This is a genomic window from Pseudooctadecabacter sp., from assembly GCF_965657175.1.
Lineage (GTDB): Bacteria > Pseudomonadota > Alphaproteobacteria > Rhodobacterales > Rhodobacteraceae > Octadecabacter.
In genome coordinates this window covers 455,222-567,080 of the sequence record NZ_CBFHNH010000001.1, presented here as the reverse complement: position 1 = coordinate 567,080, position 111,859 = coordinate 455,222, and the positions used below count along the sequence as shown (strand labels likewise).

The 111,859-nt window shown below is 60.1% G+C and carries 113 protein-coding genes, 1 tRNA gene and 1 rRNA gene (1 of these 115 only partly in view); 54 read left to right on the top strand and 61 right to left on the bottom strand.

Annotation, left to right across the window (positions count from 1 at the left end; all coding sequences use genetic code 11):
- The 7 genes from ACTG36_RS02800 to ACTG36_RS02770 form a co-directional block, all read right to left on the bottom strand.
- A 16S ribosomal RNA gene (locus ACTG36_RS02800) occupies positions 1-506 on the bottom strand; the annotation flags it as partial.
- 790 nt (positions 507-1,296) lie between these two features.
- Positions 1,297-2,457 carry an MFS transporter gene (locus ACTG36_RS02795; protein WP_375280629.1) on the bottom strand — a complete coding sequence of 387 codons (1,161 nt, stop codon included), beginning with the start codon at positions 2,455-2,457 and terminating at the stop codon, positions 1,297-1,299.
- 12 nt (positions 2,458-2,469) lie between these two features.
- Positions 2,470-3,096 carry a protein-methionine-sulfoxide reductase heme-binding subunit MsrQ gene (gene msrQ / locus ACTG36_RS02790; protein WP_375280630.1) on the bottom strand — a complete coding sequence of 209 codons (627 nt, stop codon included), beginning with the start codon at positions 3,094-3,096 and terminating at the stop codon, positions 2,470-2,472.
- Positions 3,097-3,203: 107 nt separating this feature from the next.
- Entirely contained in the window at positions 3,204-3,776 is a 573-nt protein-coding gene (locus tag ACTG36_RS02785) for a hypothetical protein (RefSeq protein WP_375280631.1), read from the bottom strand.
- Positions 3,773-4,330 carry a hypothetical protein gene (locus ACTG36_RS02780; protein ID WP_375280632.1) on the bottom strand — a complete coding sequence of 186 codons (558 nt, stop codon included), beginning with the start codon at positions 4,328-4,330 and terminating at the stop codon, positions 3,773-3,775. Before ACTG36_RS02780 ends, ACTG36_RS02785 begins: the two co-directional genes overlap by 4 nt.
- On the bottom strand, positions 4,330-5,223 hold the full coding sequence (msrP, locus tag ACTG36_RS02775) for a protein-methionine-sulfoxide reductase catalytic subunit MsrP (RefSeq protein WP_375280633.1): 894 nt from the start codon (positions 5,221-5,223) through the stop codon (positions 4,330-4,332). The genes ACTG36_RS02780 and msrP overlap by 1 nt, the downstream gene beginning before the upstream one ends.
- Positions 5,224-5,434: 211 nt before the next feature.
- Complete coding sequence (locus ACTG36_RS02770) at positions 5,435-6,913, bottom strand: FMN-binding glutamate synthase family protein (RefSeq protein ID WP_439141373.1); 1,479 nt, start codon at positions 6,911-6,913, stop codon at positions 5,435-5,437.
- Between the two features lie 295 nt (positions 6,914-7,208).
- Between ACTG36_RS02770 and ACTG36_RS02765 the strand changes: the two genes are divergently transcribed.
- Positions 7,209-7,688: a fasciclin domain-containing protein gene (locus tag ACTG36_RS02765; protein ID WP_375280634.1), complete on the top strand. Its 480-nt coding sequence runs from the start codon at positions 7,209-7,211 to the stop codon at positions 7,686-7,688.
- Positions 7,689-7,772: 84 nt separating this feature from the next.
- A complete protein-coding gene (locus ACTG36_RS02760) occupies positions 7,773-8,519 on the top strand; it encodes an SDR family NAD(P)-dependent oxidoreductase (protein WP_375280635.1) in 747 nt (248 codons plus the stop codon).
- 338 nt (positions 8,520-8,857) lie between these two features.
- Here ACTG36_RS02760 and clpB read toward each other — a convergent pair whose 3' ends face one another.
- Complete coding sequence (clpB, locus tag ACTG36_RS02755) at positions 8,858-11,470, bottom strand: ATP-dependent chaperone ClpB (RefSeq protein WP_439141370.1); 2,613 nt, start codon at positions 11,468-11,470, stop codon at positions 8,858-8,860.
- Positions 11,471-11,614: 144 nt separating this feature from the next.
- A complete protein-coding gene (locus ACTG36_RS02750) occupies positions 11,615-11,983 on the bottom strand; it encodes a hypothetical protein (RefSeq protein ID WP_375280637.1) in 369 nt (122 codons plus the stop codon).
- A gap of 134 nt (positions 11,984-12,117) precedes the next feature.
- Between ACTG36_RS02750 and ACTG36_RS02745 the strand changes: the two genes are divergently transcribed.
- From ACTG36_RS02745 to ACTG36_RS02725, 5 genes are all read left to right on the top strand, one after another.
- Positions 12,118-13,218 carry an Acg family FMN-binding oxidoreductase gene (locus tag ACTG36_RS02745; RefSeq protein WP_375280638.1) on the top strand — a complete coding sequence of 367 codons (1,101 nt, stop codon included), beginning with the start codon at positions 12,118-12,120 and terminating at the stop codon, positions 13,216-13,218.
- Positions 13,208-13,657 carry a MarR family winged helix-turn-helix transcriptional regulator gene (locus tag ACTG36_RS02740; RefSeq protein ID WP_375280639.1) on the top strand — a complete coding sequence of 150 codons (450 nt, stop codon included), beginning with the start codon at positions 13,208-13,210 and terminating at the stop codon, positions 13,655-13,657. The genes ACTG36_RS02745 and ACTG36_RS02740 overlap by 11 nt, the downstream gene beginning before the upstream one ends.
- A gap of 64 nt (positions 13,658-13,721) precedes the next feature.
- A complete protein-coding gene (pyrF, locus tag ACTG36_RS02735; RefSeq protein ID WP_375280640.1) occupies positions 13,722-14,453 on the top strand; it encodes an orotidine-5'-phosphate decarboxylase in 732 nt (243 codons plus the stop codon).
- 158 nt (positions 14,454-14,611) lie between these two features.
- A complete protein-coding gene (locus tag ACTG36_RS02730; RefSeq protein ID WP_375280641.1) occupies positions 14,612-14,788 on the top strand; it encodes a hypothetical protein in 177 nt (58 codons plus the stop codon).
- 22 nt (positions 14,789-14,810) lie between these two features.
- Positions 14,811-15,023: an orotidine 5'-phosphate decarboxylase gene (locus ACTG36_RS02725; RefSeq protein WP_375280642.1), complete on the top strand. Its 213-nt coding sequence runs from the start codon at positions 14,811-14,813 to the stop codon at positions 15,021-15,023.
- A gap of 105 nt (positions 15,024-15,128) precedes the next feature.
- On the opposite strand, the gene ACTG36_RS02720 is transcribed toward ACTG36_RS02725, so the two are convergent.
- Both ACTG36_RS02720 and ACTG36_RS02715 read right to left on the bottom strand, forming a co-directional pair.
- Complete coding sequence (locus ACTG36_RS02720) at positions 15,129-15,404, bottom strand: NfeD family protein (protein ID WP_375280643.1); 276 nt, start codon at positions 15,402-15,404, stop codon at positions 15,129-15,131.
- Position 15,405: 1 nt separating this feature from the next.
- Entirely contained in the window at positions 15,406-16,299 is an 894-nt protein-coding gene (locus tag ACTG36_RS02715) for an SPFH domain-containing protein (protein WP_375280644.1), read from the bottom strand.
- 262 nt (positions 16,300-16,561) lie between these two features.
- On the opposite strand from ACTG36_RS02715, the gene ACTG36_RS02710 reads away from it, so the two are divergent.
- The gene (locus tag ACTG36_RS02710) at positions 16,562-17,815 is read left to right on the top strand and encodes a DNA polymerase IV (protein ID WP_375280645.1); all 1,254 of its coding nucleotides are present in this window, start codon (positions 16,562-16,564) and stop codon (positions 17,813-17,815) included.
- 51 nt (positions 17,816-17,866) lie between these two features.
- Here ACTG36_RS02710 and ACTG36_RS02705 read toward each other — a convergent pair whose 3' ends face one another.
- Positions 17,867-18,742, bottom strand: coding sequence for an N-formylglutamate amidohydrolase (locus ACTG36_RS02705; RefSeq protein ID WP_375280646.1), 876 nt, complete (start codon positions 18,740-18,742; stop codon positions 17,867-17,869).
- Positions 18,743-18,889: 147 nt separating this feature from the next.
- On the opposite strand from ACTG36_RS02705, the gene ACTG36_RS02700 reads away from it, so the two are divergent.
- The 3 genes from ACTG36_RS02700 (at position 18,890) to ACTG36_RS02690 (ending at position 20,580) form a co-directional block, all read left to right on the top strand.
- Positions 18,890-18,964: transfer RNA gene (locus tag ACTG36_RS02700), tRNA-Val, on the top strand.
- Positions 18,965-19,054: 90 nt separating this feature from the next.
- Positions 19,055-19,180, top strand: a complete 126-nt coding sequence (gene ykgO / locus ACTG36_RS02695; protein WP_010141322.1) for a type B 50S ribosomal protein L36 — start codon at positions 19,055-19,057, stop codon at positions 19,178-19,180.
- Between the two features lie 188 nt (positions 19,181-19,368).
- Positions 19,369-20,580 carry an ABC transporter substrate-binding protein gene (locus ACTG36_RS02690; RefSeq protein WP_375280647.1) on the top strand — a complete coding sequence of 404 codons (1,212 nt, stop codon included), beginning with the start codon at positions 19,369-19,371 and terminating at the stop codon, positions 20,578-20,580.
- Positions 20,581-20,638: 58 nt separating this feature from the next.
- On the opposite strand, the gene ACTG36_RS02685 is transcribed toward ACTG36_RS02690, so the two are convergent.
- The gene (locus ACTG36_RS02685; RefSeq protein ID WP_375280648.1) at positions 20,639-22,312 is read right to left on the bottom strand and encodes a peptidoglycan-binding domain-containing protein; all 1,674 of its coding nucleotides are present in this window, start codon (positions 22,310-22,312) and stop codon (positions 20,639-20,641) included.
- A 138-nt stretch (positions 22,313-22,450) separates the two neighbouring features.
- Here ACTG36_RS02685 and ACTG36_RS02680 point away from each other — a divergent pair, with 138 nt between their 5' ends.
- Together ACTG36_RS02680 and ACTG36_RS02675 are read left to right on the top strand one after the other, a co-directional pair.
- Positions 22,451-23,296 (top strand): hypothetical protein, encoded by an 846-nt coding sequence (locus ACTG36_RS02680; RefSeq protein WP_375280649.1) that lies wholly within the window; start codon positions 22,451-22,453, stop codon positions 23,294-23,296.
- Positions 23,297-23,499: 203 nt separating this feature from the next.
- Positions 23,500-24,531, top strand: coding sequence for a saccharopine dehydrogenase (locus ACTG36_RS02675; RefSeq protein ID WP_375280650.1), 1,032 nt, complete (start codon positions 23,500-23,502; stop codon positions 24,529-24,531).
- A 74-nt stretch (positions 24,532-24,605) separates the two neighbouring features.
- Here the strand turns inward: ACTG36_RS02675 and ACTG36_RS02670 are convergent, their stop codons facing one another.
- Genes ACTG36_RS02670 through ACTG36_RS02650 form a run of 5 tightly spaced genes read right to left on the bottom strand, consistent with a single transcriptional unit; the run spans position 24,606 to position 29,202 of the window.
- Positions 24,606-25,340, bottom strand: a complete 735-nt coding sequence (locus tag ACTG36_RS02670) for an SDR family NAD(P)-dependent oxidoreductase (RefSeq protein WP_375280699.1) — start codon at positions 25,338-25,340, stop codon at positions 24,606-24,608.
- Between the two features lie 2 nt (positions 25,341-25,342).
- Entirely contained in the window at positions 25,343-25,921 is a 579-nt protein-coding gene (locus tag ACTG36_RS02665) for a DUF3833 family protein (protein ID WP_296418898.1), read from the bottom strand.
- A gap of 3 nt (positions 25,922-25,924) precedes the next feature.
- Complete coding sequence (locus ACTG36_RS02660) at positions 25,925-27,151, bottom strand: MFS transporter (RefSeq protein ID WP_375280651.1); 1,227 nt, start codon at positions 27,149-27,151, stop codon at positions 25,925-25,927.
- Positions 27,148-27,903 (bottom strand): DUF1365 domain-containing protein, encoded by a 756-nt coding sequence (locus ACTG36_RS02655; RefSeq protein ID WP_375280652.1) that lies wholly within the window; start codon positions 27,901-27,903, stop codon positions 27,148-27,150. The genes ACTG36_RS02660 and ACTG36_RS02655 overlap by 4 nt, the downstream gene beginning before the upstream one ends.
- Complete coding sequence (locus ACTG36_RS02650; RefSeq protein ID WP_375280653.1) at positions 27,904-29,202, bottom strand: NAD(P)/FAD-dependent oxidoreductase; 1,299 nt, start codon at positions 29,200-29,202, stop codon at positions 27,904-27,906.
- A 328-nt stretch (positions 29,203-29,530) separates the two neighbouring features.
- Between ACTG36_RS02650 and ACTG36_RS02645 the strand changes: the two genes are divergently transcribed.
- Both ACTG36_RS02645 and ACTG36_RS02640 read left to right on the top strand, forming a co-directional pair.
- Complete coding sequence (locus ACTG36_RS02645; RefSeq protein ID WP_375280700.1) at positions 29,531-30,055, top strand: sigma-70 family RNA polymerase sigma factor; 525 nt, start codon at positions 29,531-29,533, stop codon at positions 30,053-30,055.
- A 9-nt stretch (positions 30,056-30,064) separates the two neighbouring features.
- On the top strand, positions 30,065-30,721 hold the full coding sequence (locus ACTG36_RS02640) for a ChrR family anti-sigma-E factor (protein WP_375280654.1): 657 nt from the start codon (positions 30,065-30,067) through the stop codon (positions 30,719-30,721).
- Positions 30,722-30,799: 78 nt separating this feature from the next.
- On the opposite strand, the gene ACTG36_RS02635 is transcribed toward ACTG36_RS02640, so the two are convergent.
- The 10 genes from ACTG36_RS02635 to ACTG36_RS02590 all read right to left on the bottom strand — a co-directional run bounded on the left by ACTG36_RS02635 (position 30,800) and on the right by ACTG36_RS02590 (position 41,979).
- Entirely contained in the window at positions 30,800-31,192 is a 393-nt protein-coding gene (locus ACTG36_RS02635; protein ID WP_375280655.1) for a hypothetical protein, read from the bottom strand.
- Positions 31,173-31,559, bottom strand: coding sequence for a hypothetical protein (locus ACTG36_RS02630; protein WP_439141363.1), 387 nt, complete (start codon positions 31,557-31,559; stop codon positions 31,173-31,175). Before ACTG36_RS02630 ends, ACTG36_RS02635 begins: the two co-directional genes overlap by 20 nt.
- A 75-nt stretch (positions 31,560-31,634) precedes the next feature.
- Positions 31,635-33,467: a DNA mismatch repair endonuclease MutL gene (mutL, locus tag ACTG36_RS02625; RefSeq protein WP_375280657.1), complete on the bottom strand. Its 1,833-nt coding sequence runs from the start codon at positions 33,465-33,467 to the stop codon at positions 31,635-31,637.
- Positions 33,468-33,507: 40 nt separating this feature from the next.
- A complete protein-coding gene (locus tag ACTG36_RS02620) occupies positions 33,508-34,824 on the bottom strand; it encodes a M16 family metallopeptidase (RefSeq protein WP_439141361.1) in 1,317 nt (438 codons plus the stop codon).
- On the bottom strand, positions 34,821-36,146 hold the full coding sequence (locus tag ACTG36_RS02615; protein ID WP_375280659.1) for a M16 family metallopeptidase: 1,326 nt from the start codon (positions 36,144-36,146) through the stop codon (positions 34,821-34,823). Before ACTG36_RS02615 ends, ACTG36_RS02620 begins: the two co-directional genes overlap by 4 nt.
- 90 nt (positions 36,147-36,236) lie before the next feature.
- A complete protein-coding gene (locus ACTG36_RS02610) occupies positions 36,237-36,740 on the bottom strand; it encodes a DUF3035 domain-containing protein (protein WP_375280660.1) in 504 nt (167 codons plus the stop codon).
- A 50-nt stretch (positions 36,741-36,790) separates the two neighbouring features.
- Complete coding sequence (lspA, locus tag ACTG36_RS02605; RefSeq protein WP_375280661.1) at positions 36,791-37,270, bottom strand: signal peptidase II; 480 nt, start codon at positions 37,268-37,270, stop codon at positions 36,791-36,793.
- Between the two features lie 15 nt (positions 37,271-37,285).
- On the bottom strand, positions 37,286-38,875 hold the full coding sequence (purH, locus tag ACTG36_RS02600) for a bifunctional phosphoribosylaminoimidazolecarboxamide formyltransferase/IMP cyclohydrolase (RefSeq protein ID WP_439141358.1): 1,590 nt from the start codon (positions 38,873-38,875) through the stop codon (positions 37,286-37,288).
- 22 nt (positions 38,876-38,897) lie between these two features.
- Positions 38,898-40,655: a heparinase II/III family protein gene (locus ACTG36_RS02595; protein ID WP_375280663.1), complete on the bottom strand. Its 1,758-nt coding sequence runs from the start codon at positions 40,653-40,655 to the stop codon at positions 38,898-38,900.
- A gap of 46 nt (positions 40,656-40,701) precedes the next feature.
- Positions 40,702-41,979: an RsmB/NOP family class I SAM-dependent RNA methyltransferase gene (locus ACTG36_RS02590; protein ID WP_375280664.1), complete on the bottom strand. Its 1,278-nt coding sequence runs from the start codon at positions 41,977-41,979 to the stop codon at positions 40,702-40,704.
- Positions 41,980-42,046: 67 nt separating this feature from the next.
- On the opposite strand from ACTG36_RS02590, the gene ACTG36_RS02585 reads away from it, so the two are divergent.
- Entirely contained in the window at positions 42,047-42,223 is a 177-nt protein-coding gene (locus tag ACTG36_RS02585; RefSeq protein ID WP_375280665.1) for a DUF1674 domain-containing protein, read from the top strand.
- A 78-nt stretch (positions 42,224-42,301) separates the two neighbouring features.
- Here the strand turns inward: ACTG36_RS02585 and ACTG36_RS02580 are convergent, their stop codons facing one another.
- Together ACTG36_RS02580 and dapB are read right to left on the bottom strand one after the other, a co-directional pair.
- Positions 42,302-42,661, bottom strand: coding sequence for a dihydrodipicolinate reductase (locus ACTG36_RS02580; RefSeq protein ID WP_375280666.1), 360 nt, complete (start codon positions 42,659-42,661; stop codon positions 42,302-42,304).
- A gap of 58 nt (positions 42,662-42,719) precedes the next feature.
- Positions 42,720-43,538 (bottom strand): 4-hydroxy-tetrahydrodipicolinate reductase, encoded by an 819-nt coding sequence (gene dapB, locus ACTG36_RS02575; protein WP_375280667.1) that lies wholly within the window; start codon positions 43,536-43,538, stop codon positions 42,720-42,722.
- A 60-nt stretch (positions 43,539-43,598) separates the two neighbouring features.
- On the opposite strand from dapB, the gene rbfA reads away from it, so the two are divergent.
- Genes rbfA through truB form a run of 3 tightly spaced genes read left to right on the top strand, consistent with a single transcriptional unit; the run spans position 43,599 to position 45,661 of the window.
- Positions 43,599-44,000 carry a 30S ribosome-binding factor RbfA gene (gene rbfA / locus ACTG36_RS02570; RefSeq protein ID WP_375280668.1) on the top strand — a complete coding sequence of 134 codons (402 nt, stop codon included), beginning with the start codon at positions 43,599-43,601 and terminating at the stop codon, positions 43,998-44,000.
- On the top strand, positions 44,000-44,725 hold the full coding sequence (locus ACTG36_RS02565; RefSeq protein WP_375280669.1) for a phosphodiester glycosidase family protein: 726 nt from the start codon (positions 44,000-44,002) through the stop codon (positions 44,723-44,725). Before rbfA ends, ACTG36_RS02565 begins: the two co-directional genes overlap by 1 nt.
- Before the next feature lie 30 nt (positions 44,726-44,755).
- Complete coding sequence (gene truB, locus ACTG36_RS02560; protein ID WP_375280670.1) at positions 44,756-45,661, top strand: tRNA pseudouridine(55) synthase TruB; 906 nt, start codon at positions 44,756-44,758, stop codon at positions 45,659-45,661.
- A gap of 63 nt (positions 45,662-45,724) precedes the next feature.
- Here the strand turns inward: truB and ACTG36_RS02555 are convergent, their stop codons facing one another.
- Entirely contained in the window at positions 45,725-46,093 is a 369-nt protein-coding gene (locus tag ACTG36_RS02555; RefSeq protein WP_439141354.1) for a VOC family protein, read from the bottom strand.
- 64 nt (positions 46,094-46,157) lie between these two features.
- Between ACTG36_RS02555 and ACTG36_RS02550 the strand changes: the two genes are divergently transcribed.
- The 10 genes from ACTG36_RS02550 (at position 46,158) to ACTG36_RS02505 (ending at position 54,323) form a co-directional block, all read left to right on the top strand.
- The gene (locus ACTG36_RS02550; protein ID WP_375280672.1) at positions 46,158-46,700 is read left to right on the top strand and encodes a DUF1643 domain-containing protein; all 543 of its coding nucleotides are present in this window, start codon (positions 46,158-46,160) and stop codon (positions 46,698-46,700) included.
- Positions 46,701-46,807: 107 nt separating this feature from the next.
- A complete protein-coding gene (locus ACTG36_RS02545) occupies positions 46,808-47,689 on the top strand; it encodes a calcium-binding protein (protein ID WP_375280673.1) in 882 nt (293 codons plus the stop codon).
- Between the two features lie 142 nt (positions 47,690-47,831).
- Positions 47,832-48,101 (top strand): 30S ribosomal protein S15, encoded by a 270-nt coding sequence (rpsO, locus tag ACTG36_RS02540; RefSeq protein ID WP_296418848.1) that lies wholly within the window; start codon positions 47,832-47,834, stop codon positions 48,099-48,101.
- Between the two features lie 89 nt (positions 48,102-48,190).
- On the top strand, positions 48,191-49,285 hold the full coding sequence (locus ACTG36_RS02535; RefSeq protein WP_375280674.1) for a THUMP domain-containing class I SAM-dependent RNA methyltransferase: 1,095 nt from the start codon (positions 48,191-48,193) through the stop codon (positions 49,283-49,285).
- A 76-nt stretch (positions 49,286-49,361) separates the two neighbouring features.
- Positions 49,362-50,021: a polysaccharide deacetylase family protein gene (locus tag ACTG36_RS02530; RefSeq protein ID WP_439141351.1), complete on the top strand. Its 660-nt coding sequence runs from the start codon at positions 49,362-49,364 to the stop codon at positions 50,019-50,021.
- A 180-nt stretch (positions 50,022-50,201) separates the two neighbouring features.
- A complete protein-coding gene (gene pnp, locus ACTG36_RS02525) occupies positions 50,202-52,334 on the top strand; it encodes a polyribonucleotide nucleotidyltransferase (RefSeq protein ID WP_375280676.1) in 2,133 nt (710 codons plus the stop codon).
- A 109-nt stretch (positions 52,335-52,443) separates the two neighbouring features.
- Positions 52,444-52,809, top strand: a complete 366-nt coding sequence (locus ACTG36_RS02520; protein ID WP_375280677.1) for a DUF4260 domain-containing protein — start codon at positions 52,444-52,446, stop codon at positions 52,807-52,809.
- An 80-nt stretch (positions 52,810-52,889) separates the two neighbouring features.
- Positions 52,890-53,444, top strand: a complete 555-nt coding sequence (locus ACTG36_RS02515; protein WP_375280678.1) for a L,D-transpeptidase — start codon at positions 52,890-52,892, stop codon at positions 53,442-53,444.
- An 85-nt stretch (positions 53,445-53,529) separates the two neighbouring features.
- Entirely contained in the window at positions 53,530-53,697 is a 168-nt protein-coding gene (locus ACTG36_RS02510; protein WP_375280679.1) for a L,D-transpeptidase family protein, read from the top strand.
- A gap of 83 nt (positions 53,698-53,780) precedes the next feature.
- Entirely contained in the window at positions 53,781-54,323 is a 543-nt protein-coding gene (locus ACTG36_RS02505; protein ID WP_375280680.1) for a L,D-transpeptidase, read from the top strand.
- Positions 54,324-54,416: 93 nt separating this feature from the next.
- Here the strand turns inward: ACTG36_RS02505 and ACTG36_RS02500 are convergent, their stop codons facing one another.
- Positions 54,417-55,070, bottom strand: a complete 654-nt coding sequence (locus ACTG36_RS02500) for a peroxiredoxin (protein WP_375280681.1) — start codon at positions 55,068-55,070, stop codon at positions 54,417-54,419.
- 77 nt (positions 55,071-55,147) lie between these two features.
- Here ACTG36_RS02500 and ACTG36_RS02495 point away from each other — a divergent pair, with 77 nt between their 5' ends.
- Together ACTG36_RS02495 and ACTG36_RS02490 are read left to right on the top strand one after the other, a co-directional pair.
- Entirely contained in the window at positions 55,148-56,569 is a 1,422-nt protein-coding gene (locus tag ACTG36_RS02495; protein WP_375280682.1) for an aldehyde dehydrogenase family protein, read from the top strand.
- Between the two features lie 32 nt (positions 56,570-56,601).
- Complete coding sequence (locus ACTG36_RS02490) at positions 56,602-57,615, top strand: serine/threonine protein kinase (RefSeq protein ID WP_439141347.1); 1,014 nt, start codon at positions 56,602-56,604, stop codon at positions 57,613-57,615.
- Positions 57,616-57,648: 33 nt separating this feature from the next.
- On the opposite strand, the gene ACTG36_RS02485 is transcribed toward ACTG36_RS02490, so the two are convergent.
- From ACTG36_RS02485 to ACTG36_RS02450, 8 genes are all read right to left on the bottom strand, one after another.
- On the bottom strand, positions 57,649-58,296 hold the full coding sequence (locus ACTG36_RS02485) for an RluA family pseudouridine synthase (RefSeq protein ID WP_439141345.1): 648 nt from the start codon (positions 58,294-58,296) through the stop codon (positions 57,649-57,651).
- Complete coding sequence (rarD, locus tag ACTG36_RS02480) at positions 58,293-59,201, bottom strand: EamA family transporter RarD (RefSeq protein WP_375280685.1); 909 nt, start codon at positions 59,199-59,201, stop codon at positions 58,293-58,295. The genes ACTG36_RS02485 and rarD overlap by 4 nt, the downstream gene beginning before the upstream one ends.
- 90 nt (positions 59,202-59,291) lie before the next feature.
- Entirely contained in the window at positions 59,292-61,730 is a 2,439-nt protein-coding gene (locus ACTG36_RS02475; RefSeq protein ID WP_375280686.1) for a GcvT family protein, read from the bottom strand.
- A 12-nt stretch (positions 61,731-61,742) separates the two neighbouring features.
- Positions 61,743-62,618: a homocysteine S-methyltransferase family protein gene (locus ACTG36_RS02470; protein ID WP_375280687.1), complete on the bottom strand. Its 876-nt coding sequence runs from the start codon at positions 62,616-62,618 to the stop codon at positions 61,743-61,745.
- A 62-nt stretch (positions 62,619-62,680) separates the two neighbouring features.
- The gene (locus tag ACTG36_RS02465) at positions 62,681-65,131 is read right to left on the bottom strand and encodes a GcvT family protein (RefSeq protein ID WP_375280688.1); all 2,451 of its coding nucleotides are present in this window, start codon (positions 65,129-65,131) and stop codon (positions 62,681-62,683) included.
- A gap of 12 nt (positions 65,132-65,143) precedes the next feature.
- The gene (locus tag ACTG36_RS02460) at positions 65,144-65,587 is read right to left on the bottom strand and encodes a GFA family protein (RefSeq protein ID WP_375280689.1); all 444 of its coding nucleotides are present in this window, start codon (positions 65,585-65,587) and stop codon (positions 65,144-65,146) included.
- Positions 65,548-66,117, bottom strand: a complete 570-nt coding sequence (locus ACTG36_RS02455) for a helix-turn-helix domain-containing protein (RefSeq protein WP_375280701.1) — start codon at positions 66,115-66,117, stop codon at positions 65,548-65,550. Before ACTG36_RS02455 ends, ACTG36_RS02460 begins: the two co-directional genes overlap by 40 nt.
- 109 nt (positions 66,118-66,226) lie before the next feature.
- Positions 66,227-66,676, bottom strand: a complete 450-nt coding sequence (locus ACTG36_RS02450) for a GAF domain-containing protein (protein WP_439141342.1) — start codon at positions 66,674-66,676, stop codon at positions 66,227-66,229.
- A gap of 287 nt (positions 66,677-66,963) precedes the next feature.
- Between ACTG36_RS02450 and ACTG36_RS02445 the strand changes: the two genes are divergently transcribed.
- Together ACTG36_RS02445 and ACTG36_RS02440 are read left to right on the top strand one after the other, a co-directional pair.
- Positions 66,964-68,541, top strand: coding sequence for a gamma-glutamyltransferase family protein (locus ACTG36_RS02445; RefSeq protein ID WP_375280691.1), 1,578 nt, complete (start codon positions 66,964-66,966; stop codon positions 68,539-68,541).
- A gap of 3 nt (positions 68,542-68,544) precedes the next feature.
- Entirely contained in the window at positions 68,545-68,739 is a 195-nt protein-coding gene (locus ACTG36_RS02440; protein ID WP_439141340.1) for a hypothetical protein, read from the top strand.
- A gap of 10 nt (positions 68,740-68,749) precedes the next feature.
- Here ACTG36_RS02440 and hspQ read toward each other — a convergent pair whose 3' ends face one another.
- The gene (hspQ, locus tag ACTG36_RS02435) at positions 68,750-69,076 is read right to left on the bottom strand and encodes a heat shock protein HspQ (RefSeq protein WP_439141338.1); all 327 of its coding nucleotides are present in this window, start codon (positions 69,074-69,076) and stop codon (positions 68,750-68,752) included.
- Between the two features lie 83 nt (positions 69,077-69,159).
- On the opposite strand from hspQ, the gene ACTG36_RS02430 reads away from it, so the two are divergent.
- Together ACTG36_RS02430 and ACTG36_RS02425 are read left to right on the top strand one after the other, a co-directional pair.
- Entirely contained in the window at positions 69,160-70,041 is an 882-nt protein-coding gene (locus tag ACTG36_RS02430) for an AEC family transporter (protein ID WP_375280694.1), read from the top strand.
- An 83-nt stretch (positions 70,042-70,124) separates the two neighbouring features.
- Positions 70,125-70,712, top strand: coding sequence for a transglycosylase SLT domain-containing protein (locus ACTG36_RS02425; protein ID WP_375280695.1), 588 nt, complete (start codon positions 70,125-70,127; stop codon positions 70,710-70,712).
- A 69-nt stretch (positions 70,713-70,781) separates the two neighbouring features.
- Here ACTG36_RS02425 and ACTG36_RS02420 read toward each other — a convergent pair whose 3' ends face one another.
- From ACTG36_RS02420 to ACTG36_RS02405, 4 genes are all read right to left on the bottom strand, one after another.
- Complete coding sequence (locus tag ACTG36_RS02420) at positions 70,782-71,399, bottom strand: LolA family protein (protein WP_375280696.1); 618 nt, start codon at positions 71,397-71,399, stop codon at positions 70,782-70,784.
- 148 nt (positions 71,400-71,547) lie between these two features.
- Positions 71,548-74,595: a DNA translocase FtsK gene (locus ACTG36_RS02415; protein ID WP_439141336.1), complete on the bottom strand. Its 3,048-nt coding sequence runs from the start codon at positions 74,593-74,595 to the stop codon at positions 71,548-71,550.
- 12 nt (positions 74,596-74,607) lie between these two features.
- Positions 74,608-75,783, bottom strand: a complete 1,176-nt coding sequence (locus ACTG36_RS02410) for an aminotransferase class I/II-fold pyridoxal phosphate-dependent enzyme (protein ID WP_375280702.1) — start codon at positions 75,781-75,783, stop codon at positions 74,608-74,610.
- Positions 75,784-75,894: 111 nt separating this feature from the next.
- Entirely contained in the window at positions 75,895-77,223 is a 1,329-nt protein-coding gene (locus ACTG36_RS02405) for an amidase (RefSeq protein ID WP_439141334.1), read from the bottom strand.
- 95 nt (positions 77,224-77,318) lie between these two features.
- On the opposite strand from ACTG36_RS02405, the gene ACTG36_RS02400 reads away from it, so the two are divergent.
- The gene (locus tag ACTG36_RS02400; protein ID WP_375281085.1) at positions 77,319-78,524 is read left to right on the top strand and encodes a UbiH/UbiF/VisC/COQ6 family ubiquinone biosynthesis hydroxylase; all 1,206 of its coding nucleotides are present in this window, start codon (positions 77,319-77,321) and stop codon (positions 78,522-78,524) included.
- Here the strand turns inward: ACTG36_RS02400 and ACTG36_RS02395 are convergent.
- The 7 genes from ACTG36_RS02395 to ACTG36_RS02365 form a co-directional block, all read right to left on the bottom strand.
- Entirely contained in the window at positions 78,521-78,853 is a 333-nt protein-coding gene (locus ACTG36_RS02395; RefSeq protein WP_375281086.1) for a hypothetical protein, read from the bottom strand. The two genes, ACTG36_RS02400 and ACTG36_RS02395, sit on opposite strands and share 4 nt — an antisense overlap.
- 55 nt (positions 78,854-78,908) lie before the next feature.
- Entirely contained in the window at positions 78,909-79,100 is a 192-nt protein-coding gene (locus ACTG36_RS02390) for a Trm112 family protein (protein WP_375281087.1), read from the bottom strand.
- Positions 79,097-79,729 carry an LON peptidase substrate-binding domain-containing protein gene (locus ACTG36_RS02385; RefSeq protein WP_375281088.1) on the bottom strand — a complete coding sequence of 211 codons (633 nt, stop codon included), beginning with the start codon at positions 79,727-79,729 and terminating at the stop codon, positions 79,097-79,099. The genes ACTG36_RS02390 and ACTG36_RS02385 overlap by 4 nt, the downstream gene beginning before the upstream one ends.
- A 27-nt stretch (positions 79,730-79,756) precedes the next feature.
- Positions 79,757-80,665, bottom strand: a complete 909-nt coding sequence (gene trxA / locus ACTG36_RS02380; RefSeq protein ID WP_375281089.1) for a thioredoxin — start codon at positions 80,663-80,665, stop codon at positions 79,757-79,759.
- Between the two features lie 72 nt (positions 80,666-80,737).
- Complete coding sequence (locus ACTG36_RS02375) at positions 80,738-81,526, bottom strand: exodeoxyribonuclease III (protein ID WP_375281090.1); 789 nt, start codon at positions 81,524-81,526, stop codon at positions 80,738-80,740.
- Positions 81,527-81,552: 26 nt separating this feature from the next.
- Positions 81,553-82,665, bottom strand: a complete 1,113-nt coding sequence (locus ACTG36_RS02370) for an aminotransferase (RefSeq protein WP_375281091.1) — start codon at positions 82,663-82,665, stop codon at positions 81,553-81,555.
- Positions 82,666-82,886: 221 nt separating this feature from the next.
- Entirely contained in the window at positions 82,887-83,573 is a 687-nt protein-coding gene (locus ACTG36_RS02365; RefSeq protein WP_235225594.1) for a response regulator transcription factor, read from the bottom strand.
- A gap of 154 nt (positions 83,574-83,727) precedes the next feature.
- On the opposite strand from ACTG36_RS02365, the gene ribA reads away from it, so the two are divergent.
- The gene (ribA, locus tag ACTG36_RS02360) at positions 83,728-84,807 is read left to right on the top strand and encodes a GTP cyclohydrolase II (RefSeq protein WP_375281092.1); all 1,080 of its coding nucleotides are present in this window, start codon (positions 83,728-83,730) and stop codon (positions 84,805-84,807) included.
- On the opposite strand, the gene ACTG36_RS02355 is transcribed toward ribA, so the two are convergent.
- A complete protein-coding gene (locus ACTG36_RS02355) occupies positions 84,804-85,649 on the bottom strand; it encodes an EamA family transporter (protein WP_375281093.1) in 846 nt (281 codons plus the stop codon). The genes ribA and ACTG36_RS02355 overlap by 4 nt on opposite strands.
- An 89-nt stretch (positions 85,650-85,738) precedes the next feature.
- Between ACTG36_RS02355 and ACTG36_RS02350 the strand changes: the two genes are divergently transcribed.
- Positions 85,739-86,233: a L,D-transpeptidase family protein gene (locus tag ACTG36_RS02350; protein WP_375281094.1), complete on the top strand. Its 495-nt coding sequence runs from the start codon at positions 85,739-85,741 to the stop codon at positions 86,231-86,233.
- Between the two features lie 52 nt (positions 86,234-86,285).
- Here the strand turns inward: ACTG36_RS02350 and ACTG36_RS02345 are convergent, their stop codons facing one another.
- A complete protein-coding gene (locus ACTG36_RS02345) occupies positions 86,286-86,939 on the bottom strand; it encodes a YggS family pyridoxal phosphate-dependent enzyme (RefSeq protein ID WP_375281095.1) in 654 nt (217 codons plus the stop codon).
- 233 nt (positions 86,940-87,172) lie between these two features.
- Here ACTG36_RS02345 and ACTG36_RS02340 point away from each other — a divergent pair, with 233 nt between their 5' ends.
- From ACTG36_RS02340 to holA, 5 genes are all read left to right on the top strand, one after another.
- Positions 87,173-88,225: a porin gene (locus ACTG36_RS02340; RefSeq protein WP_375281096.1), complete on the top strand. Its 1,053-nt coding sequence runs from the start codon at positions 87,173-87,175 to the stop codon at positions 88,223-88,225.
- Positions 88,226-88,374: 149 nt separating this feature from the next.
- Complete coding sequence (locus ACTG36_RS02335) at positions 88,375-88,851, top strand: DUF3576 domain-containing protein (RefSeq protein ID WP_375281097.1); 477 nt, start codon at positions 88,375-88,377, stop codon at positions 88,849-88,851.
- A gap of 69 nt (positions 88,852-88,920) precedes the next feature.
- Positions 88,921-91,488, top strand: coding sequence for a leucine--tRNA ligase (gene leuS / locus ACTG36_RS02330; protein WP_375281098.1), 2,568 nt, complete (start codon positions 88,921-88,923; stop codon positions 91,486-91,488).
- Positions 91,475-91,966, top strand: a complete 492-nt coding sequence (gene lptE, locus ACTG36_RS02325; protein ID WP_296419559.1) for an LPS assembly lipoprotein LptE — start codon at positions 91,475-91,477, stop codon at positions 91,964-91,966. Before leuS ends, lptE begins: the two co-directional genes overlap by 14 nt.
- Positions 91,963-92,991, top strand: coding sequence for a DNA polymerase III subunit delta (gene holA, locus ACTG36_RS02320; RefSeq protein ID WP_439141328.1), 1,029 nt, complete (start codon positions 91,963-91,965; stop codon positions 92,989-92,991). Before lptE ends, holA begins: the two co-directional genes overlap by 4 nt.
- Before the next feature lie 77 nt (positions 92,992-93,068).
- Here the strand turns inward: holA and ACTG36_RS02315 are convergent, their stop codons facing one another.
- From ACTG36_RS02315 to ACTG36_RS02305, 3 genes are all read right to left on the bottom strand, one after another.
- A complete protein-coding gene (locus tag ACTG36_RS02315; RefSeq protein ID WP_375281100.1) occupies positions 93,069-93,299 on the bottom strand; it encodes a hypothetical protein in 231 nt (76 codons plus the stop codon).
- A gap of 181 nt (positions 93,300-93,480) precedes the next feature.
- A complete protein-coding gene (locus ACTG36_RS02310) occupies positions 93,481-94,152 on the bottom strand; it encodes a YjbF family lipoprotein (RefSeq protein WP_375281101.1) in 672 nt (223 codons plus the stop codon).
- Entirely contained in the window at positions 94,143-96,278 is a 2,136-nt protein-coding gene (locus ACTG36_RS02305; protein WP_375281102.1) for a YjbH domain-containing protein, read from the bottom strand. The genes ACTG36_RS02310 and ACTG36_RS02305 overlap by 10 nt, the downstream gene beginning before the upstream one ends.
- 124 nt (positions 96,279-96,402) lie before the next feature.
- Here ACTG36_RS02305 and ACTG36_RS02300 point away from each other — a divergent pair, with 124 nt between their 5' ends.
- From ACTG36_RS02300 to ACTG36_RS02285, 4 genes are all read left to right on the top strand, one after another.
- Positions 96,403-97,263: an NAD-dependent epimerase/dehydratase family protein gene (locus ACTG36_RS02300; protein WP_439141325.1), complete on the top strand. Its 861-nt coding sequence runs from the start codon at positions 96,403-96,405 to the stop codon at positions 97,261-97,263.
- Complete coding sequence (locus ACTG36_RS02295) at positions 97,260-97,865, top strand: sugar transferase (protein WP_375281104.1); 606 nt, start codon at positions 97,260-97,262, stop codon at positions 97,863-97,865. Before ACTG36_RS02300 ends, ACTG36_RS02295 begins: the two co-directional genes overlap by 4 nt.
- A gap of 99 nt (positions 97,866-97,964) precedes the next feature.
- Positions 97,965-99,299, top strand: a complete 1,335-nt coding sequence (locus ACTG36_RS02290; protein ID WP_375281105.1) for a UDP-glucose dehydrogenase family protein — start codon at positions 97,965-97,967, stop codon at positions 99,297-99,299.
- Entirely contained in the window at positions 99,299-100,303 is a 1,005-nt protein-coding gene (locus ACTG36_RS02285; protein WP_375281106.1) for an NAD-dependent epimerase/dehydratase family protein, read from the top strand. Before ACTG36_RS02290 ends, ACTG36_RS02285 begins: the two co-directional genes overlap by 1 nt.
- On the opposite strand, the gene ACTG36_RS02280 is transcribed toward ACTG36_RS02285, so the two are convergent.
- From ACTG36_RS02280 to ACTG36_RS02265, 4 genes are read right to left on the bottom strand one after another with little or no spacing between them, the layout of a single operon-like run.
- Positions 100,291-101,478, bottom strand: a complete 1,188-nt coding sequence (locus tag ACTG36_RS02280) for a TIGR03862 family flavoprotein (RefSeq protein ID WP_375281107.1) — start codon at positions 101,476-101,478, stop codon at positions 100,291-100,293. The two genes, ACTG36_RS02285 and ACTG36_RS02280, sit on opposite strands and share 13 nt — an antisense overlap.
- Positions 101,475-102,785: a mechanosensitive ion channel family protein gene (locus ACTG36_RS02275; protein ID WP_375281108.1), complete on the bottom strand. Its 1,311-nt coding sequence runs from the start codon at positions 102,783-102,785 to the stop codon at positions 101,475-101,477. Before ACTG36_RS02275 ends, ACTG36_RS02280 begins: the two co-directional genes overlap by 4 nt.
- 42 nt (positions 102,786-102,827) lie before the next feature.
- On the bottom strand, positions 102,828-103,436 hold the full coding sequence (locus ACTG36_RS02270) for an enoyl-CoA hydratase/isomerase family protein (protein ID WP_375281109.1): 609 nt from the start codon (positions 103,434-103,436) through the stop codon (positions 102,828-102,830).
- Positions 103,433-104,182, bottom strand: coding sequence for an SDR family oxidoreductase (locus ACTG36_RS02265; RefSeq protein ID WP_375281110.1), 750 nt, complete (start codon positions 104,180-104,182; stop codon positions 103,433-103,435). Before ACTG36_RS02265 ends, ACTG36_RS02270 begins: the two co-directional genes overlap by 4 nt.
- A gap of 127 nt (positions 104,183-104,309) precedes the next feature.
- On the opposite strand from ACTG36_RS02265, the gene ACTG36_RS02260 reads away from it, so the two are divergent.
- The 7 genes from ACTG36_RS02260 to lpxK all read left to right on the top strand — a co-directional run.
- The gene (locus ACTG36_RS02260; protein WP_375281111.1) at positions 104,310-105,830 is read left to right on the top strand and encodes a DUF2125 domain-containing protein; all 1,521 of its coding nucleotides are present in this window, start codon (positions 104,310-104,312) and stop codon (positions 105,828-105,830) included.
- Between the two features lie 68 nt (positions 105,831-105,898).
- The gene (locus ACTG36_RS02255) at positions 105,899-107,398 is read left to right on the top strand and encodes a DUF2125 domain-containing protein (RefSeq protein ID WP_439141321.1); all 1,500 of its coding nucleotides are present in this window, start codon (positions 105,899-105,901) and stop codon (positions 107,396-107,398) included.
- 75 nt (positions 107,399-107,473) lie between these two features.
- The gene (locus ACTG36_RS02250; protein ID WP_375281112.1) at positions 107,474-108,820 is read left to right on the top strand and encodes a TldD/PmbA family protein; all 1,347 of its coding nucleotides are present in this window, start codon (positions 107,474-107,476) and stop codon (positions 108,818-108,820) included.
- Positions 108,813-109,577 carry a 3'(2'),5'-bisphosphate nucleotidase CysQ gene (locus tag ACTG36_RS02245; protein WP_375281113.1) on the top strand — a complete coding sequence of 255 codons (765 nt, stop codon included), beginning with the start codon at positions 108,813-108,815 and terminating at the stop codon, positions 109,575-109,577. The genes ACTG36_RS02250 and ACTG36_RS02245 overlap by 8 nt, the downstream gene beginning before the upstream one ends.
- A 66-nt stretch (positions 109,578-109,643) precedes the next feature.
- Positions 109,644-109,886: a DUF4170 domain-containing protein gene (locus ACTG36_RS02240; protein ID WP_375281114.1), complete on the top strand. Its 243-nt coding sequence runs from the start codon at positions 109,644-109,646 to the stop codon at positions 109,884-109,886.
- A 15-nt stretch (positions 109,887-109,901) separates the two neighbouring features.
- Positions 109,902-111,026, top strand: a complete 1,125-nt coding sequence (locus ACTG36_RS02235; protein WP_375281115.1) for a 3-deoxy-D-manno-octulosonic acid transferase — start codon at positions 109,902-109,904, stop codon at positions 111,024-111,026.
- Positions 111,023-111,859, top strand: partial view of a tetraacyldisaccharide 4'-kinase gene (gene lpxK, locus ACTG36_RS02230; protein WP_375281116.1) — the 5' portion only. Its footprint extends 138 nt past the window's final position; 837 of the gene's 975 nt are visible here — the first part of the coding sequence; it begins with the start codon at positions 111,023-111,025; its stop codon lies beyond the right edge, outside the window. Before ACTG36_RS02235 ends, lpxK begins: the two co-directional genes overlap by 4 nt.

Below are 111,859 nucleotides of genomic sequence, written 5' to 3'. Positions count from 1 at the left end.
TAATTCCGAACAACGCTAACCCCCTCCGTATTACCGCGGCTGCTGGCACGGAGTTAGCCGGGGTTTCTTTACCAGGTACTGTCATTATCATCCCTGGCGAAAGTGCTTTACGACCCTAAGGCCTTCGTCACACACGCGGCATCGCTAGATCAGGGTTTCCCCCATTGTCTAAGATTCCCCACTGCTGCCTCCCGTAGGAGTCTGGGCCGTGTCTCAGTCCCAGTGTTGCTGATCATCCTCTCAAACCAGCTATAGATCGTAGACTTGGTAGGCCGTTACCCCACCAACTATCTAATCTAACGCGGGCCAATCCTTTACCGATAAATCTTTCCCCCGAAGGGCGTATACGGTATTACTCTCAGTTTCCCGAGGCTATTCCGTAGAAAAGGGTATGTTCCCACGCGTTACTAACCCGTCCGCCGCTCCCACCGAAGTGAGCGCTCGACTTGCATGTGTTAGGCGTGCCGCCAGCGTTCGTTCTGAGCCAGGATCAAACTCTCAAGTTGAAAAGCTGTTACCAGCTTATCCTTGACGTTCGAACCTCTGCACATCTTTCTATGCCCTACCGCTTCGCCACTTGAGGACAAACCCCAGGCAACAATCGGCCAGCTGCACCGGGTGATGCAGCAACATAGAAAAGTCATCTGTTTGATGTGCTTCTGGTTTCATCAGAAACCGAAAGCCACTCAAACAGTGAAGCTGACACTCTATAATCGGACCTAAATCCTAAGAGCGCGATATACAGACGTTGATCCATCGAACTGAACCAAACCGCCCACATATCTCTTCAGATACTATCAATTTCAAAGAGCGTGGAGCCGTAACCCCAGAGACAATAAAAACAGTGTGCGCCCTAATCGTTCGGCGCGCCCCGCCTCTAAAACCTCAGAATTTTCTTATCCGCCTCGTCTCCGGCTGGCTGCGTTTCCGCTCCGTCCGACCCGTCTGGCGCCCCGCCCGCGCATCTCTGCGCCGCCGGTGAGGGGGGTTCTACGGTTACACACCAATACCCGCAACCCCTTTTTTTAAGAAAATGCATTTTTTCTCGTTTTCATGATTTTGGGCGTGTTTTCAGTGCTTTGCTTATCAAGAATTACCTTGGACCTAGGGTCATATGGCGTTTTGTTGCGCCGAGGCTTGCAGGCTATGTCCTAGATATAGTGGCTCTGCCCTGTCTATCCGCAAGAATGGACGCTGTAACGGCCAAATCACCCCTGATTTGGGGCAGACTCACCCTGATAGAGCGGCAAGTCCGCGGTGAATCGGCGAAACTCATTTTCATAGACTGCCCAATTTTCAGGATTTCGGGGTCAGGTTCCGCTCAGGAAAGATGCGCGTGAGGTAGAATGCGAGCCCCAAACCGGGCAGCAACAGCATCAAGGCGACCCGTAAGGTCAGCCATTCTGCTAGGAACCCGATTAGGGGTGGGCCGATCAAAAAGGACGACATGGCGATCATGGCCATGGTGGCGATGTTTTGTGCCTCGTGTTCGTCCCCAAGGCTGGCGGCGGCAGATATGCCCAAAGGAAACGCAATCGATACGCCAAGCCCCGTCAGGGCCAGCCCGATGAACAAAGCCGGCATCCCCGGCAGGACAGTGGCGCAGACCAGACCTGCGATGGACAACCCCACGGTCAGGCGGGCCACCCCCCGCGCACCCAGACGCGCCTTCATATAGTCACCGGCAAACCGACCGGCAGCGAGGAACCCCGCAAAGATCGTCACGGCCAGCCCAGCATCCTCCGGTGCGCCGCCTTGGCGTTCCGACAGATAGACCGCGGCCCAATCGTGCATGGCCCCTTCGACCAAGGTCACGAGCAACATGAACAAGGCGATCAGGAACAGGGCGCGAGGCATGTCGCGGATTTTCTGGGGTTTGGGTACGGGGCCGTCCTCTTGGCCCTGCAGTTTGGGCAGGGTTTGCGCAGCCCAGACGCCGAACGCGGCGGAGGTTGCGCAGATCACAAGGACCGCGATCACCGGACCAATGAAGAACAACGTTGTGGCCAGCAGCGACCCCACCATGATGCCCAGCGCCCAGAACCCGTGGCAGCGGGACATGATGTAGGTGTCGGCGGCTTTCTCAAGCCGACCGGCGTAGGTGTTCAGGGCGACCTCCATAAAGGCCACGACCGCGCCAACGCTGGCCAGCGCCAGAAAAAGGCTGATTTGCCCCGTCGCAAGGAACGGGGTCAGGATCAAAAGGGTCTGCACCGGCAGCCCCACCGTAAACGTGCGGCGGGGACCGAGCCGCGCCACGATCCGGCTGGCAAATTGCAGCACGACGATCAGAGCCAGCGGCATCCCCAGAAGCGCCAGTGCCAGATCGGCCTTACTGAGGGACAACGTTTCCTTGATATAGGGAATCATCGCCAGCCACGCACCGAAGGCCATGGGCTGCAGCGCGAAAAGCGTCATGATCAAAAGGGTGCCCAGCTTTGCGTCACGTCTGTTCATGACGCGACGCTATCAACCTTTGACGGTCGCACCAGACGTTTTTTGTTTCGGGATGTAACGCAGCCCGATGAGGGTCAGGATCACCGCAAGATAGATCAGCGGCTCTGCCTCCCAGACCTTTTGGACCATGATGAAATGCACAGCCCCCAGCACCGCAATCGGGTAGACCAGTTTGTGCAGGTTGCGCCACGTGGCCGCCCCCAATTTGCGCACCGAATAGTTGTTCGAAGTCACGGCAAGCGGGATCATCGCCAGGAACGCGACCATGCCGATGGTGATATAGGGACGTTTCCAGATGTCCCCCCACATCTGTTCCCAACGCAGGGACATATCCAGCACCACCCAGATGCCCAGATGCACAACCACATAGACAAAGGCCATGACGCCGATGGCGCGGCGGAACTTCAGCAGGTTGAGGCCCGCGAACCGGCGCAGGGGCGTGATCGCAAGGCCGATGATCAGCAGTTGCAGCGTGATCTGCCCTATTTCGCGTTCAAGGGCGTTGATCGGTTCCACCCCCATCGCACCGGTGGCAGCCAGATAGAACTGCACCGGAATAGGCAGGGCATAGAGAAGATAGACCAGCCAGACAGGCACCTTGCGGGCAAATCGGTTGATGGGGTCGACGATGGCGGTCATGGGCGTGGCTTTCCTAGTCGTGTCTGGTTGAAACCCATTTGGGCGACCGTCGGTTCAAAAGAAAGCTTTGTGACCGCATCCCACGGGGAGTTGAGAGGATGTTTCAATCAGTTCAGGTCCAGCGGGCCGCTGATGCTTTCGGTGCAGGCCCGCAACGTGAAGGGCGCGGGATTGCCGCCCAGATAGAGGGACCCCACGATCAGCCGCGCCCAACAGGTGGGCGGCACGGGATAGGGCGTTGTGTTTTGGGCGATCATATAGATGTGCAGCGGGCCTTGCGGTGTGCTGCGTTGGGCGTAGTCGATGGAATTGCCAGCGGCCTCTGCCGCGTCATAGCGGTCCGACAATGCGGGCATGGCGATGGCGCGGGCAAAGCCGCGCGCGATGTCCCAGTCCCCTGCAAAGACAATCATCACATCAGGCTCGGTTCCCTGGACGGCGATGTCGTAGACGTAGCGGATAACGCCATCGGGATCCGCCGCGTTCAACGCTTGCGCGAAGTTGGCCGGCGCCTGCACCGTGACGATCCGTGCGCGGTTGTTGATACCGGCAAGGATGCCATTGTCAGGGATCAACGTGGGTCGCGCCTCACCCGAGGCGAGGTCGTTGCTTTGTTGGGCCGCCGCTGGGCTGGCACATGCCAAGGCCAGCGCCACCCCAACACCGCGTGCCCGGATCACCGGAGCGCCTGACTGCACGCAAAGCTGTTGAAACTGCTGTTGCCTTCGCCCCGGTACGTTTCGTCAATCACGCGGCGGGCCATGCAGCGTTGCGACTGGTCCTCCCCCAAAGCGGTCGAGGTGAAGTTATAGACCCGCATGGGATGTCCGTCAGGCGCAGTCAGGATCGTCAGCACCATATTCGGCGCGGCGTCCGGTGACATGTTCACATAGGGCGCGAGGTCCGAGGCCACGGCAGAAATACCAATGCCGCGCCAGAAATCAGCGGCCTCACCCCAGCTGTCTTTGACGACAACCACCAGATCAGATGTTCCAAGAGTTTGGGAGGACGGCGGGAAGCCGTAGTTGAACAGGTTTTGCACGTCCCGGTCCTGAAGTTCGAACAGAAACTCTTGTTCGATTCCTTCATACATTGTGCGGATCCGGTTGCCGCCCAACTGAGTGACAAAACTGTCCGGTGTCACCGATGTGGCGGGCATGGGGCCCTCTTGCGCGGTGGCGCAAAAGGGCAGTGTCAGAGCCGCCAGCGTGGCGGCGATCGTAAGTGGTGTCATCAATAATTCTCGGTTAAATCCATTCCCTCGTAGAGTGAGGCAACCTCAGTATAGCCGTTGAACATCAAGGTGTCTTCCCGTGCCGAAAACAGGCCGCCGCCAATGACGCGGTGCGATGCCTGAGACCAGCGAGGGTGATCCACCTGCGGGTTCACGTTGGAATAGAACCCGTATTCGCGGGCGTTAATCTTGTTCCACGTGGTGGGCGGCTCGCTGTCCGTCAGGGTGATCCGCACGATGGATTTGATGGATTTAAACCCGTATTTCCATGGCACGACCAAGCGCATGGGTGCGCCGTTCTGGTTGGCCAAGGGTTCCCCGTAAATGCCTGTCGCCATGAGGGTCAGCGGGTGCATGGCCTCATCCAGACGTAGACCTTCGACGTAAGGAAAGTCGATCACGCGGCGCTGCACGCCGGGCATAACCTCAGGCAAGACAGCGGTTTCAAAGGCCACGTGGGTCGCGCCGGACTGAACGCCGACCTTATTCAGAAGATCAGCGAGTTCAAAGCCGTTCCATGGCACGACCATCGCCCAAGCCTCAACACAGCGGAAGCGGTAGATGCGTTCCTCAATGGTCATATCCCCGATGAGGTCTTGCAGCGCATAGGTGCCTGGATTGTCGACCAGACCGTCGACCGTCACCTCCCACGGGTCGGTCTGCATATCGCCTGCATTGGCGGATGGATCAGACTTGCCGGTGCCGAATTCATAGAAGTTGTTGTAGGAGCGGATTTCTTCGAGGGTGTTGGGCTCCAACGCCTCTTGCGCGTGCACCGTGCCGCCAAGCGCACCTGCGCCCGCCATACCAGCCAGAACCGCGCGGCGGTTCATCCACAAGGATTTTGGGGTGACGTCGTTTCGGGTGAGGGTGTTTGTCCAGCGGTGGGCCATTGGAGTCTCCGGCAATTGCGATTTAGTCCTGTATATAGAGTGAAGTTGTAAAGCGTCACTAAACACCTTGTCACGTCTGCGCGGGGGGACTGTAACAGTGTCGAATGGCCTTGCGGCCATCCGCCCCGCGCGCCTGCGGCGCGGGTGGGGGCGCTGCGCTCGGGCTCACGCCCTCCTCGCAGGTATTTCGGAACCAGAGAAAAGGGCGCGCCTAGCCCGGATAGAGGGTGGACAGGAGTGTCGAGGTGCCATCGGCCTGCACGATGCGGACATGATCGCGGCGCATTTTGCGCGGCTCGGACACGCCGACGGAATGGGCGATGGTTTCGACCTCTTTGATGATGCCTTTGGCGTAGGCTGCGACACGGTCATATTTTTCGGCCGGAACGAGGCCCTTTTGGAACCGTGGGTCGTGGGTTGTGATGCCGGTGGGACAGGTGTTCTTGTTGCATTTGAGCGCCTGAATACAGCCAAGGCTAAACATGAAGCCCCGCGCGGAGGTGACGAAATCGGCCCCCGCACACAGCGCCCAGGCGATATCACCGGGGTTCACCAGTTTGCCGGAGGCCACGATGCGGATACGGTCCTTAAGGCCGCGGTCATTGCGCAGGGCGGAGACACGTGGCAGGGCCTCGCGGATGGAAACACCGACCAGATCAATCAGCGGCATGGGCGCGGCACCGGTGCCGCCTTCGCCGCCGTCTAAGGTGATAAAGTCCGGCGCGCTGTCCGGGCCGCGCGCGACGATGGTGTCGAAGAAGTCGGCGAAGGCGGCCTCGGACCCCATGACGGTTTTGATGCCCGTGGGCAGGCCCGTCACCTCACGCACATGGGCGATGAAATCCAGCAGATCGTTCCAGTCGTCGACCTCTGCATGGCGGTTGGGGCTGATGCCGTCTTTGCCCTCTGGCAGGCCACGGATTTCGGCGATTTCGGCGCTGATTTTGGCGGCGGGCAGGATGCCGCCCTTGCCCGGCTTGGCCCCTTGGGCGAGTTTGATTTCGATCATTTTGACTTGGGCGTGGGCTGCAACCTTGCGCAGTTCGCCCTCGTCAAGGTTTCCCTCCGCGTCACGCACGCCATATTTCGCGGTGCCCATCTGGAAGACAATGTCGCACCCGCCTTCGAGGTGATAGGGCGACAGGCCGCCCTCGCCCGTGTTCATCCAGATGCCAGCCTTCGCGCAACCCCGCGACAGGGCCTGCACGGCAGGTTTGGAGATCGCCCCATAGGACATGCCGCTGAGGTTGAAGATCGACGGGGCGTCATAGGGTTCGCGTGCGCCTGGGCCGATGGTCAAAGCCTCGGTCCGGGCGAACTGGTTGTCGAGCGGCGGGAAGGCCGCGTTGGTGAAGATGGGCGTGCCCGGCACGGCGAGGTTGCGGGTAGATCCGAAGGCGACGGTATTGCCCTTGCCTTCGGCGGCGTGTTTGACCCAATCGCGTTGGGCGCGATTAAAGGGCAGTTCTTCGCGGTCCATGGCAAAGAAGTACTGGCGAAAGAATTCACCCAGTGCGGTGAACAGGTAGCGAAAGCGCCCGACCACCGGATAGTTGCGCCGGATCGCGTCTTGGGTTTGCAGCCGGTCGATCACAAAGAGCACAGCGACGATCGCGATGACCAGTCCCACAGCAATAATCAACGCGACTGCAAGGCCTTCGAACACGGACATGGAGAAACTGGAGAACATGGGGCGGCCTTCTACGGGTTGGTCTTTGGGTTACCACAATAGACTGTACCGCAGGACGTCAACCAAACTGGCGGTGATCAAGGCCCGAGCGGGCGGGATTTATTGCCGATCCGACAGGCAAATTCCGCTGCCCTTCACAAGACTGTGACTGGATTTCGGGCTGTGCTGCGGCTTAGCCCCCCTGCCCTTTTCGTCAAACCACATCGGCAAAAATCCCCGCAGATCCAAGAACAGATTGCGGCGTATTCCCTGCTGATACCAACGCGGTGTCGAACCTAAACCAAGGAGAAACACAATGCTTCGTCGTACATTCATGGCCGCGACGGCCACACTCGCCCTGACAGCAACCACCGCATTTGCAGATGGTCACGCCAAGGATATCGTGGACACCGCTGCCGATGCGGGGGCCTTTACCACGCTTCTGGCCGCAGCTGAGGCCGCTGGCCTTGTTGAAACCCTGAAAGGTGACGGCCCGTTCACCGTGTTCGCCCCCACAGATGACGCCTTTGCCGCTTTGCCCGAGGGCACAGTCGAGGGCCTGCTGGAGGACACCGATGCGTTGACCGCGATCCTGACCTACCATGTCGTGCCGGGTGCGGTGATGTCGGGTGATTTGTCTGATGGCATGACAGCCGCCACGGTCAACGGGGCCGAGGTCACGATTTCCGTGGGCGACATGGTGATGGTGAACGACGCCACCGTCACAACCGCCGATATCGAGGCGACGAACGGCGTGATCCACGTGATTGATTCCGTTCTGATGCCGCCGATGTAAAACCAAAGACCAACCACGAAAGGGTCGCCTTCGGGCGGCCCTTTTGCGTTTACAAGGGGGGCCAGTGCACGGCAGGGTGCAATTATGAAAACGGCGATTATCACAGGGGGCGCGCGCGGCATCGGGTTGGCCGCGGCAGATGTCTTGCTTGAGGCCGGATGGCAGGTGGGTCTGGTGGACCGAGACGGCGATGCTTTGGCCGAGGCCGTGACGGCGCGCGACAATGTCCATGGCATCTTTTGCGATGTGTCTGATCCGGATGCCGTGCAGGGCATGATGGATGAGGCGATCCGGCATTTCGGCGCCATCGACGGATTGGTCAACAACGCCGGTGTCGCAGATTTCGGCCCGATTGAAGATACGGATTTCGACCGTTGGAAAACGGTGATGGAGACGAATGTGGACGGGGTGTTCCTGTGCACCCAAGCCGCCACACCCGCGTTGAAAAAATCCAAAGGGGCGATTGTGAACATCGCCAGCATCAGCGGGCTGCGTGCCTCGACCCTGCGTGTGGCCTACGGCACATCTAAGGCAGCGGTCATCCAGCTGACCTTGCAGCAAGCGGTTGAATTGGGCGAATACGGCATTCGCGCGAACACCGTCTGCCCCGGACCGGTGAAGACCAAGCTGGCGATGGCTGTGCACAGCCAAGAGATCATCGATGCCTACCACGATGCCATCCCCCTGAACCGCTACGGACAGGAACGCGAAATCGCTGAGGTCATCGCGTTTTTGCTGTCCGACAAAGCCAGCTTCGTCACCGGCCAGACCATCGCCGCCGATGGCGGGTTTGAGGCCACGGGCGTGGGCCTGCCGGCCTTGCGCAACTGATGCAACGCACGGTGACATAACCGACCCTTAACCGCCCGCGCCTAGGGTCGCCCGTGGATCCCGCGCGGCCTTACACCCCGCGCGAAGCTTGGCAATCAGGACGGGGCGCATGCCCCTTTCCCTTCATATGACACGGGCGGTTTGACACCCTGCCTCGTGCGTGGAAGATGTCCGCCACCGGCGGCCGCCAGCCTTGCCACCCTTTCTATATACGACCCCATGAAAAAGGCCCTCCAGCACCGCTGAAGGGCCCCTTTGTTGTGGCCAGCCCGACCCCTGCCTGACAGGCAGGACCCTGGCTGTCGGTTCGGTGCGCTGCACCGGATCGTCAGCGCGTGTTAGTGCACGGTTGCCTCATCCGGCTTGGGTCGGTTGGACGCGCTGATGCGGTCGCCCACGATCAGCCCGTCTGATCCGGCAGAAACCGGAACGACAGCACCATCGGCAATATCACCGGCCAAAAGCATCTCAGCCAGCGGATCCTGCAACGCACGTTGGATGACACGTTTCAGCGGGCGTGCGCCGAACACCGGGTCGTACCCTTCATCCGCCAGCCATTTACGCGCGCCGTCATCCAGATCGAGCCGGATTTTCCGCGCCGCCAGACGTTTCAACAACCGTGCCATCTGGATGTCCACGATCCCGTCCATATCGTCACGGGCAAGGCGGTCAAAGATGACCGTTTCGTCCAGACGATTCAAGAATTCAGGCCAGAAATGGGCGCGCACGGCGTCCATCACGTCCCGACGCGCCGTCGCACTGTCGGCCCCTTCGGGCAGTTGGCTGAGCGCTTGTGACCCAAGATTCGACGTCAGGATGATCAACGTCTGCTTGAAATCGACGGTGCGGCCCTGACCATCGGTGAGCACACCGTCGTCCAGCACCTGCAACAGCACGTTGAACACATCCGGATGCGCCTTTTCGACCTCATCAAACAGGATGACTTGGTACGGACGCCGCCGCACGGCTTCGGTCAAGACACCGCCTTCGTCGTAGCCCACGTATCCGGGGGGGGCGCCGATCAGACGGGCGACGGCGTGTTTCTCCATGAACTCGGACATGTCGATGCGTACCATGGCGCTGTCGTCATCAAAGAGGAACTCTGCCACGGCTTTCGTCAGCTCGGTCTTGCCGACGCCCGTTGGCCCGAGGAAGAGGAACGACCCCAGCGGGCGGTTCTCGTCATTTAGGCCCGCACGCGCACGGCGCACAGCGTTGGCGACTGCCCGAACGGCGGCGTTCTGACCGATGACGCGCTTGTGCAGCCCGTCTTCCATGCGCAGCAGCTTTTCACGCTCTCCTTCAAGCATCTTGGCCACGGGCAAGCCCGTCCAACGTTCCACAACAGAGGCGATCTGTTCGGGCCGCACGGCTTCCTCGACCATCAGATCGTCGGCCTCCTCAGCCTCACCCAACTGCTTTTCCAACGCGGGGATGACGCCGTAGGACAGCTCACCGGCCTTGGCCAAATTACCCTCGCGTTTGGCGATGTCCAGATCGGCGCGGGCGCGGTCAAGCTGCTCTTTAAGCTCCCGTGCGCCCTCAAGCTTGTCGCGTTCGGCCTGCCACTTCGCCGTCATCTCAGCGGAGCGATCCTGCAGATCGGCCAGTTCCTTTTCGCGGGTCGCCAGACGGTCTTTGGAGGCTTGGTCATCCTCAAGCCGCAAAGCCTCAACCTCGATCTGCAACTGCAACACCTGACGGTCGAGCGCGTCGAGTTCTTCGGGCTTGCTGTCGACCTCCATCCGCAAGCGGCTGGCGGCTTCGTCCACCAAGTCGATGGCTTTGTCGGGCAGGAAACGGTCCGTGATATAGCGGTGTGACAGGGTTGCAGCGGTCACAAGGGCGCTGTCCGAAATCCGCACGCCGTGGTGCAGTTCGTACTTTTCCTTGATGCCCCGCAAGATGCTAACCGTGTCTTCGACTGTGGGTTCCTGCACCACCAGGGTCTGAAACCGCCGGGCCAACGCCGCGTCTTTCTCGACGTCTTTGCGGTATTCATCCAAGGTCGTCGCACCGATGCAGTGAAGTTCCCCCCGCGCCAGCGCAGGTTTAATCAGGTTCGCCGCATCCATTGCGCCATCGCTTTTGCCAGCGCCCACGAGGGTGTGCATTTCGTCGATGAACAAGATCACCTCACCGGCGGCTTCGGTGACCTCAGACAACACGGCCTTGAGGCGTTCTTCGAATTCACCACGGTATTTCGCACCGGCGATCAGCGCGCCCATATCCAGCGACAACAGTGATTTATTGCGTAGGGATTCGGGCACGTCACCGTCGATGATGCGCAGGGCGAGGCCTTCGGCAATCGCGGTTTTACCCACACCGGGTTCACCGATCAGAACAGGGTTGTTTTTGGTGCGGCGGGACAGGACCTGCATAGCGCGGCGGATTTCCTCATCCCGACCAATGATCGGGTCGATCTTGCCTTCGCGCGCACGTGCGGTCAGGTCCATCGCGTATTTCTTCAGCGCGTCATAGCCGTCTTCGGCCGATGCGCTGTCCGCTGTGCGGCCCTTGCGGATGTCGTTGATTGCGGCGTTCAGGCCCTGCGGCGTGACTTTGCCGGCGTCCAACGCCTCTTTCGCCTTGGATTTCACCATGGCGAGGGCAGTCAACACACGTTCAACAGGGACGAAACTGTCGCCTGCTTTCTTGGCCAGCTTTTCAGCCTCGGCCAGCACTTTGCCGGTCGTGGCATCCATGTAGGTCTGGCCTGCGTCACCGGTCACTTTGGGCAGTTTGCCCATGGCAATGTCGTTGGTTTGCATGACCTGCCGCGCATCGCCGCCGGACGCATTGATCAGATTGGCCGCGAGGCCCTGATCGTCGTCGAGCAGTGCTTTGAGCAGGTGTTCGGGGGCCAACCGCTGGTGGCTTTCCCGCATGGCGATCGTCTGGGCGGCCTGTACGAAACCGCGCGACCGCTCTGTGAACTTGTCCAAGTTCATGGCGTCTCTCCTTTATTAAGCGCCCCGGTTCGAAGGCTGCCCGCTGATGCGGCGCAGGCTGTTTGGGGCCTCGATTAGGATTTGGGGCGCATCGGCTTGATGTTCAAGAGGCCCGCGCAATCTGCACGGGCCCCGTTTGGTCATTTATTGGTCTGGGGTCACGACGCCTGCGGGTGCTTCACCCGGTGTGGTGCCGGTGGGCGTGTCGTCCGTGCGGGCGACGCTGCCCTGCACATCGCCACCCATCGTGGCGCCCGATCCGTTTTGCAAAATGTCATCCGTGCCGGCGGGCGGGTTGATGCCCGTGCCGTTGATATCGGCCACGCCTTCGGGCGCGGGGCCTGTTTCTTCGGTGGTTGTTGTTGTGGTGCCCGCTGTCGGGCTTGCATCGTTTTCCAGAAACGCGAGCGACGCGGCCAGAATGACGACGGCGGCCACGGCGACGCCTGCAATCATCCAAAAGACGCTGACGCCGGGTGCCTTGCGTTGGGAGGATAGGTCCATAGAAGCCATCGGTTTTCTCCAGTTTTTCAGGTTCCCAGCCCAACCCGCTGCCACGCGGGAAGTTCCCGCAGATACCGAAGGGAATTGACATAGTTCGATTTCGTATTATTTAGTACGAGATCGAACAAAAATGGAGCATTCAGATGACCAGCCGTAGAAAATTCCTTAAAATCTTGGGCGGGGGCACGATCCTTGCTGCAACCGGCGCTGTCGGTTTTGTGGCGACGCGGACCCCGACGGCGGCGTTGGCCCCGTGGACGCCTGCCACCTATACGGACCCGCGCATGTCGGCGCTGTCCTACGCCATTCTGGCCCCCAACCCCCACAACAGACAGCCATGGCTGATTGAGATGGTGGGGACAGATGGTGTCCGAATTCACCGTGATGAGGATCGCAATCTGCCGCAGACCGATCCCTTTGACCGGCAGATTTTCATCGGTCTGGGTGCCTTTGTGGAAACGATGGTGCTGGCTGCGGGCGCGCAGGGGTATGATGTGGACCTGACGGTTCTGCCCGATGGCCCAGACGGCCCCATCGCTGACGCGCGGTTTTCCCAAGGCGGCACCGCCGATCCGCTGGCGGCGCAGATTCTGACACGCCATTCCAGCAAAGACCCCTATACGGACCAACGACTGACCACAGCTGAGGCCGCGACCTTGGCAAACTACGCCACCTTGATCCTTGACGACGACGCAACCGCCCCTGTGCGCGACATGACCAAACGCGCGTTTGAGATTGAGGTCTACACACCCGCCACTTTCAAGGAATCCGTTGACCTGATGCGGATCGGCAAGGCCGAGATCAACGCAAACCCCGATGGCCTTGAGATGCGCGAACCCCTGTTTGAAGTCCTGCGTCGCGTGGGGCTTATGGATAATGCACAGCTGATGGATGTGGATCATCCAGGCAATCAGGCCTTTCTTGCAAGCTATCTTGAGATGCTGGACGCCACGCCCCATTACGCCGTCCTGACCACGCCCGCCAACACGCGCGTGGACCAAATCGACGCCGGACGGCGGCTGGTGCGGCTGTACCTGAAAACCCGTGAGATGGGGATTGGCGTGCATCCGGTATCGCAGGCCCTGCAGGAATATCCTGAAATGGCACAAGAATACGCCTTGGCCCACAGTTTGCTTGCCCCCGAAGGCCATACTGTGCAGATGTTGATGCGCTTGGGGTTTGGGCCTGATCCCGTCGCAACACCCCGATGGCCCGTGGAAAGCCGAGTGTTGAATGACGCCTGATGAAGACCCTTCTACGCTTTATCGCTTCTTTACCGAGGTGGGCATCATTGATCAGTTGATCTCAACCAAGTTGGAAAGCTTCCTTCCGGGGCGGATGACATCGACCCAGTTTGGCATGTTGGGACATCTGGCGCGCAGGCCGGAGGGGGAGACGCCCCTGCAACTGGCCCGCGCGTTTCAGGTGCCCAAAACGTCGATGACCCATATGATCGCGGGGCTTGAGGCCGCCCAACTGATCAGCCTGCGGCCTCACGCCAGCGACAAACGATCCAAGGTCGTCCAGATCACACCACAAGGCGGTGCCTTCTTGGGCGAGAAGATGCAGCAGATCGGGGCCAGTTTGGCCCCGTTGGTGGCTGACCTTGGCCTGTCACCTTTTGCTGATGCTCTGCCCCATCTGGAACGCATCCGAACAGCGCTTGATGCAGATCGCGACTGACAGCCTGTTGACGGGCCAGCCTGCGCCCACTAGCGAAGGGCGAATCCAGCGAGAGGCCCCAACCATGACCCAATCCCCATCCGATCTTGACCAACTGATTGTCGCCCTTGACGTGCCGGACGCGCTGCAGGGCCTCGGCCTCGCAGAAAAGATCGGGGATGCGGCGACGTTTTATAAGATCGGGCTTGGGATGCTGACCGGTGGTGGCCTTGCTTTGGCCAACGAACTGGCCGACGCCCATGGCAAACGCATTTTTCTGGACATGAAACTGTTTGATATCGGCGCCACGATCGAAGCCGCCGTGCGGGGCCTGGCCCAATTCAACCACGACTTTCTGACGGTGCATGGCGACCCCCACGTGGTGCGTGCCGCAGCCGAGGGAAAAGGCGGCAGCGATATGAAAATCCTTGCCGTGACGATCCTGACTTCGCTCGATCGGGCCGATCTGGATGCGTCCTGCATCAAGGGTGGCGATATCACCGATCTGGTGCAGGAACGCGCAGGCACGGCCCTGTCCAACGGCGCCGATGGGGTCATCGCCTCCCCCCAAGAAGCCGCCCTGATCCGCGCCCTGCCAGAGGCTGACGGCAAACTGATCGTCACCCCCGGCGTGCGCCCCGCCGGCGCCGAATTGGGCGACCAAAAACGGGTCACAACACCCGCAAAAGCCATCGCAAACGGGGCCGATCATGTGGTTGTCGGCCGCCCGATCTGGCAAAATCCCAATCCTCGGGCCGCCGCTGAGGCCGTTCAGGCAGAAATCCGCTCAGACGCGGCACGTCGACCAAACGCCTAAAAATAAGCCCTCCGAGGGGCTTTGTGACAATTTTATGGCGCGTTATCACAGGGTTGGGGGAAATTGTGAGGCCCCCTCCCCTTCCATGGAACCATTTTAATCCCCAGATGTTGTGTAGACAGAAATCGCTGCTACCAGATCAACCTGAGGGGATTACTATGATCCGTTTGAATGACATTCGTTACACCGGCCGCGGCTTCGAAGCCGCAGTGGTTCTGCCAACCCACAAAGGCCCTCTGAAATACAATTGTCGTGTCGACGGACCGGCGACGTTGGACCCATCCATGGTCAAACGCGCCCTGCTTGGTCACGCAGTGCGGCAGCGCACTCGGTAACCATCAATCAAAGGAGATCACCATGTCTCGCATCGCACTTGGCGACATTCGCTACAATCCCGTCACCGGCGCCTATGAGGCCCGCGTGGACATCAACCGCAAGGGGCGGACGTACCGCTACCCCTGTTCCGTTCCCGGATCGCTGAGCATGGATGATGCATCCGTACGCCGCAGCCTGACCCAACAGGCCCAAACCATGGCGGGACGTGAAAACGGGCTGATGTCTGTTCGCTAGATTTCAAGAGATGTCTGCCACTGCCTCTGTCCGATCTGTCCCTCGGACCTGAATCCTCGTGACTGACCAAACTGGCCCCGTGCACGGCACGGGGCCTTTTTTCGTTCAGTCGTTGATGTCACGATCCCAGAGTTTCACCTGACCACGACGGATGCCAAACATCTGGCGCATGATGACGTAGGCGACCAAGGACAGCACAGCAAAGATCACGAGGGACCATGCCAGCGACAAGCCTGCGCCGATCCCAAGCCAGATCATCGCCCCCATAAAGAACGCGCCGACGGCAAAGCCGAAGAAAATCCAACCCGGAATCAGGACCTCAGCAATGGCCAGAACCAAGGCCGCTGTCATCCAGATCCACCATTCGTTGAACCAGCCCATCTTACCCGCGCCCCTTCAACATTTTGAAGGCATCGCCAAAGCTGTCGATCAGATTGGCGGGTAAGACAATCGTGTTGCTGCCTTGGGACGCGCCAAGGGCATTCACGGCCTCAACCTGTTTGAGGGCGACCTGATACTGCGCCGCCTCAAGCCCGTTTTCGGCAATCGCCACGGCCACAACCTGCGTTGCATAAGCCTCGGCATCGGCCGACACGCGGCGGGCCTTGGCGGCTTGTTCGGCGGAATAAAGTTCCGCGTCGGCCTGCAATTCCACCGCCCGTTTTTTACCCTCAGCCTCTGTGACCTGCGCGCGGCGGGCCCGTTCGGCGTTCAACTGCTGCAACATGGCCGCACGGGTCGCGGCATCAAGGTTCACGTCGAGGATTTCAGCGCGGGTCACTTCGATCCCCCAGTCGTCCACCTGCGCGGCCAACTGGTCCTGAATGGCAAGGATCAGGCCGGTGCGATTGGCCTGCACCTGATCCAGTTCCATCTTACCGATCTCGGATCGGACAATACCGGCGACAGTGGTTGAAATGGCACCGTCCACATCGCGGATCCGGTAGACTGTCTTTTCCGGCTCAATGATCCGGTAAAACACGGATGTTTCCACCTGCACCAAAACGTTGTCGCTGGTGATCGCGTCTTGGCCCATGGTGGGCAACTGACGTTCAAGGATCGAGATTTTGTGCGCGACCCGGTCCAGAAACGGGATGATGAAATTGATGCCCGGCCCAAGAACCGCCCGCAGACGTCCGAACCGTTCAATCACAAACTTTTCGGATTGCGGCACGATCCGAACACCGACCAGAATGCAGACGATGATAAAGGCGGCCAACAAGATCAGGACAATATTGCCCCCAATCAAATCGCCAATGATCTGTTCAATGTCCATGTGTGTCCCTCATGATCCTCGTGACAACCCGCAGCCGCGCGCGCCTCTTGCGGGCGTTGCTGGCATCCGGCCTTTGACCAACTTGATAGGGCGCGTTTGACCCGCATGCAACCATAGCTTGAGGCACCGACGCGCCCCAGCACCAGATTTGGTTTGAACGCAACGGCAGAGGTCCCGCACCGCCCGTCCGGTTTCTCTGGTTCTCAAATACCTAAAATCCCGCCGCTTGCCTCCGCCCCCGGCGCCCGCGTAAAGATGCGCCATGCCTGCCCTTTGCCGCGCCTGTCTGCACAGATTCGAGGACGGCACACGCTGTCCCGTGTGCCGCAGCCCACGCGTGACGGCCCATCCCGAACTCTTCGATCTGTCCATCGCGCATATGGATTGCGACGCCTTCTATGCCTCCGTCGAAAAACGCGACAATCCCGAACTCGAAGGCAAGCCCGTCATCATCGGCGGTGGACGTCGTGGCGTGGTTTCGACCTGCTGCTACATCGCGCGGATCAAGGGCGTGCGGTCGGCGATGCCCATGTTTCAGGCCCTGAAACTCTGCCCCGAAGCCGTGATCGTGCGGGGCCGGATGGACCGCTATGTCGAAGTCTCCCGTCAGGTGCGCGCCTTGATGGATGAACTGACCCCGACGGTGGAACCCCTGTCGCTGGACGAAGCCTTTATGGATCTGTCAGGCACCGCGAAATTGCACGGTGCGCCGCCTGCGGTGATGCTGGCGCGCCTGACCAAACGGATGCAGGACGAAATCGGGATCACTGGATCCATTGGCCTCAGCCACAACAAATTTCTGGCCAAAGTGGCCTCCGATCTGGACAAACCGCGGGGGTTTTCCGTGATCGGAGCGGCTGAAACGACCGAATTTCTGCGTCCCAAACCGGTGCGCCTGATCTGGGGCATTGGCCCTGCGGCCCAAGCCAGCCTTGATGCCGCCGGCATTCGCACGTTCGACGACCTGCTGCGCTGGGACAGACGCGATCTGAACGACCGCTTTGGCGGCATGGGTGAGCGGCTTTATGCGCTGGCGCGTGGTGAAGACGCCCGCCGGGTCAGCAGCCACACCCCCGTCAAAGGTCTGTCCAATGAAACGACATTTCACGACGATACGAACGACCCCGATATTCTGGACGGGCACATCTGGCGTATGGCCGAAAAGGTATCTGGACGGGCCAAAGCCAAAGACAAGGCGGGGCGCGTGGTGACGCTGAAACTCAAACGGGCAAACCACAAACTGCTGTCCAAACGACAAAGCCTGCATCAACCCACCCAATTGGCCGACACCATCTACCGCACGGCCCGAGCGCTATTCGATCAAGTGGGTGATCAGGGGCCTTACCGGCTTTTGGGCGTTGGAATATCGGAGCTTGTACCCGCAGGCGATGCAGATCGCGAAGGCGATCTGCTGGATCCCGATGCGGGCAAACGGGCGGAGGCGGAACGGGCCGCCGATGCCATCCGAGAGAAATTCGGCAAGGATGCGATCCTCAAAGGCCGCGCATTGCGGTGATGCTCCAAAATTCCGGAATTTTGGACCCCATAACAAAATTAGCTAATTTTGTTATTCCGCAGCCACGCGCACATCCTCACCTCGGCCAATATTGGCCAGCTCGGACACAATACCGCTTAAGACGTCCTTAAACGCGGCGTAGTTCGCATTGGGCTTGATCGTCTTCTCATTCATGTAAATGGAGCGATCAATTTCCACCTGAACCGCATGATGTCGCCGCGACGGGCGCCCGTAGTGCTGACACATATACGCCCCCGCAAAGGGCATGTTGCGGGCCACCTTGAACCCAGCAGAGGCAAAGGCGGCTTCGACTTTTTCCACAACGGACGACGCTGCTGATGCGCCAAACCGGTCCCCCAATACCACGTCGGGCCGGGTGGCCCCCGGGGGGCCGACGTTCTCAAGCGCTTCATGGGGCATGGAATGACAATCAATCAAGATCGCCTCCCCGAAGTCGGCATGGGCTTCGTCGAGCAGGGATTGCAGCGTATCGTGATAGGGCCGCCAGACCTGCGTGATACGGGCGTGGGCCTCATTCAAGGTCAGTTTTCCGCTATAAATGGCCCGCCCATTGGACACCACACGTGGGATCACGCCCAGACCGCTGGCGATGCGAGGGTTGTGGGCGACGCGGCGGATGCCCGCGACCACAGCCGAATCCATCTCATCGGGGCCGCGGTTCAGATCCAGATAGGCCCGAGGGGCCTGTGCCATCAACAAAGGCGCGCCGTGACCCGGGGCTGATCCGAACAGATCATCCACATAGGCATCCTCGGACGACCGGATTTCATGTTCGTCCAAAATGGCTTGTCGCAAAAAGGCATCGGGGTAGTTTCGACCCGAATGGGGGGACGCAAACACAACCGATGTGGACCGCTTTTCAGGGCGGCGCAGCATATAGGATAGGTTTTCGCCGTGATTGGTCATGATCGCCCCTTCGCCATTCAATCTAGTACAAAAAATCTAAATTCCAAAAGCTCTTGATCCCCTGTCCGACTCTTTATATAGACCGCGACACCTGACGCGCGCTTGCGCGTCCTGTTTGTTTATGGGACGCCGAACGTCGACAGGTAAGGACGATTAGCTCAGCGGTAGAGCACTTCGTTGACATCGAAGGGGTCACTGGTTCAATCCCAGTATCGTCCACCATGAATTTCACCGCGCGACCCTTGTTTTTAGGGTCACGCACGACAGTAACACCAGGCGCAATCGCCGCGCCGCGAGATAAGGACAGAGCTCATGAAAGTTCGCAACTCCCTCCGCTCGCTCAAGCAGCGCCACCGCGATTGCCGCGTCGTGCGCCGTAAGGGCCGGGTCTATGTGATCAACAAGACCCAGCGTCGGTTCAAAGCCCGCCAAGGTTAAGACCTTCGGCAGATCTGAACCACAGACTGTTTGAAACGCCGCGCCCGAGAGATCGGAGCGCGGTTTTTCTTTGCGCACCCCAAAGGTCCGGTTTCCCTGACCTGCGCACAAAATGCACATATCCGCCCTAGCCAGCTTGCGGCGCGGCGCATACCCTTGGGTCAACATTCAGACCAAAGGACATGAGCATGATACGATCCGCATCAACCGCACTCATCACCGGGCTTTTCGCCTTCGCAGCCTTGCCTGCCGCTGCCCAGGACGCCAATTTGTGTGGCGGCATCGGCGGTGCGGGCCAATGGCTGGGCGGGGATGAGGCCGCGTCCGATCTCTCAACCGCGCCGTCCTACGTTGAACAAATGGCGCTTGTGTTGTTGCGCAATGAATATGTCGGGTTGTTCAACGTCTCCGAGGCGGGGGATTACCGGATCGAGGCCATGGGGCGCGGCGGTGGCGATACGGTCATTGATGTGACGGATGCTGCGGGCAATTTTGTCATTTCCGACGATGACAGCGGCGGCGAAGGGTCCAGTCTGGCTGAGACGTACCTGAACCCCGGCACCTATTGCGTTGCCATGCGCAGTTTCGATGGTACCCCCCTGACCGGATTTGTCCGCGCAGGCCGTATCGATCAGGAGGCCCTCACGCCCGGCTTTGGTGGCGGTGCCCCCGGTCAGGATGGTGTGCAGGAGTGCGACCTGTCACAGGCCCAAGCCCTGATCTTTGACGAACCCGTCACCCAGAGCTTCAACCAACAACAGTTTTACAGGCTGCAATTGGACAGCCCGCAAGCGCTGAGCCTCACGGCCGAAAACGAAGATGCGGACCCGATCTTGACGTTGTTTGATGGCGCGGCGAACTGGCTGGCGGAGAATGATGATTTCGACGGGCTGAACAGCCGCATTGATATGGTCGATCCATTGCCCGTCGGGGAGTACTGCATCGCGCTGGGCCTTTATGGCAACGAAGACGCGCCAATTACTGTCACCGTGAAGGAATATGACGCCGACGAAGCCCAGCGCATCCTTTACGCACGCGGTGAGGCCGCACCGTCGCTGGACGGGTCCTATCCCGTGACCGCCTTGGGTGAGATCACAACCCGCCTGCGGGAAGACGCCACCGTTTCGAGCGATGCCCAGTGGTATTCCTTTGACGTTTACGAAGGTGGCCTGATGCTGATTGAGGCGATTTCCCAAGGCAACGGTGATCCCGTCCTGATCATGTATGACGATCTGGGACGTCAGGTTGGGTACAATGACGACGGGGGTGAGGGTCTTGATCCGCTGCTGACGGTACGGATCCAGCCGGGCACCTATCTGGTGGCGGTCAAACAGCTGAACGCGGATACGACTGGCCTCGTTCGGATGGTCTTTGAACGCTACGTGCCAGCGCGGCCCTAAGGCCCATTAACACGTCAAGTGTGTCAAAGGCCCCGCCAGTTCAGCGGGGCCTCTTTTGTCAGTTATCGATTGTGATGTTGATCGACCCTGAAATCAGCCCGATCGCGGTCCGCCGGTCGACAAAACCGGTGGGCACGATCCCTTCTGCCTCTTGATAAGCGGCGATGGCAGAGCGGGTTTGGTCATCGATGACACCGTCCAGTCGGCCAGGGTTGAGCCCAAGATCACGCAGGCGCAGTTCCAACAGTTGGGCACGGACACCGGACAAACGCAGGCCTGCCTCTTCTGACCGTGCCTGTTCACGCTGCGCGCGCGTGACGTTGGGGCCGGAGCGTTGTTCAACCCGTGTACGGGCCTCGGCGGCAAACACGCCGTTTGGATAGGCGGCGAGGTATTCGCGGTACGCTTCGACGGTGTTGTCACTTTGGGCGATGGACCAAGCGGCGCGGTCGTCGGCCTCGGCCTGAGAGCGACGCGCGTCTTCGATGCCGCGCAGACGTTCGGTCGCGATGTCGGCAAACTGGCCATTTGGATAGCGGTCCAGATAGGCGCGGAAGCCCGGTTCATCGCCACGTGCGCCGGTTTCTGCCCAATAGGCACGGTCGCGCGCTTCGGCGGCGGCGCGTTCGCGGGCCTCTTCGGCCTCAATCTCAGCCTGACGTCGCGCGGCTTGTGCGTCGATCAGATTGATTTGATCACGGTCCAGATAGGACGTCTGAGGAAACCCGTTGGATTGCTGCCAGTTGGTGATCGCCCCGCGGGAACCGGGGCCGAAGATGCCGTCGACGCCGCGGGTATTATAATCCAGCAAGGTCAGGTTGGATTGAATGTCACGCCGCATGGCGCGGGTCAGGTTCAGCGCCTCTTCGGTCAAGCGCGCCGTGCGGTTGGGTTCCGCCAAAATGGCCCTGATGTGGGCCTCAGCATCATTGATGAAACGGCCCTGCGGGTATCGGGCAATATAGGTGCGGTAGGCTTCAACCGTATCGGCGGCGGTGGTCCGGTCCCACAGGACGGCCTCGGCGTTCAGATCATCCTCGGACGGGGGGGCGGGCCGCACGGGGGTGTCGATCACGACTTCGCCGGGCATCAGCACCCAATCGGGGGTGATGAAACCCTCGATCGTCAGGTTGCTGTTGTTGAGCATGCGCTGCCCAATCACCGCTTCCGGCAGGGTCAAGATGTTCACCATTTGGCGCCCGGCCACGGCGGGCCGCGTTTTGACGACCGTGACCCCTTGGGGGATGTCCAACGCGCCGAGCCCCGCCCGCAGGCGGCTGTCGGCAAGATCAAGATCATCGGGGTCCGCTTGTCCCAACAGCAAAACCGCCTGTCCCTGTTTGCTTCCCAGCACCGCCAGAAGACTGTCCACCGACACCCCCATCTGGTCCACCGTGAACAGATCCGGGGCCTCGGCCTCTGCGCTCAGCAGCCAGCTGCGGGTGCCATCCGTCACAAAATGCCCCGACAGCGCGACCAGCAACCGGTCGGCCTCAGGGGCCTGCGCCTGAAACGACGCCGCCAGATCGCGCAGCGCATCGCTGCGGCCATTGGCACGGGCGAAGACCTCAAAACCCAGGGATTCAAGCGGGTCCTGCCCATCCAACACGTCATCGGCATTGCGGACCCGATCAAGCTGTTCATAGCGTTCCTGACCAAGCAGCAACGCGGCATCCTGCGCCCAGACAGGCAGCGGCAGCAAAAGGGCCGTGGTGAGAAGCAGATGGCGCATGGGATATCCTTTCCGTCGTTCCGTCCAAGATATCGGCGCCAGTTCACCGCTATCCAATAGCAGCCGCGGTTTTGCGTGCTACATGTAAACGGAGTTGACCACGTTCCGTTCCATCACCGCAACACACCGGATGTTTCAATGCCCTACGTTTCCGATTTTTCGCCGGACGCCCTTGATGACCGGATCACCGTTCATGAAGGCGCGCAAATCGTGGAAATCGATTTTGAGGGGCTCAAATTCCGGTCGTCGGCAGATGTGAATGCCTTTTATGATCACGTCGAAGCGCGCCTTCAGGAAACCGGTGAACCGCAGTGGTTTTTCATGGTGAACACGCGCGATTATCGGGTCGATGAAAGCGCATGGTTTGCCTTTACCCGCAGGGGGCGTGACCTGAACGAAGGCCATACGATGAAAACCGTGCGCTATGATGCGGACCCTGACACGGTGGCGCAGATTGCGCGGGTCAAGGGGACGGATCGTGAGAACCCGAACCTTTTTGGCAGCCGCGATGCGGCTTGGGGTTACCTTAGCGCGCTGCCCTCCAAACGGCGCGAACGGCGCGCGCATACGCCGTCCTTTACCAAAGACGCCTTTGTGCGACGGCTGCAGTTTGACCATGAGGCCAAGATTCTGGAGATTGACCTGAGCGGGATGAACATCCTGCATGCGCGCGATGTGAATGACCTGCACAACTGGGCCGAAGAGGCGATCCGCGCAACGCGGCACAAGTGGTGGGTGGTGTTCAATTACGAAGGCACGCGCATCCAATCGCCCGCGTGGGTGCAATTTTCACTGCGGTCCGAAGAATTCAACAAAACCTATTCCATGGGGTCGGTCCGCTACGCCATGGGGTCAGAAACCGAGGCCGACAAACGTCTGCGCTACGAGGCGAAATCAACCCGTCCCAACATCCGCAACACGCGAGGGGAAGCGCTGGAACGGCTGGCTGAGATGCAGGCGGAATATGCTGCGGCGCGGGGCTAAATCCGGCCAAACCTGGGTGAACTGGAGCGTTGTAAGGGGAAAACAGCCCAGATCGCCGCAAGACCCGTCGCGGCGACCGAGGGCAGCGCAAGGCAGTCCGTAGCGAGGGCGATTGGCGCTGCGACTTGATCAACCCAGAGCCGGCCAAGGCGGTGACAATCGAGAGCGCGCGTGCGACAGTCGTACAGACAAAGGAGTTCACGATGCTGATCTGGATGCGCGCCGAGCCGCGAGACAACGAAGCCCGCGCGCCGATGACGCCCAAGGGGGCAAAAGCACTGATCGACAAAGGTTGGCGGGTGGTGGTCGAGGACGGACCTGAACGGTGCATTCCAGCAGAAGACTACCGCGACATGGGCTGTGAAATTGCCCCGCCGGGCGCATGGATCAACGCGCCCGAAGACGCCGTGATTTTAGGCCTGAAGGAACTGCCGGACGATGGCGCGCCACTTGCGCACCGTCACATCATGTTCGGCCACGCCTACAAGGGCCAATCCGACGGGCGCGCGTTGTTGGACCGGTTCAAAAACGGCGGCGGCACCCTGTTGGATTTGGAGTATCTGGTGAACGGGCACGGCAAACGTGTCGCGGCGTTCGGATATTGGGCGGGGTACGCGGGGGCTGCGTTGTCGGTCATGGCATGGGGCGCACAACAAGCCGGTAAGACGATGAACCGAGTTGAGGCCTTCGCCTCCGCCAAAGAGATGGTGACGGACGTTAAGGCGTCCTTCACAGGTGCGCCGAGTGCGATCATCATCGGTGCGAAGGGCCGTGTGGGCAGCGGTGCGGCAGACCTGTGCAAGGCGGTGGGGATCAAGCCCACGTTATGGGACATGGCAGAGACCGCACACGGCGGCCCATTCCCTGAGGTGTTGGACCATGATATCTTCCTCAACTGCATCTTGGCCCAGCCGGATGTGCCGGTTTTTGTGGGCGAAGACGTGGGTGAGGCGGACAGGACCTTGTCCGTGATCGGGGATATCGCCTGCGATCCCACCAGCGATTTTAATCCCGTAAAGGTCTATGACCGCGCCACCACGTGGGCAGAGCCTACGTTGCGCGCCCACAGCCGCCCCCCACTCGATGTGATGGCGATAGATAACTTGCCGTCCTTGATGCCCGTGGAAAGCACGGAGGATTTCGCCGCACAGCTGTTGCCTTATCTGCTGGACCTGCAGGCCGACAAAAAAGGCGTCTGGGCCCGCGCTGAAGCGACATTCAAGACCCACGTCTGACGCCCACTGATCCGGAGCCCAAAGGCTCCGACCCAGCCGGCTCGGGTCGCGGCGGGGCCGCGGGTCGTGGCGCGTTACTTGCCGAAAATCCGATAGTAGGCCCAATCTGGCAGGAATTGCGACAGACGGAACACCCATGAGAACACCATGGGAAAGCTTTTCTTGAAGGTGTCGCTGGTCATGTGATCTAGCATCGCCTGCGCGGCCTCATCCGGTTGCATCAAGAAGGGCATGTTGAAGTCATTCTTGTCGGTCAGGCGGGTTTTGATGAAGCCGGGGTTGGCGACCTGCACATCCACGCCTGTCTTGCGCAGGTCGGCATACATACATTCGGCCAGCGACATGGTGGCAGCCTTGGACGCGGTGTAGCCAATGGACCCCGGCAGCCCCCGAAACCCTGTGAGGGATGAGGTGATGACGATGTGCCCCTCATCACGGTCCACCATGGCAGGGACCACCTGTCCCAAGACCCGCACAAAGCCCGTGAAATTGATGTCGACCATCGCGGTGGCTTTGTCCGCATCCCATTCGTCCGCACCAAAGGGCCAGTAAACGCCCGCCAACAGGATCAGCCCGTCAACTTCACCTACGGCTTCAGCTGCGGCTTTGACGCTGTCGTCATCGCTGATGTCGATGGTCTGGTAGGAGGCCTTGCCGGGCATGTCATTCACGGCTTCTTTCAACGTATCCTCAGACCTGGCGGACAGGATCACATGAGCGCCCTGTGCGCTGAGCTTTCTGGCCAAAGCTTTCCCCAGACCTTCGCTGGCTCCCACCAGCCAATAGCGTTTTCCAGCGAAGCTGCGCATCATCACTCTCCCGGTTGCAGGTTGGCCGCGTGTTTGGGCCGCATGGTCGCGACCAATTCCGCGACCTTGATCCCAAACTTCCGAAACTGCGATCGGTTCATCACATTTCCATTTGGCGTCATATACATCCAATCGGTGGTGTTCAGAACATGGCCGCCTGCCTCATCGGTCAGCTTGATGTTGTAGTTCAGTTGCACAGCCGACCCGCGTTGCGTGCCGGTGCCTGCGCCGACCAAATCCGGTGCTTCTGCCTTGATCGACCCGTCATTGCCCAGCGTGAACGTCCACTGCCGGTGCTGAACATTGCCACTGTCGTAGCGGAATTCTTCTTTGACGGTGCCAACGTTGCCGTCCCATGAGGCTACGAAGTCCGCCTCAAACCGCGAAGTCACACGGCCCGTGGGGCCATAGATCACGCCTTCGCATTCGATGGGGCCGTTAAAGACCTCCCGCATATTGAACAGCGGGCCGTCGGTATAATCGTCAGGTGTTTGCGCCATGAAGGACGCAAGGCGGCCCTTCAGCAACATGAGGGCCACCACCGCAAGGGCGCCCAATAAGAACAGGATCGTGGACGTCATTTTTCAGTCCTCCAGTTTCGTGGCCAGCAACAATGCTATAGCCACACATTTCAAAACGGACGGCACGAGCGCATAAAGCACCGTCAACATGGTCAACGCCTCTGCCGGATTTTGTGTTCCGGCCTCAAAACCGGCCCCTTCCAGCAAGGGCAAAAGAAGTACCGCCGCGAAGGCGAGTGTGAATTTCGACACCAACGACCACAGACCGAACCCTTGGCCACCGTTGGGGGCTATATGAGACATACGTTTGGCGAAGAGAGCTGGGAGCAAAGTTAAATCGGCACCGATTGTCGCACCCGACAAAACGCAGATCACCGCAAAGGGGATCGTGTCCCCTGCCCCCAGTGTCAGCGTCCAACCGAAGGCCGCAATCGCCAGCACCATGGCGGCCAGCAGCACGGGTTTTTCCCCGAACCGGCGGGCCAGAGCGGACCACAGCGGCGCGGACAAGGCGGCGGCCATAAAAAACAGGACCAGCAGCGGTCCTTCCCATCCGGGCGCGTCCAGACGGCTTTCGACGTAGAACAAGAACAGGGTTGAGGACACGGCCAACGGCGTCGCATTGACCAGCGCCAACACCAGCAGTTTGCGCGCCAGTGGATCGGCCAGAATTTCACGCACCGGCGTGGGTGCCTGCGTGGTGGAGGCCGGCGTCCATTCGCGCCACATAAACAGCGCCGCCACAGCGGTGGCCGCGGCAAAACCCCATGCGAAGGTGGCAAAGGGATCAGTTGTGACGTCCATCAGCAACGTCGGGGCCACGGCAGCCAGACAGACGCCCAACAACGCCCCGGATTCGCGCCATGCGGCCAGCCGCGTGTGGCCGTTGTCCATCCCCTGCACCTTGGCGATGCCTTGGGCGTAAAAGTTGATGGTGAGGAAACTGAACGCCGAAAACAGCCCCGTGATCGTCAGGCCGAACCACCAGACCGGATCAATCGGCGGGGCCACGGCAAAAAGGCCGATCATGGACAGGGCCAGCAACGCCGCCCCTGCGGCCACGGCCCATGCTTTGCCCCCGCGCAGACGTTCTGCGATCCAGCCCAGCACGGGGTCCTGCACCACATCAAACAACCGCAACCCGAACAGTACCGCGCCCAAGGCCGTCAGGCTGACGCCATAGGTGTCGGCGTAGTATTTGGGCGCATAGATATAGATCGGCAGCCCCGCACCGGACAGCACGGCGGCGAACCCGGTGTAGGCGGGAAACCGATGGGCCAGCGCTTTCATCGCGACACCTCATCCGTGGGGGGCTCGGGTCGGGGGCGATAGGCCACGCCTTTCCACCACAGTTTTACTGCCTGCCAGTGGATGAGCGCGAGCACGCGGCGTGACCCAAGCGGGCGGCGCAACATCGCCTTGAGGATGCCTGCGTTCGTGAGCGGTTTGCGTGGACCGGTCAGCGTGGCGATCAGGCCCGCGCCATCCTCCGAGAAATCAATCCAGATGCCGATGTGGTCTGGCTGGATGTCGAACCGGAAGGTGTAGCCACCCGCGATGTCCTGAAACGGCGAGACGTGGAAAATCTTTTGCGCGGTGATGGTCTGCGCCTTTGTGATGGGGGCCAGATCATCGTGGTGACATAGATAGGAATGGCGGTCGCCAAAGGTGTTCGACACCTCGGCGATGACCACACGCAGCATGCCGCTCGTGTCATGGCACAGCCAGAAGGACACAGGGTTGAAGACATGGCCCAACACGCGGGGCTGCGCCAAAAGGTCAATCCGGCCGGTGACGTCTAGGCCGTGGGCGGCCAGCACATCGCGCACCCAAACGGCCCCTTGGCCGTCTTTAGGCGCGCCGCCGTGGTCGACATCGTGAAGCGACATCGGTGCCCGGCCGTTCCGCGCGAAAAGCGCGGGGTGGTCGGGCGCACCTTCGGCGTCCAGCAGCACATAATCGATGGAATAGCGGAAGGCGTTCTTCGTGGCCCCCCGCCGTCCGTGATAGGTTTCACCGGCGATATGATCGACGGTGGCCATTTACTCGGCGGCCAAGGCCATGGCGCGGCGGCTGCGGATCGCGGCGACAACATCCATTGCCGATCCGATCCCATCTTCGTGGAACCCGTTTTTCATCCATGCACCACAAAACCATGTGTTGTTGGTCCCGTTCATGGCGGCAGCCTGACCTTGGGCGGCCAGCGCCTCAAGATCATAGACCGGATGACGCAGGGTGACTTCGTCCCAGATCAGATCGGGATCAATGTGGCGGGTGGTGTTGAGGGTCACGAAAAGCTCATCCTGCGTCAACCACGGCTGCAGGCTGTTCATCCAATAGGTCAGGTCGATCCGGTCAGACCGTTTGTCTGCATCCTCAGAATAAATCCACGACGCCCAGACCGACCGACGTTTGGGCATGATGCTGGCGTCGGAATGCAGGACGATCCGGTTGGGCTGGTATTTGACCGCGCCAAGGACCTTTGTTTCGCGGTCTGACGGATCAGACAGCAACGACAGGCTGTCATCGGAATGGGTGGCAAAGATGACCTCATCAAAGGCCTCCCACTCGGAACCGGGCGCTTTGATGGTGACACCTTCGGCGGTGCGGCGCACGCCCTCAACCGGGGTGCCAAGGCGCATGACGACGCCGCGTTCGGCCATGGACAGCCCCAGACGCGACACATATTCCTGCGACCCGCCTTGCACGGTGTACCACTGATGCTGGCCCGTCACGCCCAAAAGCGCGTGGTTTTCAAAGAAGGTCATCATCGCATGGGCAGGGAAATCCATAATCTTTTCGGTCGGTGTGGACCAGATCGCACCGCTGAGGGGCAGCAGATAGTAATCCCGAAAATACGACCCCGCGCCGAGTTTTTCGATCAACCCACCCACGGTCAGCCCGTCTTCTTTGGACAGCCGCAGACCGTTTTTATTGAAGTTCAGAACGTCCCGCCACATGCGCAGGAACTTGGGGTTCAGCGCGTTCTTCGGCTGTGCGAAAAGTGCGCGCAAAGATGTCAGCGCATATTCGAACTGGCCACCATTGATCGACGCGCCAAAGGACATGTTGGAGGGCGTGACCGGCACATCCAATTCTTCAAACAAAGCCACAAGATGGGGGTAGTTGGCGTAGTTGAAGACGATGAACCCCGTATCAACGGCCTGATCGCCATTGCGTCCACCCATGCGGGTGCGGGCGTGGCCTCCAAGGCGCTGTTCAGCCTCAAACAGGACGACGCGGTGGTCTTTGGCCAATTCGTGGGCGGCGGCCATTCCTGATATTCCCGCACCGATTACCGCGATGCGCTTTGGCGCCTCGGTCGTTTGTTCTTTTGGCATTACACCCCAACCCTTCAACTGTCATCTTTAGCTTACACATTGCCTTGAAAGCTGTCTTATATTCTTTACGGTTGGGGCCAAGTATTGGTTTCCTTTCAATGCAATAAAATTCCCGACACTGCGGGTTCATAATTATGAACGGCGCGGTGATCCAATTTTGGCTGTTGGTCGTATCCTTCATATGTTGACCAAAACATCGACCTTGGCCGAAACAGAGCCCCAAGCCGCAAGCGCGGGGCAAATGGCGACGAAACTATTGAAAGACGGTGTCCAAGCGGTGGGTGTCGTCAAAGGGGTGGACGTGGCGGCAACGCAAAAACCAGATCGGATGGCGTGGGTTGAGGAACTTTTCGCCGTACGGGATGCCAAAGATCAGAAGGCTTTCGCTGCGATCTTTGGGCACTTCGCCCCACGGGTGAAGGCGTTTTTGATGAAGTCGGGAGCCAGCCCGGATCTGGCCGAAGAAGTTACACAGGAGGTCATGGCGACCTTGTGGCGTAAGGCGCATATGTTTGATCCCGCGAAGGCCTCCGTGTCGACGTGGATTTTCACAATCGCCCGAAACCGCCGGATTGATATTCTGCGCAAACAGCGCAGACCGGAACCGGAAGATTTACCATGGGGTCCTGAGGCGGAGCCCGACCAAGAAGATGTGCTGGCTCTCCAGCAGGAGAGTAAACAGCTTGCAGTGGCGTTAGCCGCGCTGCCTGACAAGCAAAAGGATTTGATCGTTCGCGCCTATTATGGGGACCTCACCCATAGTGAAATCGCAGAGCAGACGGGACTTCCTTTGGGAACAATTAAGTCGAGGATTCGACTGGCGCTGGAACGTTTGCGCCATCAGATGAAGTGAAAAGAACAGATGACACAGATTAATCACCACCTCACCGATGCCCTGTTGATGGGCTATTCAGCGGGCACCCTGCCCGAGGGGTTCAACCTTGTCGTGGCCACCCACATTTCCATGTGTGACGAATGCCGCGCACGGATGTATGAATTCGACACCGTGGGCGGCGCCGTCATGGATGCCGAAGCCCCCGCCAATGTGTCCGACGAAAGCTTTGCCGCCACGCTTGAGATGATTGCCGCAGATGATGTGGTGCGCCATGAAGCGGCCCCCGCCCAGCCTGCGCGAGCCGGACTGTTTCCGAGCCCGCTGCAAGACTACGTCGGCGGCGATCTGGATGCGGTGAAATGGCGCAAAGTCGGCGGGGGCGTCCGTCAGGCCCTGCTCAAGACAGACAAATCCGCAAGCGTGCGTTTGCTGCACATCCCGGCGGGCACTGCAGTCCCCGACCACGGGCACCGCGGAACAGAACTGACCTTGGTGCTGCAAGGCGCTTTCAAGGATGAGGCCGACCGTTTTGGCGCGGGCGACATCGAAGTCGCCACCGAGGATTTGGATCACCAGCCTGTGGCGGAAGAAGGCGTCGATTGCATCTGCTTGGCCGCCACTGACGCACCGCTGCGGTTCAACAGCTGGATCCCACGGATCGCCCAGCCCTTCCTGCGCATTTGACACCGGCCAAACCACAAAAAAGGGGCGTCCTCACAAAAGATGAGGACGCCCCTTTTTGTTTGAGCAGTTCGAACCCGATCAGGACGGCAAAGACACCCAGCGCATGCCGTTCGTTTCACCGGTTTCGACGTTGGTCTGCTGCCCAATCCCGGACGGCACGCCCGCCGGGTCCAGTTGCAGGATCACCTGCACCGTTTCGTTGCCATACCGCACAGCACCGGTGTCGGTCACTTCCAGTGGAAAAACCGCACCGTTCGATTGACGCACACAGGTGCGGGCCACCAATTCGTTTTCACAGGCTGTCAGAACGGCCTGTTCCGGCGGATCCGTCAGAACGCCTTGGTAAAAGAACGTCAAAGTGTTGCCCGGCGCGAAGGGGCCGTTTTCGCCCCCCGGAAGGGGCGCCATGCAGGCCGCTGTCAGTCCAAGTCCGGCCAACAGCGCCGTACGCTTAATTCCACGCAAGATCACGATATACTCCTCGCCAATTCAGATACCCGTCGCCACCGGGCGACAAAAGAAACGTGCGATGGGGATAGGCCCCGGTCACGACAAAATAATCTGCGGTCCGTTCCACATGGCCGCGTTGGCCGTTGGCACCGCAGATGTGATCCCCGCCACACGGGCGCAGCGCATAGGTGTGCATATCCCCGTGTTCATTGGCGATGATGTAGACGGTCCCACCGTCAAACGGCAGATCACGGTTCGCGACATCCCACGCGCGCCGCGTCTCATCCGTAAGGGCGTTGAACCGCAAATCCTCGGCCCCATGGTTCAAATCCGCAACGGAACACGCGCCCAAAGCGATCAAAGCCGTCAAAGATGCAAGAATCCGCATGTCAGTTCCCCAGCAATTTGCGCCACGCTAACGGGCGGGGGGCGGTGCCTCAATAGTGCAAATGGGCAAAGCCGGTCAGGTGCGTCCGAAAAGCCGCTCAATATCGCTGAGTTTCAGTTCAACATAGGTGGGCCGCCCGTGGTTGCATTGGCCGGACCGAGGGGTCTGTTCCATGTCGCGCAGCAGGGCGTTCATTTCCTCCCCACGCATGTGACGGCCCGTGCGGATGGACCCGTGACAGGCGACGCGGCTGAGGATCGCCTCAAGCTTTTCTTGCACCAAACTGCTGGAACCCTGATCGCTTAGCTCATCCACGATATCGCGCAACATGGCTTCGGCGTTGACCTCCCCCAAAATCGCGGGGGTTTCGCGCACGGCGATGGCCCCACCGCCGAACGGTTCGATGGTCAGGCCAAAGCGCGACAAGTCATCGGCCACAGCCAGCAGTTGTGCGGTATCCCCGTCAGACATTTCGATAATCTCGGGGATCAGAAGGGCCTGCGCCGCAACACCATTTTCCGCCATCTGAGTTTTGAGCTTTTCGTAGACCAGCCGTTCGTGGGCCGCGTGACCATCGACAATGACAATGCCGGTTTCGGTTTGCGCAATGATGTAGTTTTCATGGACCTGCGCACGGGCGGCCCCAAGCGGACGGTCCTGATGGTCGGCCTGTTCGGGCGTCTGGACAGGGCTTTCGACACGCCCCGAATACTCCGGCGCCATTTCGGCAAAGCCGGTGGAGGGGGCTTGATAGGCCGGCCCGCTGGACGGCGTGGGCCGGTCCATCTGGTAAATCCGCGCGCCCTGGGGTTCGGGCTGCATCGCGCCCAGCGTGGCGGAGGCGACGGTGGTCGAGGCACGGTGCCCCGCCTCCGCCAGCGCATGGCGCAAGCCGCTGACGATCAGGCCGCGCACTGTGCCGGGGTCGCGAAAGCGGACCTCGGATTTGGCGGGGTGGACATTGACGTCCACGCGGGTCGGATCAAGGTCGATGAACAGGCAAGCCGCCGGGTGGCGATCGCGGCTGAGGGTGTCCATATAGGCCCCGCGCAACGCACCGATCAGCACCTTGTCGCGCACGGGCCGTCCGTTGACATAGAGAAACTGCTGCACGGCAGACCCGCGTGAATAGGTGGGCAGCGCGGCGTAACCCGTCAGATGCACGCCTTCGCGTTCCGCATCAATCGCCAGCGCGTTTTCGGCAAAATCGCGGCCCAGCACAGACCGCAGCCGCGCGTGCAGCGCATCAAACATATCGCCCGTTTCCGCGTCGGCGCGGAAGGTCACGCGGGAATTTCCACCGGACACATCGGTCAGGATGAAGGTCACGAAAGGTTCGGCCATGGCCAGCCGTTTGATCACATCGCTGATCGCCTGCATCTCTGCGCGGTCAGTGCGCAGAAATTTCAGCCGCGCTGGTGTCGCATAGAACAGATCACGCAATTCGACGACGGTCCCTGCGGTCAGGGCGGAGGGGCGGACGGCGTCATGTGCACCGCCGGCGACGGTGACTTCTGCGCCGTCCCCGCTGGCGGTGCGGCTGCGGATCGTAAGGCGGCCAACGGCCCCTAGGGACGGCAACGCCTCCCCCCGGAAGCCGAAGCTGTGGATGTTGAGAAGGTCAGTGCCGTCGATTTTGGATGTGGCGTGGCGTGACAGCGCCAGCGGCAGATCATCTGCCGTCATGCCGACGCCGTTGTCCGTAACACGGATAAGGGTTTTGCCGCCGTCCGCGATGGAAATTTCGATGCGGGATGCTTTGGCGTCCAACGCGTTTTCCACCAGCTCCTTGACGGCTGAGGCGGGGCGTTCCACGACCTCACCTGCCGCAATCCGGTTGATTGCAGCATCGTCGAGTTGACGAATAACAGGACGTGTGTCGCTTATTTTGGGGTCAGTGACAGCCATGACACCAGTGGTAGCATGGCCACAGCCGATTCTGACAGGGTTATTCGGCGGCTTCTAAGCCTTCAGGTTCCCCCACAACCACAAAGTGGAGGCCCTCTGGGTCTAACAGTTCAGCGGCCACGCGGTTGACCTCCTCCAATGTCACGGCTTCGATGAAATCGTTGCGGTTGGCGACATAATCGGGGGTCAGATCGACGCTTTGCATGCCGACCAGAATGCCCGCAATCGCGGCATTCCCGTCAAATCGCAGCGGGTATGCGCCGGTCAGGTAGGTCTGGGCGGCGTCCAACTCTTCCTGCGTGATGCCGTCGCTGGCCATCAACGCCCATTCGTCGCGGATCACGTTGATCGCCTCGGCGATCCGGTCATTGGCCGATGCGACGGAGCCAAGGTACATTTCGGTGAAATCCTTGGGCACAAGGAACGTAGATACCCCGTAAGTCAGCCCCCGCTTTTCGCGTACCTCGCGGTAAAGGCGGCTTTCGACACCGCGCCCCCCGAGGATTTCATTGAGGATAAAGGCCGCGAAGAAATCATCATCGTCCCGTTCTATCCCTGCGTGCCCGAAAAGTGCCACCGACTGCGGCGTGGCGTAGGGGACAACGGTGATGCCCCCGTCCAACCCGAACTCAACAGCGTCCGGCAAGGCCGGACCGTCGGCGGGCAGATCACCGATCAAAGTGTCGATAAGAACGCCCAGGTCTTCGGCTGAAATATCGCCCGCAGCGCCCACATGCACGCGGCCGGTGGTCAGCGCATTGCGATGGGCCGTGACGATGTCATCGCGGGTCAAGGCCGCGACCGAGGCTTCGGTCCCGTTGATCGCGGACCCGTAGGGATGATCCCCGAAGGCCGCCGCGTCAAAGGCTGCGTTGGCGATATCGTTGGGGTTGTTGGCGTCCGACCGGATGCCTGCCAACACCTGTCCGCGCACGCGGTCCACGGCGTCTTGGTCAAACCGGGGATTGATCAAAGCCTCCCGCAGAAGGGCGATCGCTTCATCCCGGTTTTCGGTCAGAAAGACCGCCGAAACCGTGACGGAATCGTCATAGGTGTCAAATTCATAGGACGCGGCCAGCGCTTCACGCTGGGCTTGGAAGGCGCGGGCGTCCAGATCACCGGCGCCTTCTTCAATGAGGCCCATCATCAGGTTCGTGGCCCCGCGTTTGCCGGGCAAATCCAGCGATGCCCCGCCGTCAAAGACCAGTTCGATGGCAGTAAAGGGGATCGAGTTTTCTTCGACCAACCACGCATCAATCCCGCCTGGGGACGTGACCTCTTGAATATCAATTTCGGTCTGGGCGGTGGCCGTGAAGGCCGTGAGGGAGGCCGCGAGGACGGCGAAAAGGCGGATCATTGCAGGATCTCCCGTGTTGGAACGACATAGCCAGTGACGGAGCGGTCGCGGACAAGAACCCGTTGGGCCACGTCCATGATGTCTTCGGCGGTGACGGCCTGAAGAACATCGGGCCATGCCTGCACGTCTTCGACCGTCAGGCCCGAGGTCAGGGCCGCACCGTAGCGCCGCGCCAAGCCATCGACATTATCACGGGCGTAGATTTCGCTGGCTTTCAACTGGTTGCGCACGGCCTCAAGCCGGTCTTGGTCCACGCCGTCCTCCATGAACTGGGCGATGGCCGCGTCCATTGCGGCCTCAGCCTCGGGCAAGGTCACGCCGTCAGCGGGGGCGACAGAGACGCCAAAGAGCGTGTCATCAAGGCTGACACCGGAATAAAACGCACCGGCGTAGATCGCGGTGTTGGTGTCAAACTGCAACGCGATGGGCAGGATTGAGGTGAAGGACGACCCGCCCAACAGCTCCGCCAGATAGGTCAGGGCTGCGGCGTCGGTCTGATCACCGGCATCGCGTTCGGGGGCGATATAGGTGCGGGTCAGATAGGGTTGTGCGACGCGCGGGTCTTCATAGACCAAACGACGTTCGGCAGTCTGCGGGGGTTCTTGGGACCGGACACGTTCGGGCAGGTTGGGTTCTGCAGGGATGGGGCCGTAATACTGCTGGGCGAGGTCGTAGACCTCATCCGGTTCGACATCACCGGCGACAATCAGGATGGTGTTGTTGGGCGAATAATAGAGGTCGTAAAACGACAGGGCGTCCTCCATATCGAGTTCTTCCATCTCATGCATCCAGCCGATGATCGGCACGCCGTAGCGATGGTTGAGGTATTGCGCCGCACGCATTTGTTCACGCGCCAAGGCACCGGGGGAGTTTTCGACCCGCTGGTTGCGTTCTTCGATGATGACACCGCGTTCGGTGATGATGTCTTCCTCTGTCAGCGCCAGATTGTTCATCCGGTCGGCTTCGTATTGCATCATCAGGGGCAGACGGTCGGCGGCGACCCGTTGGAAATAGCCGGTGTAATCATAGCTGGTGAAGGCATTGTCAGACCCGCCATTGGCGGCCACGACGCGCTGGAATTCACCGCTTTCGACCGTATCGGTGGCCTTGAACAACAGGTGTTCAAGGTAGTGGGCCACGCCAGAGGACCCGATGGGTTCATCCGCTGATCCGGCGCGATACCACAGCATGTGCACCACCACGGGGGCGCGGTGGTCTTCGATCACCACGATGTCCATGCCATTATCAAGGCTGTAGGTCGTGACCTCTTCGGCGGCGGTCAGGGTGCCCACAAAACACAGGGCGGCGGCAAGAAGGCGCATTCGGGATACTCCGCTGATGAACGTGATCTAAAGGTACGCCACAGGGACGTATCTTCAAGGTGTCATACGCGGATGTGAGGGCGCGTGACGTTACTCAGGTGGGGCTGTGGGTGTGGCCACGCCTGCGTTGCGGAACCGCTGAAGTTCCGCATAGGCATCTAGCGCCTGACGGGAATAGGCCCCAAAGTACCGGTCGCGACCGCGGAAAAAGCCAAAACGGGACGCACGATTGCGGAAGGCTGCGTCTTCTGCAGCAAGGGTCTGACGGATCGCGGGATCAACACCATTCCGGCGGGCCGCTGCAACGATTGCGCTGTCCGAGGCGGGGATGCCATTGGGGACGAGAGCATTCGGATTGCCCCCCAAAACGGCGACAGCATCGCCGTTGGGATTTGGATCAACGCGGTTGGCACCACCCGGCGTGGGCGCAGGCAACGCGCTGAGGTCCGTTGGCAGCACCAGAGGGTTCACCGGATTGACCTGAAATTCATCGGGGCCACCGCCATTGCTGCGCAAATCGCGCAAGCCGCGATCACCGCCTGCGCAGGCCGACAGGGCCACCGCCATGACAGTAAAAAGCACCGCTTTGTGCATACCGAACACTCCCATTTCTTGCCTTGTCTTACCGCAAAGCTGCGGCGTCGTCACGCCGTCTTCTTTTTGTCGTCCCCGTCGGTAAAAAGGACAAGGCCAATCGCGCCGACAAAAATGGAAATATCGGCGATGTTGAAAGCATAAGGGTTGGTGAAGCCGCAGCACGACATGTTCAAAAAGTCCGCCACAGCGCCATAGATCACGCGGTCAATGACGTTGCCCATCGCGCCGCCCACCAGCAGCCCCGCTGAGAGAAGTGCCCAGCGCCCCATGTCGGCCTTACGCACCCACCACAACACACAAGCCGTGATCGCCAGTGCGACCCCGATCAGCACCCACCGCATGTCGAATTCCGCAAACAGGCCAAAATTCACGCCCTTGTTCCAGGCCATGCGCAGCACCAGAAACGGGGGTGCGACCTCATACGTCTGATTGGGCTGGGTCGGCAGATTGATCTGGTAAAGCACGATGTACTTCGACAGTTGATCAGCCAGAAAAATCCAAAACGCAGTCCAAAGTGTCAGGCGCATGAGCAACCCTTTCGATTAATGGCGGAAGTGGCGCATGCCGGTGAAAACCATGGCCAGGCCCGCCTCATCGGCGGCGGCAATGACCTCATCATCGCGCATAGACCCGCCGGGCTGGATGACGCAGGTGGCACCGGCGGCTGCGGCTTCAAGCAGACCATCGGCAAAGGGGAAGAACGCATCAGAGGCCACGGCGGACCCTTGGGTCAATGGCGCGGGAAGCTCAAGCGCTTCGGCCATCCGTTCGGCTTTCTTGGCCGCAATCAGCGCGCTGTCCACGCGGCTCATCTGACCGGCACCCACACCAACAGTGGCGAGGTCTTTGACGTAGACGATGGTGTTGGATTTGACGTGTTTGGCGACCTTCCAAGCAAACAAAAGATCCTCCATCTGCGCGTCTGTGGGCGCGAGCTTGGTCACGACCTTCAGGTCGTCGCGGGTGATCAGCCCATTGTCTTTGTCCTGCATCAGATACCCGCCGGACACCTGACGGATCGTCTGCGCGGTGGTCATCGGATCGGCCAGCCCGCCGGTTGTGAGCAAACGCAGGTTCTTTTTGCCAGCAAAAATCGCCTTGGCGTCGTCCGTCGCAGAGGGCGCGATGACGACTTCGGTGAAGATGCCGGTCATAACCTCGGCAGTTTCGGCGTCCAGTTCACCGTTCAACGCCACGATCCCGCCAAAGGCCGACGTCTGATCGCATCGGAAAGCTTTGGTATAGGCTTCGGCCATGGTCGCACCACGGGCCACGCCGCAGGGGTTGGCATGTTTGATGATGGCGACAGCGGGGCCTGTGTTCGGGGCGAATTCGCTGACCAGTTCGAAGGCTGCGTCGGTGTCGTTGATGTTGTTGTAGGACAGCTCCTTGCCCTGATGCTGCTGTGCGGTGGCAACGCCGGGGCGGTCGCTGCCATCGGTGTAGAACGCGGCCTGCTGGTGGGGGTTCTCGCCATAGCGCAGCGTCTGGGCGAGGGTCCCCGCCACAGCGCGACGGCGGGGAGCGGCATTGCCGATAGCACCTGCCATCCACGACGACACGGCGGCATCATAGGCGGCCGTGCGCGCATAGGCGGCCTGCGCCAGTGTCTGGCGGAAACCAAATGTTGTCTGGCCATCGTTGGCGTCCAGTTCAGCCAAAAGCGCCTCGTAATCCTCAACATCCACCACAACGTTGACGAAGGCGTGGTTCTTGGCGGCGGCGCGGATCATGGCGGGGCCACCGATGTCGATGTTTTCGATCATCTCATCATAGGCGGCACCACGGGCCAAGGCGGTCTCGAACGGATAGAGGTTCACAACCAACAGGTCGATTGCGCCAATCCCGTGGTCTTCCATCGCGGCCACATGGGCGTCGTTGTCGCGCAGCGCCAACAGGCCACCGTGCACGCCGGGATGCAGGGTCTTGACCCGACCGTCCATCATCTCAGGGAACCCTGTCACATCGGCCACATCGCGGACCGTCAACCCCGCATCGCGCAGCGCCTTGGCGGATCCGCCGGTGGACAGCAATTCGACGCCACGGGCGGCCAATGCTTTGCCCAGATCAATCAATCCGGTCTTGTCGGATACGGACAGCAAGGCGCGGCGGATGGGTTGCAGGTCGGTCATGTGGTGGTCCCCTCAGGCGGTATCAAAACTCCAATACCGTCGGGTCGTCCACATCGCGCAGGGCAATGGGTGTATCTTGTGCCTTGGACAACGACCAACGGATGCGCGTCGCATAAGACAAAGACCGCCCAGATAAAACCACCTGTTGCGTTGCACGGGGCCTTAATCGCCCGTTTTCGAGATAAACTGACGGCTGAAGGCCCATTTGTTGCGCGCCATCTTGCCGGAAGACCCAAATCTCACCGGATTTTTGGGTCAGCGAAACCGCAGCCCCGCCCAGATCAACGGCGGCCTCGACCTCCGGATGGAGGTGGAACCGGATCGACCATGGGATGCCCTGCAAGGTTTCAGCATCAAGGGCGCGGTCAAAGATGGGTTCGTCCTTGGGGTCAAGGATCGTCAAGAGGTCCTCCCCCACCAGAGCGCGCCCGTCCGACGTCAATTCAAGCGTGCGCACATGGGTCAGCCCATGGGACGCGCGGTAGCCGTCGTGGGCCGTGGCCAGACGGTGGCCATCGGGCAGGGTTGTGATCTCAGACTGGACCTCTTTGGGGCCGTTGGTCATGATTTCAGCGCCGTTGCGTCCGACCTCCAGCAACGAAGACGACCGGCCTTCGATGGACAGCGTGGAATGGCTAGGCGTTGCGCGCCCTGCGCGCCGCCAGTCGGGCCCGAAGCTCACACCTGAGCCGCAGTTGACGATCAGCGGTCTGCGCCCCGATGTGACCTCCATCGCGAGGGTGGAAGCATGGGCCTGCCCCGCATAGGCCCCGCCGGGCGGGGGCGCCACGTCCATGACAACAGACGTTCGACCCGATGACAAACGGCCATAGCCCATGTGCAGGGTCCGGTCGGGCTGTTCGATCGTCCCGACGGCAGCCAGCGCCTGATCAAGCCATCCGTCCAGACCACGCCCGCCCCCATGAAACCGCGCCAAAGCCCCGTCGGCATGACGCAGCGCCCGCAAGGTGGGTGCGATCCGCGCCATTGCATCCCGAAGGGCGAAGGGCGCGTCATGGCCTGTGTCTGACAAAGCGGTTTCGACCCACGACAACAACGTCAGGATTTCCAGCAGTTCCTCAGGGTTGCGTGATGCCACGCCCCCGTCTGGCCCGATTTGCGTCTTGCAGTCACGGGTCAGCATGGCAATGGCCGGGGCCACGCGGTCTTCCATCCCTTGGAGGCTAAGGCCCGCGTAGATCATACCGGCCACGGCCTCAAACCGGGGCAGACCGGGGCGTGCGGATTTCCAGCGTTTGGACAAAAAGATCGCTTGCCGTGCGGCCGATCGGAAATAGGCCTCGGACGCGGTTTTGTCGGCCCCGCGCAGCAAAAAGAACCCGTGCGCGATCCAGCGGATCAGGCGACGGCCCGTGACATCGGGTATCCAGCCGTCACCGGACCCGTTGCCGAACCGGTCGATCCAGTCGTGAAGCCAAGCCTGCGCCGCAATGCGCGCCTTGTTGTCGCCCACCGCCGCCAGATCATCGAGCCACGCAAACCCGTGCACATCCAGCGCGGCACCCGGAACATTGGCCACAGCATCCCAGATGCTGGTGTCCGGTGCTTCGACCAACTGTCCGGCGAACAGAAAATTTCCGGCCAAAAGTTGCCGGCCACGGGCATAATGCCCGATCATACGGGGTTCAGGATTGGACCGAAACGCCGTGGCAGGCCGCGTGCGGGCCGCAAGCTGCGCGTGCAGCCGGTTCATGACACGTGCGCGTCGTGATAGAGTGTGGGAAGGGTCCACCAATGATTTGCCTCTCGCCCGTGCCATTCAGCATCTTTGCGAGGGCGATCTTTACGCGAAAAGGCGTCTCAAGTCACGCAGGCTTTCGCAGTTGAGCGATGTAAAATCCGTCCATGCCGCCCAGATCGGCCCAAAAATCGGGCCGCAGACGCACACCGCCTTCTTCTGTGCGCCATGCAGGGTCAATGCCAGGCCGGTTCAAAGCGTCGGGATCTACGGTCAGGCCGGGATGGCGGGCCAGCGCCTCTTCCACCTGAACCTCGCCTTCGTCGGGCAACAACGAACAGGTGCAAAACAACAGCCGACCGCCCGGTTTCAAAAGGGTCAGCGCGTGGTCGATCATGCGCGCCTGTTGGTCGATCAGCATGGCGAATTCGGACCCGTCTTTGGCATAGGGCAGATCCGGATGGCGGCGAATCGTGCCTGTGGCCGAACAGGGCGCATCAAGCAGCACCGCATCAAACCCGCCTTCGTCGAAAGCAAAGGCATCAGACACGACGGTCGTGGCCCGCAATTTTGTGCGTTCAAGGTTTTCACCGACGCGCCGCATCCGCCCAGCAGAGGCATCAACAGCAGTGACCTGCGCACCAGCCGCCGCCAGTTGCATGGTCTTGCCGCCCGGGGCTGCGCAGAGATCAAGAATTTTCTCACCCTTTTGGGGGGCCATGATGTGCACCGGCCACGCGGCTGCGGCGTCCTGCACCCACCAATCACCGTCGTCGAAACCTGCCAAAGCCGAAACTTGGCCCGCGTCAGCCAATCGGACGGACCCGTTGGGCAGCACCTGCCCGCCGAGCGTCGCGGCAAGCTGGGCCGCATCACCTTTCACCGTCAGATCGACCGGCGCGCCGGCAAATTGCGCGGCCTCGATGGCGGCCACAACCTCTGGCCCGTAGGCGTCCTTGAGGGGGCCACGCAGCCAGCCGGGCATCCGCGGAATGGCCAGTTTTGCCCAACCTTCGGGGCCTTCTGCGGCAACCTTGCGCAGCACGGCATTCACCAGACCCTTCATAGATGAGGTCCGTTTGTTGCGCGCCACCAGTTCGACACCGGCGTTGACAACGCCATGGGCGGCCTCCCCCTGAGACAGTTCAACCGTACACAGGCGCAGCACGTTGCGCACAGCCAGGGGGGGTGTTTTTTGCACAAACCGTGCGAGCATCCGGTCCGCGCGGGCCAGCCCGCGCAGTGTTTCGGTGGCCAGACGTTGGGCACGGGCGCGATCTTCGGGGCCAAGGTGCTGCAACGCGCCTTCGCCAATCAGTTCTGGCAGCAGTTTGCCCTGCCCTGTCACTTGATCCAGCAGATAGACAGCCGCCTTGCGCGGACCGAGACCTTGTTGCTGCGACATCTTTAACCCCTTGGCGAATGATCTGGCGGACGTATATCAGGACGTATCGCACCGCAAGGAGAGCCACGTGACCAAGGACACCAAAGACCTGCCCCCCGCCGCCCAGCGCGCCTTGGCCGAAGCCGAAGAGCGCCGTCGCGCCGCAAAGGCGCTTGATCTGCCAGAAGAACTGGGGGGCCGCGACGGGCCAGAGCCCGTCCGCTACGGCGACTGGGAGAAAAAGGGCCTCGCCATCGATTTCTAGGGCCTATGGCGCCTTCCCGACCTCGCGTGTTCCACGCGAACCCGCGCTGGCCGGGTCGCGGCCCGGGGCCGCGGATCGTCAGCGGATACGCAACACTGCGTCGTCACCAGCCCCTTGGTCGACGGTGAACCGGATGCGGTCGCCATCGACCTCAACCAACTGACAGTTGTATTCAATCGGGTAGCCGGACCAATCCATGTCACGGCAGAAATATCCGTTGTCCCACGACCAAGACCCGACGATATCCCAGCCCGCAGCACGGCCCGCGATCGATCCGTCTTCTTTCACATTTAGCGTCAGACCATAAAGAGCAATCCGCAGGTCTTTGCCGCCCACCGTATCCATAAACTCGGCCCGATCAGAAATCCGTTCAAAGGCAGACGCCATGGCAGGTGTGGCGATCAAAGCAGCGGCAGCAAGGGTCAGGGCACGAAACATATCGGGGCCTCCATTTTTACAAGTGTCGGAGTAGATACGCATCAACTGCTTAAAAAGTTCACTCCGCGCTCAAACCAAGCACATCCAACATATCATATGCGCCCGGCTTTTGATCTTGCCCCCAAAGCGCGGCCTTCAGCGCCCCACGGGCAAAAATCGCACGATCCGTGGCAATATGGGTCAGTTTGATCCGTTCCCCTGCGGCGGCAAACAGCACGTCATGTTCGCCGACAATGTCCCCGCCGCGAATGGCCGAAAAGCCGATATCGCCGCGTTTGCGTGCGCCGGTGATACCATCGCGACCACTGTCGGACACATCTTTCAGGGCGACGCCACGGCCCTCGGCCGCAGCTTCACCCAACATCAGGGCCGTGCCTGAGGGCGCGTCGACTTTGTGGTGGTGGTGGGCCTCGATCACTTCGATGTCAAAGTCTTCATCCAAGGCCGCCGCGACCTTTTTGGTCAGCTGCACCAGCAGGTTCACGCCCAACGACATATTGCCCGCCCGCACGATCACTGCGTGGTGGGCAGCGGCGTCCAGCTTGGCGATGTCATCTTCGGTCAGGCCCGTGGTGCCAATCACATGCACCGCGCGGGCCTGTGCGGCCAGTTCGGCAAAGGCGACGGTGGCAGCAGGGGCGGTGAAATCAATCACCGCTTGGGCTTTGGCAAAAGTCGCGACCGGATCGTCACTGACCGCCACGCCCACAGGCGCGCGCCCCATAGCCGTGCCGATGTCCTGCCCGATCCAGTCGTGGCCTTCCCGTTCCAGCACGCCCACTAGGGTACAGGCGTCAGACGCCAGCACAGCGCCGATCAACATCTGCCCCATCCGGCCAGACCCGCCCGTGATCACAATCCCCGGCATATCCGTCATCTTATCGTCCTTCCGTCACTGCGCCTTGGCAAGCGCGCCCAACCTGCTTACATGCACCCCATGGCAAAGAACAGTTTTCAAGGCAAGGACGGCCCATCCCAGCGGCAATTGCGTGTCGGCGAGTTGATTCGCCGCACCATGTCCGAATTGTTGCAACGCGGAGAGGTCCATGACCCCGACCTGCAACGCATGTCCATCACCGTGGGCGAGGTTCGCATGACCCCCGACCTCAGCATCGCCACGGCCTTTGTGCTGCCTTTGGGCGGCAAGGATGCTGATTTGGCGATTGAGGCACTGGCCCGCAACAAGGGTGAACTGCGCCATCTGATCACCAAGGGCATGAAGCTGAAACATGCCCCCGACCTGCGGTTCCGCATTGATGATATGTACGACCGCATGGACGCCACACGCGCGATGTTCGAAGACGAGAAAGTCGCGCGAGATATCTCATCGGAGGACTGATGCGCTGGCTTGCTGGTCTTGTCCTGCTGGCCAGCCCGGCCGCCGCTGTCACCTGTGACGACATCGACCATCTGGGCGCGTCCTATACCGTATGCGAGGTCGCAGCCTCCGAGGATCTGCAATTGTTCTTGCGCGATGACACAGGCGCCGTCCTTGGGTCCTTTCGCGCCATCGAAGACCTTGAGGGCCGTGATCTGCTATTTGCCATGAACGCGGGCATGTACCACGACGACCGCGATCCTGTGGGCCATTATATTGAGGACGGCAGGGAAGAAATGCGCGTCATCGCGTCAGAGGGGCCGGGGAATTTCGGCCTGCTGCCCAACGGCGTCTTTTGCATCGCAGATACCCTGCGCGTCATCGAAACCCTCGCCTATCAGGCAGAGGGGCCGGATTGCACCCATGCCACCCAATCCGGTCCTATGTTGGTAATCGACGGCGCGCTTCATCCTCGGTTTATCGACGGCAGCGACAGCCGGTTTATCCGCAACGGGGTGGGCACATCAGCCGACGGGCAAACCGCCTATTTCGCGATCAGTAATGATGCGGTGAACTTCCACGATTTCGGCACACTGTTCCGCGACCGGCTGCAAACGCCCAATGCGCTGTTCTTTGATGGCAAGGTCAGCCGCATGTATGACGCGGCCTCTGGCCGGTCCGATTTCGGCTTTGGCCCCTTGGGTCCGATGGTCGGTGTGCTTGACGGCGGGGCCGACACCAACTAACCGGCCCGCCTGACCAAGGACGAGGGCGATATGGCACGCAAACGCAAAGGACGCGATCTGCACGGATGGCTGGTGGTGGACAAACCCGCTGGCATCACCTCGACCTCCGTGGTCAATAAGGTGCGCTGGGCGCTGGACGCCAAGAAAGCAGGCCACGCAGGCACACTGGACCCCGAGGCGACAGGCGTTCTGGCCGTGGCACTGGGCGAAGCGACCAAAACCGTCCCCTACATTACCGACGCGCTTAAGGCCTATACCTTTACCGTGCGGCTGGGTCAGAAGACCAACACCGACGACGCCGAGGGTGAGGTGACCGCAACCAGCGACGACCGCCCCACGGACGACGCGATCAAAACGGCGCTGGGCCAGTTTGTGGGCGACATCATGCAAATTCCGCCCGCCTTTTCCGCCGTAAAGATCGACGGTGAACGGGCCTATAAACGCGCCCGCGATGGCGAGGATTTTGAAATTGCGGCCCGCCCCTTGTGGGTTGAGGAACTGGTGCTGATCGATCGGCCCGACCCTGACCACGTCACGCTTGAAATGACCTGTGGCAAGGGCGGCTACGTCCGGTCCATCGCCCGCGATCTGGGTGCGGCGCTGGGCTGTCATGCCCACGTGCGCGAACTGCGTCGCATCTGGTCGGGGCCGTTTACAGCCGAAGACGGTGTTTCGCTGGACCAACTTGACGAACACGCCAAGACAGAAGGGTTGGATCACCTGATCCGCCCCCTAGAAGACGGTCTTGATGATCTGCCACGTGTCCATTGCCCCGAATCCAGCATCGCGAAACTGCGCAACGGCAACCCTGCCCTCGTCATGGGCGATGTGGAATACGGCGAAGACTGCTGGGCCGACCACAACGGTGAGGCCATCGCGGTGGGCACCTTCAAATCCGGCGAATTGCACCCCTCACGGGTATTCGTGCGCGGCTAGCCAATACCACCCCCTCGTTCATCTGGCCCACCCCCCCCCGGGAGGGCCGATCAGCCCCCTATCCTACCGGTGTTGGTCAAACAGGATCGGGTTTCCGTCCGGGTCAATCACAACAAAGGACGCGGGCCCCGTAGCGTCCCCCTGTTCTTGGCTGACCGCATGTCCTGCGGCCTTCACTTTGTCCTTGATGACGCGCACGTCCTCGAAGGGGTTCACCTCACCTGCTGATTGATCCCAACCGGGATTGAAGGTCAGCATGTTGCCTTCAAACATCCCCTGAAACAGGCCCACTAAGGTGTCACCGCTTTTCATGATCGCAGAGCCGTGTTCGCCTTGGCCGGCGAACCTTTCAAACCCGAGATCGGAATAAAACGCGATGGATGTGGCGAGGTCTTTGACAGACAGACTTATTGAAAACGCTCCAAGTTGCATAAGATGTCCTTTCGTGAATGCCCCTACTCTAGCACATCACACCGGCCTTCGTCATAACCGCCCCATGATCACCCGCACCCATATCAAAGGCGACGCGCCCTCCACCGCGGTCTATTCAGACTGTGAACGGTACCGGTATTCGCTGACCCGCACGTGGGATGAGGCGGGCAGTCGCGTGCATTTTGTCATGCTCAACCCCTCCACCGCGACTGAGGTCCAGAATGATCCGACGGTCGAACGCTGCGAACGCCGCGCGCGGGCGCTGGGGCACGGGGCCTTTCGCGTGACCAACATTTTTGCGTGGCGTGATACCGATCCGCGCAAGATGCGCCAAGCAGCCGATCCTATTGGCCCCACCAATGATGCCGCGATCCTTGAGGCCACCGATTGGGCAGACGCCACCATCTGCGCATGGGGCACCCACGGCGAACACCTTTGCCGTGGCCCACAGGTGGCGGCGATGGTGCAGGCCACCGGCGCGCCGCTGTTCCACCTTGGCCTTAGCAAAGCGGGACACCCAAAACATCCTCTCTACATCGCATACACGCAAAGCCCCCAGCCGTGGAATTTCGGCTCGGGCGCTATGGCCAGCTCGTTAACCATCTGAGTCGAATTTCAGCGCCTTTTCGCGTTTTGTTCGCTATCTGGAGGGCCAGTTACACCGGTCCGCACCTGTGTTTTGTTCCCAATGGTAAACTTGATTAGGTCATCGACATGCTTGCACTTCTAGGATTGATTGGCGTCGCCCTTGCCGGAACGGCCCTTATCGGACTGGAACAAGAGGACGCGGACGCTGATGGCCCAACGCACCCCGATCTGCATGAAGAAACCGTCGAGGGCGATTTGCTGGAACTTCTGGACGAAGAAAACACCGATGTCCTGACAGCGGGCGGCCCGTCCCATGTCGAAGAATTCGGCACCCAAGACGCCGATACAATCGGCGGCGCAGCAGGGGATGATTTTATCCATGGCCGTGATGGCGATGACACCTTGATCGGCGAAGACGGCGACGATCAGCTGTTGGGCGGCGAAGGAGATGACACCCTGACCGGCGGCGCGGGCGATGACCAGCTGGATGGGCATATTGGCAATGATATTATGTCGGGTGGTGATGGTGCAGACCGGATGCAAGGCGGTGGTGGCGATGACGATCTTTATGGCTACGACGACGATGATGACCTGTTGGGTGGTTGGGGCGACGACACGCTGATCGGCGGGGCTGGCCAAGACAACCTACAGGGCAGCGAGGGCAACGATGTGGTAGATGGTGCCACCGGCGAAGATGTGGCCGAACGCGACTACCTCAACGGATCCGAAGGCAATGACCATCTGATCGGCAACGACGGTGATGTCATGACCGGCGGACAGGACGCCGATACGTTTGAGATTGTGAATGGCAACATACAAATCATGGATTTTTCCGATGAAGACGTGCTTGTCCTGAATTTCTCGGGCGACGAACCGGTCCTGACCACGCAAGACAGCGCCGGTGGTCTTGTCCTTCTGGCGGACGGCGAACCTGTGGCGAACTTGGTCGGCGTGACGGACTTTGACGTCAGCACAGTGCGTCTGGTCAGCGAAGACGCGGCCGCCTAAGGCCAGAAACCCTTTGCCAAGGGCATAGAATCTTCCTATACGCCCGCATCTGCGTCGGGCAACTGGCACAGTTCACCCTCCACGGGCCCTGCTGGACGACATCCCGGCTTGTGCCATTCACCCTTTAACCAAGGAGACCCCGATGTCGATTACTGCTGAAGAAAAAGCACGCCTGATGAAGGAATTTGCAATCAAGGACGGCGACACAGGTTCGCCAGAAGTTCAGGTTGCGATCCTCACATCCCGCATCACCACCCTGACCGAGCACTTTAAGACCCACAAGAAAGACAACCACGGTCGCCGTGGCCTTTTGAAAATGGTCGCTCTGCGTCGTAAGCTTCTGGATTACACCAAAGCCAAGGATGAGGCCCGCTATCAGGACCTGATCAAACGCCTGGGCATCCGTCGCTGAACCAGCGGCACGTCTTGCAAGAATTCAACCGCCTACGGGACACCCCGTGGGCGGTTTTTCTTTTCCCTCATACGGTATAGCCACGCACCATGGATATGTTCCTCATCACTGCACTCGGCCAAGAAGACTTTCTGGCCGCCGAAGCCCGCGAAAAGGGCTTTAAAGTCACCGAAACGATTTCAGGCGGTGTGACGATCCGGGGGGAGTGGCCCGACATCTGGCGCGCGAACCTGCAATTGCGGGGCGCAACCCGTGTGCTGGCGCGGCTGGTCACGTTTCGCGCGCTGTATCTGTCGCAGCTGGAACTGAACACGCGCGAATTCGACTGGCCCGAAATCCTGCCCAAATACGCAACGGTCGCTGTTGAGGCTACGTGCCACAAATCCAAGATTTATCACGCAGGTGCTGCGAAAGAACGGGTGGAAACCGCGCTCGCAGGTCATGGCTTTGTCACCCCTGAACCGGAATATCCCGCCGACGTGGCGATCCGCGTCCGGATTGACCGTGATCACGTGACGCTGTCGCTCGATACCTCCGGCGACAGCTTGCACAAACGTGGCCATAAGGAGGCCGTGAACAAGGCCCCCATGCGCGAAACCATGGCCGCGATGTTTCTGCGCGAAGCCAAATTCAACGGGAAGACCCCCCTTTATGACCCCATGTGCGGGTCCGGCACGTTCGTCATTGAAGCCGCCGAAATCGCCCGTCGGCTGGACCCCGGCCGCGGCCGGGATTTCGCCTTCCAGTCTTTTCCCAACTACGATGCGCAGGCCTTTGCCGCCATGGGCAGCCCCGACCGCCCTGCAGCGCATGGCGTTTACGGCAGCGACCGTGACCAAGGGGCGGTGGCCATGTCCACCGCCAATGCCACCCGCGCCGGTGTTGCGGATGTGGCCACGTTTGACGCCAAGTTGATCAGCGATATCACCCCGCCGACGGACACCCCCGGTCTGGTCATCTGCAACCCGCCTTACGGCGCGCGGATTGGCAACAAGACCCCGCTCTACGGGCTCTATTCCAGCTTCGGCGACCGGATGAAAAGCCACTTCAAAGGCTGGCGCGCCGCCATCGTCACCAGTGACGACGCACTGGCCAAGGCCACCGGTCTGCCGTTCAAACCGGCGGGACCTGTGGTCAACCATGGCGGCACGAAAGTGCGGCTCTGGCAAACGGATGTGATCTAACCCAAGGTGGGGGGCATGAAACGGATTGTCCTCGCCGCCGCCTGCCTGATCGTTCTTGCGACAGTGCTGCAGGCCTTTGTTTGACTACAGCCGCCAGCGCGACAGGCAGATGTTCGGCCATTTTGTCCACCAAGTAGTTACGGATAGACCAGTTGTCGCGCTGACCCTTGATGACGGGCCGACGCGGCGGTTCACAGCACCCTTGCTGGACATCTTGGACAAGGCCGACGTCACCGCCACCTTCTTTCTGACCGGACGGGAGGTCACGGCCTTTCCAGAGGGCGCACAGGCCGTGGTAGATGCAGGGCATGAGGTCGGAAACCATTCATGGAACCACCGTCGTATGGTGGCGATGCCCCCGTGGGAGGTCCGCCGCCAGCTGCGCAAAACCGATGCGGCGATCCGGACGCTTGGCTACGAAGGCACCCTGCACTTCCGCCCGCCCTATGGGCGCAAACTGGTCGTCCTGCCTTGGGTCTTGGCCCAACATGACCGCACAACAATCATGTGGTCCGTGGAGCCTGAGACCGATCTGGCGTTTGACGCGCCGCCCCAAGACCTCGCCGCGCACGTGATTGAAACCACCCAAGCCGGGGATATCATCCTGCTGCACGGGATATATTCCGGCAACGACAGCAGCCGCGCGACTTTGCCGTTGATTATCGCCGGGTTGCGTGCGCGGGGTTTCGACTTTGTCACCGTGTCGGAGCTGATCGCGCTGGATGCGGCCCGCTAAAATTCGCGAATTTTAGCCCCCCTTCCCAAACGGCCCAAACCCCTGTAGACGCACGGTATCTGAGACGTGACGCAAAGACCCCGGCGCACACAAAAGGATTGGGGTCGGTGGCAATGGGGCCACCAATGATACGGAAGACCCAGGGTTCGCCTGGGAGTGCTTCCAGATAGGAAACTATAGATGTTTAAAGAAGTGAAAAAATCCATTCAGTGGGGCGAAGAAACGCTGACACTGGAAACGGGCAAGGTTGCCCGTCAGGCCGATGGTTCTGTCATCGCGACCTATGGCGAAACCTCGGTCATGGCCAACGTGACATTCGCCAAGCAGCAAAAGCCGGGTCAAGATTTCTTCCCGCTGACCGTGCACTACAACGAAAAGTATTACGCCGCAGGTAAAGTCCCCGGTGGCTTCTTCAAGCGCGAAGCGCGCCCCACGGAAAAAGAGACGCTGACAAGCCGTCTGATTGACCGTCCGATCCGCCCGCTGTTCGTCAATGGCTTCAAGAACGAGGTCCTCGTGATCTGTACCGTTCTCAGCCACGATCTGGTCAACGACCCCGACATGGTTGCCATGGTTGCAGCCTCCGCCGCGCTGACAATCTCTGGCGCGCCGTTCATGGGCCCGATTGCTGCCTGTCGTGTGGGTTATGAGGATGGCGATTACATCCTGAACCCCGAACTCGACGATATGCACAACCTGCGCAACAACCCTGAGCAGCGTCTCGACCTCGTTGTTGCCGGCACCAGAGACGCCGTGATGATGGTTGAATCCGAGGCCTATGAGCTGTCCGAGGAAGAAATGCTCGGTGCTGTGGAATTCGCACATGAGCAGATCCAGCCTGTCATCGACCTGATCATTGATCTGGCCGAAGACTGCGCGAAAGAGCCGTTTGATTTCCAAGCCCCCGACTATTCCGATCTGTACGACGCAGTGAAGAAAGCCGGTGAAAAAGAAATGCGCGCCGCTTTCGCAATTTCCGACAAGCAGGAACGCACCACTGCTGTTGCCGCCGCCCGTGAGACCGTCAAGGCCGCGTTGAGCGATGAGCAGCTTGAGGATGCCAACCTTGGCTCCGCTATGAAAAAGCTTGAGGCGTCCATCCTGCGCGGTGACGTTGTGAAAACCGGTAAGCGGATCGACGGTCGTAAGACCGACGAAATCCGTGACATCGTGTCCGAAGTGGGTCTTCTGCCACGGACGCACGGCTCTGCCCTCTTCACACGTGGTGAAACCCAAGGTCTGGTTGTGACCACATTGGGCACCGGCGATGATGAGCAGATGATCGACAGCCTGCAGGGTATGTATAAGTCGAACTTCCTACTGCATTATAACTTCCCTCCCTATTCGGTGGGTGAAGTTGGTCGCTTTGGTCCTCCCGGACGTCGTGAGATTGGTCACGGCAAACTGGCATGGCGCGCCCTTCAGGCCGTTCTGCCCGCTGCCACCGACTTCCCTTACACGGTCCGCGTGGTGTCTGAGATCACGGAATCCAACGGCTCGTCCTCCATGGCGTCTGTCTGTGGTGGTTCCTTGTCCATGATGGACGCGGGTGTGCCGCTGAAAGCACCGGTTGCCGGTGTGGCCATGGGTCTGATCCTTGAAGAGGACGGCGACTATGCGGTTCTGTCCGATATCTTGGGTGACGAAGACCACTTGGGCGATATGGACTTTAAGGTTGCCGGTACAGAAAACGGCATCACGTCCTTGCAGATGGACATCAAGATCGCAGGCATCACGCCCGAGATCATGAAGAAAGCCTTGGCCCAAGCCAAGGAAGGTCGTCTGCACATCCTGGGCGAGATGAACAAAGCGCTGTCCAGCGCCTCCGACTTCTCTGTCCACGCGCCACGCATTGAAACCATGCAGGTGCCAACGGACAAAATCCGCGAAGTCATCGGTTCGGGTGGTAAGGTCATCCGCGAAATCGTGGAAGTGTCCGGCGCGAAGGTCGACATCAACGACGAAGGCATCATCAAGATCGCATCGCCAAATGGCGACGCTATCAAGAAAGCCTACGACATGATCCACTCCATCGTGGCAGAGCCTGAAGAAGGCATGATCTACAAAGGCACAGTGGTCAAAATCGTCGACTTCGGTGCGTTTGTGAACTTCTTCGGCAAGAAAGACGGCCTTGTGCACGTCTCTCAGATTGAGAACCGCCGCCTGAACCACCCCTCCGACGTTCTGAAAGAAGGTCAGGAAGTTTACGTGAAACTTCTGGGCTTTGATGACCGTGGCAAGGTGCGTTTGGCCATGAAGATGGTCGATCAGGAAACCGGCGAAGAAGCCGCCAAAGAAGAGAAAGAGGACTAAGTCCCCGATCTTTGAAATTCAGAAGGCCCCGGTGGAAACATCGGGGCCTTTTTCTTGAACACCTGAAACTGTGCCCCCATGTAACAAACATTAACATAGGGAGCAAAAGATGAGCACAGTCACATGGCAGCGCCTTGAAGGCGGGATTGTTCTTCTTGCCGGGCTATCGGTCTTCGTGGTGACAGGATCAGGTTTTGCATGGTGGGCCGCAGTGTTGTGGTTCTTCGCACCTGATCTGAGCTTTGCTGCCTATGCCTTGGGAAACCGCATAGGGTCTTACGTCTACAACGCGGTCCACATCTATGGATTTGGGGCGATCGTTATGGCCGCGGGTCTTTGGACCGATTCCCAAGTCTTCGCGGGCTTGGGTGCTCTTTGGCTCGCCCATAGCGGATTTGACCGGTTGCTAGGCTATGGGCTCAAGGAAGAAAGCGGCTTTTCTGACACACATCTGGGCAAGGTCGGGAAACCCTGACCCTATTGTGAAGACCCGTCCCTTGCCCGAACGGCCCATCAAGGGCATATTACGGCAGCTGTCTATACCGAGGGATCACAATGTTTACACGTCGCCATTTTCTGAACACGGCTGCCGCTACGGCCGGTCTTGCCGCTGCATCACCTGCCGCTGCGCAATATCTGGTGCCTGAAAGCCAACTGCCACGTGTGGAACAAATCAACCGCGACTACGCCCCTGGCGAAATCCACGTAGAGCCGCAAAGCTTCAAGCTGTACTGGATGCTTGGCCCCGGTCTGGCGCTGACCTATTCCGTGGGCATCGGCCGAGCGAACTTGTATGAAAGCGGGGATTTCCGGATCAACGCAAAGAAAGAATGGCCCCGCTGGACGCCGACCCCTGAGATGATCGAACGTGATCCTGCGGCATACAAACCGTTTGAGGACGGTATGGAAGGCGGGATCGACAATCCGCTGGGCGCCCGTGCGCTGTATCTGTTCCAAGGGTCGCGCGACACATACCTGCGCATCCATGGCACCAACGCGCCCCGCACCATCGGGTCCGCCGTGTCGAACGGCTGCGTGCGTCTGGTGAACAGCCACATTTCCGATCTGTACAACCGTGTGCCTTTGGGCACCCGTGCCGTCCTGCACTAAGTCGCTGGGGCCAGTCCTGAATTGGCCCCATCCAACGGCGCGGAGGCTGGCATGACACACCTGACCCGACGCATGCTTCTGAACGGTGCTGCCGCAAGCATGGCCTGCCCCGCTGTTTCGTATCCACGGCAGCCCGCCCAACCGTCGCGTCACGGGACGATATCTGTCGAATGGTTGTGTGCAGATGCTTAAGGCCGAAGCCCTTGTTTTATACAACCGCGTGCCTGTCGGCACGCAGGTCCGGCTGCGCTGACAGGCGGCCCACAGAACCGCAGCCCGTAAGCCCGTAAGCCCGTGTTGTGTCCTCAAACGATAGACATATCGAAAGGACATAAGATGACCCGTCTGAACCGACGCACCCTTTTCACCAGCGCCGCTGCAGCCCTTGCGGCACCAAGTGTTGTTGCAGCCTCCGCCGCAACCCCGCGCATCGTTCCCTTGGCTGGCCAAGTGCCTGCGGGGCAAATTCATGTCGTCCCGGACGAGTTTGCACTCAATTGGACCCTGCCGCGACGCGAAGCGATGAAATACGACGTGGGCGTTGCGCCGCAAGACCGCTGGGAACCGGGCGCCTATATGATCCGGCGCAAGGCCGAATGGCCCCGCTGGACACCGACCCCCGCCATGATCCGGCGCGATCTCGACAAATACGGCCCCTACGCCGACGGGATGCCGGGCGGCGGGATGAATCCTTTGGGGGCGCGGGCGCTCTATCTTTATGAAAATGGCCGTGACACGTATCTGCGCATCCACGGATCGCCGGACAACAGCGGCATCGGTCGGCGCGTGTCCAACGGCTGCGTGCGCATGACCAACGATGATGTGCGCGATCTGTACACACGTGTGCCCACCGACACAGTCGTGGTCCTCCACGCCTGAACGTCAAAAGGCCCCACCAGACCGGCGGGGCCTTTCGTCATATGGGACGGAGGGCGGGGCGCCTCTGCCGTGAGGCAGACAGCGCCGCACCCGTCACTTTGGCAGTTTCGCCATCCGCAGGTAAGGCAGCTTGGTGTCAATCGCGCCGTACTTGGCGATCGCGTCCTCATCGGACACCGCCACTGGCACCACTACATCCTGACCGACCTGCCAGTTCGCAGGTGTCGCCACGCCTTCACGAGCTGAGGTTTGCAACCCGTCCAAAGCGCGCAGCACCTCTGCGAAGTTGCGGCCCACGGTCATCGGGTAGGTCATCGACAGCTTCAGCTGCTTGTCGGGGCCGATAATGAACACAGACCGCACCGTGGCGCTGTCCGCTGGCGTGCGGCCGTCGGGCATATAGGCCTCAGCCGGCAGCATGTCGAAGGCTTTGGAAATTTCCAGCCCGTCGTCGGCCACAATCGGGAAGTTCGCAGGCGCGCCGCCCACCGCCTCAATGTCCTTTTTCCACTTGGTGTGTTCTTCGACACCGTCCACGGACACACCCATCACCTTGGTGCCGCGCTTTTCCCATTCCGCAGCCAATTGGGCCACCGCACCGAATTCCGTGGTGCAAACGGGGGTAAAATCCTTGGGGTGGCTGAAAATGATCGCCCAGCTGTCGCCGATCCAGTCGTGCAGGGACAGCGTCCCTTGGTCGGTTTCGACGGTCAAATCGGGAATCGTGTCGTTGATGCGCAGACCCATGTCGGCACTCCTTCTTGTTTGCTGTTGTTGATCATATATGAGTCCATGAAAGCATTCCAACCGAAGGACCCAAAACCATGCTCGAGAAACGCGATTTCTACATCAACGGCGCGTGGGTCAGCCCTGCGAAAGCAAACGATTATCAGGTCATTGACCCTTCCACAGAAGAGGCCTGCGCCGTCATTTCGCTGGGCGATCAGGCCGACACGGACGCCGCCGTGGCCGCCGCCAAAGCCGCGTTCCCCGATTGGGCCTTTGTCGACAAATCCGAAAAGATGGCCCTGCTGAACCGCCTGCTTGAGGTTTACAACGACCGCCAAGAAGAGATGGCCCAGGCCATGTCCATGGAAATGGGCGCACCGATTTCCATGTCCCGCGTCAATCAGGTGGGTGCCGGCTCTTGGCACTTGGAGGGGTTCATCAAAGCCTTCGACAAGATGTCTTTTGAACGGGACTATACCGGCACTGAAAAGACCCTTCTGGAACCCATTGGCGTTTGTGCTTTGATCACGCCGTGGAACTGGCCAATGAACCAGATCGTGTTGAAGGCCGTGCCCGCGATTGCCGTCGGCTGCACCACAATCCTCAAACCATCCGAGATCGCACCCCTGTCCGGCTTGCTGTTCGCGGAATTTATGGATGAGGCCGGTTTCCCCAAAGGCGTCTTCAACATGCTCAACGGGGATGGCGTGGGCGTAGGGTCACAGCTGTCTGCCCATCCGGACGTGGATATGGTTTCGTTCACAGGGTCCAGCCGTGCGGGGAAACTGATCTCAAAATCCGCAGCAGATACGCTGAAGCGGGTGTCTCTGGAACTGGGCGGCAAAGGGGCCAATCTGGTCTTTGCAGATGCCGGCGCCAAAGGCGTGGAATACGGCGCATCCCGCTGTTTCCGCAATTCGGGTCAGTCGTGCAATGCCCCGACCAGAATGCTGGTCGAAAGCAGCTTCTATGACGAAGCGGTTGAGATCGCGTCGCGTGTGGCCGAGGAAACCAAGGTTGGCCCCGCGTCTGAGGAAGGCAAGCACATCGGCCCCGTCGTGTCCAAAGCGCAGTTCGACAAAATTCAAGGCCTGATCGAAGTCGGGATGGGCGAAGGCCGCCTGACTGCAGGTGGTTTGGGTCGCCCCGACGGGTTGAACCGTGGCTACTACGTCAAGCCGACGGTCATCGCCGATGTGACCAACGACATGACCATCGCGCGTGAAGAGGTCTTCGGCCCCGTCCTTGCGATCATGAAGTTCGACACCATCGATGAAGCGATCGCGATTGCCAATGACACGGACTACGGGTTGACCAATTACATCCAGACCCCTGATGACGAAAAGCGCCACTATGCCGCCCGTCGCCTGCGGTCCGGCATGGTCGAAACCAACGGTCAGGGCTTTGCACAAGGATCCCCGTTCGGTGGCTACAAGCAGTCCGGCAACGGCCGTGAGGGTGGCCTGTACGGGCTGGAAGAATTTTTGGAAGTGAAGGCCGTCAGCGGCTGGAGCTAGACTCGAAACTCGGGCGCGGATAGAGACCTCTCATGTCCGCGCCCCCTCGTTTCATTCCAACGACCGTCCACAAACGGGACGAATTCTCAGAAACGGTGTCAGGCCATCTTGAGGACGCGCCGGACACCAAACTGGTGTTGCGCAAGCTGGATGGCGTCCCGTGGTGGGCCAAGCCCATCGCAGGTTTTCTGGCGCGCAAGGAAATCAAATCCCTCAAGCTTGTGACCGGCATCCCCGGCACCCCCGATCTGATCCGTGTCGATGACAGCGGCATTCTGCGCAGTTGGTCCGAGGGTATGCCCCTGAACCTTGCAAAACCCACCCAAGCGGCGTTTTACCACGATGCCAAACGCATCCTGCGGGATATGCGCCGCCGTGGCGTGACCCACAATGATCTGGCAAAGCCGCAAAACTGGCTGATGGGGCCGGATGGTCAGGCGGAGGTGATTGATTTCCAACTGGCCTCCGTCCACCGGCGACGGGGCAAGATTTTCCGCATCATGGGCTACGAAGACCTGCGTCATCTGGTGAAACAGAAACGTCGCTACGCACCGGACCTTCTGACCGCATCCGAACGCCGGATGCTGGCGCGCAAAAGCCTGCCGACACGCATTTGGATGGCGACAGGAAAGAAGGCCTACAATGCCGTCACCCGTGGCCTGTTCAACTGGTCCGACGGCGAAGGCACCGGAAACCGCATCGCGGCAGAGGGCGCGCAGATTGAGGCGGATTTGATGGCCCACCCTCGCGTGACAGCCGTTCACCTGAGCCCATTTGCCTTGCCCGCCAAGGGCAGTGGCATCTATGCGTTTGTTGAGACGGATTTGTCTGCGGTGCAGGCGCGTAATCTGATCGCGCCCGCCCGCGTGGCCCTTATCCAGCCCGTCACCACGCTGCCTGGCGGTGATGTTCTGGACTTGATTGCCATGAACCGACTTGATGAGCTCGACCAGCTGCTGGCGCAGCAACCCGAGCTTGAAAGCCAAACGGCTGAGATCGTTGCCCAACGGCAGAACCTCACTGACCGGCGGTTGGCGGGACTTTAGCCTCGGATCGGCGGAACGCCGGGTCGGGGCGTGTCAGAACGGCGCTTTGGCGCGGAACCGCACGCCCTCACCTCCATCGGGATGACGCAGGCGCAATTCCTCGGAATGGAGCATCAGGCGCGGGTGGTCCCGTGCCGGTCCCGTCGCATAGAACGGATCACCAAGGATCGGATGGCCCAAGGCCAGCACATGCACCCGCAGCTGATGGCTGCGGCCAGTCTTGGGCATCAGCCGCACGCGGCTTTCGTCATCACTGGATTTGACGACCCGCCAGTCGGTCACGGCCTGCTTGCCGGTTTCATGACAGACCATCTGTTTCGGCCTGTTGGGCCAGTCGACGATCAGCGGCAAATCAACGGTTCCGGTCTTGGGGTCCAGACGCCCCGCCACCCGCGCCACATAGGTTTTCTTGGTCTGACGTTTTTCAAACTGCAACCCGATGTGGCGTTGGGCGTGGGGTGTCAGGGCAAAGACCATCACGCCGCTGGTGTCGCGATCAAGGCGGTGGATCAGCAAAGCGGTCGGAAACACCTCTTGCACGCGGGCGATCAGACAATCGGCCAAATGCGGCCCCTTGCCCGGCACCGACAACAAGCCGGAGGGTTTGTTCACGATGAGGATTTCGTGGTCGTGGTGGATCACATCCAATGGGTCGGTCGGTGGGGCGTAGTCATCGCTCATGACCGGCGGTTCCGGAACATGGAGTAGGTATAGAGCGCAAGGGCGGCCCAGATCATCGGAAAGGCAATGGCGCGGGCCGTGCCGAAGGGTTCATCAAAGGCAAGGACGGCCACCAGCATGATCATCGTCGGCGCAATGTACTGCATGATCCCGATGGTCGTCAGCCGCAGCCCCTTGGCCCCATTGGCATAGAGCATCAAAGGCACCGCCGTCGCCACACCGCAGCCAATCAGCAACCACATATCCGCAGACAGGGGCACGAACACGCCGCCGCCCACGGACCACAGCCAGCCAAGATAGATCAGGGCAAACGGGGTCAGGATCAGCACCTCCAACAGAAATCCCTGATTGGGACCAATGGGGAGGGACCGTTTGAAATAGGCGTAGAACCCCCAGCTGACCGTCAGGGTCAACGCAGGCCACGGCAGTGACCCGTTATAGACTGTCAACACGACGACCGCCGCTGCGGCCAACACCACGGCGACCCATTGCAGGCGGGTCAGACGTTCGCCCAGCAAGGCAAAGCCCAAAAACACGGAAAACAGCGGGTTGATGTAGTAGCCAAGGGCGGCATCCAACGTGCGGTTTTCAGCAATCGCCCAGACATAAATGCCCCAGTTCACCGACACGAGGGCGGCGGTCACGCAGCCCATCATCAGCGCGCGCGGGTCGCTTAGCACGCGGCGCAAATCCCCGGTACGCCCCAACAAGATCAGCACCAATCCCGCGATGGGAACCGACCAGATGACGCGGTGGGCCACGACCTCAACTGCGGGAATATGGTCGACAAGCTTAAGGTACAGCGGCAAAAATCCCCAAAACACATAGGCCCCCAGCGCAAAGCTGAAGCCGCGCAGGGTGTCGCCGTTTTGTGTGGGGGGGTGGCTGGCTGTTGGTGATCTCATGGGGCGCAGTTGCGCATGGCGCGCCCTAAAAGAAAAGCCCGCCACGCATCGAATTTGGTGCGCAGCGGGGTCACAAATTTTGATCGGCGGTCAGACTTTGACGCGCTCGGACTTGGGGTCATACATCGGTTTGAGAGAGGCTTCAGCTTTGACCTTCGTGCCCATTACATCAATCTCATAGGTTGAGGCGAGGACATCCGCCGCAGCCTCCCCCTTGCAGGGCACATATCCCAGCCCTATGGCCCCGCCCAGCGCGTGCCCGTAGGCACCCGACGACAGATACCCCACCAATTCGCCGTCCCGCAGGATGGGTTCGTTGTGGTACAAAAGCGGCTCTGGATCAGTGAGTTTGAATTGGACCATCCGGTTGTTCAGGCCCTGTTCGAGCTTGTCCAAAATAGCCTCACGTCCGATGTAGTTCGGCTTGTCCTTTTTGACGGCAAAGCCAAGGCCCGCTTCCATCACATGATCTTCGCAGGTGATGTCATGTCCAAAGTGGCGGAACCCTTTTTCGATGCGGCAGGTGTCCATCATGTGCATCCCGCAAAGTTTCAGATCCATGCTTTGGCCTGCGTCAAACAGGGTCTCAAACACATGGCCTGCCTGATCGGTGGAGACATAGATTTCCCAACCCAATTCCCCCACGTAGGTCACGCGGTGGGCACGGGCGACGCCCATGCCGATCTCAATCTCTTGGGCGGTGCCGAAGGGATTGGTGACGTTGGTAAAGTCATTGGGGCTCACGGCCTGCAGCAATTTGCGGCTGTTCGGACCCATGATCGCAAGCACGCCTTCGCCGGCTGTCACATCGGTGATGACGACGTTGAAATCACCCCGGTGGCGTTCCATCCATGTCTGATCCGCCAGACGTGTGGCGGCAGGTGTCACGACCAGATAGGCGGTTTCGGTCAGGCGGGTGACGGTGACGTCAGCCTCAATCCCGCCGCGTGAGTTGAGGAATTGTGTGTAGACGATCTTGCCATTGGGCACCGAATAATCGCCACCGCCCACGTAGTTCATGAAGGCTTCTGCGTCCGGCCCCTCGACGCGGATTTTGCCGAAAGACGACATGTCATACATGCCGACGTTTTCACGTACCGCCATGTGTTCTTCAGCAACGTTGTCGAAGAAATTCTGCCGTTTCCAGCTGTAGGCATATTCCGCCGTTTGCCCGTCACGGGCGAACCAGTTGGCCCGTTCCCAGCCGGACAGTTCGCCAAAAACCGCGCCCTGTTCTTTCAGGTGGTGATGAAACGGGGTGCGGCGGACGCCACGCGCTGTGTCTTTTTGACGGAAGGGGAAATGGTCCGCATAAAGCAGGCCCAACGTCTCTTTCGACCGTTCCATCAAGAAGGTCTTGTTGCCCATGAAGGGCTGCATCCGGCTGATGTCCACATCGCCCAGATCGAAGGGCTTTTCGCCCGCATCCATCCATTGTGCCAGCGCCATGCCAGCGCCCCCTGCAGATTGAATCCCGATGGAGTTAAAGCCCGCCGCGACCCAGACATTGTCCATCTCGGGGGCCAGCCCAAGGTGGTAGGCGTCATCGGGGGTGAAGCTTTCGGGGCCATTGAAGAACGTGTGAATGCCTGCCTCGGCCAGCATGGGCAGACGTTCGACCGCCTGTTCTAGGATCGGTTCAAAATGGTCGAAATCCTCAGGCAGTTGGTCAAATTCAAAATCCGCCGGGATCGGGCCCCAAGGTTTGGCGTTGGGTTCAAAGGCACCCAGCAGCATTTTGCCCGCGTCTTCTTTGTAATAGGCGCATTCGTCGGGCACGCGCAGCACGGGCAGCTGTTGCAGGCCCTCAATCGCTTCGGTCACGATGTAGAAGTGTTCGCAGGCCTGCAGCGGCACGTTCACGCCCAGCATCTGGCCAACCTCACGGCCCCACATGCCCGCGCAGTTGACCACGTGATCACATTCGATGGTGCCCTGACCGGTTTCGTCTTCCCAGTTCACGGCGGTGATCCGGCGGCCATCGCGCACAACACCCGCGGCCTTCACGCGTTCCTTGATCACAGCACCCCGTTGACGGGCCCCTTTGGCCAAGGCCAGCGCAATATTGGCCGGATCGCCCTGCCCGTCTTTGGGCAGATAGACACCGCCCACGATACCATCGATGTTGAGGTGTTCGTATTTCGCTTTCACCTCATCCGGTGAAATTTCTTCCACATCCACACCAAAGGCACGGGCCATCGCGGCCTGACGATAGATTTCCTCACGACGTTCTTCGGTCAGGGCTACTGTGATCGACCCGCAGCGTTTGAACCCGGTGGCGACGCCTGTTTCCTCCTCAAGCGTGCCATAGAGTTCTTGGCTATATTTGGCGAGCTTCGTCATATTCTGCGTCGCACGCAACTGTGCGATCAGACCCGCCGCGTGCCACGTGGTGCCCGATGTCAACTGCTTGCGTTCCAGCAGAACGACGTCCTGCCAGCCCTGTTTGGTGAGGTGATACGCCACCGAACAGCCAATGACACCGCCACCGATAATGACGACACGAGCGCGTGAAGGAAGATCAGCCATCTTGGGCCTCCATTAGATCAATCTGTGACCCGCCGCCCGGAGGCGGTTGGCAATTTCAGCAATATGTGCGGGGCTGACTTCGCAGCAGCCGCCGATGATGGTGGCCCCTTGATCGGCCCACGACATGGCGTGATCGGCGTAAACCTCAGGCGTGAAATCGCGCCGCGCGTTGAGGGCATTTACCGTGGGTTTGTGGCCCAGAAAGTCCTCGGTGATCTGTTCAAACCCGTTGGCATAGGCGCCGTAAGGTACGCCTGCGTCCTTCAGGACCTCCAGCGATTGTAGGATCACCTCAGGCGCAGAACAGTTCACCAGTACCGCATCCGCCCTAGCGACAGCTGCCACGCCATCCGACAGCGGCTCACCCGACCGCAGGACCGATCCGTCGCGGTCAGACACGGTGAAGGCGACCCAAACGGGCTTTCCAGCGGTCTTGGCGCCTTCAAACACGGCGCGTGCGTGGTCGACGGAGGCCACGGTTTCGCAAATGATCAGATCAAGGGAGGGGGCCAGAATCTGGGCGATTTCGGCGTATTTGGGAACGGCCACGTCATGGGCCGGGGCGATGTCAGCGCGGTAGCTTTGCACCAACGGGCCGATGGCCCCCGCCTTGCGGGTGTTGACCGCGGCGACTTCGCGCAGGGCCATGGCATGAAGGTCCGCGAAACGATTTTCCATCTCGGTTCCCTCAAGCCGGTCATGGTGAATGGCATAGGTATTCGTTGTGGACACAGTGGCCCCGGCAGCGGCGAAATCACGATGCACATCAGCCACCATGCCCGGATGATCGACCATCACCTGAGTGGACCACAAAGGTGTCGGGCGGTCGCCTGCACGGTGGATCAGTTCCTGCCCCATGCCACCGTCGAGAAGAGTAATGTCAGCCATGTCGTATCCCTTTCATCGAAGACGCGGCCACGCGTCTTCGACTGGTGTGTCTGATCTGGGCCCTATGCCCGGATGCGTTCGTTCTTGGGATCCCACATAGGTTGGTCTGCTTGCACGACGGCCTTGTGACGGGTGCCAAAAACATCCACCTCAACCTGTGTGCCTTCCGTCAGACAATCCGCCCGCAGCATGCCCAAGGCGATGCACTTACCCGTGCGATAGCCCATTGCGCAAGACGTGACCTCACCGACAATTTCGTCCCCGTGCCAGACGGGCGCCATGTAGGGCGCATCCTGATCACCGGGGTCCATCTCAAGGGTAACGAACCCTTTCTTGCGGCCTGCCTCAGCCTCGGCCTGCAAAGCCGCTTTGCCCGGGAAATCGACGGGTTTATCCAGCTTCACGAAACGGTCCAGCCCCCCTTCGAGAAGGGAATAATCGGTGGACAAATCGCCCTTCCATGCGCGGTAGCCTTTCTCAATCCGCATGGAATTGAGCGCATACATGCCAAACGGGGTGACACCGGCGTCGGACAAGGCATCCCAGATCGCAGGCATTGCGTCGGGGCTTGCATGAATTTCCCAGCCAAGTTCACCAGCAAATGAGACGCGGATCATGGCGCAAGGCTGACCTGCGACAGTGCCCTCCATGGATGCGGTCAGCCAGCCTTTGGACAGATCGTGACCATCCACCAAGGGGGCCAGCATGTCGCGGGCTTTGGGTCCGGTGACCAACAGGCATTCCACCTCTGTCGTGTGATCGGTGATTGTCAGACCGTCGGGCAGTTGACGCGAGAACACTTCAAAGTCGTGCCATTGGGCCAAGGCCGCCGTGATCAAGCCGACCTCGTCATCGGAATGCACCATGATAGACGTCTCCGTCAGGATACGGCCACGGCTGTCGGGGAAATACGCCAGGGATACGCGACCCGGATTGGGAAGGCGCGATGCAGACAGGCTGTCCACAAAATCCTTAGCGCCCGGTCCTTCGATCTTGTAGCGCGAAAAGCCTGTGATCGGCAGCATGCCACAGCCGTTCATGACGGCCTCAACCTCACGTTTGATGGCAGGTTCCCACGGGCCATTCCGGTCCCATGTCTGGGTGCTGTCCTCGGACGTGTCTTCACCGTCCTTGGCAAACCAATTGGCGCGTTCCCACCCGTTGTAAGCCCCGAATTGCGCGCCCGCGTCGGCCAGACGGCTGTGCAGGGTCGAGTGTTTCTTATCGCGCCCAGCAGGCCATTCATGGTGCGGGAAGTGCATGGCGTATTCGTGGCCATAGGTTTCCAACGCCTTGGACAGGCAATAATCGTGATCGGCGTAATCGGTGTAGCGGCGCGGATCGACGGACCACATGTCCATCTCGGTTTCACCATGCATGATCCATTCGGCCAGCACCTTACCGGCCCCGCCCCCTTGGGCGATGCCAAAGGTGAAGGAATGCGCCTCAAACGCGTTTTTCACGCCAGGCATGGGGCCAATCATCGGCAGGCCATCGGGGGCGTAAGGAATTGGGCCGTTGATGTTGCGTTCAACACCGCCCTCACCCAGGAGGGGCAGGCGTTCCATCGCGTCTTCGATGTAGAATTCCAACCGCTCCAGATCATCGGGATAGAGCTGGAACGAAAAGTCTTCGGGCATCGGGTCTTCGGGCGTCACCCAGTGGGCCTTACAGTTGCGTTCATAGGGGCCAAGGTTCAGCCCGTGTTTGTCCTGACGCAGGTAATAGCTGATGTCGGGGTCACGGATCATGGGCATCTTCTGGCCCTTTTCCTTGGTGTAGGCTTCAAGCTCTGGCAGTTGGCCAGTCAGGAAATACTGGTGGGACATAACGACCATAGGCACGGTGCGCCCGCCGAAAGGCTTGAACATCTCACCGACACGTTGCGCATAATAACCGGCGGCGTTGACGACAAATTCGCAGCGGATGTCGCCCTTTTCGGTTTTCACGATCCATTCGTCACCATCGCGGTCGATGCCGGTGACGGAGCAGAACCGTTCGATGTGTCCACCTGCATCCCGCGCGCCTTTGGCCATGGCTTGGGTCAGCTGTGCAGGGTCAATATCGCCATCGAGCGGGTCCCAAAGACCACCCGCAAGGTCATGGGTTTCCATGAAGGGGTTGTGTTCACGCAACTCATCCGGCGTGCAGACATCCATGGTCAGACCTTGGGCGCGCGCTTGGCCTGCGATCTTTTCAAACTCCTGCATGCGTTCTTTGGTGTGCGCCAGACGGATGGCGCCGGTGACGTGGTAGTTCATCGGGTAATCGACGTCATCGGCCAGACCGCGGTACATCTCAGCGCCGTAGCGCTGCATGTTCATGACGGCCCAGTTCGGGGCAAAGTTCGGCACATTGCCTGCGGCGTGCCATGTGGACCCTGCGGTCAGTTCGTTCTTTTCGAGCAGGACGCAATCCGTCCAGCCCGCCCGTGCCAAGTGAAACAGCGCGGACGTCCCTACGACGCCACCACCGATAATGACCACACGGGCCGTTGTTGGAAAATCTGCCATTGGTCTTGCTCCCTAGTATTTCTGTATCTGGGGGGGTCCGTCCCCGATCTCGCAGTAATCACCCTTGTCTTTGACAAAGATGTGCTTTTCTGTGTGCAGGCCCGTGGGGCCATCCAAAGTGCCCGTCGCGACTGAAACCGCGCCGTCATCGCCCGTGTGCATCCAAAAGAGCGACGACCCGCAGCGATTGCAAAAGCCGCGCTTTGCCGGCTGAGAAGACGCAAACCAAGTCAGCGTCTCATCCGAGGCGAGGGTAAAGTGTTCAGTGGCCACCTGTGTGGCCGACCAGAAATGATCGCTGGTTTTGCGACACTGGCCGCAATGACAGGCCACAGATGGGCGCGATTCTCCGGTCAACTGATAGCGCACACCGTCGCACAGACACGATCCGGATATCATCGCGCCGTCCTCCATCATCAGTACACCGGCGGCGCGATAACCCAGATCGCAACACATGGAACGTCATAAGGGTTTTCCCAACGGTAGGCCTGACCACGAATGCGAAAGCTGTCCCCTTGGTTCAGGTCATAGACCGTCCCATCGATGGAAATACGCATCCGGCCAGACACGATATAGCCGACCTCTTGTGTGGGGCGGGTCACGTCCTCAACCATGGCAGCGTTTGGTTCAAAGGTGGAATGCACCACCTCAAAATCATCGGTCAGGTCGGGCGACAACAGCTGTTCGACCAGACCTTCGGTGCGCGACCCAATGGGCCGCCGGGCGTCCGACCGCACGATGACGCCTTGTTCATGATCCGGGGCGGCAGACCGAAACAGGCTGGACACCGACACATCCAGCGCCCGCGCGATGTGCCGCAAGTCCGTGATCGAGGGTTCGGACAAATCCCGTTCAACCTGACTAAGCCAGCCGACAGACCGCCCCAACGTGTCACCCAGATCCGTCAAGGTCAGCCCCCGCGCCTTTCGTAAGGCACGAATGTCAGCACCCAAGGTGCGGCTTTCCGGCGGCAGATCGTGAATCACGTCAGGCAAACTCCCTCGCTGGGCTGAGCATTGCCACCCTGTCGTGAAATTTCAAAGGATTTTTTCATTTCCCCGCAAAAAATGCATCAAATGCAATTTTGGCGACAAATCAGCGCCTAAAAACGTCGCTTAAGATCGACGTGAGCGCCTCTGCGTCGTCTTGGGTAAAGGCATCCGGCTGGTCGCTGTCCAAATCGAAGACCGCGCTGACGTCATTTTGGGCGTTGAACACTGGCAAGCCCAGGTCGGACCGGGTGGAGGATGCGCAGGCGATGTGGCCCTCGAATGCGTCCACATCCGCGACCAGCTGCACCTGCCCTGTGCGCGCCGCGGCCCCGCAAACACCGCGGGAAAACGGAATTTGCAAACAGCCGTGCCCCCCTTGATAGGGGCCGATTTTCAACATGTCGGGTGCTGTGACGCGGTAAAAGCCGGTCCAGTCAAAGCGGTCATCGAAATGATGGATCTCACATACGACAGTTGCCATCAGGGCGACGGTATCGTCTTCGCCTTCGGTCAGGCTGGCAATGGTTTTGGCTAGGGTGGTGTAATCCGGCATCGGGGCCTCATGTGGGATGGGTGGCGTTTAGGTATTTTTGAACCAGAGAAACGCCAAGTGTACAGACCCTAAGCGGTTCACCGACCGTTAGGGACGAAAAACCACAATGTTGCCCCGAAGTTACCCAAACGTCACCCGATTCACCGGGCATTCCAGTACCTGTAGCTGCATAGGCTCATCCCGGCGTCGCGTTAACAGCCCCCACCCAGTGCGCGACGTCGGGGACTATGAGGCTTTCCCCCAAAGATACCCATGCTAGGTTCCGTTCAAAGACAACGGAGACACCCATGCGCGACTTTCAAAGCCCTGGCCGTTCGGCTGTTATTGCCGAAAACGGCATCTGTGCCACGTCCCACCCTTTGGCCGCGAAAGTGGCCGTTCAGATGTTGGAGGCCGGTGGTAACGCCATGGATGCCGCCATCGCCGGTGCCATTTTGCTGGGCCTGTGCGAACCACAGTCCACAGGGATCGGGGGCGATGCGTTTTGTCTGTTCAACCTGCCGGGGTCCGATGATGTTCATGCCATGAACGCATCGGGCCGTGCGCCTGCCGCACTTGAGGCCGCGACGTTGCGGGCGGAGGGGATGGATGTCCTGCCCCTCACCTCCCCCCATGCGATCAGCCTGCCAGGGGCGATGGACGGGTTCATCCAATTGGCCAAGGATCACGGCAAACTGGGCCTGAAGGCTTTGCTGGCCCCGTCGATCCACTATGCAGACGCTGGGATTCCGATCGCGCCCAAGGTCGCCTTTGATTATGCGCAATCAGGGGCAACACTGCATGGCGCGGGGCGCACGCACTATACGCTGCAGGACAAGCCGATGACCGTGGGCCAGATATTCCGCGCGCCCGGTCAGGCAGAGGTCCTGCGCCGCGTGGCCATGGAGGGCCGTGCGGGGTTTTACGAAGGCGAAGTGGCCGAAGACATGGTCGCATCCTTGAACGCTGCAGGCGGGTTGCACACCTTGGATGATTTCGCGTCCGTGCGGGCCGATTATACGGCGCCTGTATCAGGCACCTACAAAGACATAGAACTGGTCGAACATCCGCCTAATGGCCAAGGTGCGACCGCGATCCTGATGCTCAACATCCTTAAACACTTCGATATTGGGGGATTAGACCCCATGGGGGCCGAGCGCGCGCATCTTGAGGCCGAGGCCGCCAAACTGGCCTATGACACCCGCAACCGCGTCATCGCCGACCCTGATTACACCGCAAGGCTGGACCATATGTTGAGCGCTGAGACTGCCGCGAAACTGGCCAACATGATTGATCCCGCGTCCGCGATTCCGCCGTCCCTGCCCGGCGCGGAAGCTGTGCATCGTGACACGGTCTATATCACTGTGGTCGACCGCGACCGCATGTGCGTGTCCATGATCTATTCCATTTTCCACAGCTTTGGGTCCGGCCTTGCGTCCGATAAATTCGGGATCTTGTTCCAGAACCGCGCAGCAGGGTTCACCTTGGAACAGGGCCACCCGAACGAGGCTGGAGGCGGCAAACGGCCCATGCACACGATCATTCCCGGGATGGTCAAACGTGGTGGTAAGATTGAGATGCCCTTTGGCGTCATGGGCGGGGCCTATCAGCCCTGCGGCCACGCGCGGTTCCTGACAAATATGGAAGATTTCGGCATGGATGCCCAAACGGCCATCGACCGGCCCCGTTGTTTTGCCGAAGGGGACACGTTGAATGTGGAGACCGGCTATCCGGAAGCCGTCGCGCAGGCCTTGGCCGACAAAGGTCACACGGTCACCCGCGCAGACACCCCAATCGGCGGCGCGCAAGCGATCAAATTGCGTGAGGACGGAATGTTGGAAGGCGCGTCCGATCCGCGCAAAGACGGCATCGCGTTGGGGTATTAACGGATGCACTGGCACGCCTTGGCAAAACGGCTGGCGCGCACCGGTGGCCTTGCTTGCATGCTGGCGGGCGGACTTTTGACAGGTGTGGCAGTCAATGATGCGCTGAACGGTGTGCCGGATGCGACGTTGCAGGCCGCGATCAACGCCTCGATTTTCAGCTTTGGCGGGATGATCTTTTTCTGGTCGAAAAAGCCCTGACTAAACTGTCCTAGTTCAGCTGAAAATGCAGCGGGTACTGGCCGTCTTCGAATGGGCCAAACAGATCATCCAGATCGGGGTGATCGACGGGCTGGCCGGAATAGTCCGCCACGAGGTTCTGTTCAGACACGTAAGCCACGTAATAGGACTGATCGTTTTCGGCCAGAAGGTGGTAGAACGGCTGGTCCTTGGCGGGACGCGCCTCTTCCGGGATGGCCTCATACCAGTCTTCGGTATTGGCAAAAATGGCGTCCACATCAAACACCACCCCACGGAAGGGATGTTTGCGATGTTTGACCACTTGGCCCAGATGATATTTCGCGCGTGTCTTCAACATGGTTTCTTAGCCCCTTGGGCGTTACTAGACAAAGCGACCCGCATGAGTCCATGCGAAGTGGATAAAAATTAAGGAAACAAACTGTGCAACTGCTTTTCACAGTACTTGAAATCACCGCACCCGTGTTCCTGTTGGCGGCGGTCGGCTTTGTTTGGGTCAAGCTGGGCTATGAATATCGCGTTGAATTCGTGACCAGATTCGCGATGACGCTGTCGGTGCCTTGCCTGATTTTTGTGGCCCTCATGCGCACAGAAGTTGACGCAACGGCACTTGCGGCCCTGTCCGCGGCCAGCTTTGTGGCCTATGCGCTGGTGACTGTGGCGATGTGGGCTTTGGTGTGGGCCGGACGGCTGGACCGGCGCACGTTTCTGGCCCCGCTGATCTTTGGCAACACGGGCAATCTGGGCTTGCCGCTGGCGCTGTTTGCCTTTGGGGAGGTCGGGCTGGACTACGCTGTTGTGGTGTTTGCGGTCATGGCGATCTTGAGTTTCACATTTGGCATCTGGCTGGTGTCCGGCGGCGGATCACTGGTGAAAGTCATCAAGGAACCGGTCGTCGCGGCTACGTTGTTGGGCGCTTTGTTTTTATGGCAGGGCTGGCAGACGCCCACATTTTTGACCAACGCCTTGGATTTGGTGGGGCAAATGGCGATCCCGATGATGTTGATCACCTTGGGCGTCGCCGTGGCGCGGTTGCAGCCGTCGAATTTTGCTCTGCCCGCACTATTGTCCGCGCTGAAAGTGGCGCTTTGCGTCGGCTGCGCGTTGGTGGCGGGGCTTTGGTTTGGGCTGGACCGGACGGCGCTGGCGGTGCTGATCGTGCAGGTGGCGACACCTGTGGCCGTCACATCCTACCTGTTGGCGGAAAAGTACGGGGCCGATGCGGACAGCGTGGCGGGCCTTGTTGTCGTGTCGACGGTCATGTCGGTGATCACTTTACCGCTCATTCTGGCATTTATGATCTGACGGGCCCGCAATAGCGGTTCCCAGATCGGCCAGAACCCGCTATTCTTCGAGCAATAAAAAGACAAAACATAAGCGAGAGGCAGATGAGCAAACTCTATCTCGCGGGACTGCTGGTTCTAATTCTGGGGAGCTGCGGCACCCGGGACGGTTCAGCGCCGCGCAATCTAGACAACGCCTGTTCCATCGTCACCGAACGACCACATTACGTGCGCGCGCTGAAGGCAGCAGAACGCAAATGGGGCGTTGAACCCCATGTTCTGATGGCGATGATTTATCAGGAAAGTAAATTCATTTCCGACAACCGCCCCCCGCACGTCTATGCGCTGGGTGTGATCCCCACAGGGCGTCAATCCTCGGCCCTTGGGTATAGCCAAGCGTTGGACGGCACGTGGGAAGAATATATCGACCAAATCGGTGGGCGCGGGTCTGACCGCACCGACATTCGCGATGCGACCGATTTCATGGGCTGGTATATGTCGCTGACCGTGCAGGAAAACGGCATTCCGCTGAATGATACCTACAACCAGTACCTCGCGTATCACGACGGGCGGACAGGTTGGCGGCGCGGCACGTATCGCAGCAAGCCGTGGCTGGTGCGGATCGCTGGCGAAGTCCGCGACCGTGCCGTGATGTATGACGCGCAGCTGCGCAGCTGCAGCCGGTTCCGCTAAACCGACCAAATCAAAAAAGCGCGCCTCAGCTTAGGCGCGCTTTTCCCTATCTGACGGGCGGCGTGGGTCCTACTGGCCCCAGTTCCGCATCTCACGTTGGATGTTGAACAGGATATCGGGCACCGAGCCGTCCTTTTCCAAATCCCCCAAGATCACAGTCGTCTGCTGACCGGTGTCGTCGGTGACGATCCACTGGCGCAGTTCAACCGGACTGGCGGTATAGACCATCTGGATGTTGCCCAGTTCGGGCCGGTCGGGGTCTTGCGCGGTGATTGTCGTGGTCGTTCCGTCGCTCACATGGCGGGTGACCATGTCGGTGCGGGTCAAATCCACGTTGCGTTCCAGAATGATCTTCAGCGGTGTCTGGCTCAGGGGGTAGCGGTCCGCCCCACCGTCTGAGCGCGGATCGAAGATCGCGACCTGTCCACCGCCCGCGACGACCAGCGATTCCTCGGGCGGGTTGTATTCAAACCGCACACGACTGGGGCGCTTGATATAGACCGTGCCGGTCGAAATCGTGCCATCCGCGTTGATCTGGGTGAATTCGCTTTCCGCAGTGGTGAAGGAATTGAGGTAGTTGGACACCTGCGCCAGCGACAGCTGCTGGGCCTGTGACGGAGACGCCGCCAGCCCCGCAAGCGCGAGGGGGACGGCAAGAACGCAAAGTCGGCGAGTGATCTTATTCATGACAATTTACCTAGTGCGACGGTGCGGGGTTTGCACCTGTTGATGCAAACAAACATGGGGGGACCGCGCCGGTTAAGCGATATCACGCCGCCTGATATCCACTAACACCACAGTCTTCGGGCGCGGCCGAGGGGGCCACGCCCAGAAATTACTGCGCCTCAGGGATCAGAATTTCGCGTTTGCCCACGTGGTTGGCGGGGCTGACGACGCCTTCGTCTTCCATCTGTTCGACCAGACGGGCGGCTTTGTTGTAGCCAATCGCCAGTTTGCGCTGGATGTAGCTGGTCGAACATTTGCGATCCTTGGCGACGATGGCCACAGCCGTATCATAAAGCGCGTCTTCGCCGTCGGTGTTGCCACCCAGACCCAGTACCGCGTCAATGCTGTCTGCCTTTTCATCCGCAGGGCCTTCGACGACGCCGCTGAAGTATTCGGGCGGCCCGTATGCCTTGAGGTACGTCACGATTTCCTCGACCTCTTCATCAGAACAGAAGGGGCCGTGAACGCGCGTGATCTTGGAGCCGCCTGCCATATACAGCATGTCACCCATGCCCAGCAGTTGTTCGGCGCCCATTTCGCCCAAGATCGTGCGGCTGTCGATTTTCGACGTGACTTGGAAGGAAATCCGCGTGGGGAAGTTGGCCTTGATCGTGCCGGTGATCACATCCACCGACGGACGTTGGGTGGCCATGATCAGGTGAATGCCCGACGCACGGGCCATCTGTGCCAGACGCTGGATGCAGGCCTCAATCTCTTTGCCGGCGACCATCATCAGGTCGGCCATCTCATCGACGATGACGACGATGTAGGGCATTTTTTCCGGTGTCAGTTCTTCGGTCTCAAACACCGGTTCACCGGTGTCATCATCAAAACCGGTCTGCACAGTGCGGGAGAACATTTCCCCCTTGGCCAAAGCATCCGCCACGCGGCCATTGTAGCCGTCGATGTTGCGCACGCCCATTTTGGACATCTTGCGGTAACGTTCTTCCATCTCACCCACGACCCATTTCAAGGCGACCACGGCCTTTTTCGGGTCCGTCACGACGGGCGACAGAAGGTGCGGGATGCCGTCGTACACGCTGAGGTCCAGCATCTTCGGGTCGATCATGATCAAGCGGCATTCGTCCGGTGTGAGCTTATAGAGCAGCGACAGGATCATCGTGTTGATGGCCACGGATTTACCTGAACCGGTCGTACCTGCGATCAACAGGTGGGGCATTTTCGCAAGGTTCGCGATGATCGGCTCACCGCCGATATCCTTGCCCAAAGCCAGTGGCAGCTTCATATTGCTGTCGCCAAAATCGCGGGCCGACAGCATTTCGCGCAGCACCACCATTTCGCGGTTCTCATTGGGCAGTTCGATGCCAATCACACTGCGGCCAGGCACGGTGGACACACGGGCGCTGAGCGCGGACATGGACCGAGCGATGTCGTCAGACAGGCCGATCACGCGGCTGGCCTTCAAACCGGGGGCCGGTTCAAGTTCGTACATGGTGACAACGGGGCCAGGGCGGACGCTGACGATTTCGCCTTTGACGCCATAGTCATCCAGCACGTTTTCTAACATGCGTGCGTTTTCTTCCAACGCCTCATCGGACAGCACATGGCGCGTCACTTCTTCAGGCGAGGCAAGAAGGCCGAGGGGCGGCATTTCATAGGCCGGACGGTTGTCTTCGAATTTCAAGGCAGGCTGGGCCTCGGCCTTGGCTTGGGTCGAGGGCTGGATCGCCTTGCGCGGCGGGTGCTGCACCACGGATTTGGGCGCTGCCACGGGAATGGGGGCGGGCTGCGGCACGGGCGCGGGCTGCGGCACGGGCGCGGGCGTAAAGGCTGCAGCGGGGGTTTTGATCGGTGCTGCTGGCACGGCCACCTCTGCCACGTCGAAATCATCGACGACGTCCGCCATGGGGGCTTCCATCATGGGGGCTTCCGCAACCGGCGCATCAGCTTGCGCCAAAGCCTCACGTTGTTGGGTGTTCAGAACCAGCGGCCGCGGGCCGGAGGCCACGGGCGGTTCAACCCGCGCGGGCTGCATGCGGCTGGCGATGGCGGCCGTCACGGCAGGGTTAACGCCGGGCTTGGTGGCGATCTGAACCTCAGGCACCTGACCACTGCGTTGCCGGACGGCGTTGGCAATGCGCGCCGAAATCCGGTCCGTGTCGGCGGCAGGCACATCGGCGGCGGTGGGCTGTTCGACCAGCTCAGGCTCAGGCATGGGGTCGGACCGCTTAAGCAGCGACTTGAACAATCCGGGCTTTTGCTCTGCCTCGGTGGACCGGGCGGGGGCCACGAGGAGGGCGGGGTCGTACGCAGCCGGGGCCGTAGGCAAATCATCTACAGGATCAAAATCTTCATACCGTGTGGGCATCGCGGGATTGGCCCGCACGACTGCGGCCACACGGGCGGTTTCTTCGGCCAGAGACGGGGCGGGCACGGCACGGGCGGCGGCCAGTTCGGCCTCATACTCGGCCTTTTCTTGGCGCGACAGGTCTCGACGTTCCTGCACCTTGGCCCCCAGTGCCTGCGCACCTGCGTAAGAGGCGGACGCCGTCATGCCCAACACGCGCAACAGGGCGGAATAGGCAACGATGACGCCAACCAACAAGAACCGGCCCAGACGGCGGATTTCGGCCATCGTAAAGCCAAGCGCAAACGCCATGAGGGCCAGCACGCCCAGACCCATCAGGACGGACATCAGTTTGACGCTGAATGTCGTGCCGAAGGGCAAGATCGTCAGGATAATCGACAGGACCATATCGCCAAAATGGCCACCCAGCCCGAAACTTTCGTCCCAACCCGCACCCGGTGACAGGGTGGCGGCATAGATCGCAGTGCCAGCAATGGCGATGGGCGCAAAGACCACACGGCCCAGCGCGCGGTCTTGGCCATAGTGCAGTGTAAACCGCAGACCCCAGGCCATCAGCACGACAGGCACCATCCACGACGCATAGCCCACGATCATGAACAAAGCGGCAGCGAAGGACGCACCCGGACGGCCCAGCCAGTTCTGCACAGGGGCATCGGTGGCTGACATGAAATTGGGATCATCTGGCGCATAGGACCACAGCATCAACGACACCATCAGGCCCGCGATGAACAGGCCGATGCCGATCAGTTCACGTCCACGTTTTTCAATGGCCGCTTGCGTGGTGCTGTCCAACAGGGGGTCGCGCTGTCGCGATTGATAAGATGCCATGTGCCTGTTCCCTTACGTATACAACCGGTCGCGGATGATCGTCAGACCGTGCCGTGTTTGTTCTTTTGGGGCGACCAAAGCCACCCGGATATATCCCTGCCCCGGATCCATGCCGTCGATGGGACGGCTGAGGTACGCGCCGGGCAAGACCCGCACGCCATCCTCGCGCCACAGTTTGAGGGTTGCGGCCTCTCCGTCATCGACGGGCAGCCACAGAAAGAACCCTGCCTCGGGGGAGCTATAAGAATTAACGCCTTCAAAAATCCGGTCCGCATCATCGAACTTTTCAGCGTAAAGCCGGCGGTTTTCGATCACGTGATCTTCGTCATTCCACACAGCAGCCGCGACACGTTGCAATGGCATGGGCAAAGGCGCACCGGCGTAGGACCGAAGCTGACGCATTTCTTTAATGTTCTTGGGGCCTGAGGCCACAAACCCCGACCGCAACCCTGCAAGGTTCGACCGTTTGGACAGCGAATGAAACACGACAACCCGTTCAGGGTCACAACCGGTATCGACCACAGCCTCAAGCGCGCCGGTGGGCGGTGTGTCGCGGTAAATCTCGGAATAACATTCGTCTGCGAAAATCTTGAAGTCGTGCTTTTCGGCCAGACGGATCAAGTCCGCCCAATAGGCTTTGTCCGCGACAGCCCCTTGCGGGTTGGCAGGCGAACAGATGTAGCAGATCGTGGTCCGGTCCAACACATCGTCCGGCAAGGATCCATAGTCGGGCAGATGCCCCGTTTCGGCGGTGGCAGGCACCAGAACCGGATCAGCGTTCACCGACAGGGCCGCAATCGCATAGACCTGATAAAACGGGTTGGGCAACAGGACGACCGGCTTCTGGCCGTTCTTCACCTCAGGCGCGACGGCCATAGCCGCGTTGTACAGACCCTCACGTGTGCCATTGAGCGCCATGACACGATCAGGTGTCACATCCACGGAATAGCGCCGCGTGATCCAGCCACAAATCGCGGCCAGCAATTCGGGCGCGCCTTCGTTGACGGGGTATTTGTTAAATTCACCCACGGATTTCGCAAGCACATCCGCCACAAAATCAGGGAACGCGTGCTGCGGTTCGCCAATGGTCATGTTGATCGGATCGCCGCCCGGTTCATGGACGTCGAGCAAAGCGCGCAAGCGCGGCCACGCATAGGCCGGTAGGTTCGAAAACCGCTCGGGGTACATCATTACTGCCTCAAGATGCGGCCTCATTGGCGGGCCGCTTTTGTCCAAAGTAGCCCGAGGGCCGTGTCGCTGTCCACAAAAAGGACGCAATGTCCGGCACTTGTGTGGCTTTTAGGCCAAAGCGGCCTCAACACTGGCAGCGATCCGCAACATTCGCGCGTCAGAACCCGCAGGCCCGTTTATCAACAGCCCCACAGACGGCACCCCCGTGGGTACGGCGATTGATGCGCCGCCCATCAGGTTGGCCACCCGTGTGTTGCGCAGTGTCAGCAGGTTTTGGTCTTTGTAATAGACGTCATCGGTCATCAGACGGTCCGCGTCGGGCGGCATATTTGCCGCGCCGGGGCAGAGCACGGCATCGTAGCCTGCGATCCAATCGTCATAAGCTTCGCGGATGTCACGCAACTCATCCCAAGCGGCCAGGTATTCATGGGCCAGTACGTCGCGCCCGCCGCGCACCCGTTCGAGGATTTGCGGAAACATCTTATCTGGCGCGTCTTCGACATACTCTGCCCAGTTGGCATAGGCGTCGGCGGTATACAGCGGCAGAGACATCTCAAACGCGCGGGGCAGCATGGGGGCGTGGACCTCTTCGATGATAGCCCCCGCTGCGCTGAGCTTTTCCAGCGCCGCCGCATAGCCCGTCATCGACGCATCCGCCACATCGTCCAGCACGACCGTTTGCAGCGCGGCAAATCGCATGCCCTTCAGGGACCCACCGGCTAGATCGACGGGCTGGCCCCCCTCCAATGCGGCCAGCATCAGTGCTGCATCTTCAACACTGCGACACAGGGGGCCCACCGTATCAAACGCCGAACACAAAGGCACGACGCCATCGAGGGACAGCCGCCCGTGGGTCGTCTTGAGGCCCACCAGATCATTCCAGACCGACGGAATCCGCACCGATCCGCCGGTGTCAGACCCCACAGCCGCCGCCGCCAAACCAAACGCCACGGAGGCCGCCGCCCCCGAAGACGACCCCCCCGGCACCGCGTTTTCGTCGTTCACGCAAGGCGGGGTCGCCGTGATCGGGTTCAAACCCAAGCCGCTGAAGGCGATTTCGGACATATGGGTTTTGCCCAAACACACGAGGCCCATGCCGGTGGCCACGCGTAAAACCTCGGCATCAGCCTCGGGCACGCGGCCCGCCATGAGGGCGGTTCCGGCTTCTGTCCCCACACCAGCGGTGTCGAACAGGTCCTTCCAAGACACAGGCACCCCATCAAGGGGCGACAAACGCTGGTTTGCTTCGGCGCGCAGGCTGGCGGCGCGCGCCTCATCCCGTGCGCGGTCGGCGGTGACGCGGGCATAAATCCGGTCAAGGTGGGGGTGGGTGTCGATGGCGGCCAGATAGACCTCACACAGGTCCACAGGGTCAATCTCACCCGCCGCAATTCCGCGCCCCAAATCTGCCGCTGTCGCCCAAAGCCATTCCTGCATCGCGTCCTCCATTTCAGACCAAACGGTAGCGACCAAGCAGCACAGGAACAATCCCACCCATGGACATTCAAACGCGGTGGCGCATATTGCCTCTCATGACCACACACACAGATATTGCCATCGTTGGCGGCGGGCTGAACGGATCGGCCTTGGCCCTTGGATTGGCCCACATCGGCCTGAACGTGACAGTGATCGACGCCTTGCCCGCCCCGACCCGCAAGCTGGGCGATTTTGACGGGCGGTCCTATGCGCTGGCGCTGGCATCCATGCGGCTGCTGCGCGGTTTGGGGTTGTGGGACGCGGTCAAGGACACCGCCCAGCCGATGCTTGAAATCAAGGTGACCGATGGGCGCGCGGGCGAAGGACCGTCACCTTGGATGCTGCACTTTGACCACGCCGAGATTGAAGAAGGCCCCATGGGCTATATGGTCGAAGACCGCCACCTGCGCCGCACCCTACTGGACGCCATGGATGCGTCCGCACAGATCACGCAGATCAACGACGACCGCGTGGTGGACCAGTCCACTGGGCGTTTGGTGCTCGCCTCTGGCACGATCCTGACGGCGGGGTTGATCATCGGCGCCGATGGCCGTGCGTCGGGCACGGCAGAGCGCGCAGGCATCAAGCGGACAGGCTGGGGATACGGGCAAACCGCGATCGTCTGTGCCGTTGACCATGAAAAGCCCCACGGCGGCATTGCACATCAGTTCTTTATGCCGGGCGGACCGCTCGCGATTTTGCCGCTGACCGGCAATCGGTGTTCCATTGTCTGGTCCGAAACGCAGACCCGCGCGGCTGAGGTTATGGCCATGGACGACGATGCGTTCCTTGATGCGTTGCGCCCTGCGTTTGGTGATTTTCTGGGGGAGATTTCCCTGACCGGACAGCGGTTCAGCTATCCACTGGGTCTGACATTGGCGCATCAATTTATCGCGGACCGGCTGGCATTGGTCGGGGATGCGGCGCATGGGGTCCATCCGATTGCGGGTCAGGGCCTGAACGCCGGGTTGCGCGATATCGCGGCATTGATCGATGTTTTGCAAGATGCCAAAGCGCGCGGTGAGGACATCGGCAGCGCCGCTGTGCTGGCCCGCTACGAACAATGGCGCCGGTTTGATACGGCGACCCTTGCCGTTGCGACAGACACTTTTAACCGATTGTTTTCAAATGATAACCCGCTGCTACGCGCGGTGCGCGATGCAGGCATGGGTCTGGTGAACGCCGCCCCGAAACTGCGCCGCAGTTTCATCCGCGAGGCCGCTGGCCTTACCGGGGATCTGCCTCGCCTGATGCGCAGCTAGGACCCGCGGTTCCCGCGACCCCAACCTGATCGGTCCGGGTCCGCAGCCCCCTGCGGGATCGGTCCGCTTAGTCCGATTTTGCGCAACACAACGGATGTGACGACACGATCCTCCCAATAGGTCGGGTCGTCTTTAATCGCAGTGGGCAGCCTATCCTTGCGCAAAACACGTTGCCGTGTCGTTTTCAATTCGACCGTCGCCTCATAGCCCACGGGGTTTAGCCGACCGGTCAGATAGCCCTCACGCAATTGGCGTTCACGATCTTCCAGTCTGCGCTTGTGGGCGCGGATCATGGCAAGTTCGTCAGCGGGGTACAGATTTGGCAACATGATAACTCCTCCTGTCCCTGTTATGGAACATCGAGGTTTCTGACAGGTTAACCGTTCAGTCCTTGTCGGTGGATCGCGCTTCATCAATCAGCAAAACGGGAATTCCACCGCGGATCGGGTAGGCGAGGTGAGCGGCCTTGCTGACCAACTCATTGCGTTCGGCGTTGTAGCTGAGGACCCCGTGGCACTGCGGACAGACCAAGGCTTCCAACATCTTGGGGTCGAACGCCTTCTCCGGATCTGTCATTGCATCATCCGTCGTTCATCATCCCCGCCGTGCAGGGCATATTCGATCAGAGTGATCAAGGTTTCGCGTCGGGTTGAAAGGGAGGGTGCTTCAAGAAGGGCCTGACGTTCCTCGGGCTCAAACGGGCAAAGCATGGACAACGAATTGATAAGCAACTCGGGCTCCGCCTCCTTGATGCCGTCCCAATCGGTGCTGAGGCCGCGTTCTTCGAAAAATCGTTCCAAAAGATCCATCAACGCGGCGCGGTCCAAACCGGGGTCGGTTTCTTCCCCGCCCAAATCGGCCTCAAACCCTGTCCATTCGATCTTGGCGCGACGATAGGGGGTAAAGCCCTCGACCTCTTCGCGCAGTCGAAACCGCGACATGCCGGACAACGTGATCATGTACCGGCCATCGTCCGTCTCAGACATGGCCGTCACCCGCCCCGCGCATCCGATGGATTGCAGGCGATCCTCCCCGTTGGGCTGAATCATTCCGATCATCCGATGTTCGGTCTTCATAGCATCATCCAACATCGCCAAGTAGCGAGGTTCGAACAAATGCAACGGCAATCTGGCCCGCGGCAGGAGCAAGGCACCAGGCAGCGGGAAAATCGGGATCACGTCGGGTAGGTTGGTTGGCTTTACCATATGAAGGGAACTAGGCCGCGCAGGGCGTCAGGCAAATATCATTGATGACAACTTGCGCCGTCCGTTCAAAACCACCGGATCAGTCGGTTTGAGCGCGTCAAAAATCATGAACAGCTGCGACTTTGCAGCCCCGTCATTCCACTCACGGTCGCGGCGGAACAGATCAAGCAATTGATCAACGGCGGCCTCTGTCTCCCCCGCGCCTTGGAGCGCCACGGCGTAGTCGAACCGCGCCTGATGATTGCCTTCGTCCGCATCCACGGCCGCGCGCAATTCGGCCACGGGGCCTGCATCTTGCGCCTGTTTGGCCAGATCAACAGCGGCGCGCGCGGCCTCGACCTCAGCTGCGTCGTGAATTTCGGCGGGCACGCCGTTCAAAACAGCCTCCGCTTGCTCAAGATCATCCATCGCCAGATAGGACCGGATCAAACCACCGGCGGCCCCTGCATGATTTCCGTCTTCTTCCAGAATGGCGGCAAAGGTTTCCGCTGCATCCGCCGCTTCGCCTTCGGCCAACATTGCCTCGGCTGCGTCCATCGCATCATCCAGCCCATTGTCCGGCTCACCGGCTAGATCAGCGATCTTGGTCACAAAGGCCTCAACCTCACTGGGGGGCAAAGCGCCTTGAAATCCGTCAACAGGCTGGCCGTTGAAGAACGCATAAACCGTTGGGATCGACTGCACCCGCAGCTGGCCTGCCACGGCTTGGTTCTGGTCCACGTCGACCTTCACCATCCTGACGCGACCGCCCAGTTTCTTGACCGCCTCTTCCAATGCAGGGCCCAGCGTTTTGCACGGGCCACACCACGGCGCCCAGAAATCGACGATCACCGGCACCTCTTTGGACGCCTCAACGACATCTTCCATAAAGGTCGCATCGCCACCGTCCTTGATCAGGTCGGTTGCGGGGGCGTCTGTTCCACCAAGCTCAATCATCGCTCAACTCCGTCGGGGCAATCAATTTTGTCTCTATATGGGCAGGCCACCCCAAAAGGCAAAGGCCTTACGTCAAAGATCAAAGGTCGCGAAAACCGGGGCGTGGTCGCTGGGCTGTTCCCATCCGCGCACATCCCGCAGCACACGGCTGGAATGGGCCGCGTTTGAGATATCGGGCGTGGCCCAGACATGATCCAACCGGCGGCCTTTGTCGGCGGTGTCCCAATCGGGGCTGCGGTAGGACCACCAACTGTAAAGCCGCCCTTCGGGGATATCCTGCCGCGTGACATCCACCCATTTGCCCGCGTCCTGCGTGTCCGCCAGATGTTCCACCTCGATCGGGGTGTGGCTGACGACCTTGAGCAGTTTTTTATGATCCCACACGTCATCTTCGCGCGGGGCAATGTTCAGATCGCCCACGAGGATCGCCTTTTCGGGCGCGTTGGTGCGGAAATAATCCCGCATCTCGGTGAGGTAATCGAGCTTTTGGCCAAACTTGTCATTCACTGTGCGGTCCGGCTTGTCGCCCCCCGCAGGCACGTAGAAATTATGCACGGTCACGCCGTTCTCAAGCCGCCCCGCAATGTGGCGCGCATGACCAAGCGCGGCGAAATCCTCTGCCCCTGCTTCCTCCATCGGAATTTTGGACAGGATAGCAACCCCGTTGTAGCCCTTTTGCCCGCGCGCCACCATGTGGGCGTAACCCAGCGCCTGAAACTGCTCCAAAGGGATTTTATCGACGGGGCTTTTGCACTCTTGCAGGCACAAGACATCGGGCGCCTCGTCCGACATCAACCGCGCCACGAGGCCTTCGCGCAGACGGACCGAATTGATGTTCCAAGTGGCAAGGGTAAAGGACATGGGGCAGGCTCCTGAAGGCTAAGGGTCTACGCGGCGTCCAACCACTGGCCGACGCGTGCCAGCCCTTCTTTCAGCACATCGCGCTGACATGCAAACCCGATTCTGACGTAGCCTTCGCGGCCCAGCGCCGATCCGGGTGTGAACATGACACCGGTGTCCCGCAAAAGGGAAACGCACAGATCGTAGGACACCATCGGCACATCCAGCTTCACAAAGGCCGTCGTGCCAGCCTTTGGTTCCACGAATGAGGCCTTGGGCTGGACCGCCACCCAATCGCGTAACACGGCCAAATTGCCCCGCGTAATCTCACGCGATCTTTCCAACACAGTATCTTTCGCGCCCAACGCCATGGCGGCAAAATAATCATCTACCATGCCGACACTGATGGTGGTGTAATCGCGGTGGACCTCGCAGTCATCTAACAGGGCCTCCGGCCCCACGATCCAGCCCAGACGAAGCCCCGCAAGCGAATAGGCCTTGGACGTGGATCCGGTGGAAATCCCTTTGTCGTAGACCTCGACAATCGACGGCACCGGGTCACCCTGTTCGGTGCCGCGATAGACCTCATCACATAGAACCCACGCGCCCACAGATCGCGCAATCTGGGCCACGCGCTCCAATCCCGCGCGGTCGATCAATGCACCCGTCGGGTTATTGGGATTGGTCAAGGCAATCACCTTTGTCGCAGGCGTCATCGCCGCAGCCACGGCGTCCCAGTCTGGCAGCCAGCCATCGACCTCCTGCAAGGCAACCTCCGTCACCTCAGCGCCTAACGATCGCGGGATCGCTGTGTGCTGCTGATAGGTCGGCGTGATCGCGACCACATGGTCGCCCGCACCCACAAGCGTCTGATAGACCATATGATTGGCCCCGATGGTGCCATGGGTGATCAAGACGTTTTCCGCCCGCTGCCCGTGGAACAATCCGGCAACCAGACCACGCAAACGTGTCGATCCTCTGATCTCTCCATAGGTCATTTTCATCTGCGCCAGATCGCCCGGCATTTGCTGCGTCGTGCCCGCCATTTGCATCAGCTCGGCCAAGGTCAACGACGCCACACAGGTCTCCGCCAAATTCAAGGCGCACTTGGTCTCCCAAGCGTTCATCCACTGCTCAACCCCAAACGGTTCAATCTTCATCACCGGCTCCCTATCCTGCTCCCTGACCATACCGCGCGCAGCCTGTCTTTGTCTCAAAAATATCCTGGGGGGAGGCCGAAGGCCGGGGGGCAAAGCCCCCTTCCCCGCCCGCGGCACGCGCAAACCCGAACCCATAAAAAAACCCCGACCAAAAGGCCGGGGCAAGTCCAACAGGGAGGTGGTGATATAACCCCATCACCAAGGGTATTTCTGTGGAAACCTCAGGCCACCAACCGGTAACCGCCGCTTTCCGTCACCAACAAACGCGCGTTGGAGGGATCTGGTTCAATTTTTTGTCGCAGACGGTAAATATGTGTCTCCAACGTGTGGGTGGTGACACCCGCGTTGTAGCCCCAGACTTCGTGCAACAACACGTCGCGGGCCACCACGCCTTCCGTCGCACGGTAGAGAAATTTCAGGATGTTTGTCTCTTTCTCGGTCAGACGAATTTTCTTTTCGTCCTCTGTGACAAGCATCTTTTGCGCAGGCTGGAATGTATATGGCCCCAACGTGAACACCGCGTCCTCGGATTGCTCATGTGTCCGCAACTGGGCACGAATTCGCGCCAGCAGCACAGGGAATTTAAATGGCTTGGTCACGTAATCATTGGCACCGGCATCAAGACCCAAAATGGTATCGCTGTCGCCATCATGGCCGGTCAACATCACGATCGGGCATTTCACGCCTTGCTTGCGCATCAGGCGGCACAATTCTCGTCCGTCAGTATCTGGCAGGCCCACGTCAAGGATCACAAGATCGTAAAGACCTTCCTTGGCCTTGGTCATCGCCTCGGCCCCATTGCCGGCCTCAAAGACATCAAAGTCCTCGGTCATCAACAGTTGTTCGCCCAGCGCCTCGCGCAGGTCCTCGTCGTCATCGACAAGCAAAATCTTCTTGAGTTGTGCCATTTCAGCGATCTCCTTCTTGCCATTAGACATGGCGGGGCGCATCAGGTCTGGCAAGATTTGGAGCACCCCCCTCACGTCGACGTGTGGACCACAGGGCAAATGTTTCAATTTCTCACGAAAACAGCTACCTTAGCACGGTTAACGCAGGTCAATTATGTCATTCTCCCCCGACACCACCGAACGTCTTGCCCGCGCCCGCGCCGATTTGCGCATGGGCGTGCCCGTCGTGATCTGTGACGGGGACGTCGCGGGATTGGTTTTCGCCGTTGAAACGCTGACCCGCGAAAGACTGGATGAGGCCCGCCCGCTGTCGCCTGTCCTGACCCTGACGGACCACCGCGCCGCGACCCTGAAAATCGCCGCCTACGACGGTGATCTGGCCCGCGTCGTGCTGCCCGCGGACGCTGATCTGGCTTGGGTGCGTGCCATGGCCGACCCCGCCGAAGACATGGCGCACCCGATGAAGGGCCCGTTCAAAACCGATCGGGCTGGCGCAGCCGTGGTTCACAGGGCGGGGGTCGCGCTGGCGAAGGCCGCGCGGATCCTGCCCGCTTGTCTGGTTGCCCCCGTTGAGGACGGCGCGGACTTTGCCACAGCGCATGACCTCACGCGGTTGGACGCAGATGCAGTTCTGAACACCGACCTTTCGCCCATGTCCGCCGTTATCCACGCGCGTCTGCCCCTCACCGTGTCTGAGGCGGGCCGCCTTCATATTTTCCGCCCCGAAGACGGGGCCGAAGAACACTATGCCGTCGAAATTGGCGCGCCGGATCGCGCCAAACCGGTCTTGACCCGCCTGCATTCGGCCTGTTTCACCGGCGACCTTCTGGGCAGTTTGAAATGTGACTGCGGCCCGCAATTGCGCGGGGCCATGGGGCAAATGGGTGAGGAACAGGCCGGCGTTCTGCTGTATCTGAACCAGGAAGGACGCGGAATTGGCTTGGCCAATAAGATGCGCGCCTACTCCCTACAAGATCAGGGGTTCGACACGGTTGAGGCCAATCACCGCCTCGGCTTTCACGACGATGAACGCGATTTTCGCATCGGCGCCGAAATCCTGCGAAAGATGGGGTTCAGCCAAGTGCGCCTTCTGACGAACAACCCCGCCAAAGTCGCCAAACTGGAAAGTTGCGGGCTGACGGTGACCGAACGTGTCCCTCTCAAAGTTGGGCAAAACCCTTTCAACGCCAATTACCTTGTGACCAAGGCCGCGAAATCAGGCCATATCCTTTAGCGGGCAAACCGCAGCAAAATGGCGCCGGTGATCGTGGCAAAGGTGGCTGCGATCTTCATCAGGTCCAGACGTTCGTTCATGAAAAAGACACCGATGAACAACGCAAAGACAATTGATGTCTCCCGCAGGGCCGTCACCAGCGCGATGGGCGCCTGCATGAAGCCCCAGACCACCAGCGCATAGGCGCAGTAAGACGCAAGCCCGCCCCAAATCAGGACAAACCGTCCCTCAGACCACAGCCGTCCGATGACGCCGGGGTGACGCATCTTAAGAAAAACTGCAAAGACCAACGCATTGCCGATGGCCGACCAGCTGTAAAAGCCGACGGCCGTCCCCGCTACGCGCGCGCCCAGCCCGTCAATCAGGGAATATCCCGCAATAAAGAACCCCGTCACGGCGGCCAGCATCGCAGCCTTGGGGTTGCGCGTGCCCGCCTGCCCCCGCACCAGACCCAAAGACAGCAGCCCTGTGGCAATCAAGGCAATCGCCGCCACCTCCATCCAGCCCAAAGTCACACCCAGAATTGTGACCGACACAGCCGCCACAATCATCGGCGCGATCCCGCGCGCCACTGGATAGACCTGCGTCAAATCCCCGATCCGGTACGCATTTAGCAAAAACACCTGATAGCCAAAGTGCATGACAAGACTGCCAATAAGGTAGGGCCAACAGGCCAAATCCGGCATCGGCACAAACAGCAAACCAATCGCCGCATAGGGCAAATGCCCCAGAATCACCCCTGCCATGCTCAGATGCTTGTCGGCCGCACCTTTGGCCAGCGCGTTCCAGCCGGCATGCAACACGGCGGCGAGCAACGTGGTGGCAATAACGATCATTGGCATCCTGCGTCCCCTCAACAGGAACTTTAGACGCCACATAGCAGGGCGACAATCCCTTGCCTCAGCTTCGGACATTTGGTCAGGTGCCCTCTATGAAAACCACCGATCTTGTCGTCACACCCACTGCACTGCGTTTCATGGGGCGCAATTTTCCGCGCTCTGTTGGGAAAGGTGGCATCAGCAGCCGCAAACGCGAAGGCGATGGGGCGACACCGCGGGGCACCCACCGTTTGGTCGGAATGCTCTATCGCCCTGATCGCATGGCAAAACCAGCCGATTGGGCCCTGCCTATTCACATAGGCGATCTTTGGTCTGACGATCCCGGACACGAAGATTACAATATGATGGTGCGCGCGCCCTATCCGCACAGCCACGAACGGCTGCGTCGCGCCGACCCGCTCTATGATCTGGTGATTCTAACGGATTGGAACTGGCCCTATGCCGTCAAAGGACGGGGGTCCGCCATCTTCATTCACCGCTGGCGCAAACAGGGGCATCCCACCGAGGGCTGTATAGGTCTGCGCCCCAGCGATCTGGCTTGGATCGCACCCCGCACCCGCCTTGATACGCGGCTGATCGTTTTGTGACGGGACGGCGGGTGGGGCGTCGTGGCGGGGTTGCAGACCCTCGACACGCGCGTCAGCCCGGTGTCCGGTCTCCAAAGATGGCAGAGCCTACACGCACATGGGTGGCCCCCAAGGCAATCGCTTTCTCAAAATCGCTCGACATACCCATGGACAGGCCTGTCAGCCCGTTGCGTGCGGCAATCTTGGACAGCAAGGCAAAATGCAATGACGGCTCTTCGTCTACGGGTGGAATACACATCAACCCTTTGACAGGCAGGTCCAACGTCTGCGCTTCGGCCACAAAGGCATCTGCCTCGGCTGGCAAGACACCTGTCTTTTGCGGCTCCTCTCCGGTGTTCACCTGTATATAAAGATCCGGACACGATCCGATGTCCTGCGCCAACCGCGCCAGCGTCTTGGCCAGCTTGGGTCGGTCCAATGTGTGGATCGATTGTGCCAGCTCCATGGCCTGTCGCGCCTTATTGGTCTGCAAAGGCCCGATCAGATGCAAATCCACCCCATCGAAAGCCTCACGAAAGGCGGGCCATTTCCCTGCGGCCTCCTGCACACGATTCTCCCCGAAGGTTCGGTGCCCCTTTTCCAAGACATTTTGCACCCGTTCATTTGGCTGAACCTTGGACACAGCAATCAAGGCAACGCTGCCGTCCGGACGGCCTGCCTTTGCCTCAGCCGCCTTAATGCGCGCTGTGATATCGTCCAATGACATTGCAACCTCCTGATATGGCGACGTGTTTTGTGTTACACCCTGACATAGGCTGTTACCCACGGCCTGTCATCCGATCCGGACCCAAAAACATTGTGTGGCACGACTGCATCATTTTCCCCGCAGGTCGAAAAACAGGGGCCAATTCCCTTGAGTACGCCGCCGTTTGGCCGCAAAGACAGAGCCAATGCTAGGGAAACTGGCATTCTCGAGAATGCAAACACGAGGAATTTAACATGAAACGCATCCTTCTTTCTTCTGCTGCGATCGTCGCCTTTGCTGGCGCCGCTGCTGCTGAAGGCCACACTGGCGTCACCTTCTCCGGCGACGCTCAGCTGGGCTACAACGACGACGCTGCTGGCGATAACGACGGCTTCTACTCTGAGCTGGACGTCACAATCGGCTTCGCTGCTGAACTGGACAACGGCCTGACAGCTGCTGCTTCCGTCGACTTCGAAGACCTGGCCGGCGACGGTTCCAACGACGGCAACAACTACGAGCTGTCTTTGACATCCGACAATGCAGGCCTCTACTACGGCGACACAAACTTCGCTGCACAGAACGTCTGGGTTGCTGCTGGCCCAATGGGCAACGACGACTTCTCCGAAGCTGACGGCGAAGAAGCCCTCCGCGGTGAAGTATCCTTCGGCGGTGTCTCCGCTCAGGTGTCTTACGTTTTGGCTGACGCCGACGGCGTTCGCGCAACTGACGACCTGGACCAGCTGTCCGTTGGTGTTTCTGGTGACTTCGGCAACTTCAACGTTGTCATGGCATACCAGGAAGCAGCTGATGGCGACTACGCTACTGCAAACGGCGACTTCAACAACGACGAAGTGTTCGGTATCTCCGTTGGTACAACACTCGGCGCCGCTGACGTTCGTCTCGCATACGCAGAGTCCGAAGGTGACGACTCCATGGGTATCTCCGTATCCTACCCTGCTGGTCCTGTGACTGTGGACGCTGGCTACGCGACAAACTCTGACGCCGACGACGACTGGGATCTTTCTGTGACATATGCAGACGGCCCAATCTCCGTCACAGCATCCACAGACGAAGAGTCTGACTGGGCTCTGGAAGGCTCCTACGACGTAGGTTCCGGCCTCGTTGCATACGCTGGTATCGTAGACGCAGGCGACGACTTCTACGTTGCAGCTGACTACGACCTCGGCTCAGGCGCTTCCCTGCTCGTCTCCTTCGTGGAAGACGGCGGCGACGCAAACGGTGACGACGAAGTTGGTGCCAACGACTACCAGATCGGTACAACTGTTGAGCTGTCCTTCGCGTTCTAATCGAACCTGAAGAACATCGAATTGAGGGCGGTTCCTTCGGGGGCCGCCCTTTTTCTATGTCCGCACGGCACCAGGCTTCCCTTCACACTTGTGACACCGCCGCCCCTTCGCTACACATTTGTCCAAGACACAAGCGAAAGACCTGACACGTGACAGCACTGACCTCTCTTCGTCGACTGACCTTTGGGCTGGGCCTTCTCTCTGCTTTGGCCGCTTGCGGCAGCAGTGGCAGCCTTGGCAGCAACCCGTTTGGGTCCATCGGCAGCATCGGCCTTGGCGGCGGCGGTGAGGCAGCGACAACACAAGCCGTGCGCACCCGTGGCGCGGAAAGTGTTGCGGTGAACCGCTACCTATGGGCGGCCTCCTTGGATGTGCTGAGCTTTCTGCCGGTCGAATCTGTCGACCCCTTCACCGGTGTGATCGTCATGGGCTATGGCACCCCACCGGGCGGCAGCCGCGCCTATCGCGCCACTGTAGCGATCAGCGACCCTGCATTGGACGCGCGGTCCTTGAATGTCGCTTTGTTGACGCGGTCCGGTCCCGCTGCGGCTGAAACCACCCGCGCCATCGAAGACGCGATCCTAAGCCGGGCACGCCAGTTGCGCATCGCGGATGGTGCGCTGTAAACAGACGCCGACCCAACCAATTTTCCACGCCGGGTCCTGCACCCGGCGTTTGCTTTTGAAAGACACCACATGCCCTACACCCCGTCTGAGATCGAAGCCAAATGGCAAGCCGCCTGGGACAAGGCCGAAACCTTTAAGGCCGTGCGCGATACGTCCAAGCCAAAGTATTACGTGCTTGAGATGTTCCCCTACCCCTCAGGCCGTATCCACATCGGCCACGTACGCAATTACACCATGGGCGACGTCATCGCGCGCTATAAGCTGTCGACAGGCCACAACGTGCTGCATCCCATGGGCTTTGACGCCTTCGGCATGCCCGCCGAGAACGCGGCCATGGCATCGGGCGGCCACCCCAAGGACTGGACGTACAACAATATCGACACGATGGTCGACCAGATGAAGCCGCTGGGCCTGGGCATTGACTGGTCGCGGATGTTTGCGACCTGTGACCCTGAATATTACGGCCAACAGCAGGCGCTGTTCATCGACATGCTGGATGCAGGCCTGATCGATCGCAAGAACGCCACCGTGAACTGGGACCCTGTTGATATGACCGTTCTGGCCAACGAACAGGTTATCGACGGCAAAGGCTGGCGCTCCGGTGCTGAGGTCGAACGCAAAGACCTCACCCAGTGGTTCTTCAAGATCTCCGACATGGCCGATGATTTGCTGGGGGCTTTGGACGGGCTGGACGACTGGCCCGCCAAGGTGCGCCTGATGCAAGAAAACTGGATCGGCAAATCCCGCGGTTTGCAATTTGCGTTCTCTATGGTCGAAAATGCAGGCGCCCATGACCGTGTTGAGGTCTATACCACCCGTCCGGATACGCTGATGGGTGCATCGTTTGTGGGCATCTCCCCCGATCATCCGTTGGCAAAAGAGCTTGAAGCCGATAATCCAGACATCGCCGCGTTTTGTGCCGAATGCCGCAAGGGCGGCACCACTGCGGAAGCATTGGAAAAGGCTGAAAAGCTGGGCTTTGACACTGGTCTGCGCGTGCGGCACCCGTTTGATACCTCATGGGAACTGCCCGTCTATATCGCCAATTTCATTATGATGGACTACGGCACAGGCGCGATCTTTGGCTGCCCCGCCCACGACCAACGCGACTTGGATTTTGCGCGTAAGTACGATCTGCCGGTCAAATCTGTCTATGTGCCTGCCATGGGCGAGGACACCTTTATCTCACCCGAGGACGGTGGCCCGGCCTATGTGCCCACCAAAGAGGCCGTGGTCCATTACGTGGCGGGCTTCGCCGGGGCAGAGGCCCAGTCGGGCGCGGACGCCATAAACGCCGCCGTCGATTTCTGTGAGGCAAATGGCGTAGGCCAAGGCGTGACGAAGTTCCGTCTGCGCGATTGGGGGTTGAGCCGCCAGCGGTATTGGGGCGCGCCCATTCCTGTGGTCCATTGTGACGACTGTGGCGTGGTGCCCGAAAAGAAAGAAAACCTGCCTGTTGAACTGCCTTACGATGTCAGCTTTGACATCCCCGGCAACCCGCTGGACCGTCATCCTACTTGGCGTGATGTGCCCTGCCCCGCTTGTGGCAAACCCGCCCAACGGGAAACGGACACGATGGACACCTTTGTGGACAGCAGCTGGTATTTTGCCCGTTTCACGGCGCCCCATGCATCAACACCCACAGATTTGGCCGACGCCGAATACTGGATGAACGTCGATCAATATATCGGCGGCATTGAACACGCGATCCTGCATCTGCTGTATTCACGGTTCTTTGCCCGTGCGATGCACAAGACAGGCCACCTGCCTGCAACTGCGATCGAACCCTTTGATGCCCTGTTCACCCAAGGCATGGTGACCCACGCGATTTACAAGACCGACGGCAAAGATGGCCGCCCGGTCTATCATTACCCCGAAGAGGTTGATCTGCGCGACGGATCGGGTTTTTTGAAAGACGGCACCGAAGTCACCATCGTGCCCTCCGCCAAAATGTCCAAATCCAAAAACAACGTCGTGGACCCTGTGGCGATCATCGAACAATACGGCGCGGACACCGCGCGGTGGTTTGTGCTGTCCGACAGCCCCCCCGAACGGGATGTGGAATGGACAGCCTCTGGTGCTGAGGCTGCGTTCAAACACCTGAGCCGGGTGCACCGTATCGCCACGGATATCGCCGCCAGTGACGATGCCGCCACGGACGCAGACGAAGGCCTGTTGCGCGACATGCACAAGGCCATTCAGGACGTGACCAGTGGCGTGGAATCCTTTGGCTTCAACGCGTCCATCGCGAAACTATATGGCTTTACCGCCGCCATTCAGAAATCCAAGGCAGGGACACAGGCCAAGACTACGGCCATCAAAACGCTCGCCCAGCTGATGGCCCCCATGACACCGCATCTGGCCGAAGACATCTGGGCGATGTGTGGCGGCGAGGGCCTGATTGCCAATGCGCCGTGGCCGGTCGCGGATGAGGCGATGTTGGTCGAAGACACAGTGACCCTGCCCATCCAGATCAACGGCAAACGGAGGTCGGAAATCGCCGTTCCGAAGGACATGCCCAAGGATGAGGTTGAAAAATTGGCGCTGGCAGACGACGCTGTCATTAAGGCTTTGGAGGGTGGCACACCCAAAAAGGTCATCGTTGTACCGGGCCGGATTGTGAATGTTGTCGTTTAACCGCCGCCAAATCCTCGCGTTGTTCGCGACAGCCCCAGTGGCCGGTTGCGGGTTTACGCCTGTCTATGGCCCCACCGCCACCGGTCGGTCCCTGCGCGGGCGCATCGCGTATCGCGCACCGAACACTCCCGAAGGGTTCCGCCTGCGGACGCGGCTGGAGGACCGTCTTGGCCGCGTCGAACGGGGGGATTATCTGCTGGTGGTGGAACTGGACATCGAAGAGGTGCCGGTGGTCATCAGCTCCTCCCAAGATATCAACCGGTTCAACCTGCCGGGCAAAGCCACTTGGACGTTGACCGAGGACGGCAGCGACACGCCGCTGGCCACAGGCACGGCAGAAACCTTCACCGCCTACAGCGCCTTTGGCACCACCGTCGCCTCACAAGAGGCGCAGGACGATGCCCGCGACAGGCTGGCGATTGCACTGGCCGATCTGATCGTCACCGACCTGATTGTTGAGGCGACGGGCGGCGCATGAAACTTTCCGCCCGCGACGCCACTGCCTATTTTCGCAAACCTGATCCGAACGGCGCGGGCATTCTGATTTACGGCGGCGATGCCATGCGGGTGGCGTTGAAACGGCAAGAGGTGATCAAGGCCCTTGTCGGCCCCAATGGCGAAGAAGAAATGCGCCTGACCCGGATGACCGGCGCTGAATTGCGCAAGGACCCGGCGATGTTGGGGGATGCAATCAAGGCACAAGGCTTCTTTCCCGGCCCCCGCGTGGCATTTGTCGAAGAAGCTGGCGACAGCGTGGCCAAGGCGATCACGCCCGCATTGGCGGACTGGGCGGAAGGCGATGCGCAGATCGTGGTGACGGCAGGGCAACTCAACGCGCGGTCGTCGTTGCGCAAACTCTTTGAGGCCCATCCCCGCGCCTATGCGGCAGGCGTCTACGATGACCCACCCAGCCGCGATGAGATCGAGGGCCATCTGCGTGCTGCCGGCGTTGCCAATGTGAGCCGGGACGCCATGGACCTGATCAGCGCCTATTCCCGTGAAATGGCACCGGGGGATTTGCGCCAGACGATTGAGAAACTCGGCCTCTATAAACTGGGCGATGGCACGGAAGCGACGGTCGAAGACGTCGAAGCCTGCGCCCCCCAATCCAATGAGGCGGGGCTGGATGATCTTCTGAACGTGGTGGCCGATCTGAACGCCTCAGACATCGGCCCGATCCTGTCACGTCTTTATGCGCAAGGTACCCAACCCGTGGCGCTGTGCATCGCTGCGATGCGCCACTTTCGGCAGCTGCACACGGCGGCATCTGATCCGGGTGGGGCAGCGGCGGGCATTGGCCGCCTAAAGCCGCCGATCTTTGGTCCACGCCGTGACCGAATGGTCCGACAGGCCAGCAATTGGGGACGTCCAAACCTTGAAGAAGCTTTGGGCGCGATCACGGAAACCGATCTGACCCTGCGGTCGGCCAATACAGCCCCCGACCGTGCGCTGGTTGGACGGATGTTTATCCGTCTGGCCATGCTGGGGCGAAGGCGGGGATGAACCGTCTCTAAACGAAAAAAGGCGAACCCGAAGGTTCGCCTTTCATCAATTCGTGTCTTTCGACGTTCAGCCTAGATTTAGGAAGAACCGGAAGATGCCAGAGCAGCGGCGAGCAGTGCTGCGCCGAGGACGGCTGGAACAACTGCACCACCGGCAGAGCCGAGGAGGCCTGCGCTGGAACCAGCTGGGACTGTTGGGATGATGAGGATTTCATCATCGTCAGTACCGGCTGGGGAAATGTTGCCTGCGAAAGCAGTTGTGGACAGTGCAGCAACGGCAGTTGCAGTGATAAGCGTTTTCTTAAGCATAATAACTCCTGATCAGTATTACCGCCCAGAAGGTCCGGACGGCTCTTACCGCCACCTTCGGTATAGAATGCCGCAACGGCAAACGCACGGTTTTTTTATAGGGGACACCGGTTTTTTGGATGAAATCCGCTCAAACATCCCAAAATGTGGCTTTAACGCCTATTTCATCAGCAAATTCTTGCTAAAGGCGCTGATAAACAAGGTAGCCAAGGCCGATAGAAATGAACTGGCGGGTCTGTACGATCGTTCCATCAGAGGTTGTCCAATAGAGATTCGTAAACCGGACACTCTCGTTTTCGCAGAACTCTTTCCACTTTTGCGTGGCGTAGTCCCGCTCGACGATGGTGATTGTCTCGGACTTATCAAAAACAGTTTCGCAGGCATATGTTGAGTTTTCGATCTGGTCCAAACCCGTCAGAACGTCATAGCTGCGGGTGTGTGTGCCACCGCCTGACAGCGACCGCCGCGCGGCGGCGGTTTCAGCGCCCATCAGGTCAAACCCTGATCCACGTGTTCCAACAACCATCCCGTTTGAGACACTGACAGATACCCCGTCGGTGCTGATCCATGTCACAGCGCCAGACCGGGCCGCGATTTGGGACATCACATCTACGGACCCCCGAGACACGAGGCTGACCAACAACAAATCTGCATCCGTGGCCTCAATTGCGGCACGGGTCAGACCCGCTTGCGGCTGAGAGGCCGCTTGCTGACCAGCGGCTGTATCTGCACCGCCGAGAACCGCACCTGCCACACCCTTAAGTGTCGAGGATGTGACCCCTTCTCCCAATGGACCGCATGCGGCAAGGCTGGCGATCAAGCCGACGCCCAGAATTTTTGAAATTAGCGCCAAAACCGCCCCCAATTGTCCTGCATCTGTGACGGATGCCCGTCTCTTACGATGTCATACAAACGACCATCAACCGCCAACCGCGCCCCGCCATCCCGCGCAAGCGATTGCAGGTTGGCCGCACTGGTGTCCCGCGTCGGTGTTCCGACGGCCCAGTCCAGCGGAATTTCCAACCGGATACCTTTGTCAAACGACCCTTCGCCAAAGTCTTCAAACGGCACATCTGTGAGGGTGAAATAAGCGCCCACTTTCCAACCGTTGTCGAATTCGCGATCAAGGCTAAAGGTTGCACCCCAGTCACCCGCCAGATACCGACCGACATCAACCTGAGCCTGAAACCCGTTTTCAAAATCGTAATAGGCCGACAAATGTCCGGTTACGACGTCGTAGATTTCATCCCCTGTGACAGTGCAATCTTCATTAAGACAGCTGGCACGGAACCCGAAGCCAAGGTCGAAATCCCGCTGGGCGACGTAGTTCAATTCAGCCGCGAATGCGAGGCGGCTGTTCGTGGGTTTCCACAGAACCTCGGTCGAGATGCCGCCAAAGTTCCGTTCCAGATACCCCACCGAGACGCGGCTGTACAAATCGCGTCCAGGCCGTCCGTACCAAGCAACAAACAGGTTTTCGATCCCGTTGCCTGTTTCCGCGCCATAGCGCAGCGCCGACCGGCGGATGTCCGGCAAGGTCGAATCAGCAATCGCACCGATTTCGTCACGGTTGCCCGCGATTCGCTGACGGAATGTTCCGGCAGCAACAATGTTGGGGCGCAATTCGTATTGGAACGTGGCCTCAATACCGACATCACCGCGCACGGGCTTGTCCCCGTCAAACAATGACAGTTCCAAGTACGGGTAGACCCCCCACAGGAACGCTGCATTTTCCGTATCATAGGAAATCGCAGGGGCCGGACCTGCGGCATCCGCAAACAGCGCCCGTTCGTAAATGCGGTCAGATGCACCCGAGGTGTTTTCCAGCCGTTCCAGATCAGACCGCCGCAGCGTCACCGACGACAAAGCAATGCCCCGCCGCGTGGGTTCCAGAATGAAGGTGTCGACGTTTTGCGGCGCCGCTTGCGTCAGAATACGCGAGACGCGACCGATCCCTTGGGATTCTGCGCGGAACTTTGTGTTTTCATAGCGGACACGCAGGGTTGTCCCCTGAACTTCGGCCCCCAAAAGGCGGAAACCGTCGGTGGCCAGAACCTGGCCGAGGATGTCGACGCCCGTAGACTGCTCTGCCGGGGTGCCCCAGGACGCGGCGGCGATGACGTTCTCACCACGGACTGCAACGGGCAAGGGCGCGGACCCGAATCCGCTGTCTGTGGCAGGCGATGTCGGATCGATTACAAAGGTGGCAGACAAACCGATCTGGTTGCCATAGGCGTAGTAGCCCCCCACTTGGACCCAATCGGCAGGTTCCCACGTGATGCCGAAGTTGAGGGGCGATGTTCTTTCGAATCCGATCAAGTCCTCTTCTCGGGTGTAAGCGTCCGATGAATATTCCGCCAGCAGCGTCAATTCGTCATTTAGGCGCCATTCGACGCCGCCAAAAAAGGCCGCATCGCCGCGAAAGAACTGACCTGCAAGGATTGTGCCACCGGTTTCAACGCTGTCGTCAGGCCGTGTTTCGAACCCGTCGTCGATGATACCCAAAGGGTTGGTGAAACCGCGCACGGACCCCAATCGGCCCCAACCGATACCGCCGGACAAACGCACATTCGAACCAAAGGTCTTGGTGGCAACGACATATTCGCTGCTGTATCGGCCAGTGCCCAGAAAATCGCGCAAACCAATGGCGATCGCGGGGCGGATGTCACCTTCGTAGGCCAGCTGGTACTGGGCGTCGAAACTGCGGTCGAAGGTGTCGATCCAGCTGTAGCGGAAATTGCCCGACAGCCGTGGGAGCAATTGAAACGAGAACGTCGCGCGCTGCGTCGTCCCGAAGCCACCGATAGACGCCGAAATTTCGCCGTCCCTGGGTGCGACAGCGGATGGCATATCGATAATTCCGGGGGTGCCGAACAAAGAATAGGTCGCACGCCAGTCGTCGTCCGCCGCAACCGGCGTGGCAAGGACAGCAGCAATGGCGAGGCCGGAGAAACCGATATATTTTTCAAATGCAGACATGCGTGAGGTCTGGCATTGTCGTCTCTTGTTTCGCAACCTTATTCTGCATGTGTCGGAAACTTGTTTCCAAGTGGGGGACAAATGCCATAATCGCAGCGCAAGCAGGCCAAGGACCCCAAGACCCATGCAAACAGTAATCCTCGGCGCACAAGGCAAGCTCGGCGGTGTTTTGCACCGTCATGCGCGCCGCGCTGGTCTGGGGTGGCTTGGACAGGGGCGCCGCGAAGGTGTGGATTTGCTTTGGTCGCCCGATTGCGCCCCAAGGGCAGAGGTTTTCCCAGCTGGCGGCACGGTGATCAATATGATCGGACGTGCCAGTCCCGACGAAAAGGCCCTGCGCCACGCCAATATTGAACTGACCCGCCAAATTCTTCATCACGCGACCGCCCACGGCGTAGCCCACGTGGTCCTCGCCTCATCAGCGGCCGTGTATGGGAATGCCGCCGATGGTCCGGTTGCCGAAACCGCCACACTGTCACCACTTATCCCATACGGTCACAGCAAGGCGGAGATGGAGGCCGTGGCCGCCGATTATGCACAAAGACCCGACAGCCCTGCGCTTACGATCCTGCGCATTGGCAATGTTGCGGGATCAGACGCGCTGACCGCGATTGCCCGTCAACGCTGCACCACAGGCGAACCCATGGATTTGCACCGCTTCCCCGATGGCGCCGCGCCGGTGCGGTCCTACATCGGGCCCCGCGATCTGTTTGACGTCGTGACGGCCGTTGCCCAGACACCGCCTGCCTCGTCCCGCATATTGAATGTCGCAGCCCCGACCCCTGTTGATCTGGAGGCCGTAATGACGGCCTATCAAACACATTTTCTGCCCGACCTCAGGTGGCAGGACACACCGGTGCCGAACGGCGTGCCAAAACAGGTCATCCTGTCGACACAGGCCCTGGAAAGGCTGATCCACCTCCCGTCAGGGCCAGACTACGCCGCAAAGATGGCCCTTCAGGTCAAACAGGACCTCGCCCCATGAAGCGTGTTTTTGACATCACCTGCGCGGTCTTGATCCTCGTCCTTTCCGCGCCGGTCCTGATTATCGTCGCTGTCTTGATCCGGCGACATGATGGTGGCCCTGTCTTCTATGTGGCCGAGCGGATGAAGACCCCTAAGCAGCCGTTCGACCTCATCAAGTTCCGCACAATGTCCAACGTTGAAGCCTCACAAAATGCGGGCGTCACCGGCGGCGATAAATCGGACAGGATCACCCCCATTGGGCGCATCCTGCGGCGGTTCCGGCTGGACGAATTGCCACAAGCCATCAACGTGTTGCGCGGCGATATGAGCATCGTTGGACCCCGCCCGCCCTTGCGCCAATACACCGACGCTTTCCCTGATCTTTACACCTGCGTCCTGCGGTCCCGTCCGGGCATCACGGGTCTTGCGACATTGCATTATCATCGGCACGAAGAACGGCTTATTTCCCGCGCGACCACGCCGGAGGAAACCGAAACCATCTATACGCGGCGCTGCATCCCCCGCAAAGCGGCGCTCGACCTGATATACCAGCGCCACGCATCCGTGTGTTTTGACATTGTGATCCTGTGGCGGACCATCGCCCGTGTGTTGGGGCGATGAAACCACAAGGCGGCCCTGACTTATGGCCGCCGCACGTTTTCACTGGTCCGCCGGACCTATCCCGCGCTATGACACAGCCAAAATAAACGAGGCGCGCCCATGAAAATCGCAGTCATCGGCACAGGCTATGTTGGTCTTGTGTCAGGAGTATGTTTTTCCGATTTCGGACACGAGGTTGTCTGCGTCGACAAGGATCCTTCCAAGATCGAGATGTTGGAGGCCGGGCAGGTCCCGATTTTTGAACCCGGTCTTGAGGATCTGATGGCCAAGAACGTCGAGGCCGGCCGGCTGACGTTTACCATGGATCTGGCCTCTGCCATCGACGGGGCCGAGGCCGTGTTCATCGCCGTGGGCACCCCCACCCGTCGGGGCGACGGGCACGCCGACCTTACGTTCGTCATGGCCGTGGCCGAAGAAATCGCCAAAGCCGCCACCCATTACACCGTCATCGTCACCAAATCGACCGTGCCCGTGGGCACCAACCGCGCCGTCAAACAGGTCGTGCGCAAGGCGAACCCAGATCTGGAATTTGACGTGGCCTCCAACCCCGAATTCCTGCGCGAAGGGGCCGCGATTGACGACTTCATGCGCCCCGACCGCGTGGTTGTCGGCGTGCAGACCGACCGCGCCGCAGACGTGATGGCCGGCATCTACAAGCCGCTTTTCTTGCGTGATTTCCCCATCGTGACGACCGATCTGGAAAGCGCCGAGATGATCAAATACGCCGCCAACGCGTTTCTGGCGACCAAGATCACCTTCATCAACGAAATCGCCGCCTTGTGTGAAAAAACCGGTGCCGACATCAAACAGGTGAGCAAGGGCATGGGCCTTGACGGGCGGATCGGCAACAAGTTCCTGCATGCGGGCCCCGGCTATGGCGGGTCGTGTTTCCCCAAAGATACCAAGGCCTTGGCCCGGATCGGTCAGGAACATGCCGTGCCCATGCAGATCACCGAGACCGTCATCAAGGTGAATGAAGAGGTCAAACGCCGGATGATCGACAAGCTGCTGGACCTGTGCGACGGCACCTTCAACGGCAAGACGATCGCGGTCCTCGGCGTGACCTTCAAACCCAACACCGACGACATGCGCGACGCCCCCGCCCTGACAATCGTCCCCGCCATGGTCGGCGGCGGCGCAAAGGTTCGCACTGTCGATCCGCAGGGCATGCATGAGGGAGAGGCGCTGCTGCCCGGCGTGAAATGGATGGATGACCCCTATAAGGCGGCACGCAACGCCGATCTGGTGGTGATCCTGACCGAATGGAACGAATTCCGCGGCCTCGATCTGAAACGGATGGCCAAACACATGTCGACCGCCCGCATGGCGGATTTGCGCAATATCTATTCGACCAAAGACGCCAAACGCGCAGGGTTTAAGGCCTATATCTCTATTGGGCGTACGCCGCTGGAAACCACGGACGAGGGTGCATAATGCCAAAGGCACTTATCACCGGCTCTGCCGGATTTATCGGCTATCACCTGTCCAAACTGCTTCTGGCCAAAGGGTTCGAAGTGGTGGGCTTCGACGCCATGACGGATTATTACGATGTCCGTCTGAAAGAACGGCGTCAGGCCAATCTGCTGCAATCGGCGGGCTTTCGAGCTGTCAATGACCGGCTGGAGGCGGACGGGGTGCTGCATGATCTGGTGGCGGAGGAACGCCCCGATTACGTTGTCCACCTCGCGGGACAAGCGGGCGTGCGCTATTCCATCGACGCCCCACGATCCTACGTGGATGCCAACATCATCGGCACGTTCAACCTGCTTGAAGCGGTGCGCGCCACACCGGTGAAGCACCTGCTGCTCGCCTCGACCTCCTCTGCCTATGGCGCGAATACGCAGATGCCCTACACCGAGACGGACAAGGCCGACACGCAGATGTCGTTTTATGCCGCCACCAAAAAGGCGAATGAGGTCATGGCCCACAGCTATGCCCATCTATACGACATTCCCACCACCATGTTCCGCTTCTTCACGGTCTACGGCCCGTGGGGACGGCCTGACATGGCGCTGTTCAAATTCACCAAGGCGGTGCTGAACGGGGACGCCATTGACGTCTACAACCATGGCGACATGTCCCGCGACTTCACCTATGTCGAAGACCTCGTGCGCGGGATACACCTGTTGCTGGACGCGGTGCCTGAACGGCTGGATGAGGTGCCCGATGGCGACAGCCTGTCGCCCGTCGCCCCCCACCGCATTGTCAACATCGGCAACGGCGAACCCGTGCAGTTGATGGCGTTTATCGAAGCGATTGAGGCGGCCTTGGGCCAGACCGCGCAAAAGAACTTCATGGACATGCAGCCCGGCGATGTCCCTGCCACATGGGCCGACGGATCTCTCCTCAAATCCCTCACGGGCTACACGCCGCGGACCGACGTGCAAACCGGTGTGCGGGCTTTTGTCGACTGGTACCGCGACTATTACGAGGTTTGATGCGCCCGAGGCGCGGGCAACGTCTGCAGCCGCCTGAGCGCGGCCTGCCCTGCGTGCCGCCCCGTGGCCAGACAACCGGTGATCAAATAGCCGCCCGTCGGCGCCTCCCAGTCCAGCATCTCACCGGCGCAGAACACACCGGCCCTGTCGCGCAACTCTAAGTCGTCGGTCAGTGCATCAAAGCGGACGCCACCGGCGGTTGAGATCGCCTCATCCATAGGCCGTGGGGCCAAAGGCGGAAAGGGCAGCGCCTTGAGCGTCGCGGCAATATCCTGTGCCCCGCGCCCGAATTCATTGAACAGAGCGCGTTTTACGCCATCGAGCTTCAACGTTTTGCGCATAGCATTGGCCAAGGATTGCTTGGATTTGCCGGAGGCCAGCCGCGTGCGTATGTCGTCAACAGTCATGTGCGGCAGCAGGTCCACCACCAAGGGCGACCCGTCGCGCATGGCGGCGGACACCGCGTAGATGCCGCCGCCTTCGATCCCGCGTTTTGAGATCACGAATTCCCCACGGCTTTGAACCCCACCAGCCGTCAGGTGACAGCCTTTGACGGCAGCGCCGAAATGCGCGGTCATATGCGGCGACCAAGGCACCTCAAACCCGACGTTGGCCGGCTGAAACGGCGTCATCACCTGCGGCATAACACCGGCCCAAACGCCATCCGATCCAAGCCGCGCCCAACTGGCCCCGCCCAGCGCCAGAACAGTGACGCGCGCCACGATCCGCTTTTCGCCATCGGGGGTGTCAAAGACGGCCGAGGGTCCATCCCAGCCGGTCCAGCGCCAGCGGGTCCGGACCTCAACGTCTTGGTCCGCCAACCGCCCCATCCACGCACGCAACAGGGGGGACGCCTTCATCACCTTGGGAAACACGCGACCCGTTGATCCGGTGAACACCTCTTGCCCCAGGGCTTTGGCCCAACCCTGCACGGCCTCCGGCCCGAAATCCGTCAACGCCGGGGCCAGCGCAAAACGGGCGGCGCCATACCAGGCCCGAAACGCATCGGCAGGTTCGTCTTTTGTCAGGTTCAGACCGGACTTTCCCGCCATTAAAAACTTGCGCCCAACGGTGGGCATCCGGTCGGCCACAACGACGCTGTGCCCTCCAGCCGCGATCACTTCGGCGGCCATTAATCCCGCAGGGCCACCCCCAATGATCAGGGCGTCGATCACTCGGGCAGCGCGGGGGCCGCGCCCTTGAAGTGTACGACACGTTGCGGGAATGGAATTTCGATGCCTGCGTCTTTCAACGCGTTCCAGATCGCAAAGCGCACATGGCTGCGGTATTTGTTCTTGCCGTCATCGATCCCGTTCACCCAGAATTCCACGACAAAGTCGATGCCGCTGTCGCCAAACCCATCCAGTTCCACATCAGGTTCTTCGGGCTGATCCAGCACGAAATCCAACGCCGCCACTGCAGGCCCCACAATATCAGGAATGCGGTTGATGTCGGTGTCGTAGCTGACCGAAAATGACACATCATACCGGTTGGCGGACCCGCTGTCGGAATAGTTAACCACCCGTGTGACGATGAAATCCTCGTTCGGGACAACGATCCATTTGCCGTCATAGGTTTCAAGGATCGCGGCGCGAGCGGTCATGCGCACGATCGTGCCGGCCTCGCCCCCGTCAAGTTCGACGTAATCGCCCACGGTCGCCTGACCTTCCAGCAGCAAGATCACACCGGACAAGAAATTGGACGCAATTTTCTGCAAGCCAAAACCGATACCAACACCCAAGGCACCGGTCAGCACCGCAAGGGATGTCAGCGGAATACCGGCGATGTTCATCGCCACAAGGAAGGCCACACCAAAAATCGCAATTTCAGCCGCTTTGGCCGCCAACTGCCGCGTGGCAGGGCGCATTTCCTGCTTTTCAATAATCGCTGAGGATTGATCATTGGACCAACGGCCCAACCAGAACATGACCGACGCCACCACCAAGAACCGCAGCAAACCCAACAGGGAAAACGACATATTCCCCAGCGGGATAATCGTCGTTTCCATCCAGACCATCAGCGGATCAAGAAAACCCAACGCATAGATCGCGGCCAATGGCACCAACACCATTTTGCCCAACGCCTTGAGCATCGGATCGGTCAGCATATCGCGCACAAAGGCGCGCACGGCCAAGAACAGGAAGACCCGTTTACCGAAGGCGATGACCTCACCCGATCCGAAGATCGACCGCGTGACCTGCTCGCCAATGGCCGTCAGACCGAAGGCCAGCAGCGGCAACAGCAGGGGTAGGAACAACAGCACAAACCGGCGCACTTTCGCCAAGATCGTTTCGGTCCCCTCCGCAGGCGTCAGCAGTTGGGTCAATTTGGGGTTCAGTTTCCGGGTGATGACAACGGCTGCCAAATAAGACCCGACCAGCAACGCAAACTGGACCCAGTTTGCGGGGTCAATGATCCACGCCAACGCCACGTCGAAGGCCGTCGTCCCGTAGCCCATCACAGTATTCAGCATATTTTCCATGCAGCCGTTCCCTCCAGCGCGTTACCGCCAGTTAAACGAGGCTTAGCCGTCAAGCAACGCTTTGATGCCTTTGATCTGATCCAAAGGCGCGGCCAAAGTCGGTGCGATCATTGTGTCGACCGTGTCCTCCAACGCACCTTCTGCGATGATATCGATCAATCCGGCTGCCTGACCTTCAAGTGCGGTGATTTTCGCGCCGGTCAAAAGGATGCGTTTGGCCAGCGCAGGACCCACGAGTGCCTTCAGCCGTGCGGGATCGGACGGTTGGGGCAGAACGCCGATCTTGATCACCGGATAGAATACCTTGGCCGACGGCACGGCGATCCGCAGATCACAGGCCAGGATCATGCCCATGGCCCCCCCTGCACACGACCCGTTCAACGCCGCAACGCTCACCCCCTCAAACCCGGCGATGGCCGACGACAATCGTTCCCATGCGGGTGATGTGGCCAGCGTCCCAAGGCGGACGTCGTCCAGATCGGCGCCGGCGCTAAAGACGGACCCTGCACCTGTGATCACCAGCACTTTGCAGGCCGCACCTTCGACGTGGTCAGCCAGTTCGTTCAACATCGCTTCGGTCAGGGCATTGGCCTTGTCAGGGCGATTGATCCGCAACGTCAGGCGGTCCGGCGTCGTGATCGCCTCAATCATATCAGACCAACGGCGCGGCGGATGTCTTCGTCGCGTAAGGAAATGTCGTCGCCCAGATAGCTGTTAGCGTCGGATGTGCACATCCACATCAACGCCTTGGCGGGCCATTCGGGCGGGATATGATCGGACCACTCAAGCTGACTGACCGGATTGATGCCCGACGCCTTGATGTTGCGCTGCATATCTGTCGCCACAGTGCCGGGGGACAGGCCAAGGATGCGCAGGCCCTTGTCGCGGGATTCCTTGTCGGCGCAGCGGGTCAGCATATAGGCCCCCGCCTTTGACGCACAGTAGGAGGACCAACCCTCTACCGGGCCGTGGGCGGCACCTGAGGACACGGTGATGATCGTGCCTGCGCCACGGTCAATCATCCCTGGCATGGCCGCGCGCATGCCGTTGAACACACCTTTAAGGTTCACGTCGATGGTGGTGCCCCATGCGTCAGGGTCGGCATCGGCCAGATGGCTGATCGGGTCCAGCAATCCGGCATTGCCGATCAATACCTCCAATGGCCCAAACGCGGTTTCGGTCTTGCCGATGGCGTCCACCACGGACCCGTAGTCGGAAACGTCGCAAGGCACCGCAATGGCGGCATCCCCCAAGTCATCCGCCAGTGCCTCAATCGCGCCTGCGGACCGCGCAACCAACGCGACTTTGCCCCCTGCGGCCACAAATTCGCGTGCCGCGGCCGCACCAATGCCGCGGCTGGCCCCTGTGATCAAAACCACTTTTCCTGTCATATCCATCGCGCAGCCTCCTGAAAAAATGCATAAATCCAACCGATCACCCCGACGGTGTCACGTTTTCCTGACCTTGACCCTTCGCGGCTGAGTTGAAAAGCTCTGCTACGAAACTTTCAGCAAAGGAATTGCTATGCGTCGTTTGTCCGCCCTTAAGTGCACCCCTCTTTTTGCAGCGATCCTGTTCGGCACGACCGCCTCTGCGGATGTGACGGCCCAACAGGTCTGGGACAGCTGGACCACCCAAATGGAAACCTACGGCCAAGGGTTCAGCACCGGTGACGAAACGATGTCAGGCGATACGCTGACCATTTCGGACGTGACGATTGAAATGTCCGATGATGAGGTCACGGTTATGGCGGATGTGGGCGATATCGCCCTGACTGAAAACGGCGATGGCACCGTCAATATCACCATGGCCGACAGCTATCCGCTGACGATGGAGTTCACCCCGCAGATCGGGGATGCGACGACCCTGAATATGACAGTGGCCCAATCGAATATGGTCATCCTCGTGTCCGGTGATCCGGGCGCACTGCAGTATGATATCACCGCCGATCTGTATTCGTTCACCGCAGACAGCCTTGAGGGTGAGGGTGCGAAGGACGTCGAACTGGGCCAATCCGCATTGATTATGCGCGACATGGCAGGGACCTATTCCGTGACCGAAGGCGACCTGAATGAAGTCGACTACAGCTTCGATCTGGGCGCGCTGGATATCGATGTGAACATCACCGAACCGGGCGGCGGCAACTCTGTCAAAGCGGCGGCTGATCTGGCCGATCTATCGATGAACGCAGCCATCGCGATCCCCGCCGATATGGACATGGACGCTGATGTGCCACCCTTCGCTGATGGTCTTGCCATGGACGGCGGATACACCTTTGGCGACGTGCGCTATGTCTTCGACATCAAAGGCGACGGCGAAGAATTCGCCGGCACGGCCGTGGTAGAAAGCGGCGGCATGGACTTCGGTTTCGACTTTGATCGCGTGTCTTACAGCGGCGGTGCGCAGGGCATCGATCTGAGCATCAGCGTCCCGCAGGAGCTCCCCTTTCCAATCGATGTGACCATGGCCAAATACGGCTTCGACTTCGGCATGCCGCTAAGCACCGGTGAAGGCGGCCCACAGGACGCACGGCTGGCGTTTGATTTCACCGAACTGTCTGTGAGCGATGGGATTTGGAACCTCTTTGATCCGGCTCAAATCTTGTCCCGCGACCCAGTTACCATCGCGCTGGGTTTGGACCTGCAATTCACCCCCTTCTTTGATTTCCTTGATCCCGCCCAGCAAGAGGCCATGATCGGCAACGATATTCCGGGGGAGTTGAACGGTGTTGAGATCACAGAACTGACCGTGCGCGGTGTGGGCGCTGAGATCACGGGCGACGGGGCCTTCACGTTCGACAACACCGACCTGACCACTTTTGACGGCTTCCCCCGTCCGCAAGGTGAAGTGAACCTTGCGATCAATGGTGTGAATGCCCTTATCGACAATCTGATTCAGATGGGTCTGATCCCCCAGGATCAGGCGATGATGCCACGCATGATGTTGGGAATGTTCGCCACACCTGTCGGCGATGATATGCTCACCTCGACCATTGGCGTAAATGCCGAAGGCCATGTCCTCGCCAATGGTCAGCGCCTGCGCTAAACTGCGTCCAACAGGTATTAGACGGTGGCCTGCCCCGCGCGGGCCACTTTCATTTTAAGGAGACGATTATGCACCGTACACTGACCACCAGCCTCATCGCGCTCAGCGCTGCTTTGGCAACCCCGGCGTTGGCCGACGTAACCGCCGCCGATGTCTGGGCGAACCAGCAGGCGCTGATCGATGCCGCAGGCGGCACCTTGGCCGGTGATCTGTCCGGCGGGTCTGTCACACCAGAATTGAACTTTATCCTGCCTGAAGGGGAAGCGTCCTTTCAGATCACGGCCGATGCGATTTCCATGACAGACAATGGCGACGGCAGTGTCACGATCAGCTACCCATCGCCCATGGCGATCACCATGTCAGGTGGTGCCAAAGGCGAAGGGTCCTTTACCGCCGATCTGGTCCTGACCCACGACGGCTACACTGCCATCGCCACAGGGCAACCGGGCGACATTGCCTATGACACCGACGGCAGCAACCTGCGTGTCGAAATCCAGAACGTGTCCGTGGATGGCAGCGGTGCATCCAACTTCGACATGACCGGCTTTCTGACTATGACCGAGTTTTCGAACGACAGTCGCATCACCGAAGGCAACCTGATCAGCTATGTCACCCAATCCATGACCGGCGACAGCGTCGCGGAATTCAATTTTACCGCTGATAACGTGTCATCGACCACGATCCAGAACACGCAGCCCACACAGACATCCATCAACGCAAGTCTGCCTGTGGGTGGGTCCAATATCCTGAACCTCAGCAAAGCCATACGTGATGGCCTCAGCGTCATGATCAACAGCGTCGGCAAAGGCACGACCTCAAGCACGGTCACGAACCTGAATGGTGAGGCGTTGAACCGGCAGGAAAACAGCACCGGCGCGCAAACCTTTGCGGTGACCTTGGGTGAAGAGGGTATGACGTTAGACGCCGATGCCTCGGACTTCACTTTCTTGATGAACGATCCGCTGATCTTCCCCGGCGACCTCGAATTCGCCATGGCTGGGATTTCGGCCAACTACGATTTCCCCCTCAACGCCTCTGATGAGGCGCAGGATTTCCGTGCGGCAACATCACTCACCGGCATCACGATGGCGGATACGATCTGGAACCTGTTTGATCCCGCAGGTCAGCTGCCCCGCGACCCGGCGGACATCACGTTCGATCTGACGGGCCTGGGCACCAACGGCGTGGACCTGCTGGACTTTGCCACATTGTCCCAGATGGCAGGCCCACCCCCGGTGCAGGTTGACGAAGTGACCATCGAAAACCTGCGCATCGCCGCTGTCGGGGCTGAGGCCACGGCAGCAGGTGCCATGACCTTTGACTGGACCGATTTCCAGACAATCCCCGGCATGCCACGTCCCGAAGGCGCTGTGACGATCAACCTCAACGGGGCCAATGCGCTGATGGATACGCTGGTTGAAATGGGCTTTGTCCCAGCCGAGGACCTGATGATGCCACGCATGATGATGGGCATGTTCGCCACGCCAGTGGGGGATGACATGCTCGAATCCGTCATCGAAGTGAACGACCAAGGCCACGTGCTGGCCAACGGTCAGCGCCTTCAGTAACCGATCTTTGCGGCGGCCCACCCTTGCGGGCCGCCGCAACACGGACTACCTCAGCGGGCAAGCAAAGGAAGTTCCATGACCCAATCGCTTGCCGATCTTACCCACCGTCTTATTGATGCCGCCAAAGCCGCAGGCGCCGATGCCGCTGATGCTGTTGCTGTTGCAGGCACGTCTGTATCCATCGACGTGCGCAATTCTGTGCTGGAAGAAGCCCAACGCGCCGAAGGCACCGACATCGGGTTGCGCGTCTTTGTTGGCAATCGGTCTGCCAATGTCTCTGCCTCGGACACGTCAGACCGCACGATTGAGGAAATGGCCCAGCGGGCCGTCGTCATGGCTGGTGCCGCGCCCGAAGACCCCCATGCAGGGCTGGCCGACCCCGCGCAACTGGCCACCGACCTTGATGCCAGCCGTCTTGATCTGGTGGACATGGGCGAAGAGCCCGACCCCGCATGGCTCGAAGGCCAAGCGCGTGAGGCCGAGGCCGCAGCGCTGGCCGTCGAAGGTGTCACGCAAGCCCAATCCACCACCGCCGCCTATGGTCGCCGTCAGGTGCATCTGGCCGCCACAAACGGATTTTCCGGCGGCTACGAAAGCACCGGGCACACGTTGAGTTCTGTTGCCATCGCAGGGACCGGCACGGGCATGGAACGCGATTACGACTATGACAGCCGCATCCATTTGTCCGACCGCCGTACTGCTGCTGACATCGGGCGCGTTGCAGGTGAACGCACAGTGGAACGCCACGGCGCGCGGCGGCCCAAAACAGGCACCTATCCCGTGGTGTTTGATGAACGCATCGCGTCTTCGCTGATCGGGCATCTGCTGTCCGCGTCCAATGGTGCATCTGTCGCCCGTGGGTCATCGTGGCTGCTGGGCAAAGTGGGCGAACGCATCCTGCCCGATGGCATCGACCTGATCGAAAATCCACACCGCCCCCGTACCGCAGGATCGCGCCTGTTTGATGGTGAGGGCCTGCCAACATCGGAACGGATGATCATCGAACGCGGCATTCTGACCGGCTGGACGCTGGATCTTGCGACCGCGCGCAAGCTGGACCTGACCAGCACGGCCAGTGCGTCACGTGGGACCTCAGGCCCGCCATCGCCGTCTGTCACCCACGTGGCACTGACACAGGGCCGCCAGTCGCGGGCGGATTTGTTGCAGGATATGGGCACGGGTCTTTTGATCACCTCGATGATTGGATCGACGATCAATCCCAATACAGGCGATTATTCGCGTGGGGCGTCTGGCTTTTGGGTGGAAAACGGCGAAATCGCCTATCCGGTCAATGAATGTACCGTCGCGGGCAATCTGCTGGACATGCTGGGCCGGATTGTGCCCGCCAATGACGCGCGCACACATCTAAGCCGCGTGGTGCCCAGCCTGATGGTTGACGGGATGACACTGGCCGGTGAATGACCTCGACCTTCTGATTGCGGCCGCCCGCCAGTCGGGCGACATTGCACGTGGCTATTTCAATGCAGCCCCCGAGGTGTGGGAAAAGTCCGACGGCCAAGGCCCCGTGACCGAGGCCGATTTGCACGTGAACCGCCAGCTTGAGGCGGATTTGCAAGCCGCCCGCCCCGACTACGGCTGGCTGTCCGAGGAGACCGAGGACGGCGCCGCGCGCCAAGCCACCGACCGCCAATTTATCATCGATCCTATCGACGGCACACGGGCCTTCATCGAAGGCAGTAAAGACTGGGCGCATTCGTTGGCGATCGCCGAAGAAGGCCGTATCATCGCAGGTGTGGTATACCTGCCCATGCGGAACGCGCTTTATGCGGCAGCGGAAGGTCAAGGCGCGACTCTGAATGGCGCACCGATCACCGTGCTGGACGACAAGCCCATCAACACGGCCACCTTGCTGACCACAAAGCCGACCGTGGACCCCGCCCACTGGACCGCAGGCGTGCCGCAGTTCAAACGCACCTTTCGGTCGTCGCTGGCGTTTCGTTTGGCGCTGGTGGCCGAAGGACGCTTTGACGGCATGTTGACGTTTCGCCCCACATGGGAATGGGACGTCGCCGCGGGCAGCCTGATCGTGACAGAGGCAAGCGGCCACGCCACCACCAAAGACGGCCAAGCCCCGCGTTTCAACAACCAACACCCACAGATCAACGGGATGGTCGCCGCAGGCGGCATTCACCCCCAGATCATGACGGCCTTAAAATAGGTCAGCTTTACGCGGCCACCGGCACGCCCTAGTCTGCCCCCAACTCAACTGAGCAAAGGTTTCTCCATGTCCCAACGTCTTCACCTCGTCTTCGGTGGCGAACTTGTCGATCCGACCAAAAACGCCTTCAAGAACGTCGATGATATCCACATTGTCGGCATGTTCCCGAACTACGAAGCAGCCTTTAACGCCTGGAAAGCCGAAGCACAGCGCACCGTGGACAATGCCCATATGCGGTATTTCATCGCCCATATTCACCGACTGCGGGATGAGGAACAGCCCGCGTCCCCCACCGAAGAACTCGATTAAAGCTGGGTCGGGCCTGTGATCTGGGTCCACTGCGGGGAGGCGGACTGCGTCGCGTCAACACGGTCCTTGGTGCGCCGGTTGGTAGACCGCAGCGATGGTATGGACGTCCTTGTGACAGCCCACCCCGCGCTCCTTGAACAGCTGGATGACGTGCCGCCGTCGGTGATCAAAGACATGCCGCCCGCCGACAGCCCCACCCGTGCGCGCACCTTTCTGGATCATCGTAAGCCCAGCACGTTGCTTTGGAACGGCGGTGATTTGCGCCCTGCGTTGCTGCGCGCCGTCGCTGCATCCGACGTCCCCGCGACATTTATGAATGCCCGTGTGGCGGGCGTGATTGCGGGCGCATCCCGTTGGATTCCCGGCGCGGCCAAAGCGGCCGTTCAGGCCTTTGACACAATCCTGACCGCCGATGGCGCCACCGCCACGCGGCTGCGGCGGGGCGGGGTTTCAGCGGACAAGGTTCGCGCAACCGGCCCGATTTTAGAGGACGCGACACCGCTGCCCCACGACGCCAATGAACTGACCGTTATGGTCGAAGCGCTAGGTGCGCGTCCGGTCTGGTTTGCGGCCAACATTGACGCAGCCGAGGTGACGCATATGGCCGCCGCCCATCTGGCCGCCAGCCGCAAAAGCCACCGCATGATGCTGTTGATCACCCCTGCCGATATCGAAAGCGGTGCAAAAGTGGCCGCCATCCTGCGGGAGACTGGCCTGAAAACCGGCATCCGGTCCGAGGGCGATGACCCGACCGCCGAAATGCAGGCCTATGTCGCGGATTTGCCGGATGAATTGGGCCTTTGGTATCGCACGGCCCCCCTGACGTTCGTCGGCGGCACTCTTAGCGGTGGGGACGTGACCTCCCCCTATGATCCGATCATTCTGGGGTCAGCGGTGGTCCATGGCACACGCAAGGCGCCCCATCAGACCCGCTTTGACCGATTGGCGAGTGTTGAGGCCAGCCGAGAGATCCGCTCTGCCTCGGAATTGGGGATTGCGGTGGGCACGTTGCTGTCACCCGAACAAACGGCCCGCATGGCACTTGCCGGGTGGGAGGAAATCACCCGCACCGCTGAGATCACCAATGACATCATCGAAACGGCCCTGGCGCATGCAGACGGCGAAAGGTCGGCCCCATGAAACCGCCCCTGTTCTGGTACAAAACCCGCAGCCTGCGTGCGGCTTTGCTGGCCCCGCTGGGGGCGTTGTATGCCAAGGCGACGGCCATTCGCGTGGCAAAAACGCCTGAGTACAAGGCGGCTATCCCCGTGATCTGCATTGGCAATATCAACGCAGGCGGAACCGGTAAAACGCCAACCGCCATGGCGCTGGCCATGCGGCTGACCGATCAGGGCCACCAAGTCCATATCGTCAGCCGCGGCTATGGCGGCAGCGAGGTCGGCCCGGCGCAGGTTGACCCCCAAAGTCATACTGCTGCTGATGTGGGGGATGAACCGCTGCTGCTGGCGGCCTTTGCGCCCACATGGGTGTCCAAGGATCGCGCGCAGGGGGTGCAACAGGCTGAGGCCGCGGGTGCCACCATCATCCTTCTCGACGATGGGTTCCAGAACCCGTCGGTCGACAAAGACCTGAGCATCGTGGTCGTCGATGCGGTTAAAGGGTTTGGCAATGGGCGCACCCTGCCCGCCGGTCCTTTGCGCGAACCCGCAGCCACGGGTCTTGCCCGAGCGGATGCGCTGCTGGTCATCGGCCCGGACCATGCCCGCCGTGCCTTTCAACCCGTGATACCTGCCACCTGCATCCGCGTCGACGGCCAGCTTGACCCGTTGCCCACGGGGATGCCGATGCAGGGCGTGCCGGTGCTGGCCTTCGCAGGCATAGGCCATCCGGAAAAGTTCTTTGCCACTCTGAAGTCCATGGGTGCCGACGTGGTGCGGGGTGAAGCATTGGACGATCACCAGCCCCTAACCGACAGCCTGATGCTGCGGCTGGAGGCGGAGGCCAAGGCCCGT

Excerpts from the sequence above, each read along its gene's own strand:
- ACTG36_RS02795 (WP_375280629.1), bottom strand. The coding sequence starts at position 2,457 with ATGAACAGACGTGACGCAAAGCTGGGCACCCTTTTGATCATGACGCTT.
- msrQ (WP_375280630.1), bottom strand. The coding sequence starts at position 3,096 with ATGACCGCCATCGTCGACCCCATCAACCGATTTGCCCGCAAGGTGCCT.
- ACTG36_RS02780 (WP_375280632.1), bottom strand. The coding sequence starts at position 4,330 with ATGACACCACTTACGATCGCCGCCACGCTGGCGGCTCTGACACTGCCC.
- msrP (WP_375280633.1), bottom strand. The coding sequence starts at position 5,223 with ATGGCCCACCGCTGGACAAACACCCTCACCCGAAACGACGTCACCCCA.
- ACTG36_RS02770 (WP_439141373.1), bottom strand. The coding sequence starts at position 6,913 with ATGTTCTCCAGTTTCTCCATGTCCGTGTTCGAAGGCCTTGCAGTCGCG.
- ACTG36_RS02765 (WP_375280634.1), top strand. The coding sequence starts at position 7,209 with ATGCTTCGTCGTACATTCATGGCCGCGACGGCCACACTCGCCCTGACA.
- ACTG36_RS02760 (WP_375280635.1), top strand. The coding sequence starts at position 7,773 with ATGAAAACGGCGATTATCACAGGGGGCGCGCGCGGCATCGGGTTGGCC.
- clpB (WP_439141370.1), bottom strand. The coding sequence starts at position 11,470 with ATGAACTTGGACAAGTTCACAGAGCGGTCGCGCGGTTTCGTACAGGCC.
- ACTG36_RS02750 (WP_375280637.1), bottom strand. The coding sequence starts at position 11,983 with ATGGCTTCTATGGACCTATCCTCCCAACGCAAGGCACCCGGCGTCAGC.
- ACTG36_RS02745 (WP_375280638.1), top strand. The coding sequence starts at position 12,118 with ATGACCAGCCGTAGAAAATTCCTTAAAATCTTGGGCGGGGGCACGATC.
- ACTG36_RS02740 (WP_375280639.1), top strand. The coding sequence starts at position 13,208 with ATGACGCCTGATGAAGACCCTTCTACGCTTTATCGCTTCTTTACCGAG.
- pyrF (WP_375280640.1), top strand. The coding sequence starts at position 13,722 with ATGACCCAATCCCCATCCGATCTTGACCAACTGATTGTCGCCCTTGAC.
- ACTG36_RS02730 (WP_375280641.1), top strand. The coding sequence starts at position 14,612 with ATGATCCGTTTGAATGACATTCGTTACACCGGCCGCGGCTTCGAAGCC.
- ACTG36_RS02725 (WP_375280642.1), top strand. The coding sequence starts at position 14,811 with ATGTCTCGCATCGCACTTGGCGACATTCGCTACAATCCCGTCACCGGC.
- ACTG36_RS02720 (WP_375280643.1), bottom strand. The coding sequence starts at position 15,404 with ATGGGCTGGTTCAACGAATGGTGGATCTGGATGACAGCGGCCTTGGTT.
- ACTG36_RS02715 (WP_375280644.1), bottom strand. The coding sequence starts at position 16,299 with ATGGACATTGAACAGATCATTGGCGATTTGATTGGGGGCAATATTGTC.
- ACTG36_RS02710 (WP_375280645.1), top strand. The coding sequence starts at position 16,562 with ATGCCTGCCCTTTGCCGCGCCTGTCTGCACAGATTCGAGGACGGCACA.
- ACTG36_RS02705 (WP_375280646.1), bottom strand. The coding sequence starts at position 18,742 with ATGACCAATCACGGCGAAAACCTATCCTATATGCTGCGCCGCCCTGAA.
- ykgO (WP_010141322.1), top strand. The coding sequence starts at position 19,055 with ATGAAAGTTCGCAACTCCCTCCGCTCGCTCAAGCAGCGCCACCGCGAT.
- ACTG36_RS02690 (WP_375280647.1), top strand. The coding sequence starts at position 19,369 with ATGATACGATCCGCATCAACCGCACTCATCACCGGGCTTTTCGCCTTC.
- ACTG36_RS02685 (WP_375280648.1), bottom strand. The coding sequence starts at position 22,312 with ATGCGCCATCTGCTTCTCACCACGGCCCTTTTGCTGCCGCTGCCTGTC.
- ACTG36_RS02680 (WP_375280649.1), top strand. The coding sequence starts at position 22,451 with ATGCCCTACGTTTCCGATTTTTCGCCGGACGCCCTTGATGACCGGATC.
- ACTG36_RS02675 (WP_375280650.1), top strand. The coding sequence starts at position 23,500 with ATGCTGATCTGGATGCGCGCCGAGCCGCGAGACAACGAAGCCCGCGCG.
- ACTG36_RS02670 (WP_375280699.1), bottom strand. The coding sequence starts at position 25,340 with ATGCGCAGCTTCGCTGGAAAACGCTATTGGCTGGTGGGAGCCAGCGAA.
- ACTG36_RS02665 (WP_296418898.1), bottom strand. The coding sequence starts at position 25,921 with ATGACGTCCACGATCCTGTTCTTATTGGGCGCCCTTGCGGTGGTGGCC.
- ACTG36_RS02660 (WP_375280651.1), bottom strand. The coding sequence starts at position 27,151 with ATGAAAGCGCTGGCCCATCGGTTTCCCGCCTACACCGGGTTCGCCGCC.
- ACTG36_RS02655 (WP_375280652.1), bottom strand. The coding sequence starts at position 27,903 with ATGGCCACCGTCGATCATATCGCCGGTGAAACCTATCACGGACGGCGG.
- ACTG36_RS02650 (WP_375280653.1), bottom strand. The coding sequence starts at position 29,202 with ATGCCAAAAGAACAAACGACCGAGGCGCCAAAGCGCATCGCGGTAATC.
- ACTG36_RS02645 (WP_375280700.1), top strand. The coding sequence starts at position 29,531 with ATGGCGTGGGTTGAGGAACTTTTCGCCGTACGGGATGCCAAAGATCAG.
- ACTG36_RS02640 (WP_375280654.1), top strand. The coding sequence starts at position 30,065 with ATGACACAGATTAATCACCACCTCACCGATGCCCTGTTGATGGGCTAT.
- ACTG36_RS02630 (WP_439141363.1), bottom strand. The coding sequence starts at position 31,559 with ATGCGGATTCTTGCATCTTTGACGGCTTTGATCGCTTTGGGCGCGTGT.
- mutL (WP_375280657.1), bottom strand. The coding sequence starts at position 33,467 with ATGGCTGTCACTGACCCCAAAATAAGCGACACACGTCCTGTTATTCGT.
- ACTG36_RS02620 (WP_439141361.1), bottom strand. The coding sequence starts at position 34,824 with ATGATCCGCCTTTTCGCCGTCCTCGCGGCCTCCCTCACGGCCTTCACG.
- ACTG36_RS02615 (WP_375280659.1), bottom strand. The coding sequence starts at position 36,146 with ATGCGCCTTCTTGCCGCCGCCCTGTGTTTTGTGGGCACCCTGACCGCC.
- ACTG36_RS02610 (WP_375280660.1), bottom strand. The coding sequence starts at position 36,740 with ATGCACAAAGCGGTGCTTTTTACTGTCATGGCGGTGGCCCTGTCGGCC.
- lspA (WP_375280661.1), bottom strand. The coding sequence starts at position 37,270 with ATGCGCCTGACACTTTGGACTGCGTTTTGGATTTTTCTGGCTGATCAA.
- purH (WP_439141358.1), bottom strand. The coding sequence starts at position 38,875 with ATGACCGACCTGCAACCCATCCGCCGCGCCTTGCTGTCCGTATCCGAC.
- ACTG36_RS02595 (WP_375280663.1), bottom strand. The coding sequence starts at position 40,655 with ATGGCACGGGCGAGAGGCAAATCATTGGTGGACCCTTCCCACACTCTA.
- ACTG36_RS02590 (WP_375280664.1), bottom strand. The coding sequence starts at position 41,979 with ATGTCGCAGCAACAAGGTCTCGGTCCGCGCAAGGCGGCTGTCTATCTG.
- ACTG36_RS02580 (WP_375280666.1), bottom strand. The coding sequence starts at position 42,661 with ATGTTTCGTGCCCTGACCCTTGCTGCCGCTGCTTTGATCGCCACACCT.
- dapB (WP_375280667.1), bottom strand. The coding sequence starts at position 43,538 with ATGACGGATATGCCGGGGATTGTGATCACGGGCGGGTCTGGCCGGATG.
- rbfA (WP_375280668.1), top strand. The coding sequence starts at position 43,599 with ATGGCAAAGAACAGTTTTCAAGGCAAGGACGGCCCATCCCAGCGGCAA.
- ACTG36_RS02565 (WP_375280669.1), top strand. The coding sequence starts at position 44,000 with ATGCGCTGGCTTGCTGGTCTTGTCCTGCTGGCCAGCCCGGCCGCCGCT.
- truB (WP_375280670.1), top strand. The coding sequence starts at position 44,756 with ATGGCACGCAAACGCAAAGGACGCGATCTGCACGGATGGCTGGTGGTG.
- ACTG36_RS02555 (WP_439141354.1), bottom strand. The coding sequence starts at position 46,093 with ATGCAACTTGGAGCGTTTTCAATAAGTCTGTCTGTCAAAGACCTCGCC.
- ACTG36_RS02550 (WP_375280672.1), top strand. The coding sequence starts at position 46,158 with ATGATCACCCGCACCCATATCAAAGGCGACGCGCCCTCCACCGCGGTC.
- ACTG36_RS02545 (WP_375280673.1), top strand. The coding sequence starts at position 46,808 with ATGCTTGCACTTCTAGGATTGATTGGCGTCGCCCTTGCCGGAACGGCC.
- rpsO (WP_296418848.1), top strand. The coding sequence starts at position 47,832 with ATGTCGATTACTGCTGAAGAAAAAGCACGCCTGATGAAGGAATTTGCA.
- ACTG36_RS02535 (WP_375280674.1), top strand. The coding sequence starts at position 48,191 with ATGGATATGTTCCTCATCACTGCACTCGGCCAAGAAGACTTTCTGGCC.
- pnp (WP_375280676.1), top strand. The coding sequence starts at position 50,202 with ATGTTTAAAGAAGTGAAAAAATCCATTCAGTGGGGCGAAGAAACGCTG.
- ACTG36_RS02520 (WP_375280677.1), top strand. The coding sequence starts at position 52,444 with ATGAGCACAGTCACATGGCAGCGCCTTGAAGGCGGGATTGTTCTTCTT.
- ACTG36_RS02515 (WP_375280678.1), top strand. The coding sequence starts at position 52,890 with ATGTTTACACGTCGCCATTTTCTGAACACGGCTGCCGCTACGGCCGGT.
- ACTG36_RS02505 (WP_375280680.1), top strand. The coding sequence starts at position 53,781 with ATGACCCGTCTGAACCGACGCACCCTTTTCACCAGCGCCGCTGCAGCC.
- ACTG36_RS02500 (WP_375280681.1), bottom strand. The coding sequence starts at position 55,070 with ATGGGTCTGCGCATCAACGACACGATTCCCGATTTGACCGTCGAAACC.
- ACTG36_RS02495 (WP_375280682.1), top strand. The coding sequence starts at position 55,148 with ATGCTCGAGAAACGCGATTTCTACATCAACGGCGCGTGGGTCAGCCCT.
- ACTG36_RS02490 (WP_439141347.1), top strand. The coding sequence starts at position 56,602 with ATGTCCGCGCCCCCTCGTTTCATTCCAACGACCGTCCACAAACGGGAC.
- ACTG36_RS02485 (WP_439141345.1), bottom strand. The coding sequence starts at position 58,296 with ATGAGCGATGACTACGCCCCACCGACCGACCCATTGGATGTGATCCAC.
- rarD (WP_375280685.1), bottom strand. The coding sequence starts at position 59,201 with ATGAGATCACCAACAGCCAGCCACCCCCCCACACAAAACGGCGACACC.
- ACTG36_RS02475 (WP_375280686.1), bottom strand. The coding sequence starts at position 61,730 with ATGGCTGATCTTCCTTCACGCGCTCGTGTCGTCATTATCGGTGGCGGT.
- ACTG36_RS02470 (WP_375280687.1), bottom strand. The coding sequence starts at position 62,618 with ATGGCTGACATTACTCTTCTCGACGGTGGCATGGGGCAGGAACTGATC.
- ACTG36_RS02465 (WP_375280688.1), bottom strand. The coding sequence starts at position 65,131 with ATGGCAGATTTTCCAACAACGGCCCGTGTGGTCATTATCGGTGGTGGC.
- ACTG36_RS02460 (WP_375280689.1), bottom strand. The coding sequence starts at position 65,587 with ATGTGTTGCGATCTGGGTTATCGCGCCGCCGGTGTACTGATGATGGAG.
- ACTG36_RS02450 (WP_439141342.1), bottom strand. The coding sequence starts at position 66,676 with ATGCCGGATTACACCACCCTAGCCAAAACCATTGCCAGCCTGACCGAA.
- ACTG36_RS02445 (WP_375280691.1), top strand. The coding sequence starts at position 66,964 with ATGCGCGACTTTCAAAGCCCTGGCCGTTCGGCTGTTATTGCCGAAAAC.
- ACTG36_RS02440 (WP_439141340.1), top strand. The coding sequence starts at position 68,545 with ATGCACTGGCACGCCTTGGCAAAACGGCTGGCGCGCACCGGTGGCCTT.
- hspQ (WP_439141338.1), bottom strand. The coding sequence starts at position 69,076 with ATGTTGAAGACACGCGCGAAATATCATCTGGGCCAAGTGGTCAAACAT.
- ACTG36_RS02425 (WP_375280695.1), top strand. The coding sequence starts at position 70,125 with ATGAGCAAACTCTATCTCGCGGGACTGCTGGTTCTAATTCTGGGGAGC.
- ACTG36_RS02420 (WP_375280696.1), bottom strand. The coding sequence starts at position 71,399 with ATGAATAAGATCACTCGCCGACTTTGCGTTCTTGCCGTCCCCCTCGCG.
- ACTG36_RS02415 (WP_439141336.1), bottom strand. The coding sequence starts at position 74,595 with ATGGCATCTTATCAATCGCGACAGCGCGACCCCCTGTTGGACAGCACC.
- ACTG36_RS02410 (WP_375280702.1), bottom strand. The coding sequence starts at position 75,783 with ATGTACCCCGAGCGGTTTTCGAACCTACCGGCCTATGCGTGGCCGCGC.
- ACTG36_RS02405 (WP_439141334.1), bottom strand. The coding sequence starts at position 77,223 with ATGCAGGAATGGCTTTGGGCGACAGCGGCAGATTTGGGGCGCGGAATT.
- ACTG36_RS02400 (WP_375281085.1), top strand. The coding sequence starts at position 77,319 with ATGACCACACACACAGATATTGCCATCGTTGGCGGCGGGCTGAACGGA.
- ACTG36_RS02395 (WP_375281086.1), bottom strand. The coding sequence starts at position 78,853 with ATGTTGCCAAATCTGTACCCCGCTGACGAACTTGCCATGATCCGCGCC.
- ACTG36_RS02390 (WP_375281087.1), bottom strand. The coding sequence starts at position 79,100 with ATGACAGATCCGGAGAAGGCGTTCGACCCCAAGATGTTGGAAGCCTTG.
- ACTG36_RS02385 (WP_375281088.1), bottom strand. The coding sequence starts at position 79,729 with ATGGTAAAGCCAACCAACCTACCCGACGTGATCCCGATTTTCCCGCTG.
- trxA (WP_375281089.1), bottom strand. The coding sequence starts at position 80,665 with ATGATTGAGCTTGGTGGAACAGACGCCCCCGCAACCGACCTGATCAAG.
- ACTG36_RS02375 (WP_375281090.1), bottom strand. The coding sequence starts at position 81,526 with ATGTCCTTTACCCTTGCCACTTGGAACATCAATTCGGTCCGTCTGCGC.
- ACTG36_RS02370 (WP_375281091.1), bottom strand. The coding sequence starts at position 82,665 with ATGAAGATTGAACCGTTTGGGGTTGAGCAGTGGATGAACGCTTGGGAG.
- ACTG36_RS02365 (WP_235225594.1), bottom strand. The coding sequence starts at position 83,573 with ATGGCACAACTCAAGAAGATTTTGCTTGTCGATGACGACGAGGACCTG.
- ribA (WP_375281092.1), top strand. The coding sequence starts at position 83,728 with ATGTCATTCTCCCCCGACACCACCGAACGTCTTGCCCGCGCCCGCGCC.
- ACTG36_RS02355 (WP_375281093.1), bottom strand. The coding sequence starts at position 85,649 with ATGCCAATGATCGTTATTGCCACCACGTTGCTCGCCGCCGTGTTGCAT.
- ACTG36_RS02350 (WP_375281094.1), top strand. The coding sequence starts at position 85,739 with ATGAAAACCACCGATCTTGTCGTCACACCCACTGCACTGCGTTTCATG.
- ACTG36_RS02345 (WP_375281095.1), bottom strand. The coding sequence starts at position 86,939 with ATGTCATTGGACGATATCACAGCGCGCATTAAGGCGGCTGAGGCAAAG.
- ACTG36_RS02340 (WP_375281096.1), top strand. The coding sequence starts at position 87,173 with ATGAAACGCATCCTTCTTTCTTCTGCTGCGATCGTCGCCTTTGCTGGC.
- leuS (WP_375281098.1), top strand. The coding sequence starts at position 88,921 with ATGCCCTACACCCCGTCTGAGATCGAAGCCAAATGGCAAGCCGCCTGG.
- lptE (WP_296419559.1), top strand. The coding sequence starts at position 91,475 with ATGTTGTCGTTTAACCGCCGCCAAATCCTCGCGTTGTTCGCGACAGCC.
- holA (WP_439141328.1), top strand. The coding sequence starts at position 91,963 with ATGAAACTTTCCGCCCGCGACGCCACTGCCTATTTTCGCAAACCTGAT.
- ACTG36_RS02315 (WP_375281100.1), bottom strand. The coding sequence starts at position 93,299 with ATGCTTAAGAAAACGCTTATCACTGCAACTGCCGTTGCTGCACTGTCC.
- ACTG36_RS02305 (WP_375281102.1), bottom strand. The coding sequence starts at position 96,278 with ATGTCTGCATTTGAAAAATATATCGGTTTCTCCGGCCTCGCCATTGCT.
- ACTG36_RS02300 (WP_439141325.1), top strand. The coding sequence starts at position 96,403 with ATGCAAACAGTAATCCTCGGCGCACAAGGCAAGCTCGGCGGTGTTTTG.
- ACTG36_RS02295 (WP_375281104.1), top strand. The coding sequence starts at position 97,260 with ATGAAGCGTGTTTTTGACATCACCTGCGCGGTCTTGATCCTCGTCCTT.
- ACTG36_RS02290 (WP_375281105.1), top strand. The coding sequence starts at position 97,965 with ATGAAAATCGCAGTCATCGGCACAGGCTATGTTGGTCTTGTGTCAGGA.
- ACTG36_RS02285 (WP_375281106.1), top strand. The coding sequence starts at position 99,299 with ATGCCAAAGGCACTTATCACCGGCTCTGCCGGATTTATCGGCTATCAC.
- ACTG36_RS02275 (WP_375281108.1), bottom strand. The coding sequence starts at position 102,785 with ATGGAAAATATGCTGAATACTGTGATGGGCTACGGGACGACGGCCTTC.
- ACTG36_RS02270 (WP_375281109.1), bottom strand. The coding sequence starts at position 103,436 with ATGATTGAGGCGATCACGACGCCGGACCGCCTGACGTTGCGGATCAAT.
- ACTG36_RS02265 (WP_375281110.1), bottom strand. The coding sequence starts at position 104,182 with ATGGATATGACAGGAAAAGTGGTTTTGATCACAGGGGCCAGCCGCGGC.
- ACTG36_RS02260 (WP_375281111.1), top strand. The coding sequence starts at position 104,310 with ATGCGTCGTTTGTCCGCCCTTAAGTGCACCCCTCTTTTTGCAGCGATC.
- ACTG36_RS02255 (WP_439141321.1), top strand. The coding sequence starts at position 105,899 with ATGCACCGTACACTGACCACCAGCCTCATCGCGCTCAGCGCTGCTTTG.
- ACTG36_RS02250 (WP_375281112.1), top strand. The coding sequence starts at position 107,474 with ATGACCCAATCGCTTGCCGATCTTACCCACCGTCTTATTGATGCCGCC.
- ACTG36_RS02240 (WP_375281114.1), top strand. The coding sequence starts at position 109,644 with ATGTCCCAACGTCTTCACCTCGTCTTCGGTGGCGAACTTGTCGATCCG.